This window comes from Corynebacterium sp. HMSC064E07, from assembly GCF_001815745.1.
GTDB classification, from domain to species: Bacteria; Actinomycetota; Actinomycetes; order Mycobacteriales; family Mycobacteriaceae; genus Corynebacterium; species Corynebacterium jeikeium_D.
The window spans coordinates 1-115,343 of record NZ_KV821809.1 but is presented as its reverse complement, the minus strand read 5'-3'; the positions used below and the strand labels follow the sequence as shown (position 1 = coordinate 115,343).

The window sequence follows — 115,343 nt, the reverse complement described above, 5'->3', positions numbered from 1 at the left end:
GGACAAATTAGTAAGTACCCGCGTATGGATGCCGAGTTGGTGGCAGAACGCGCCGAGGGCATTATCGCGACCACTGGTTGCCCGTCGGGTGATGTGCAGACGCGTCTGCGACTGGGGCAGTTCGACGAGGCTCTGCAGGCCGCCGGGATGTGGCAGGACATCTACGGCAAGGAAAACTACTTCCTTGAGCTGATGGATCACGGGCTGGATATTGAGACCCGTGTGCGCAGTGAGCTACTGGAGATTGGGCGGAAGCTGAACTTGCCGCCGCTGGTCACTAACGACTGTCACTATGTCACCCGTGACCAGGCCAAGGCGCACGAGGCCATGCTCTGTGTGCAGACGGGTAAGACCCTCAATGATCCGGACCGTTTCAAGTTCGACGGTGACGGCTACTTCATTAAGTCCGCTGAGGAAATGCGCGCGACCTGGGACCATCTGGTGCCGGGGGCCTGCGATAATACGCTGCTGATTGCGGAGCGCGTCGAGGACTACGACGAACTGTGGGAGGAGCACCCGCACGACCGAATGCCGAAGGCCGACGTGCCGGAGGGTGAGACCCCGACGACGTGGTTGCACCACAACGTGATGGAGGGCCTGCGCAAGCGCTTTGAGGGCCGCGAGGTGCCGGAGGAGTACATCCGCCGCGCGGAGTATGAGATTGAGGTTATTGACGGTAAGGGATACCCGTCGTACTTCCTCATCGTGGCGGAGCTGATTCGCCATGCCCGTGAAGTGGGCATCAAGGTCGGCCCGGGCCGTGGTTCTGCCGCCGGTTCCCTGGTCGCGTACGCGACGTGGATTACCAATATTGACCCAATCGAGCACGGCCTGCTCTTCGAGCGATTCCTCAACCCGGAACGTCCGTCCGCACCGGATATCGATATCGACTTCGACGACCGCCGTCGCGATGAAATGATTCGCTATGCGGCCGACCGCTGGGGCGAGGACAAGGTCGCGCAGGTGGTCACCTTCGGCACGGTGAAGACGAAGCAGGCCCTGAAGGACTCGGCGCGTGTGCAGTTCGGACAGCCGGGTTACCAGATCGCAGACCGCATTACTAAGGCGCTGCCACCTGCGATTATGGCCAAGGATATTCCATTGAGTGGCATCGTCGACCCGGAGCACCCACGCTACGGCGAGGCTGCCGAGGTCCGACAGCTCATTGAAACCGACCCCGATGTGGCTCGCATTTACGAGACGGCTCGTGGTCTCGAGGGCGTCGTCAGGCAGACTGGTGTGCACGCCTGTGCTGTGGTGATGGCGTCGGTGCCACTCTTGGACCACATTCCGATGTGGAAGCGACAGGCGGACGGTGCGATTATCACCGGCTGGGACTACCCGGCATGTGAGGCCATCGGCCTGTTGAAGATGGACTTCCTGGGGCTGCGAAACCTGACGGTTATCGGTGACTGTATTGAGCACATCAAGTCCAACCGAGACGAAACGATTCTGCTCGACGATCTTCAGACCGATGATCCGAAGGTCTATGAGCTGCTGTCGCGCGGTGACACCCTCGGCGTGTTCCAGCTCGATGGTGGCGGCATGCGCGAGCTGCTCAAGCGCATGCAGCCGACGGGCTTCGATGACATTGTGGCATCGCTGGCGCTGTACCGCCCGGGCCCAATGGGCGTGAATGCGCACTTTGACTACGCGGATATTAAGAATGGTCGCAAGCCCTACAACGCCATCCACCCGGAGCTGGATGAACAGTTGAAGGAAATCCTGGAAGAAACACACGGCCTGATCGTGTACCAGGAGCAGATTATGAAGATCTCGCAGAAGCTGGCCAACTACACCGCGGGTCAAGCAGATGGTTTCCGTAAGGCCATGGGTAAGAAGAAGCCAGAGGTGCTGGCCAAGGAGTTTGTGAACTTCGAGGGCGGCATGCTGGAAAATGGCTTCTCAAAGGATGCCGTCCAGAAGCTGTGGGACATTATTCTGCCGTTCGCCTCGTACGCGTTTAACAAGTCTCACGCGGCGGGCTACGGTCTGGTGTCGTACTGGACCGCGTACTTGAAGGCCAACTACACCGCTGAGTACATGGCTGCGCTGTTGACCTCAGTGGCGGATGACAAGAACAAGCTGGCCATCTATCTGTCGGACTGTCGTCACCTGGGCATCAAGGTGCTGCCGCCGGATGTCAATGAGTCGGGTATGAACTTCGAACCGGTGGGTGAGGATATTCGCTTCGGCCTCGGCGCCATCCGCAACGTTGGCCATGATGTGGTCGCGTCGATTGTGAAAACGCGTGAGGAAAAGGGCAAGTTCACCTCATTCTCGGATTACCTGGACAAGATTGACACACTGCCGTGCAACAAGCGCATCACCGAATCGCTGATTAAGGCCGGTGCTTTTGACTCGCTCGGGCACCAGCGAAAGGGGCTTGCTCTCATTCATGAGGAGGCCATCGATTCAGTGCTGCCGACTAAGAAGGCGGCGGATAAGGGGCAGTTCGACCTTTTCGCCGGCTTTGGTGGGGAAGAGGACACTGACGCCGAGAGTATCTTCGAGATTCGGGTGCCCGATGAAAAGTGGGATCGCAAGCACGAGCTGACCCTGGAACGAGAAATGTTGGGTCTCTACGTCTCCGGTCATCCACTCGACGGATTTGAAGAATCGCTGGCCGCGCAGACCGATACCGCTTTGACCACGGTCGTCGGTGGGGAAGTGGCCAACAACACCGAGATTACTATCGGCGGCATTGTCTCCAGTGTCGATCGTCGTGTGAATAAGAACGGTCAGTCCTGGGCGATTATCGGCATTGAGGACCACAACGGTGCGCGCGTGGAAGTCATGGCTTTCGCGAGAACGTATGCATTGATTTTCACCAGTATCGCCGAAGATGCCATCGTGCTTGTTCGTGCTCGCGTTCAGTATCGCGATGACCGCATGAGTGTGGTCTGCGATGACTTGAAGCTGCCAGATCTCGGCCGCAATGGTTCTACCTCGGCGCCGCTCAGGCTGACCATGCGCACTGATCAGTGCACCCCGGAGATGATTGCCAAGCTGAAGTCAGTACTGCTGGACAACCCAGGCGACTCCGACGTTTACCTCAAGCTTGTCGACGGCGATTCCCACACCACTTTGGTTCTCGGTGAGCACTTGCGAGTCGACCGAGATGCCAGCTTGATTGGCGACTTGAAGGCAACAATCGGTGCCAGCATTTTGGGGTAGCGTATCGCGACCCTGATTGTCGCAACAGGTTGTGTGACCGAGTAGAGTCTTAGCTCATGAGTGAGAATTCCGTGCCTGCTGCCCAGCCCGAACGCCGACTTGTCCATGCGGCCGATATTCAGATTGCGCAGGCACGAATTTCTTCGGTCATTGCCGCCACTCCGCTGCAGTTCAGCCCACGTCTTTCCGAAATCACTGGTGCCAAGGTGTTCCTCAAGCGGGAAGACCTCCAGGACGTCCGCTCGTACAAAATCCGCGGTGCCTACAACGCGATGGTTCAGGTCACCGACGAAGAGCGAGCAGCAGGCGTCGTTGCGGCATCTGCAGGAAACCACGCTCAAGGCGTGGCATATGCCTGTCGTCAGCTGGGTATTAAGGGGCGCATCTATGTGCCCAATGCCACGCCGAAGCAGAAGCGCGACCGTATCGCTTACCACGGCCGCGATGCCGTTGAGATTGTCGTTGTCGGGGACTCCTTCGATGAGGCCGCCGCTGCGGCGCGTGCTGACGCACAGCGCACTGGTGCCACCATGGTGGAGCCATTCGACTCCTTCAACACCATCGTCGGACAAGGCACTGTCGCAGCTGAAATTATTGCGCAGCTCTCCGGTCAGGGGTTGACCTTGGATACCATCTGCGTACCGGTCGGTGGCGGTGGTCTGCTCAGCGGTGTCACCTCTTACCTGTCGGATATGTCGCCTAACACCCAGGTCATGGGGGTGGAACCTGCGGGTGCGGCCTGCATGCGCGCAGCCCTGGAGAACAACGGCCCGATTACGCTGGGGCACACCGATCCGTTCGTCGATGGCGCCGCGGTGGCCCGTTTCGGTGACCTGCCATGGCACATCCTGGAGGCCAACCGCAACCGCGTTCATCCGATGATTGCGCCGGAGGGCGCGGTCTGTGAGGCGCAGCTGGATCTCTATCAGAACGAAGGGATCATCGCTGAGCCGGCCGGTGCGCTGTCTGTGGCAGCTCTGGAGCAGATGCAGTTTGAACCGGACGAGGTTGTTGTCTGCATCATCTCGGGCGGTAATAACGACGTGCTGCGCTATGCCGAGATCATGGAGCGCTCGCTGGTCTACCGCGGCCTCAAGCACTACTTCCTGGTCAACTTCCCGCAGAAGCCCGGCCAGCTCCGCATGTTCCTCAGCGATGTTCTCGGCCCGGATGACGACATCTCGCAGTTCGAGTACCTCAAACGCAACAACCGCGAAACTGGCGCGGCTCTTGTCGGTATTGAGCTACGTCGTGCCTCTGACCTCGAGGAATTGCTGGCACGCATGGATGCCTCGCCGCTGAAGTGCCGCCGACTGGTACCCGGCACACCAGAGTATGACTTTTTGACCTAGACTTGCTGGGTCCAGCTGGGAAACCTCCGAGGAAGTCCTCCCAGCTCCGTTAATTAAATGAATCTTTTCGAGCAAGCTTTGTAGCGAAGGGGAGCGTCCACCCACTATGACTGGGGCAAGCAGTGTCGACCAGGGTGTCCGAGTGGAAAATACCGTGATTGTCGAAATGTGGCTGGCTGCCGCAGAGCAGGACCTGGCCACCCGGATTCCGGGTCTGCTGGAATCCGCCACACAGGCCAAAGTTGAGCCACTGTTTGTCTGGTCAGGGCTGGCGATGGACGAGGTTGAGCGTATCGACCGCTTCCTGGGAACGCTCCTGGCCCATCATCTGGCGGGCGGTACTGCTGCTGATATTGAAGCTGCGAAAAGTGTCGTTGACAATCACCCGCTGGTCACCCTTGCCTCGCTGGTAGGACGCGCCGCGCGTGTTGCGTCGGCAAGCGAAATGTGGCTGGACTGGCCAGCCGCTCTGCAGCTGGATCCAGACGCTGACACTACCGGCGCGCTCATCAAGCACCTCGCCGCCGCAGTGCCGACAATGCTGGCCAAAGCTGGTTTGCCTAACGACGTCGACAGCAACCAAGCCGACGCGGATCCGCTGCAGCGGGCAGCGCAGGTGCTTTTGCTGCACGCGGGAGTGCAGCTGTCAGTGATGCCACTGATTATCGAGCGCTGCGAGGACCTTGCCGGGGTAGCGGAGCTATCCGACCCTTCATCAAATGACTTGGTACAGGCGCTCTCGAAGGTTCACCCGCTGCTCGAGGAGCTGCTGACCGAAATCGCAGAGGCGGAAGATGGTGTCTACCCGCTGGCGCTGCGTCAGTTGGCCAGGACGGCACCTCGTCAGGCACACAAGTTGTTTAAAGCAACCCTCGGCTACGCCATTGCCACCGCTGCCGATCCGGCCAACTGGGAGGCCCGGGAAGAACTCGGCCAGCTCGATGCGGGGCTGCCGCCCATGCTGGTGGCCGCTGCGCGTGAAGAGCTGCGTATGCGTCCGGCGGGTACTGCGAATCGTCGTGAAGCCGTGGGCGTGGTGGCAACGACCGGCCGCCCGCAGCTGTACTTCGATGAGCTGACGCAGACCGTTGGCGTACAGCTACCGACGCCGCTGGATCCGGCGGGACGGACCTGGCGTGTCACCTTCGGCGGCACGGTAGCAACGACGCCGGTGGTGGGCCTGCAGGATTCGCTGCCGCGTCCAGTGGTGACCATCGATGAGCCGGTGCGCGATGTGCTGGTGGAAATCGGCGATGAGAAGCACTGGCGAGTCCCCGCGATTAGCACTGAGGACCCAATTCTCATTTTCGGTGCCGACGGTCAGTCAGTCACAGACAAGGTCTCGCTACACTCGACGTCCGCTACGGTGGTCTACCCGGTTGATGCCACACTCGTTGACCCCGTTACGGGTGCTGAGGTGCCATTGCTATCGGACCCGCGCCCATTTAACTGGGAGTTGTGGCAAGTCGCTGAGATCGATCTTCGCGATGTTCATGCAGTTCAGGTTCGTCGGTCTGGGGCGGCTGGCGAGGTTCGCTCGGCATCACCGCAGCGTCAACCGCGAATGACCATGCCCCACGCGCGTCTCGACGGCACGGTGTCTGCCTACGGCACCCCGGTTTACGCCGGTGGTCCGGTCGCTGTGTTCCCGCCGACGCTGTCCGGTAAGGACGAGTCCTGGCGCGCCATCGTCACCGATTTTGGTGGCTATGGTGCGTTTACCACGGATTCCGTCATGGTCTATGACCTCGAGGTGCCCGCCGCGGGTGGCGAGGTTGAGATCCTTACCGATGATGATTACCCGTGGGTCGGCGAGTTCGTGGTTCGCCTGGTCAATCCGCGTGGCCGCAGCTTCCAGAAGCACTTCGCCATTGCGGAGCAGGCAGACCTCACGATCACTTACAGCGGTGGTGGTGACGGATTCCGCATCCCAACCATCGACGGTCTGAGCCCCGCCGACATCCGCGTTGTCTCCGGCGACAAGCCGCTTGACGCCGAGCCCGCTATCGTGCGCCTCGGGGCGGACGAAGTCACAGGTACCGTCGAGCTTTCCACCGACGAGGGCGCATGGCTGCAGTTGCAGGTCACGCCAGGCACGCTGCAGTTTGAGGTTCCGCTTGCCGACGAATCCGTCGCCCGCCGCACCACTACATTGGTCACCCGCCCGAAGCGTGTCGATGCCTTCGGCAAGATTGTCGTCAATGCCCCGGGCGAGTTGCGCCATGCGCATGTTGCAGTTTCCAGCGGTGAGCGCGACATCTGTCGTGTCCCCATCAAGCGTTTCGGCGATACTGGCTACGCGGAGTTCGGCAAGTTTGCAGACCGTATCTCCCTGCTGAAGGCTCTGCGCATCAGTTTGGACTGGACACGTGTGACGGGACGGAAGCGCCTGTCTGTACCACTGGTGGAGGCTTCCTCCCGCGATGCCATCCGCCAGATTGCCTTCAACGATGAAGCCACTGACATCATCGAGGTTGATGTCGCTGACGACGTTTCGCACTTGCCGATGACCCTGTGGCTCTGGGCCGCCGGTCAGCCGTGGCGCGAACCCGTCGCCCTCGAAGTCGTGGAGGGCGAATGCGAGCTTCCCGACGAGCTCCGCGGCCTCGGCCCATTTGTCGCGCAGGTGACTCTCGGTGTGGAAAAGGAACGCCACCCGCAGTGGCCGGCGGCCGGGTCGACCATTCTGAATCATGTCGATGATGCAGAGGCTATCGACCTCGATGGCGAGGACACCGATCCCGTTGCTCGCGCGCAGGAACTGTGGGGCGAGCTAAATCAGGATCAGCTCGCACGTTTGTGGACACTACTGGCGACCTTGCGGGCTGGTCGTGCAACCGACATGGCGCAGGCGAATCCGCTGCTGGCCGCACCTAGGTTGGGTGCGATCTTGTGTGCCGAACCACGCGCCGGTCTGGCAGCGTTGAACCGTTCAGTCATCGCGCTCGACGATCAGCCGGGTATGTTTATCGCCTCCGGACTCGTGCTGGGAGACTTCAGCGCTACTAAGCCAGTGCCGGGGCGTCGCCGTGTGCCGTGGCTCGGTGCATTGGCAGCATTGGCGGATCTCACTGATGAGAGCGTGGACCGTTCTCGTCAGCTGGATTACCTGCGCACAACTGGTGGCCAGGGACTGCTGGACATTGCTGCCAGCGGCCAGGACACCACCCTGGAGTCCGCTACTATCGACCAGAGCTCGGTGCAGATTACCTCGCTGCCGGAAGCACAGGCCAGCGCTATTCTGTCGCAGGTCTTTGATCCTTACCGCATGGTCCCGGGTCCGCTGACCGACGATGACGCTCGCTTCACCGCAATCTACGAAGTGGTACGCAATCGTGCTGAGATTGTGGAATCCGGTGTCATGACCCAGCTTGCCGCCGCCTCTCGGGTGTTGTTTAAGACGGTATCGAAGGCGTCTCCACGACTGCGCAAGGCGGTCAATGTGCGCTTCCACAAGCTCGACGGCATCGATGCGGATGATCCTTCGCTGCACTGGACTCTGGTGCCGGGAACGTCACTGCTTATTGCAGTGGCTGCCCGCGTATTGGCTCGTACTCAGGCTGAGAACTCTGATGCCAGTGTCGCCGCTGTCCGTGAGCTGATTCCGATGTGGGCTCAGCTGGCGGACCTGGTTCCGACGTTGGTGATGAGCGATATTCTCATCGCAGACGCGTTGGTGGCTCACGTCCTCCACGGTGATGTCACCGAGTTGCCGTGGCCAGCACCCGAGTCGGGTGCGGCGGATGAGGAAGAGTCCGACACCGAGGCTGAAAATCCGGCTGACTAGCTGAGCGAGACGACAGCGTAGCCCCACGCTGGAAGCGAGATTTCGGGACCAGCAGCTTCGTCATTGACGATGCTGGCTGCTGCGTCCTCAAAAGTGTGTAGCAGGTGGGCGGAACCGAACTCGGAATCCAGGCTGACGCTGGTTTCGGCGTCGGAGAAATTCGCAACCAAAGCGACAGTTTCAAAGGCATCCGAGTTTCGGGCACCCATTTCGCGCTCATCCTGGCTGCGCACAACGACGAGGCAACGATTGTCCTCGTCATACTCAGTCACTACAGATGCCGACCACGGAGTGCGAAGCGACGGGTGTGACTTCCGCAGCGCGAAGAGATCGCGGTAGGCCGCCAGAATAGTGGCGTGCGAGCCCTCCGAGACCTCCTGCCAATTGAGCTTCGAGCGGTTAAAGGTCTCTGGATCGGATGGGTCGGATACCTCCTTCGGATCCCACCCGGCACGGGCAAACTCACGTAGGCGTCCCTCGCGCGTGAGCCGCTGCAGCTCCGGATCTTCATGGGAACAGAAGAAAGCAAACGGGGTAGAGGCGCCCCATTCCTCACCTTGGAAAAGCATCGGGGTGAAAGGACTGCAGGCGATAACTGCTGCCTTTAAAACCTGCTGCGCCGGAGTGAGGTTCATCGACGGACGGTCACCGACAGCGCGGTTTCCCGTTTGATCATGTGTGGTCGTGTACGTTACGAAAGCATGCATGGGCTGTACAGACAGGTCGAAGAGACGACCATGAGTGCGACCACGGAACGTCGACATTGTGCCCGTATGCCAGAAGCCAGTTTCCAAAGCACTAGCTAGCGCTTCCACCGACCCAAAGTCTGAGTAGTAGGCGTGGTCCTCGCCAGATACTAGCGTGTGCAGTGCATGGTGGACGTCATCATCCCACTGAGCGTTGAGGCCAAAGCCACCAGCGGCGCGCGGACGGACCAAACGCGGATCATTCTGGTCGGACTCTGCAATCAAAGAACGCGGAATACCAGTCTCGGCTGCGACAGTGTCTGCGACAACCTGCATCTGCTCCAGAATGTGGAATGCGCCCTCGTCATGCAGGGCATGGACTGCGTCCAGACGAAGACCGTCGACGTGGTAATCCACCAGCCATTGGCGCACTGCATCCAAAATATACGCACGCACCTCATCAGAGTTGTCGCCAGTGAGGTTGACAACCTCACCCCAACCCGTCGAACCACCAGCGGTGTAGGGACCGAAAAACCCCACATAGTTGCCGTCTGGGCCAAAGTGGTTAAAGACCACATCCAAGATGACAGCCAAACCCTTTCGGTGGCACGTATCAACTAGCTTCTGTAGACCCCGCGGGCCACCGTAGCCCTCGTGCACGCTGTGCCAGGACACACCGTCATAGCCCCAATTGCGGTCACCGCCGAAAGGCTGCACTGGCATCAGCTCAATGTGTGTTACCCCCAGCTCAATCAGGTGGTCTAGATGTTCCACCAAACCTTCGAAATCACCAGAATCGCTGAAGGTGCCCACATGCAGCTCATAAATCAGACCTCCTGGCAGAATCCGGCCCGACCAGGCCGAGTCCTTCCACTTATAGGCACCCAGGTCAACGACCTCGGAGAAACCATGCGGACCATCCGGCTGCGACTGGGAACGCGGATCTGGCAGCGGTATTGTCCAGTCACCGACAGCGGGGGAGGAGTGGTCCCCCGATTCGTCGTCAGGCGCGCCGAATCCCGCATGTGCCCGCAGCGAAAATGCGTAGCGATCCCCCGGTGTACGAGCCACATCAGCTTCAAACCAACCAGAGTTGGCGCCGTAGCCATCGGTGGCGTCAGCGATTGGATGCATATCAAAAATCGCTGGCGCGTCAGGATTGCCCAACAGCAGACGGACTTCGGAAGCGTACGGGGCCCAGACTCGGTAGTTGCTCATGGGCACCATGGTAGGTCAGTCAGCGGATTGGCACAGGGGAACCGTTTTCGAACACCGCGTATTTGAGGTGAGTCCAAGGTGAAGTCGAGATAGTAGCGAGCGACGGTGATTGGGTGTGCACGAAGCCCATACGCAACAATGGACACTATGACCACCGAGCCATCCACTTCGACCGAAGCGACGCAGAACCAGCGCGACATCGAGCTGATTGTTCCCGCCGGCGGTGACATCGTCACGAATGAAATCGAGATTAAGAGATCTCGCTTCATCACGTGGATCGCGCGTGCTGACGACGAAGACAGCGCCCGAGAGGTCATCAATTTGGCCAAGGCGGAGTACCCGGATGCTCGCCACCACTGCAGCGCATACATTCATGAGGTCGTCGGAGGGAATCGGGTGGAGCGATCCTCAGATGACGGTGAACCTGGTGGCACGGCAGGGCGCCCAATGCTCGATGTGCTCCAGGGCTCTGGAATGACGAATGTCACCGCCGTAGTGATCCGCTATTTTGGCGGCATCAAATTAGGCACGGGTGGGCTTGTGAGGGCCTATTCAGATTCGGTCTCAGAGTGTCTAGAAAAAGTCACGCGCATGCGACGCGTGCAAAGAGCCTTGAGAATAGTCAGTGTCTCCGCCGCAGATGCCGGTCGCATCGAAGCGGAATTGCGTGCTCGTGGTTATGAGATCGTGGAAACGAGGTGGGGCCAGAACGTGGAGTTTTCGATCGCGGTGACTGCCGATGGGGTTGCCCAGCTTGACGGCGAACTGCAGGCGCTGACTAAGGGGGCTAGCGAGCCGTCTACGGACGGTGGCGAAATCTGGTGGGAGCTGCGCGCCTAACAGCCACTAACCCTGGCTCGGGGATTCCTCGCCGTTGTGTGCACCGCGATGGCGCTTGAGAATTTCCACCAGTTCGTCCTTATTTTCCGCAATCTTTTCTGGCCGACCGAAAACGCAGACCGCCGCGACAGTAGCACCGTCTTCCTCCACTGCGATAGAGACACCGTCAACGCCACCGCCTTCGGCAATACCCGGGGCAGCACAGACGCCGGTCTCAGCGATTTCCCCGGCCTGGCGGAGGAAATCATCCACATAGACCTGGTCTTCCGGCCGCGCGGAGTTCAGGTAGGACCACAGTTCGCGCTTTTCAAACCGACTCATCAAAACCCAACCTGCAGAGGTGCGCAACAGCGAGCGCGGCAGGAAGTTCTCCGTCAGGTACTGGTAGCGCATGGATTCACCGACGGTTTTGAGGTAGAAAAGCTTGCCACCAACCGGCAGTGCCAGCACGGTAATCAAGCCAGTTTCGTTGTGAATCGCCTCGAGCTCAGCCGTCGGAACGTTGACCATGCGACGACCGGCCATGACATTGAGCAGAAACGGCGCCATGCCGAGCGTGTAACGCTTGTTGGACTCGTCAAGGTAACCTGTCACAGTCAGACCGTTGACAAGGCCCTGCGTGGTACTGAGCGGATAGTTCAGCGTGTGGGCGATGTCAGTGAGGGTTAGACCTTCGTTAGAGCGCGCAACGAGTTCGAGGATCGCCGCAACGCGGTCGACCATGCGGTGGCGGGGGCGGACAGTTTCTGTCATAGGACTAACACTAGCAATCAACCTACGCCATTGTGTTAATTACCTACCCAAATAGGAATATCTAGCAGGTTTGCTATAGCTGTAGAAATTTTTCCCGAATTGTACGCCCTATCGACCTATGCGATGCGTCAGGGCGACCAGAACGCTCTAATATGTACTCCATGAGCTATCTTCAGCCCCAACCTCAGAACCCCATTGAGCTCCGCAAGAACGCGGTGCGAAAGTACTCCCGCAATGCCGTTGTATGGGCAGGCAGTGGTGTCGTCGGCGGTGCAGTGCTCGGACTTCTAGCCGGAAGCATGTCTCTATTCCTCATCCTGGCAGTAGTCGGCCTGGTCGGTGGTTTTCTCAATTGGCAAAAGGTTCAGCGGATTGTGAACTACAAGGATCCGCAGTAAATGCCTGCTCAGCAGCAATTGTCTACCGAGCCAGTGCGTATTGATGCCTGGATTTGGGCGGTCAGGTTGCTGAAAACTCGCTCATTGGCCGCAGATGCGTGCCGTGGCGGCCACGTCAAAGTCAACGGCGAAGCCGTGAAACCCTCAGTTCTGGTCGTTCCAGGGGATAGAGTGCGACTGTGGGCAAACCACCGCGAACACATTGTTGAGGTCACCAAGACGGTGAAGAAGCGGGTCGGAGCTCCGGTGGCCAGGCAGTGCTATATCGACCACTCTCCGCCGCCGCCCCCGAGGGAGATTCTCGCATCGATGCCGACGCGCGACCGCGGTGCCGGGCGGCCTACGAAGCGCGATCGCCGTCAGCTCGATCGTCTTCGGGGACGTCGCTCATAGGCATCCCGGCCTCCGCTAGTTGCTGCAACCGTGCGCGCAAACGGGCTGGTCGACGCTTCGGGTTATGGCTGGTATCCGCAGTGGCCTTGATGTGCTTTTCACCGCGAGCCGCTAGTAGTAGGTCATCAATAACACGCACATGGCCTGGGTTAAAGCGGTACTTCATGGCCTTGCTTACCGCACTGAGGCGCTGCGGATTAAGTAGCTCTCGCAGCTGCCCGACAGTGCGAATGCCATTGCGCTCCAGCAGTTCTTCTGCCCAGCCGTAATGTTCTGATTTCGATCGGGGCGCATCGGGAAGCAGCATCGTCAGCACGCCGGGTAGGGTTTCCTCAGTCACCACAATGTCATCGGCTGTGGTCTTTGCCGGAGCTGAGGGCTGTTTGCCCTCTCCCTGCGCGGAATCGTCCGGCGTGGATTCCTCCAGCACGGCAACGACTTGGTCGAACTGCTGATCCGCGAGCTCAATAAGGCCAGCGGCCAGCGCAAAAGCTCGATCAATCCGCGGGTCTGTCGCTCCCTCAGGGGCCTTATAGCGAATATCGTGCTCAAATTCCGCCCACGCATGCTGCAGCACAGTGCGCAGTTGCACCTCAAACTGCATATCCGCATATGGAGCTAGCTCTGACGGCGCCGCCGTCGACACCTTGCAGATCAAGTGCTGGGAGCCGTATCCCAACCGGCCGCTGATTCGTGTCTCCGCAGTTTTGTCAATCCTACGCAGCACAGTCAGCGAATCTCCCAGCGCATCCATGATCGCGGGAATCTCCGTCGAATGGTACGTGGTTACACGCACACCGATGATGTCGTGGATACCGTGCCACGGGTCAGGGTAGACGTAGTTGCCGTCCGCTTCACGACGCAGGGCCTTCTGCCGCAATGAGCGGAAAGACTTCACCCGCGCCGTGACATTGTCAAAGGCCAAACCGGCATCGGAGAGAATCTCTTTAATCGCATCGACAAAGTCCTGCGCGGCGGTGGGGTGCCGAGTTGCCCACGAGTCGTACTTCGACTGCAGTGCACGTGTAACCTCTCGATCCTCCGCCAACTGAGTCTTGCGGGTCTGGTCGCGGGAATCGTCGGGAAGCGAATCCTTCATTCGATTAGTCGTCATCGTCCTCGCGTACCAGCAGTGCTACTGGGAAGGAGCTGAACAGAGAAGCCACGGCGATGGTGCCGGACCAAGTATGGCCAGTGAAACGGTCGGTCCAGAATCCCTTGGGAAGTGTCACTGTAGTGTCGCCCCAACCGCCTTCGCGTTGCAGCCCCAGCGGACGGCGCGTCACCAGCGCGATAACATCTTCCGGCTCGCCCTTCGGTCCACGTGCTGCACCGACCAAATGACGCTCGCCGACACCCACGGCGAATACTGGCTGGTAGGCGCCGCCGACGAAGGACTCCGGGCGTTCCGCACGCAGCTTCACTCCGTGGTGAGTCACCATCAGCTTTGCGACGTCCGCATCGGCATCCGTAAAGTCCTCCGGCAGCTCAGCTGGGTGCTCTGGACTCTTAGTTACCGACGTGACCTCATCGCGAGCAACCTTATCCAGCGCCGCGACGCGCGCATCGTAGTCGACGAACCGGCGGTTGTCAGGATCAACCAGGGAGTCCTCTGTGAACTCCGTCCCCTGGTAGGTATCGGGGATGCCGGGGCCGACAAGCTGGAGGAGCTTGCGCGACAGTGACGTGGTCAGGGCAGCTGGCGCAATGGAGCGGACGAACTCTGTGATGGAGTCGGTCAGGGGGCCGTCGAGAAGCGCGTCGATCCAGCTGCGAATGCCGAGTTCGAACTCCTCGACCGGCTCCGTCCAGGAGGTGTGCACATCTGCCTCGCGGATGGCCTTAATGGCGTAGTCGTGGAGGCGTTCACGCAGTTCATCGGTAATTACGCCGTCGGTCGGCCAGACTCCGATGATGTTCTGCAGCAGGAAGTAGCCGGTGGCATCGTCAGGGGCGGGGGTGATGGCCATCCAGTTGCGGACATTTTCAGCCCAGTCGCCGGAGACATCGGAGAGCTGGAGGATGCGGGCTCGGACATCTTCGCCGCGCTTGGTGTCGTGCGTGGACAGCGTGGTCATGGTTCGTGGCCAGAGGCGAGCACGTTCCGACTGCAACAGGTGGAACTCCGCCGCCGACATGCCGTAGCGACCCAAATCACCGCCGACTTCGTTCAGGCTGATCAGGCGGCAGGCGCGGTAGAAGGTGGTGTCTTCGACACCCTTTGCCATGACCGCACCACAGACCTGCGCGAACCGCGTGGCGGCCTCACCACCGGCTACCAAACCTGCCGAAATGAGGTCGAGAGCAAAGACACGCGAGGGGAAACGCGCTGCCATTTCACCAATGACCGTGGAAGCCACTCGTGACAGGGAGACATAGTCCGAACGGTAGACAGGCATGGCAGCGACCAGCTTGCAGATGGTGTCGATAAGTACCTCATCGCTGACGCTGGTACCGCTGATAGACCAGTTATCGCGGCGCAGGGCACGTGCTAGACGACGGACTTCTGCAGCCAACTCGTGCGCTGCGACATCGTGTTTGAGAGCCTGCGCAGTTGCCTGCACGGCAGTTTTGTCCCAGGTTGAGCCGGACTGCTGCAGAGCCAACATACTCATGGCGTCTCGGGAGTCGCGGTTGACGAAGACATTGTCGAACTCACGCAGGGCGTCGTAACCCGTGGTGCCGTCAACCTGGAGCCTCGGATCCAGTGGCTCTTCGGCACCCAGAATCTTCTCGATAACCAGCCACTTGTCATCGCCGAGTAGACGGCGCAGCTCACTGAGGTATCCGAATGGGTTGCTGAGGCCATCTGGGTGGTCAATGCGGACACCGTCAATGATGTCCGCAGCTAGCAGCTCGCGGATGATGCGGTGTGTGTGCTCGAATACCACCGGGTTTTCCTGGCGGATGCCGGCCAGGCCGTTGACGCTGAAGAATCGACGGTAGCCAATGACCCCGTCCTTCCAGTACATCAGGCGATAGGCCTGGCGATCATGTACTTCCTGCGGGGTGCCGTCCTCGGTGCCGGGGCGCACCGGGAATGTGTTGTCGTAGTAACGCAGAAGTGGCTCGTCGCCAGAGGTGTCGAGCTCCAGCTTGTCGATATCCTCCGGGGATCCCAGAACCGGCAACCCCATCTTGCCGTTGGCACCGTTGTCCTCGTGCCAGTCGATATCGAAGTATGGCTCGAACTGAGAATCCTTGCCATAGGTCAGAACGTCCCACCACCAGGCATTGAGCTTGGGATCCTCAACACCGAGGTGGTTCGGTACCAGGTCGATAATGATGCCCAGACCGGCCTTGTGCGCCACCTGCGCGAGCTTCTGCAGCTCTTCCATGCCGCCGAGCTCCGGGTTCACTGTCGTCGGATCGATGACATCGTAGCCATGGTTAGACTCCGGTACGGCGGTGAGGATAGGCGACAGATACAGGTGTGAAATTCCGAGGTCTGCCAAGTAGCCGACCTGTTCAGCCGCGTCAGCGAACGTGAAAGCGCGCCCGTTTGGGTCGGCCTTGGGGCCACGGAGTTGGAGACGGTAGGTGGACGTAATTGGTCGGCGACTCATGTTCCCCTTTATACCGCCCACCAGGAAAAGCTGCTGCCTGCCCGCTGTGGCAGCAGCTAGCCCCAGAGTCTGCACCCGCCATCCGAATGCGAATTTTTTCTCGTGAACGTGGCCTAGAAGGGTGGCATTCCGTCATCGCCCGGCAGGGAAGTGGAACCAAACATTGGAACCGACTCACTGGAGTTGTCCCCGGTGCTGGCGCTAGGTGTTCCTTCCGCAGTGTCTCCCGCTTCGGACGCGCCATCCTCTTCCGGATTCAGCCCGAGTGCGGTGAAGAGCTCCTTCTCAGTCCAAATCTGGATTTCCTGGCCTTCGGCCTGCAGCTGTCGAGCCCTCTTCTCCTTCGACGTCACCGAATCCCACGGACCGGCGACCAAAATGGTCGTTTTCTTCGTGACACCCTTATTGATATTCGCACCTGCAAAGGCGATCTTATCCCACAGAAAACCCTTGTCATACGGTGCAAAATCGCCGGTCAGTGTCACCCGCTGCTGGTACAGCAGGCCGCTTGGATCCGCGTCCGGATTCGGGTCTGGAATGGTGTCCGGTGTCTTTGCCGCATCCCATTTCGCATTGCGACGCGGCCGACGTGACGGCGCGGAACTGCCGGACTGCGCACCAGCACCAGCACCAGTTCCCGCGTTGGTCCCGGCACCAGTGCTGGCGACGCCAGCCGGGTCATAGCGCACCATCCGCACTCGTCCACTGCCAATCTGGCCCAAGCTCAGCGAGACCTTCTGGCTCAAATCAGCCACCGATGTTGCGCGCTGCTGCTCCATCAACCACAGCGCTACCTCAGCACATGCGACCGCATCTGCCGTCGCATCATGATGATTCTCCAGCGACGCCCCCGCGGCCTCCGCCAACGTCGGCAGCTTCAAGTTGGGCAGCCCCAACTGCATCTGCCGAGCCCACATATAAGTACACGCAAAATTCAACTTCGGTGCTGGAATGCCTTCCGCCCGGCACGCCCGCGACAGGGCTGTGAAATCAAACCGCGCATTGTGAGCAACTACGTCCAAATCCCCAACGACGTCAACAAACTTCGCCAGCTGCTCCGGAAATGACGGCTCACCGGCCACATCCGCCGCCGTGATGCCATGAATCGCGACATTGGCTTCATCAAAATACTCCAGCCCCTTTGGCGGACGGCACATCCAGGAATAACGCTCCGTCACCTTCCCGCCACGCACGACCGCAACACCAAGCTGAATAATCGAGCCGGTGTCTTCGTTCGCTGTCTCTACATCGAACGCCGCAAACGGTGCGATGTTTGACACCGCAACCTCATCCCCAGTAGGAAGCGGTGCAAAAGGCACAGACTGCTTTACGACGTCGCCCGCGCCCTCAACCGCACTCACGCCTTCGGTGACTGCCGCGCACTGTGCCACCCACGGCATCAACGTGGAAGTAAAAGCATCTTCTGAATTGTAGAACTCCGGATTCTTGGCCATCTCCGCCATGAGGTCTGCCAGCAACTGCGCTGCTGCCTGACGATGAGGCATCACACGGGCCTTTGGCAAAGCTACCCCGAGGTCTACCGTGCCGGGGAAGAAGCGGTTGGCCGGAGTGTAGACACCGTTTTTACTTGCCGATGCGACCTCGGCAACGTCGGCAAGCGGGAGGGGCTTCGCGGGGGCGGTGCTAGCCGTGTTGATGGTGTGGGTAAGGCGGAGCCCATCTGCGGTAATAGTCACCGTGTCGCCGGTGAGCTCGAAGACGACGGCGGGCTCGGAGGATGGCGTGGTCGTAGTCATGCACTAGATGGTAGCGCCGATGGCGGATTGAGCCTCATAGAGGCTGCGGTACCTGCGGCTGTCGCCGAGTACATGTGGCTTCCGACAATGTGGAAATGCCCACAAAAATAGGAATATTTATGGGATGTTCGGACAGCGGGGGTGTCTGTACCCCTGAAAACCACATGTTTTGGGGGGTTAAATGTCCGGATGCATTTTGAGCGGGCGCTCCTTATACTTTTCGACGAACGGCGGTAACTGGTCGTTCGAGCTTTCGAGCTCAAGCGAAGGGCAAAGCGGAAACAACGTATGCCAGTGAAGCGATGAAATAAGGAGTAAACATTTTGAGCACGCATCCTGTGCACCCTGGTTCTATCTTGAACGATAATTTCCTCGAGCCGCGACACCTCTCTATCTACCGACTGGCTCTTGCCATCGGCGTGCCAAGCTCAACTCTGGAGCGCTTTCGCACCGGCCGCACTGCGGTCACTACTGACCTCGCAAATCGACTGTCCGACTACTTTGACACCGAGCCGGAGTACTGGTTGAACTCTCAGGCGGAGTTCAATATGCGCGCATCTGCGTAAGAAGACTTCACGCCAGCTCGGCTCCCGCGGTGCTGTGTTGACCCAAACCCTGTTTTGAGTTGAACTCAGAGCCGAAAATCCCCTGTCAGTGGAAGAAAAGTCTTCCGCCGACAGGGGATTTTGTGTAGGAACCAACCCAGGCCCGGGCCCCTACACCCAACGCGGATGCGGCTAGTGCCGCTCGATCAGCACGATGGTAGAACGGGCTGGCACGCGGAGCTCGCCTTCTGGCTCAACGATGCGCTCGCGGGTCGGGCGACCCGTGATCTCTGTGGTGTCGATGATGACTTCCCAGCTGTGTGCGTATTCGGTGCCCGGAATTTGGAACATGATGTCCTCGTGGTGGGCGTTGAAGCACAGCAGGAAGGAGTCATCTTCAATCCTGTGACCTCGGCGATCAGGCTCAGTGATGGCATCGCCGTTGAGCCAGACCATCAACGACTTGCCGAAGTCGAAGTTCCAGTCATCGGTCGTCATGACACGACCCTCATAGGTCAGCCAGGCAATGTCACGATCGTCGGTTTCCGCACCGAGCGGGCCACCGCGCAGGAACCGGCGGCGTCGGAAGACTGGGTGCTCCGCACGCAGCTCAGTCAGGAACTGGGTGTATTCGACCAGTTCAGAGTTGGTACGCGTCTGATTCCAGTCGACCCAGGCCAAACGGTTGTCCTGGCAGTAGACGTTGTTGTTGCCCTTCTGGCCACGTCCCATTTCGTCACCGTGGCTAATCATCGGAGTGCCCTGGGACAGCAGGAGAGTGGTCAGGAAGTTACGACGCTGGCGGGCGCGCAGCGAAATGATGCGCTCGTCGTCGGTCGGGCCTTCCACACCGCAGTTCCACGAACGGTTGTGGGACTCGCCATCGCGGTTGTCCTCGCCGTTGGCCATATTGTGCTTCTCGTTGTAGCTGACCAAGTCGTTGAGGGTGAAACCGTCATGCGCGGTCACGAAGTTAATCGACGCAGTTGGGCGGCGGTCATTGTTTGCATACAGGTCCGAGGAGCCGGTGATACGTGAAGCGAACTCGCCGAGCGTGGATGGCTCACCGCGCCAGAAGTCGCGGATGGTGTCGCGGTACTTACCGTTCCATTCAGTCCACTGCGGTGGGAAGTTACCGACCTGGTAGCCACCTTCGCCGACATCCCACGGTTCTGCGATGAGCTTGACCTGGCTGACAATCGGATCCTGCTGCACCAAGTCAAAGAAGGCGGAGAGGCGATCCACATCGTGGAATTCTCGAGCCAGGGTGGATGCCAAATCGAAGCGGAAGCCGTCGACATGCATCTCGGAGACCCAGTAGCGCAGCGAATCCATAATCAGCTGCAGCGAGTGTGGGTGGCGCACATTCAGGGAGTTACCGGTGCCGGTGTAGTCCATGTAGTGCTGGCGATCGCCTTCGACCAGGCGGTAGTAGGCCTCGTTGTCGATGCCTCGGAAGCAGATGGTTGGGCCCATGTGGTTGCCCTCGGCGGTGTGGTTGTAGACCACGTCGAGGATAACCTCAATGCCGGCATCGTGAAATGCGCGCACCATGCCCTTGAACTCGCTGACTGCTCCGCCTGGCTTTTGGGAAGCCGAGTAGTCCTGGTGTGGTGCTAGGAAACCGAAGGTGTTGTAGCCCCAGTAGTTGCGCAGCCCCTTTTCGCGCAGGTGGTCGTCCTGGAGGAACTGGTGGACCGGCATCAGTTCGATAGCCGTGACACCAAGGTCCTTGAGGTAGTCAATAATTGCCGGATGCGCGAGACCGGCATAGGTACCACGTAGCTCCTCCGGGATATCCGGGTGAGTCATGGTCATACCCTTGACGTGGGCTTCGTAAATCACGGTCTCGTTGTACGGCGTGCGAGGTGCGCGGTCAGCGCCCCAGTCGAAGAATGGGTTGATGACCACGGAGGTCATGGTGTGTCCCAGGCTGTCCTCGGTGTTGCGCTTCGAGTGGTCATGAATGTCATAGTTGAACAGTGATGGGTGACCGTCGAATTCGCCGTCGAAAGCCTTGGCGTATGGGTCGACCAGCAGCTTGTTGGGGTCGCAACGCTTACCGTTGGCCGGATCGAATGGGCCGTGTACGCGGTAGGCGTAGCGCTGGCCCGGCATGATAGACGGGATGTAGCAGTGCCAGATATGCGCATCGACTTCTTCCAACTCAATGCGTGTTTCTTCGCCTTCGGCGCTAATCAGACAAAGCTCAACCTTTTCCGCAACGTCGGAAAAGAGTGCAAAGTTGGTGCCAGCGCCGTCGTAGGTAGATCCGAGCGGGTAAGGCTCACCCGGCCATACTTGATAATCGCCGACTGTATTTGCTTGGTTCATGTGACTACCTTAACCGTTTTGTAAAAAACATGAGCCTTTTTCGGTCCCGTGTGGGCGCGCCATCCGTCCCATCTGTCGAGCGCAATTCGCAAAAACGACCCCCAAGGAAAAATTCGAGTCGAACGGTTAAGAGCATAAACTTCGCGCGAAAATAAGTATTTAACCCTGCAAGTGGGCAATTTGACACTCTAAACGCACCTTGGCGGGCGCCGAATCACCAATATTCGCGGTCACCAACGCGCGAAGATTCCCAAAGGCCTTTACTTTTGGAGTTATGAGTCCACGAACCATTGGTGTAACGGAAGTAGTGTTCCGAGACGCTCATCAGAGCCTCATGGCAACGCGAATGGCTATGGAAGACATGGTCGATGTCTGTGAAGAAATGGACAAGGCCGGTTTTTGGAGTGTGGAGTGCTGGGGCGGCGCAACCTTTGACGCCTGCATCCGCTTCCTTAATGAAGATCCCTGGGAGCGCCTGCGGACATTCCGCAAGCTGATGCCGAATAGTCGCCTGCAGATGCTGCTGCGCGGCCAGAATCTTCTCGGTTACCGCCACTACGAGGACATGGTGGTTGACAAGTTCGTCGAGAAGTCCGCTGAAAACGGTATGGACGTATTCCGTGTTTTCGACGCGCTCAACGACCCACGCAATCTCGAGCACGCCATGCGCGCGGTCAAGAACGTCGACAAGCATGCGCAGGGCACGATCTGCTATACGACGTCTCCGCTTCACGACGTCGACGGGTACGTGAAGCTCGCTGGTCGTCTACTGGATATGGGGGCGGACTCCATTGCGTTGAAGGACATGGCAGCGCTGCTGAAACCCCAGCCGGCTTACGACATCATCCGCGGCATCAAGGAAACGTACGGCGAGGACACCCAGATTAACGTCCACTGTCACTCGACCACCGGTGTCACGATGGTGACTTTGATGAAGGCCATCGAAGCTGGTGCGGATGTCGTGGACACGGCAATTTCGTCGATGTCGCTGGGCCCGGGGCACAACCCGACCGAGTCGCTGGTGGAAATGTTGGAGGGAACCGACTACACCACCGACCTGAACATGGATAACCTCATCACCATTCGTGACCACTTCCGCAAGGTGCGTCCGAAGTACGCAGAGTTCGAGTCGAAAACCCTGGTCAATACCGACATTTTCATGTCGCAGATTCCTGGTGGCATGTTGTCGAACATGGAAAACCAGCTCAAGGCCCAGGGCGCGGGTGACCGCGTCGAAGAGGTCATGCGTGAAGTACCGATTGTCCGAAAGGACGCCGGTTACCCGCCGCTGGTGACTCCGAGCTCGCAGATCGTCGGCACGCAAGCTGTGTTTAACGTGCTGATGGGACGCTACAAGGTTATGACGGCTGAGTTCGCCGACCTCATGCTCGGCTATTACGGGCAGTGTCCTGGTGAGCGCAACCCAGAGCTGATTAAGCAGGCAGCGGAACAGACCAAGAAGGAAGAAATCACGGTTCGCCCGGCTGATCTCCTCGAACCAGAGTGGGACGACCTGGTCAAGCAGGCCAAGGAGCTCGACGGTTACAACGGCACCGCCGAGGACGTCCTGACCAACGCACTGTTCCCATCCGTCGCACCGGGATTCTTCACCACGCGCGGCGAAGGGCCGAAGAACGTCGGTAAGACTGCCGAACAGCTCAAGCGCGAGGCGGAGCAAGCCTCAGGTGCTGCCAATGCCATTCGCGAGCCAATTCGCTACAAGGTCACCGTTGGCGGTCGCTCACAGACCGTCCAGGTGGAACCCGCCTAGGAACATCGGGAGAAGAGATAGCAATGTCGCAAAGTTCAGCAAACCAGCCGAATTCGGCGGATGCCGTCGCGCCGGGCGTCGACGCCTCGATGGCGGAGCGCCTGGATTATTTGGATGCTCAGCGTCGCCGTGTTGAGGCCGGTGGCGGTGAAGCCCGCCAGGCCAAGCAGCACGAACGTGGGAAGATGACTGCCCGCGAGCGTATCGACAACTTCGTCGACGAGGGCACTTTCCGTGAAACCGGCATGTTCATGACTCACCGCACCACCGACTTCGGCATGGATACTGCCGACGCGCCTGCCGACGGTGTGGTCACCGGCACTGCCGCGGTTCTCGGCCGGGCAGTGCACGTGGCCTCCCAGGACTTCACGGTCATGGGTGGCTCCGCTGGTGAAACGCAGTCCCGCAAGGTTGCGGCCACCATGCGCGCTGCTGCCGACAACGGCACTCCGTTCGTGTTTATCAACGACTCCGGTGGTGCTCGCATTCAAGAGGGGATTGACTCTCTGTCGGGCTACGGCCAGGTCTTCTACAACAATGTCTGGCTTTCCGGTCTGGTGCCGCAGATTTCCATCATTGCAGGCCCATGTGCTGGAGGCGCTGCCTACTCGCCAGCGCTGACCGACTTCATTATTCAGACTCGCAAGGCACAGATGTTCATCACCGGCCCGGGCGTTATTAAGTCGGTGACCGGCGAGGAAGTCACCTCCGAGCAGCTCGGTGGCGCTGATGCGCACATGGCCAAGGCCGGCAATATTGACTTCGTTGCCGACGATGACGAGCAGGCCATCCTGATTGCGCAGAAGCTCTTAAGCTTCCTGCCACAGAACAACACGGAAGAGCCACCAATCGTGGATCCGGTATTCGACGCCGAGCCGGATCCAGAGCTCCGCGACATCGTCCCCGTCGATGGCAAGAAGGGCTACGACGTCCGCGAGGTCATAATCCGTATCGCCGACAATGGCGACTTCCTCGAGTGCCAGGCGGGTTTTGCCACCAACCTAGTCGTTGGTTTTGGTCGAGTTTTGGGTCGTACCGTGGGCTTTGTCGCCAACCAACCGAACGTGATGTCCGGTGTGCTGGACATCAATTCCTCGGACAAGGGCGCAAAGTTCATCCGCTTCTGCAATGCCTTTAACATCCCGCTGGTCACCCTGGTTGACGTTCCTGGCTTCATGCCGGGCGTCACCCAGGAGCATGGCGGCATCATCCGCCACGGCGCAAAGATGCTCTACGCATACTCCGCAGCGTCTGTGCCCAAGGTGACCGTCGTCATGCGTAAGGCCTACGGCGGTGCGTACCTGGCGATGTGCTCGAAGGACCTCGGCGCGGACTATGTATTCGCATGGCCGACCGCGGAAATTGCGGTGATGGGCGCAGAGGGTGCGGTCAACGTGGTCTTCCGAAAGGAAATTGCCGCCGCGGGCGACGAGGAAGAGCAGGCGCGCGTGCGCGACGAGCGTATCGCCGAATACAAGACACGCTTCTCGACGCCGTATGTCGCCGCCTCGCGCGGACTGGTCGACGACGTGATTGACCCGGCGGAAACCCGCCTGCGTGTGGCTGACGCACTGTCGGTTCTGCGTAACAAGCGCGAGGTTCGCCCGGCCAAGAAGCACGGATTGGGGCCACAGTAATGTCTGACGGCATCGGTGAGATTAAGGAGCTGCGAGCGCTCGTCGCTGAACTGACCGACCGGTTGGATGCGACCTCGACAAGCTTGCAGAAGGCCACGGCACGACTGAATCAGGCAGAGAGCGAGTTGGCTGAACTGCGCAAACGCGTGGACGCAGATATCCCCGAGGATACTGTCATCGCCATTTCGGCAGCGGTGTCTGCGTACCTGGGCAATCGCGGCAAGGTGAAGGCAATTCGATACAACCGCCATAAGACGTGGGCTGCGCAGGGACGCCAGATCCAGCAGCAGCACAACCTGCGTTAGTTGGAAATTTTCGATAACCGACTTAATTGAGTCTGACTCATTGACTTTTGTTACGTGAGGATTGTTGAGCCATGAAATTGAAAGTGACTGTCGGCGGCATTGCCTACGATGTCGACGTTGAAGTAGTTGAGGAGCCCAAGCGTCTTTCGCCCATCGTGTTGGGTGGATCGTCGAGCGCTTCCGTTGAGCCGGCCACCGCTAGTGTCTCGGGTGTCTCCGCCAATTCGGTGGTGGCGCCACTGGCAGGTTCGGTCAGCAAGATTTTGGTCGAGGAAGGCCAGAAGATTGAGGCTGGGGAGGTGCTGCTCATTCTCGAGGCAATGAAGATGGAAACCGAGATTACGGCCCCGGCTGCAGGCACCGTCGGCTCTATTCATGTTGAAGTCGGCGACGCAGTGCAGGGCGGCCAGGGACTCGTCTCGATTGATTAGCCGCATTAGCCGGGGTGTAAAGATTTTGGGGTGAAATCTTTCTAGCCCCGGTTGCTGGAAATACTTAAGGTTGCCTTAATATTTTCCTTATGAATGCCGTTCTTCTCGCCGTTTTGGTGATGCTAATCCTGGCGGTCTGCCGGGTACACGTTGTGCTAGCGCTGTTTATTGGCGCCTTAGTCGGTGGTCTTTCCGCCGGTATGGGGCTCGATGCCACAATGGTTGCCTTCCAGGAAGGCCTCTCTGGTGGTGCGAAGATTGCCCTGAGCTATGCCATGCTGGGTGCCTTTGCCATGGCAGTGGCATCCTCCGGGCTGCCCAAACTGCTGGCCGATTGGCTGATTGCCAAGATCGGCACGGAGGATGAAGGCGCTAAATCTAAGGCAGAGGCATGGACCAAGTGGGGCATGGTCGCCGGCATTTTGGCCATGGCGATCATGTCGCAGAACCTCATCCCAGTTCACATTGCGTTTATCCCGCTGATTATTCCGCCGCTGTTGCCGGTATTTAACCGCCTCAACATCGACCGTCGAATGATTACCAGTGTGATGACCTTCGGTTTGGTCACCACCTACATGTGGGTTCCGGTCGGATTCGGTTCTATCTTCCTGAACGACATCCTGCTGGGGAACATCGAGAATGCTGGCCTTGATGTTTCCAATATCAACATCATGATGACGATGGGCATCCCGGCTCTCGGCATGCTGGCCGGTCTGGCCATTGCCGTATTTTTCTCCTACCGGAAGCCACGGCATTACGAAGATCGGCCGATTGCCCAGTCCTCACACGCAGAAACCCAGTCTGACGAACCGGTGTCGAAGTACCGAGTTATCGTTGCTCTCGTTGCAATCGTGGTGACTTTCGTCGTCCAGATTGTGATGAATTCTATGGAGACCGATGCCGATCCGTTGCTGATTGGTGCACTCACTGGTCTGGCAATCTTCATGCTCACCGGCGCCGTGCGCTGGCGTGAGGCGGACGACGTGTTCACCGCCGGTATGAAGATGATGGCCCTGATTGGTTTCATCATGATTTCTGCACAGGGCTTCGCCTCGGTGATGTCGGAGTCCGGCCAGATCGAGCCGCTGGTGACCGCTACTGCAGAGCTGTTTGCGGGCAACAAGCCTGCCGCTGCATTCGCCATGCTGGTCGTTGGTCTGGTGGTCACGATGGGTATTGGTTCGTCCTTCTCGACGCTGCCGATTATCGCCATCATCTATGTGCCGTTGTGTGTATCGCTGGGCTTCTCGCCGATGGCTACCGTCGCCATCATTGGTACTGCAGGTGCTCTGGGCGATGCTGGTTCGCCGGCATCGGACTCGACGCTCGGCCCGACGATGGGTCTCAATGCCGACGGGCAGCACGACCACATTCGCGATTCGGTTATTCCGACCTTCCTGCACTTCAACCTGCCGCTGCTGGCAGCTGGTTGGGTAGCAGCTCTGGTGCTCTAGCGCCGGGGCGTGACCGTGAGCGTGATTGTTTCAGCGGGGCTTAGTGACCTGCAATTCCCTTAGTCCCCGCAACCCCCGCAATTCCGGCGATAAAGAGCTCGGTTCCCAGTGCAATGCGCTGGCGGCCGAGCTCTTTTGTCTGTGTAGCCGTATCTTCAGGGGAAGTCGCGACCTCAGCGTCCTTACCGGCGGTGTTCTCGCCACTGGCATCACCATTGTCGGAAACGCCCTTGGCGCCATTTAGATTAAGCGCGATGGCTGTCTGCTGGTCGACTGTCGCACCGAGAATGAAGTACACGAGGACAGACGCGGTATCACCCGCTGATGGGGTGCTGATGGAGGTTTCGGATGCATTCTCCAGGACGTCGGCAAGCAGTTGTTCGGGGCGAATCGTGGCGGTGCCCGTAGCGAGCGCGGCCGAGACGACCTCGGCGCCATCCCGATGAGCGGTGAGGCAGGAGTAGAGCAGCTCGGCGACGGCTTCGATGTCGGCACGCCAATCGCCTGTGGCGGAAAACTCTGTGCAGGGAGCCAAGATGCGGTCAGCGACGGCGCCCAGCAGTGCCTGCTTGGAAGGGTAGTGCCAGTACATTGCGCCAGCGGCGGTACCCAAGTGGCGAGTCAGGCGGCGGATCGTGAGATCGCCGAGTCCGTACTCGTTGAGAATGGTGAGAGCTGCGTCGACAATGATGTCCTTGGTCAATTGCACACTGCCTACCGTAGACGAAAGAAGAATCATCTGGAAGATGTCTCAAGGCTGAAATGGGGAGCGTAAATCCGCGACACGACGGGAATTGAACCCTGTTCGACATTCTGTAGCTGCGGTATTAAGTTTGATAACTGAACAACTTCTGAAACGGTGTTCAAGTTTTATCCCCAGCCTCAAGGAGCATCACCCCCATGACTCAACAGCAGCAGGACATTTTGGAACTCGCCCGAGAAAAGGTGCTCGGCCGCGGTGAGGGGCTGAACTATGAGGAGACCCTGGCAGTTCTGAACCTCGATGACGACAGCATCGAGGATCTGCTGGCACTGGCGCATGAGGTGCGCTTGAAGTGGTGCGGCGAAGAGGTCGAGGTTGAAGGCATTATCTCGCTGAAGACTGGCGGCTGCCCAGAGGACTGCCACTTCTGTTCGCAGTCGGGTCTGTTCGAGTCCCCGGTGCGTTCGGCATGGCTGGATATCCCGGCGCTGGTGGACGCCGCTAAGCAGACCGCAAAGTCGGGTGCGACTGAGTTCTGCATCGTTGCTGCAGTAAAGGGGCCGGACGAGCGACTGCTCAGCCAGATGGAACAGGCTGTCGCCGCCATTCAGGCAGAGGTGGACATTAATGTGGCCGCCTCTATGGGCATTCTGACGCAGGAGCAGGTGGATCGCCTGGCCAAGGCTGGTATTCACCGCTACAACCACAACCTCGAGACCGCCAAGAGCTACTTCCCGCAGGTCGTGACCACCCACACTTGGGAAGAACGTCATGACACCCTGCGTATGGTCGGCGAAGCCGGTATGGAGGTCTGCTGTGGCGGCATCCTGGGTATGGGAGAGACCCTTGAGCAGCGTGCCGAGTTCGCTCAGGACCTGGCGGAGCTCAACCCGACCGAGGTGCCGATGAACTTCCTCGACCCGCGTCCGGGCACTCCGTTCGCCGGTCGCGAGCCGATGCCAGCCAAGGACGCACTGCGTGCCATCGGTGCCTTCCGCTTGGCTCTGCCGAAGACCATCCTGCGTTTTGCTGGTGGTCGTGAGCTCACCCTGGGCGACCTGGGCGCAGAAAAGGGGCTGCTCGGCGGTATCAACGCTGTCATTGTCGGTAATTACCTGACCACGCTGGGCCGTCCGGCGGAGCAGGATCTGGACATGCTTGGCAAGGTACGACTTCCAATTAAGGCCCTCAATGCAACTGTCTAAGCCTCGGACATCTAGCCCGCGTGCGACGCGGGGTAAGAAAGTCGACTCCACGGAGCTGCTCCAGGCCATGGTGCTGGGAGACGATCCCAAGTTCGATCCTTTTACCGGCGCCGACCTCGAAGCTGGTGAAGTGCGCGAACGCTCCTATGGTGCAAAAGCTGGACTGGAGGCGCCTCGATTCTGCCAGCTCTGTGGGCGCCGGATGGTGGTGCAGGTGCGTCCGGACGGCTGGACTGCAAAGTGCTCGCGCCACGGCGAAGTGGACTCCGTTATGTTGGAGCAGCGATAAAAGGCGCTGGTTGTGCTAGTGCGCCATTCGGGCACGCTAGTACTGGATGTGCGCCGTGAGGTAAGTTAGTCAACTATGACCATGAAAAATACCCGAGTCCCGCACGTTGAAAAGCAGAGCGTGGCAATGGCCTCGGGTATTGTTCTCTTCTCCGTTGTAACGGGAACGATAGCCGGAGTGGCCTGGGCATTCCTGCGCCCCAAGCAGCAGGTGCAAATGCTCCCAGATAACCAACTGGCGATTATTCAGGAAACCGTTGACGCTGGTTTTATCGGGCTGCTCTGGTTTGTTGCTGTCACTGCCATCAGCGGCCTGGTGCTGGGAATTACTACCTTCCGAAACCGTGCCATCACGACTCCTGTGCAGATGCTCACGGCAATTGGATGGGCAGGTTTCTCCGCGTTGATGAGCGCAGCAGTGACGTACCTCGTCGGTCAGTCGGTTGCGGCATTGCTCCAGCCGGATCTGGCGGGAATGCAGCCGGGCGATAAGTTCTCGGTGATTCCAGACTTCAAAACCTATGTAGCACTGCTGGTCGCGCCACTGGTTGCCATGCTCGCACTGTGGTCCCGGGTGCTGTTCCAAACGGACTTCACGGAAGGCAACGAGAGCGCTGCAGACAATGCTGCGGACGCAGATTCGGTCACTAAGTGAGACGGTGAGGTTCTGCGCGGGAGCCGTCGTAAAGCACTAATTCCTACTGAACAGGGGTAGTTATTGGGAAATAGGCTTATACAAGCCTTACAATTTTGGGAAATAGGTTCGTCCTCGATGTCAGTATTCGCCCCGATTAGGGGCTTTTTCGATATTGTGTGGCGAGCTTAGGTCTCTTGCACTTGCCCGTTTGAGTCCGCTGCGAATGCCTCCGGGGACCGTTGCCGGTAACGGTGACGGCGTTTTCTCCGGTCGTAGCCACAGCCCATTGAAGTAAGGACGTAGTTTTCCGTGAATACCAGCCTTGCGGCCAATGCTTCCAGCCTGCCGCGCCTTGAATCGGATCTGTACGAATCGGTAGTCGATAAAGATGGCCGCTACGGTGGCGTAATTGCAGATGAGCGCTGGGCCCAGGAGATTAAGCGCCTCGCCCGCGAACGCAATGCCGTAATTCTTGCGCACAACTACCAGCTGCCGGAGATTCAGGATATTGCCGATTACACAGGCGACTCCCTCGGACTTTCCCGCATCGCTGCGGAAACCGATGCCGACGTCATCGTCTTCTGTGGTGTCCACTTCATGGCGGAAACCGCCAAAATTCTGAGCCCAGAGAAGACCGTCCTTATTCCGGACGAGCGCGCCGGCTGCTCCCTGGCGGACTCCATCACCGCAGATGAACTGGCCGAGTGGAAGGCAGAGAATCCCGGCGCACTGGTAGTCAGCTACGTCAACACCACGGCAGACGTAAAGGCTCTGACCGACATCTGCTGTACTTCCTCCAACGCCGTCGACGTGGTCAAGTCCATCCCGGAAGACCAGGAGATCCTGTTCAACCCGGATCAGTTCCTCGGCGCACACGTCCGCCGTGAGACCGGCCGCGACAAGATCAAGGTATGGGCTGGTGAGTGCCACGTCCACGCCAACATCAACGGTGAGGAACTCGCGCACCGCGCGGAAGAGAACGCCGATTCGCAGCTGTTCATTCACCCGGAGTGCGGTTGCGCGAACTCTGCGATTTACCTCGCAGGTGAAGGCACCATCGAGCCCGAGCGCGTGCAGATGCTCTCCACCGGCGAGATGCTGACCGAGGCGCAGAAGCTGAAGGAGAACAAGCCCAACGGCAAGGTGCTCGTGGCCACTGAGGTGGGCATGCTCCACCAGCTGCGCAAGGCCGCGCCGGATGTCGACTTTGAGCCGGTCAACGACCGCGCTTCCTGCTCGTACATGAAGCTCATCACTCCGGCGGCTCTGCTGCGCTGCCTCGTTGAGGGCACTGATGAAGTCGATGTCGAGCCGGATGTCGCCGACAAGGCACGCGCTTCTGTCGAGCGCATGATCGCCATCGGTAACCCAGGCGGAGGCGAGTAACACGTTTGGTCTGCGCCCATCATTCGACAGTTGGACACTGACGTGTGACTTCCTCGTCATCGGCGGGGGAGTCGCAGGGCTCAGTGCTGCGCGTCGGGCCCTTGAGCTCGGCCTCGACGTGCTGGTTATCGACAGCGTCGAGTGGCGCGTCGGTGCCCGCAAACAGCTACGTTTCGCCGATGCGGCCACGAATCTCGCACAGGGCGGGCTCGCGGTCGTCGGGCTTGACGACGACCCCAGCGGCCATGTGGCCAATGGGTTCGATGACACCACTGATTCCCACATCGCGGATACTCTCGATGCCGGTGCCGGCCACTGCGATGAAGGGGCCGTGGCTTCTATCATCCGTGCTGGCGCTGCGGCGACCGAGTGGCTGATAGGGCTAGGCGCTACATTCGACCCGGCGCGGGATAACCCGGCCGTATATTCCCGCACCAAAGAGGGCGGACACCACGCGCGGCGCATCATTCATGCCGGCGGTGACGCCACTGGTGCTGAAATCGAGCGCGCCCTAGAAGCCTCAGTTACCGGCGTGCGAGTACTACAAAACGCCACAGCGCGCCAGCTCATCGTTGGCAAAGACGGCCGCGTGCTGGGGGCGCTGGTAGCGGATCCCCGTGGGGGTGGAGCTATTCGAGCAGGCGCCACTCTGCTGGCTACCGGCGGCGTGGGCCATATTTACCGCGCGACCACGGCCCCCTCGGGTGCCCGCGGTGAGGCTATCGGCATGGCCTCCGATGCTGGCGCGGAGATTCGGGACATGGAGTTTATCCAGTTTCACCCGACGGTGCTCTATGACGAGCGCTCGGCATCAGATGGCACCGGCCGACGCCATCTCATCAGCGAGGCTGTCCGTGGTGAAGGAGCCATTCTCGTCGACTCCCGGGGCAACAGTGTGACCGCCGGCGTTGACCCTCGCGGGGACCTGGCTCCGCGCGATATCGTCTCGCGCGCCATCGCGACTCGCATGCGCGAGCTCGGCGAGGACCACGTCTTCCTCGACGCACGTCACATCGACAACTTCGCCGCCCGCTTTCCGACGATCACAGCGGGCCTGACCGCAGCGGAGATTGATCCGACCAAGGACCTCATTCCCGTGGCCCCGGCGGTCCACTACACCTGTGGTGGTATTGCCGTCGACCCATTCGGTGCAACTAGTGTGCCGGGCCTCTATGCGGCCGGCGAATGCTCCGCAACAGGGCTCCACGGTGCCAACAGGTTGGCCTCCAATTCGTTGCTGGAGGGCCTGGTCGTCGGCAAGCGGGTGGTCGAAAAAGTCGCTGAAACACACGCTGTGCCGGTCGGGGACGAGGAATTCGCAGCGGCCGTTGAAAGCCTGCCTCAGCCACGGTCAGAACTGGAACCACGGCAGCTTTTCCGGTTGCAGACGGCGATGCAGGAAGGCGCTGGTGTAACGCGTAATGAGCAGAGCTTGCGGCAGGCGTTGGCGGTTATCGATCGGCTCCCGCAATCGGTTCAGGTCGTGGCCGCAAGGAAAGTCGTCGAAGCAGCATTGGCACGACCATATACTTTGGGGTGCCACACTTGGTTTGAAAAGGATGGGGATTAGCTAACCATGACTCTTGAGAAGGACACTCTGCGCGGGGTGCTGAACGAAAACATCACCCGTGGCCTCATTCGGACGGCACTACAGGAAGACATGAGCTTCGGGCCGGATGTGACCTCGCTGTCGACAGTCTCGGCATCTGCGCAGGCACTCGCCCGCCTGGTGGCCCGGCAAGAGGGCGTTATCGCGGCAATCGATGCGGTGGAGTGGACGCTGCAGGAGGTCATCTCGGGTGAGTTCACCGTCGAAAAGCACGTTGAAGATGGCACCCTGGTGCGTCCTGGCACAGTGCTGGCAACGATTTCTGCGCCGACTCGGGGGTTGCTGACTGCTGAGCGGACAATGCTGAATATCCTCACGCACGCCAGTGGTGTAGCTACTGCGACGCGCCAGTGGGCTGACGCGATTATCGGCACCGGTGCGCGGGTGCGCGATTCCCGAAAGACGCTGCCGGGGCTGCGCAACCTGGAAAAGTATGCTGTGACCTGCGGCGGCGGAATTAACCACCGCTACGCTTTGGGCGATGAAGCACTGATTAAGGACAATCACGTGGTGGCTGTCGGTTCCGTGTCCGGTGCGTTGAAGAGGGTGCGGGATCAGTACCCGGAGCTGCCGTGTGAGGTGGAAGTCGATACCCTCGCACAGCTCGATGAGATCCTGCCGATGAAGCCGGACATCGTCATGCTGGACAACTTCGAGGTCTGGGAGACCCAGATTGCGGTGCAGCGCCGCTCGCAGATTTCTCCGGCCACGCAGCTTGAGTCCTCTGGTGGACTGACCATCGATGTGGCTCGTGAGTACGCGTCCTGTGGTGTCGATTACCTGGCTGTGGGCGCGCTAACCCACTCGGCCAAGGTGTTCGATGTCGGACTCGACTTCGACGAGCAGTAGCTGAATCAGCCCCCGGTATCGCTTCGCAGCTTCGCCTACAAGCGACGGGCGATTTCCGCGCCAATCTCGCTTAGTGCCGACCCCCAGCGCTCCCGCGATTGCTCATCACAGGTTTCCTGTGCGCGGTAAAGCGCCTTCTCTGCAGCAGCGACATCGCCCAAATGCAGGTGGCACTGTGCAATTTGTGCAAGCAGAGGCACGGCCTGGATATTGAGGTTATCGGACTGGAAAAGTCCCGCCGCCAACTCCAGGTGATCAATGGCGCGCCCCTGATGTCCTCGACGAATCTCTGCCTGGCCGTTCAAGGTGTGCCACATCGCCCAGCGCAAGTGGCGCGGAGGGGTGTCCGCAGTCGGCTCGAAGCCGTCTTTCTCCAGGTTATCCAGCAAATCCAACCAGTCCGCGGCCTTGTCCATCAGCTTCGGTGCAGAGCCACGGATGGGGCGCCCCAGACTGTCGGTCTGCGGAGCATCCGCCTCGTCGCCGAGCTCCTCGAACCCCTGCATCAGAGTTAGGGCTGCTTCCCAGAGGTTGTTTTCCTCAGCCAATGCCGTGGCGGCGTCGAAAAGCTGCTGCGGGCTAGAAGTCGCGGAATCACCAGAAGTAGTCATGACCTAACACTCTACTTTGTGCCACCGCCAGCACCGAAGTGGGCGGGGCGCTAGTATTCGTCGTCAAGCGATTGAATGATGATGACGTCAAGGGCATCGAGAACAGGATGGCCTTCCCACACGTCGCGGGGCAGAAGCTCTTCGACGCGCCGGGCGTAGGCGGCGGCACCGTCGGAATCACCCGCGTCGAGACGGTATCGAACCCCCGCCAGCAGCGCGCGGGCGGCTTCCTCGCCATCGCCGGACTGCAGGTAGCCCTTCGCGGCGGCTTCCACATGGTTGATGGCCAAAGTGTCGCGGCCAGCGGAGTAGAAGACGTAGGCGGCATCGTCGTGCCAGTCGGCGAGTGACCAGTCGTCGGAGATGAGCTTCTGAGAACGCAGCAGAAGGTCCTCAGCCTCGTTGAGCGTGTGGTCAATGACGGCGGAAGCGTCCTCGGAGACGATCTCGGCGGTGAATTCGGAGCCCTCTTCGGAAATGACCAGGTCAATGACATGAATGATGGAACGTGCAGCCTGGCGGTAGGCCTTGGCAGCGCCCTTGGTATCGCCGTTGCGTTCAAGGTGCTCGCCGTGTTCGATGAGCAGCTTTGCCGCCTGGCGGGGATTATTGCCGAGACCCGCGGCTGCGGAGGCAATAGAAAAAGCCGCGTCGGTGCGTTCTTCATCGGCGGTAAATGCTGACCAGTGCGCAACTGGTTCGGCAAAGCGCAGCGCCTCGTCAACCTCGTCGGCGTCGAGGAGACTGCGGGCCAGAACGAGCTGGATATCCATGGTGATGGGGTTGACCGGAATGCCTTCGGCGCTGGCGAGCGCGCGGCGGGCAATTGCGGCGGATTCCGCGAAATCGCCGTGGGCGTTGAGAAGCGCACAGAGCAGACGCACGCTGCGAAGCACCGCGACCGTGAGTCCTGCATCGAGACCAGCCTGCACGATTGGGCGTAGCTGGCGGATTGCCTCCGCTTCCTCACCAGCTTCCAGAGAGAGGAAAGCCAGGAATTGGCGAGCTTCAATCGTCGTGGTGACGGGTTCCGACTGAGGGGCTGCCGCGACGCTGGCTGCGATGCGGGCGGCCCTGCGCAGCTCACCACGGCTGTGCGCGAGCTGCGCCTCCAATAGCTTGCGGTCATCAAAACTGCTTCGCTTTGGTGCCCAGCGTGCGGACCATTCAGAGAGTTGACCGGCGATTTCCGCCCGGCGCGCCAGCGATGCTGCGGCACCAGCAACAGCCGCGCTGACCAGGTAGTAATAGGCCTCCCCGGGCTGTGGAGTGGTGGCGACGATGTCCTTAGTAAGCCTGATCAGCTCGGGGATTTCGGAGTCCTCGGGGCGCCGGCCGGTGATGGCATCACCTGGGTTGGCGTCGATGAAGGCCTCTGCCTCGGCGAATGCTCCGTAGGAGCGTGCGTGCAAGATCGCGGGGCGGATGTTGGCCTCAGTTGCCCAGCGCAGCCACTCGGCGCGTGCAGCAGCGGCTTCTTCTACTAATTCCAGTTGGTCGGCGACTGCGTGCCTGAGTGCGTGGAATTCGCCAACGACATCGGGGGAGTTGGTAGGCGCGTCGGCTAACCAGTGCGTGTGGGCGAACTTGGTGACAGCGCGCCAACTGGTGACGTGGTCGAGCGTGGCACCGGCCCTGCGGGAAATAACCAGCAGCTCCGGAAGTGAGTCCGGTAATGCCTTTAGCGGATTGGGCAGGGGAGGAAAGTCCAGGGGTTCGGACGAGTTCTCCGTTGCTGATGCGTTTTCTGAATTCCCTGACGCGTAGTCGGCCGCGATGCCGGTATCCCAATCGCCAACTTGAATTCCAGACTCAGAGTTTTCTTCTTCCCACCAGACCATTGGACTATCTTCGCCCGTGGCATCGGGAAGATGCAAAAACTGCTTTGTTTTTCAGACCTGTGCAGTCGGGTGCGCTGTTAAGCCGGGTTTGAAAAGCTACGCATTAGTCCACGAACTTCATCGCGCACCGGGTGATCCGGGCCGACTAGGTCGCCGATGCGAACCGCGAACCGGCGGGCGCGTTCCTCATTGTTATCACTAGCAGCAGCACGCACCGCGATGGTCAGTGTGCGGGCGGCGTCGGCAGGGGCGTGGGCTTCTAAGAAAAGCTCGGCAGCTTCGTCGGCGTACTTGTACACGCCGTCGTTGTCCCACACAGACCAGCACAACAGCGCCTGTGCTTCATGCCACTTGGCCGATTCCCAGGACCCAACCACGTAGCCACGTGAGCGTTCCATCAGGTGGTCAGTCAGTTCACTTGTAGCGCCCACGTTACTGAGTGATAGTGCGGCATCCATCAGAGTTTCCGCAGGCGAAATCGGGGACGAGTATCCGGCACGAATATCGGCCAGTGCGTCGAAGAGTACTGCGGCATGCTCAGTATTGCCCTCTTGGACTGCCGATTCCGCCGCAATGGCACAGGAAAAATCAGTACGTGCGGAATCCTGGGTAGGCTCAGACCACTTTGCAACCGACTCCGCTTCCTGGCCGGCATGGTGGAAATCTCCGAGCTCGTACAGTGCCGTTGCCTTCAGCAGCGCGATTTCCATGGTGACTTCACAGTTGGGGTAGTCTGCCGACACATCCTGGGCGCGCTGAGTTAGCTTCAGCATCTCCCCGGCATCGGGCTTGTTGTGTGCCACCTCGAAGTTGATGTCTGCCATCTCACGAACCGCGAGAATATAGTCAGTGTCCAGTCTGTGCTGGTCCGCGACTGCCACGTTGTTTGACAGCATTCGGAACGCGGTATCGCTATTACCTGTCTCTATCGAGTACCGTGCCAAATTCTGCCTCAGCTCAAGGCCCGCGATTACGGAGCGGTTACCGATTGCATTGAGCTGTGAGGCGCAAAGTCGCGCTGCGTCGACGACTTTCCCGGCTCGGTGCAGCAGTGATGCCTCCGTCAGAGTCTTCGCCAGCGCAATCGACTCAAACTTATCCTCATTTGGCAGTGCACGAATCATCTCGTGCAGCTCCCGTGCCAAGTCCTCGCGGTTGACCTTTCGCAGGGCGCTTGCAATCCGAATCAGCGCGTCAGTCAGTGCCGCCCGCTTCTTCCACTGGCGTGGGCTAAACGGCTCCTCCGCTTCTTCGCTTGCCGACGATTCCTGCGGCCGCGGCCCATCCGCATCCGTGGTCACCGCGCTGTGACTGCTGGTTGGGGCATCCAGATCGTCGGCAAGCACGAGTGCCCGGTACGAGGTGATCTCCCTGCTCATGCGTGCGATGAGTGGGATTTCGGTCTCTGCGGCAGCAGAGGTGGGGCCATCGGCGATAAAGGTGGTGTAGCGGCGGGCTTCATCCGCCGCTAGCCGTGCCCGGGCGCGCCAGTACTCCGGGACGTTGTCGTTATCGGATGCCCATACCATCCAGTTCAGGGCGGCATCGTGCGCAGCCGTCATCATGCCGAGCGATTCGGTGACCTCGCGGACTATGCGGTAAAACGCGCCGACGTGTTCGGTAACGCCGTGGGCTTCCGGGTCAGAAAAGAGCTGTGGGTTGTAGAAATGATGCGCGAAAACTGATTCCAGTTGGCGCGTGGCCAGGGAATTGTCGGCTGCGGTCGCGTCTGCATAGGCTGCGACGAGCTCCGGCAAATCCGGGCTGTTTCCTTCCTGGTTCAACAGCTGACCTTTCTACGACTGGTTACTACTTTCCTTAACACTGTAATGGGTCACTGTGGCGGAGCTAACTTGCGCCACAGTATGAGGGGCTAAATGGGGCAATCGGTATGAACCTAACGTGAGAAAGATATGCTTAGTTCATACTCAAGGGTGCCTTTAAGGGCGAATAGTAGCGAAAACCGTGGATAAAGTCTTTGGCTTTGACCCAGATTTTCAATACTTTGTTGTCATTTCTTTGTCACTCTGAAGTGCTCACGTATGAATCCATCGTGCGAATAGGCGGTTACTAATTAATTATGTTGTCCACTATTGATCTTCGCGGTCAGACTCCCACCACCGCCACTCTGCGTCGAGTGTTGCCGCGTGGTGCGGCAGACGTTGATTCGATGATTCCCACGGTCAAGCCCGTTGTCGATGACGTGGCAGTCCGTGGTGTGGAAGCGGCGATGGAGTACTCCGAGAAGTTTGACCGTATTCGTCCGGCATCCATGCGCGTTCCAGCGGAGGTTATCGATGCCGCGGAAGCTGCGCTGGAAGACGATGTCCGCTCTGCTCTGCAGGAGTCCATCGGGCGCGTGCGCGCGTTCCACGCTGCTCAGAAGCCGAATGATAAGACTGTTGAAATTCTGCCCGGCGGCATTGTCCGCGAGAAGTGGATTCCGGTTTCGCGCGTCGGTCTTTACGTCCCCGGGGGCAACGCCGTCTACCCGTCGTCCGTATTGATGAACGTCATCCCAGCTCAGGAAGCTGGTGTGGAGTCCCTCGTCGTCGCCTCTCCGCCGCAGGCCGACAACGACGGCTGGCCGCACCCGACCATCCTGGCTGCCTGCAAGCTGCTTGGCGTGACCGAGGTGTGGGCCGTCGGTGGTGCACAGGCCGTCGCACTGCTCGCATACGGCGATGAAAACGAGAGCCTCGAGCCGGTCGACATGGTCACCGGTCCGGGCAACATCTTCGTTACCGCCGCCAAACGCCTGTGCCGCTCGGTCGTCGGTATCGACGCCGAAGCTGGCCCGACCGAAATTGCCATTCTCGCAGATAACACCGCTGATCCTGTCTCCGTCGCCTACGACCTGATTTCCCAGGCTGAGCACGACGTCATGGCCGCCAGCGTGCTTATCACCGACGACGCCGATTTCGCCGCCACCGTCGACCGCGAGGTCGAAAACCGCTACGAGGTCACCATGAACGCCGACCGCGTTCGCGAGGCGCTCACCGGCGATCAGTCTGGCATCGTGCTTGTCGACGACATGAATATCGGCATCCAGGTTGCAGATGCCTACGCCGCTGAGCACCTGGAGATCCACACCGAAAACGCGCAGGCCGATGCCGAACGCATTACCAATGCCGGCGCAATCTTCATCGGTCGCTTCTCGCCGGTGCCACTGGGCGATTACTCGGCCGGCTCTAACCACGTGTTGCCGACCTCCGGCACCGCCCGCCACGCCTCGGGCCTGTCAACGCACACCTTCCTCAAGTCGGTCCACATGATTGACTACAACGAGGCCGCGTTGAAGGAAGTTGCCGACAGCGTAGTAGTCCTGGCCAACGAAGAACGACTGCCAGCGCACGGCGAGGCCATCCGTGCCCGCTTTGAGACGCTTCTCGGCTCTGAGGACAATGGCGCAGAAAAGGGGAACAACTAATGAGCAACCAGCCTGAGAATCAGCCACAGCCGTCGGTAGCCAAGTTGGCGCTGGCAGATTTGCCACTGCGCGACGAACTGCGCGGCGAGGAAGCCTACGGTGCCCCGCAGCTCGACGTCGATGTTCGCCTGAACACCAACGAAAACCCGTACCCGCCATCCGATGACCTCATCGCCGACCTGGTGGCGCAAGTGGAGAAGGTCGCCTCTGACCTCAACCGCTACCCGGACCGTGACGCAGTAGCACTGCGCAGCGCACTCGCCGATTATGTCACCCGCCAGACCGGCGTGGACATCACCGTTGACCAGGTATGGGCCGCCAACGGCTCCAATGAGATTCTCCAGCAGCTGCTGCAGGCATTTGGCGGGCCGGGGCGCAGCGCAATGGGCTTTGTGCCCAGCTACTCGATGCACCCGATCCTCTCGTCCGGCACGCAGACGGAGTTCATCGGCATCGCCCGCGACCCGGAGACCTTCGACATCGACATGGATAGTGCGCTCGCGGCCATTGCCGAGCACCGTCCTGACGTCATCTTCATCACGACTCCGAACAACCCGACTGGCAATCTGACCACGCTCGCTGACCTGCGCCGCATTATTGAAGCCGCGCCGGGCATCGTCATTGTCGATGAGGCCTACGCCGAGTTCACTGAGGAGCCGTCGGCGACAACGCTGCTGGCTGAGTTCCCGTCGAAGCTGGTTGTCTCCCGTACGATGAGCAAGGCTTTCGACTTCGCCGGAGGCCGCCTCGGCTACTTCGTTGCTAACCCGGCATTTATTGATGCTGTGATGCTCGTACGTCTGCCATACCACCTGTCGACGTTGACGCAGGCCGCTGCCACGGTTGCACTTCGCCACTCGGATGCGACGCTGTCGACCGTCGCAAAGCTTGCCGACGAGCGTGATCGCGTCGTAGCCGCCCTGAACAGCTATGGCTACGACGTGATTGACTCGTACTCCAACTTCGTATTCTTCGGTCGTTTCGCCGATGCCGCGACGGCATGGCTGAGCTTCTTGGATGAGGGAGTACTCATCCGCGATGTTGGCGTGCCCGGTCGTCTCCGTGCCACTATTGGTCTGCCCAGCGAAAATGATGCGCTGCTGGCGGCGGCCAAGAAATTGGCAGCGACCGCGCTGGCTTAAGCGAAATGCTGCCGGTACATCCCACTACAAGGAGAGATCTGACTTATGCACTTCAGTGATAAGGACCATCTGGAGGCAGAGCGCACTGAGCGCGTTGGCCGTGTCGAGCGCGCCACCCGCGAATCGAGCATCGTCTGCTCGGTGAATCTCGATGGCACCGGCAAGACCGATATTTCGACCGGTCTGCCGTTCTTCGACCACATGTTGACCGCTTTCGGCTCCCACGGCAGCTTCGACCTGACTGTGCACGCCAACGGCGACACCGAGGTCGATGCGCACCACACGGTGGAGGATACCGGCATTGTGATGGGGCAGGCCTTCGCCCAGGCGTTGGGGGACAAGTCTGGTATTCGTCGCTTTGGTGACTGCTATATCCCGATGGATGAAACGCTGGCACACGCAGTGGTTGATGTGTCTGGTCGCCCGTACTTCGTTGGCACTGGCGAACCAGAGCAGATGTTGACTGCCGTCATTGGTGGTCACTACGCAACGGTTATCAACGAGCATTTCTTTGAGTCCTTCGCCCTAAATGCCCGTATTGCGCTGCATGTTCGCTGTCTCTACGGGCGCGATCCGCACCACATCACCGAGGCTGAGTACAAGGCTGTGGCCCGTGCCCTGCGTGCTGCCGTCGAGGACGACCCGCGCGTCCACGGTGTGCCGTCGACCAAGGGCACTCTGTAGGTCGCAGCTGAAGTAGACGGCCACTGTAGGAAACCGGAAAATCCGCCTTAGCTGGCATTTTAGGGGAATCGATGGTAACAACGTCTGTAGACGTGCTTTTAGCGCAGGTGTCTACCGCATCGACGCTGAGCACTTATTTTTTGTTCATTGTCGCTGGTCTGCTGGTGGGCGGAACATGGTCACTCTATAAATCCGGATCGAGGGTCGGAACAATTGTCCTTGGTCTCTTATCTGTGATCGCGCTCGCCGGCGCAATTTTGTGGTTGATAGGAGTGATGGAGTAAATGGCGTCCCGGGTGATGGACCGCAGGCAGTTGGACGAACTGGACAGCATGTGGAAAGCGCCCGGACTAGTACCTACGCTAGTCGCCGTGATGGCCGCCTTCGGTGGCTGGTCACTCCTCATGCCTGTCATTCCGCAGGCAATTCTTGACGATGGCGGTGGAACCTCGCTCGCCGGTGCCTACACCGGTGTTTTTATGGCCGCTACCGTTCTCACACAGACGCAGACTCCACGTATGTGTCGCCGTCTTGGCTACGGCATGACCATGCTGATTTCAGGTCTGTTTCTGGGCTTGCCGACGATTCTGCACATCTTTGGCACCGATGCTGCTTTGGTGCTCATCATTGCGGTTCTCCGCGGTATGGGCTTCGGTGCGTTGACTGTCGCCGAGTCCGCATTGATTGCCGAGCTAGTGCCAATGAAATTTCTGGGTAAGGCCTCTGGCGTTCTCGGTGTGGCAGTTGGTTTATCTGAGCTCATTTTCTTGCCACTAGGACTAATCATTGCGGACAAGACGGGTTCTTACACCCCTGTTTATGTCTTGGGCGCCGTCATCTCGCTTGTCGGTTCGTTGATGGCACTCTTTATCCCGAAGATTAAGCCAGCGCCGAAGGAGGGCAAGGGCGGCAAGGAAGACGTCGGCGATCCTGTGCCCGGATCTGCAGCAACTCAGCCGAGCCCCGTTGAGCACGTTGCCACATGGAAGCTGGTGGCCATTCCCGCGCTCGCAATTTGCACGATTGCGATGGGCTTTGGTGGTATTTCCGCATTCCTTGCCCCGGCAGCTCGCGAAATCGATCTGGTCTCCGGTGCGGTTGTGGCTGGCCTGTCGCTGTCTGTTCTCGGTGGCGCGCAGATGGTGTTCCGTTATTTCGCAGGAATCTACGCCGACCGGAAGTCGGAGGCTGGAATTCTGCTGATTCCGGCATTGATCAGTGGTTTTATTGGTCTGCTGATGATGTCCGGCGTGGTTCTCTTTGATTTGTCGGCCTGGCTGCTGCTGGTTGCGGCCGTTTTCTACGGCGCGGGCTTCGGCATAGTGCAAAATGAGGCTCTGCTGCTGATGTTTGCCCGCCTGCCGCGTGACCGTACTGCTGAGGCCAGTGCCTTCTGGAACATGTCCTTTGACTCGGGCACTGGTATCGGCTCGTTCGTTCTGGGAGCCGTAGCCGCGGCTGCACTCCGTCCGTACCCGGCTGTCTTTGCCTTTGCGGCAGCTCTGCTGGCAGTTGGCCTCATTGGTGCGGTGCTCGACCGAATCATCGGAAAGCACCGCGTGGCGGAGTACCAGAACACCCGCGCTACGCTGCGTCGTCTGGGGGATGCCGTGAAGCGTCGTACGCCGGAGGCCGCTGTGCGTGTTGCCCGCCCGGCAAAGAATGCAGTGACGCGTTTGACGGTTCGGGACCGCAAGAAGAAGTAACTACATACAAAGAGACGTTTGAAAAAGAGTGGCTGCGCAAGTTCTTGCGCAGCCACTCTTTTGGTTATTAGATGCAACCCCCGGTGTGGGGTCAGCCGTGCCTGTTTATGCGACGGCGACGTCCATCTCGGTGAAGAGAGCCCGCAGGCGGGTTTCGATATCGTCGATAAGCGACTGCAGCTCATCGTCTGTGAGACTGTCCGGATCTGCGACATCCCATTCCACGTAGCGGTCGCCGGGGACTGCTGGTGTCTCGTCGATGCCCATGAGCACGACAACATCGGCGCGGTGGGAAACGCGGGGAGTAATCGCCTTTTGGGTGAGGCGTGAGGTGTCCACGCCACGGTCGTGAAGAGCCGCGACGACGCGAGGGTTCAGGCCATCCTCTGGATTGAGGCCGATAGTGCGGATAAAGACTTCGTCACCAACCAGGTGGTAGGCCAGGGCAGTGGCAATCTGGCTACGGCCGGAACCGCGACTATCGGCAAAGAGAATCTCTTGGCGCGGGGCGAAGTCCTTGCATCCGCTCGCGGCCTTGATGCGTTCGGTGGCCTCGCGTTCGGCGAGGACGGGGAGGAAGTTAGTCACCTTCGCAGAGTTGGACAGCTCTGCAATGACATCGTCGAGGATGGAATCGATGGTCGCAGCATCGCAGGCTGCACCGTAGAGCCGGTGAAGGTCCTCGCGGACAATGGCAAATGATTTACTAAGAACGGATGCGGTAGTCATGGCGTCGGAGCCTCTCTGTGAAAAAGTAATCAGGGGTATTAGGGATAAATCAATAACTTAGTTAACCTGTTGTTAACCTTGAGTTTACCAAAGTATTCGGTAGTTGTATACCAGTGCTTCTGCCTATCCAGGCAGTTTTCTTGGGGTAAGTGGCAAACATCGATTCCCAGCGCCTTAAAATGTCCAACTATGGAACAAGTCTCACCTTCGACGAAGACCCCGACCGTTGCCATCCTTGATTACGGCTCCGGTAATTTGCGTTCAGCTGAGCGCGCTGTGGCCACCACGGGTGCCGAGGTTATTGTGACCGCCGATCCGAAGACCGTGATGGAGGCCGATGGTCTGCTCGTTCCCGGCGTCGGCGCCTATGCCGCATGCATGGAGGGTTTGCATCGAGTACAAGGGCCGCGCCTGATCGGCTCTCGACTCGCAGGTGGTCGACCAGTGATGGGAATCTGCGTCGGTATGCAGGTGCTCTTTGACCGCGGCGTCGAGTACGCCGACGGCATCCACGCAGCGGAGACCGACGCATCCGCAGCTGTCACCGGCACCCCGGGTTGTGGTGAATGGCCCGGTACTGTCGAGCGTCTCGAGGCGTCGATTCTGCCGCACATGGGCTGGAACACGGTTGAAGTACCGGAAGGCTCAAAGATGTTTAAGGGACTGGAAGATCAGCGTTTTTACTTCGTCCACTCCTACGGTGTGCGCAAGTGGGACCTTAATACGGATTCTCGCATCGCTCCGCCGCTGGTGACGTGGTCTGCCCACGAATCCGATCGGTTTATCGCAGCCGTGGAAAACGGTCCGCTGTGGGCCACGCAGTTCCACCCTGAGAAGTCTGGTGAAGCAGGGTTGAAGCTGCTGCAGAACTGGGTGGACACGCTGTAGTTGCCCAATCGGTAGTATCTGCCCTAACCGCACTACCTGGTAGGTGGCGGAATTTCGCCACCTAGACCACCTATACTGAGATAACTAGCAACAAGCGTCGTGGTGACTATGGCCACAACGCCCAAAGTCGAAGAGAGTAGAGCCCCCATGAGTTTGACCCTGCTGCCCGCTGTAGACGTAGCCGATGGCCAGGCTGTGCGCCTTGTTCAGGGTGCTGCTGGAACCGAGACTTCCTACGGTGCACCGCTGGAAGCTGCCATGAATTGGCAGAACGCAGGCGCTGAGTGGATCCACCTGGTCGACCTCGACGCCGCGTTTGGTCGCGGTTCGAACTACGACCTGCTTGCCGACGTTGTGGGCAAGCTCGACGTGAAGGTAGAGCTCTCCGGCGGTATCCGTGACAACGCTTCGCTCGAAGCTGCGCTGGCCACCGGCTGCGCCCGTGTCAATATTGGCACCGCCGCACTGGAGAATCCGGAGTGGTGCCGCGAGGTTATCGCCAACTACGGCGACCGTGTAGCCATTGGTCTGGATGTTCTTAACGAAGAGGGGCAGTGGCGCTTGCGCGGCCGCGGCTGGGTCTCCGACGGCGGTGACCTCTGGGAGGTGCTGGAGCGCCTGGATGCTCAGGGTGCATCCCGTTTCGTGGTGACTGACGTCTCCAAGGACGGCACCCTGCAGGGGCCGAATGTGGAACTGCTGCGCGAGGTCGCTGCTGCTACCGATGCTCCAATCGTCGCTTCCGGCGGTGTCAGCAGCCTGGACGACATTGCAGCTATTGCCACACTGGTCGATGAGGGCGTTGACTCCGCAATTGTGGGTAAGGCGCTCTACGCAGGGCGTTTCACCCTGGAAGAGGCCCTGGCAGTAGCTCGCGGCTAAAAAGAACACTTTCGTGGCCGGACCGGGGAGACGTCGTCAAGCGAAAGCGTTAACGAGCAAACGGCACCCCGGCTGAGACGGCGGATGAAGGACTTAGAAAAGTATGGATGCCCTGGAACCGCGGGCGATGCTCGCTATTGCTGAAGCGGCGCTCGATGAGGTTGAAGGCCTGTTCACGCAGCAGGTGGGCGCGGACCCGGTTGTCATGAAGCCGCGCGGAGATTTCGCGACGGAGACTGACCTGGAAATTGAGCGTCGTCTGCGCAAGCTCCTCACGCAGTATTCTGGGCTGCCCGTCTACGGCGAGGAATTCGGTGGCAAAGTCCCCGAGGAACATACCGCCTGGGTCATCGATCCGATTGACGGCACCACGAACTATTCCAACGGTTTTCCGCTGTGTGCCATGCTGCTCACACTCATGCATGAGGGGGAGCCGGTGGTTGGTATTACCTCCATGCCTCTGCTACGCCGGCGTATTACCGCAGCTAAAGGTAGCGGCACGTTCGTCAACGGCCGTCGCGTCAACATCGACGCCGAGGCCGGCCGCCCGGTTTCGATTGCCTTCGGGTCCGTCATCGCGAGTACCGACGGCACACTCCCGCGCAAGTGGCGTCAACTGCTGCTGTCAAAGGTGGGCGAACGCTATCCGACGATCCGAATTACTGGCTCTGTCGGAGTGGACTTGGGTTCCACCGCGATGGGGGCATTCGGCGGCACCGTGACTTTCTCACCGCATGTGTGGGATAACGCAGCTGGTGTACTTCAGATTTCCGAAGCCGGTGGCGTGGTCACAGACTTGGCGGGCAATCCTTGGCGGCATGATTCCGTAGGCGTGCTGGCGGGAACTCGCGATGTTCATGCCACGCTGCGGTCGATTATTGACCAACTGGGTCGTCCGGAGACTTTCCGGAGCTAAACCGTGGGCGACGTCCCGAGCTGGGTGGTTGCGCAAACCGTCGATCCACAACTTTGAGCTAACACGAGGAGAACTTAAAAACTATGTCTCTGGCAGTACGCGTGATTCCTTGCCTGGATGTCAACAATGGGCGGGTCGTCAAGGGGGTTAACTTTGAGAATCTCCGTGATGCCGGCGATCCGGTGGAGCTGGCTCGCCGCTATGGCGAGGAGGGCGCTGATGAGCTGACCTTCCTGGATGTCACGGCTTCCAAGGATGGCCGTGGCACCATGCTCGACGTGGTGCGTCGCACCGCAAGTGAGGTCTTCATTCCGCTGACGGTCGGCGGTGGCGTGCGCAGCGTCGAGGATGTCGATCAGCTGCTCCGCGCCGGAGCTGACAAGGTCAGTGTCAATACCGCTGCGATCGCACGTCCAGAACTGCTCAGCGAGCTGTCGCGCCGCTTCGGTGCGCAGTGTGTCGTCCTGTCGGTGGATGCCCGCCGCGTTCCCGAGGGAGGCACGCCGCAGCCGTCGGGCTTCGAGGTGACGACGCACGGTGGTTCACGCTCGGCGGGGATCGACGCCGTCGAGTGGGCACGCCGCGGCGAGGAGCTCGGGGTCGGCGAGATTCTGCTGAACTCCATGGACGGCGACGGCACCAAGGACGGTTTCGACCTGGAGCTTCTGGAGAAAGTCCGCGCTGCCGTCGACGTCCCGGTGATTGCCTCTGGCGGTGCGGGCAAGGCAGAGCACTTCCCGCCAGCAGTGCGCGCCGGTGCCAACGCGGTTTTGGCCGCATCCATTTTCCACTTCGGCGAGGTCAGCATTGCTGAGGTTAAGGAAGAGATGGCCCGCGAGGGGATCGAGGTGCGCCAGTGACTGGTCTAGCCCCGGGCGCTGCAGCTCACGGCGCCGGAGACGATCCGCGTGAGTACACGCTCCCAGCAGATATCGCGAACATCGCCAAGTTCAACGCTGACGGCTTGATTCCGGCCATTGTGCAGGAAGAATCCACTGGTCGCGTGCTCATGATGGCATGGATGGATTCCCACGCGCTGGCGTACACCATCGCTACCAAGCGCGGCACTTACTGGTCGCGCTCCCGGTCCGAGTACTGGATTAAGGGGCTTACTAGTGGCCATTTCCAGACCGTGACATCGCTGGCGTTGGACTGTGATGGCGATACCGTGCTGATGCAGGTAGTGCAGGACGGCGCGGCATGCCACACTGGCTCGCATAGCTGCTTTGACGTGCATCCCGTGTTCGAGGGCTAATCAGTCGATCCGGGTTGCCGAGGTAGGGATTTCGTCGTCAAGCGCGCCCACCTCCGGTGAAGTCCGGGGTTAAGTGATGTGCAATCCGGGGTGCGTGGCACAATAGCGGCTATGACTCGTATCACCATGACCACGCGTGAGCGCTTTCGTGAACTGGCTGCACACCATCGGGTCGTGCCCGTGGTTCGCAAGGTTTTGGCGGACGGCGAAACGGCGCTGTCGGCCTACCGCAAGCTCGCGGCCGATCGTCCCGGCACTTTCTTGCTGGAGTCCTCCGATGTGGGGCAGTCGTGGTCGCGCTGGTCGTTTATCGGTTGCGGCAGTCGCGCCGCGCTGACGGTGGATGATGCGGGGGAGGCAACCTGGATTGGCAATGCGCCGTCGGGTGCGCCAGAGGGCGGAAATCCGTTGGATGCTCTGCGTCGCACGCTGGAGCTGCTGCACACGGAGCTTCCGCTTGCCGACGACGCTTCGGTGCCCAAGCTCACCTCTGGTCTCGTTGGCTACTTCGGGCATGACATTGTCCGCTACATTGAGCCACAGCTGCCGGATACCACTGACAATGATTTGCAGATTCCTGAGCTTATGCAGTTGCTGGTGGAGGACCTGGCTGCTTTTGACCACCACGAGGGCGTGCTGTGGCTGATTTCCAATGCTGTCAACTGGGACGGCTCGGATGAGCGGATTGACCAGGCGTATGACACCGCCTGTGATCGGGTCAATGCGATGGTGGAGCGGCTGTCGGGGGCCTCTGATCTGCGTCCGGCGGAAATTAGCTTCCCAGAGCCGGTGATTCGTCGCCAGCGCGCCGCCGACGACCACATGGATCGTATTGAGCGTTGTAAGGACCACATCCGAGCTGGTGATGCGTTCCAGATTGTGCTCTCGCAGCGGTTCGAGATGGACACGCAGGCGTCAGCTTTTGATATCTACCGCATCCTGCGGGTTTCCAATCCGTCGCCCTACATGTTCCTGGTCAACGTTCCAACCAAGGACTTCTCCGCTACCGCTTTTCAAATTGTCGGTTCCTCCCCGGAATCACTCGTGGCAGTTCAGGGCAGTGAGGTCATCACCAATCCCATCGCGGGCACACGTCCGCGCGGTGCCACGGTGGAGCAGGACAATGCGCTGGAAGCTGATTTGCTGGCAGACGAGAAGGAAAATAGTGAGCATCTGATGCTCGTTGATCTTGGCCGCAATGACCTCGGACGTGTCTGCCGCCCAGGCAGTGTTGTTGTGCACGACTTCCGTCATATTGAGCGCTACAGTCACGTTATGCATCTGGTCTCTACGGTCACCGGCGAGCTTTCCAGCGACGCCACTGCCGTCGACGCGTTCGCGGCCACCTTCCCAGCGGGAACGCTGTCGGGTGCGCCGAAGCCTTCCGCGCTGAGCATTATCGACAAGTTCGAAGACACGCGTCGGGGTGTTTACGGCGGCACTGTTGGATACTTTGACTTCCGGGGCAATACCGATCAGGCAATTGCCATCCGCACAGGTGTGAAGAAGGGCGATACGGTCTATGTTCAGGCTGGCGGCGGAATTGTCAGTGACTCTGACCCGGTGGCAGAGGATGAGGAGACCCGCAACAAGGCCGCGGCCGTGCTGCGAGCTGTCGCGGCAGCTGAGACACTAGTCCCAGCGGAAAGGAGCTAGGTTTTCGATGAAGTCGACAACGATGCTCTCCGGTGGCCTCATTGGCGTGGCCGCAGCGGGAATGTGGTTGTGCAGCCGAAGCGCGTGGCTGACGGTCGATACTGTTGATGACAAGTCCGGTCCAGCGACCACAGATTTGGTGGGCGCAGTTTGGGCTCCAGAGTTGACGTCGATTGCGCTGGCAATGGTGGCTGCACTGTTTGCCACCACCATTTTGGGCTCACTGGGGCGCCGTATTGTCGGTGGCCTCGCGGCGCTGCTCGCAATTGCGGCGTCGTGGACTCCGATGACTCTGCTTGCCAGCGGAGAAGACGGTGTGGACTCCCAGCGGGCACTGGATTTGTTGACGTCGGGAAGCGCCTCACAACGTGCCAGTGATGCGGTGACTGTGGCAGACTGGGCGCAGATCTCAGCGATTGAAGTGCATGCGATGGGGCCAGCCCTGGCCTTGCTGTGCTGCGCATTGGCGCTGGTCGGGGCGGTATTGTTGGTGCGTCGACCGGGTACTGTGAAGAAGCAGAAGTCCAGCGCGTATGAGACCCCGGAGGTACGCCGTCAGCGTATCGCCGAGGACCTGGAGGAAGACCCACAGTCGGGTCGAGTTCTGTGGGATGCTTTGGATGCCGGTGTAGATCCTACGGATCTGGATAAGGAGTAAGGCCGTGGCTAACGTTCTGGACAAGATTATTGAGGGCGTGCGGGAAGATCTCGCTGCTCGGGAAGCCAAGATTTCCTACGGTGAAATCAAGGAGCTCTCGCTGAAGGCGCCGTCGCCGATTGATGCCGTGGCGGCACTGGCTAAGCCCGGGGTGCAGGTGATTGCAGAGGTCAAGCGTGCCTCTCCGTCGAAGGGAGAGCTGGCTGACATCCCTTCGCCGGAGGTCTTGGCGGCAGAGTACGAGCAGGGTGGCGCGGCTGTCATTTCCTGTCTGACTGAGGAGCGCCGCTTCCGCGGTTCGCTCGCCGACCTCGATGCCGTGCGCCGCGCGGTCAACATTCCAGTGCTGCGCAAGGATTTCATCGTCACTCCGTACCAGGTCCATGAGGCCCGCGCACACGGTGCCGACCTGGTGCTGCTGATGTGCTCCGCTTTGGATCAGCCGACGCTGGAATCCCTGCTGGATCGCACCGAGTCGCTTGGCATGAACGCTCTGGTTGAGGCGCACACCGAAGAAGAGGTCGAGCGCGCCGAGGCCGCTGGTGCCAAGATCCTCGGCATCAACGCCCGCAATCTAAAGACCCTCGACGTGGATCTCTCCGTGTACGAACGCCTTGCGCCGATGTTGCCGGATCATGTTGTGAAGGTGGCAGAGTCCGGTGTCAAGGGGCCGGAGGAACTGCGCTACTACGCCTCCCACGGCGCCGACGCGGTACTGGTGGGCGAGGGCCTGGTTACCGCGGGCAAGCCGGGTGAGGCTTGCCGACGTCTCGTTGCCGCCGGTGTCCACCCGACACTCCGCAGCGAGTAGTGATAGACCGCAGTTGCGATAAGCAGCTGTACCGCGCTGCGAACTGCGCCTAGTTTAGTTGCGTGTCACACCTGTTGTGCTGGCACACCACAGTTTCTTAGGCCTTATGTCCCCGCAACCGGTGGGGATAGTCCACAATAGATAACTGTGAGTGACCAAGATTTCAAGAATCATGATGCCCGCGGTGACCGCCTGCCCACGATGGGTGAGGTTATCGCGGAGACAATGAACCACGAATCAGATGCCATTGGGCACTGGGGTAAGTGGGGCGGCCAGTTTGTGCCGGAGGCGCTGATGGCCGTTATCGGTGAGGTCACCGATGGCTACGCGAAGGCCCGCGTTGATCAGGATTTTCTCGATGAGCTCGACCGGCTTCAGCGTACTTATGTCGGACGTCCCTCGCCGCTGTACTACGCGGAGAAGTTCTCCGCTGATATCGGCGCTGACGTCTGGCTCAAGCGCGAGGATTTGAATCACACCGGTAGCCACAAGATTAATAACGTCTTGGGGCAGGTTCTGCTTGCTAAGCGCATGGGCAAGAAGAACATCATTGCCGAGACCGGTGCCGGCCAGCACGGTGTCGCAACCGCGACTGCCTGTGCGCTGCTCGGCCTTAACTGCCGTATCTACATGGGCAAGGTCGACGCAATCCGCCAGCGCCTCAATATCGCCCGCATGCGCCTGCTTGGTGCCGAGGTTATCGAGGTCGAGATTGGTTCGAAGACTCTCAAGGACGCGATCAATGAGGCCATGCGTTTTTGGGTTTCACACGCCGATGACACCTACTACTGCTTCGGCACTGCAGCCGGCCCGCACCCGTTCCCAACAATGGTGCGCGACTTCCAGCGCATCATCAGCGCCGAGGCACGCCAGCAGATCCTCGCGGAGACCGGCTCGCTTCCCGACGCTGTCGTGGCGTGTGTCGGCGGCGGTTCTAATGCGATCGGCGCGTTCCACCACTTCATCGATGATGAATCGGTTCGACTGATTGGCGCTGAAGCTGGCGGTGACGGTGTTGAGACCGGTCGCCATGCAGCACCGATTTCGGCCGCCGGTAATCCGGGGGTGTTCCAGGGCTCCTTCGCCGCCCTGATGCAGAACGAGGACGGCCAGATTACAGAGTCTCATTCGATTTCCGCGGGTCTGGATTACCCGGGCGTGGGCCCGGAGCACTCTTACCTGGCTGATATTGATCGCGCGTCCTACCTGCCGGTGACCGATACCCAGGCGATGCAGGCATTCCAGGACCTGACTCGGATGGAGGGCATCCTGCCCGCTATCGAGTCCGCACACGCGGTGGCTGCCGCCCGACTCATCAGCGGTGAACTGAATGAAGAGCTGGGCCGTAAGCCGCTGATTATTGTCAATGTTTCCGGTCGCGGTGACAAGGATGTCGACACCGCTGCTAAGTGGTTTGATCTGATGGAGGAGTCCTAAATGAGTCTGAGTGACGTCTTTGACAAGGTCCGTGAGGAAAACCGCGCAGCATTCATCGGCTACTACCCAGCGGGTTTCCCGACCACCGATAAGTCGATTGAGAACATCAAGGCGATTGTCGACGCTGGCGCCGACATCATCGAGGTCGGCCTGCCTTTCTCCGACCCGATGATGGATGGCCCAACCATTCAGGATGCCGCCAACGTGGCTCTGGATGCGGGCTTCCGTACCCGTGAGATTATGCGGGTGGTTCGCGAAGTCACCGAGCACGGCGGTACCTGTGTGGTCATGAGCTACTGGAATCCGATTCTCCAGTATGGTCCGGAGCGTTTCGCCGAGGACTTGGCCGCCGCTGGTGGTCGTGGCACCATCATCCCGGATCTTATCCCCGAGGAGGCCGGCCAATGGCAGCGTGCAGCTGAGGCCAATGGTCTGTCCAACATCATGTTGGTGGCCCCGTCATCGACCAACGAGCGTCTGCAGCTAACTGCCACCGCGTCGACCGGCTTCGTCTACGCCACCAGCCACATGGGTGTCACAGGTGCCCAGGCTAGCGTCGACTCGGCCGCCGGCAAATTGGTTGCCCGCACGCGCGAGGTCACCGATACACCGGTGTGCGTCGGTTTGGGTGTCTCCAATGGGGCACAGGCCGCGGAGATTGCCGAGTTTGCGGATGGCGTAATCGTTGGCTCGGCACTGATCAAGGCCGCGATGAAGAGCACCGATGACCTGGTAACGCTCGCCCGTGAACTCGCCGCGGGCGTACGAGGAGAGAGCTAGCGCATTTATGAGTTCCACCCTTGTTCTCGCTGAAACTGCAACGACGTATCTGGCCAACATTCCCTCTCCGCCGCAGGGGGTGTGGCAGTTAGGACCGCTACCACTGCGCGGTTACGCGATTTCCATCTTGGTTGGCGTACTCGTCGGCATTTATTGGATGCAGCGCCGCTACGCGGCCAGGGGTGGAGACCCGGAGTTGGTCCTCGACATTGCCATTGCGGTTATTCCTGCGGGCATTATCGGCGGCCGTCTCTACCACGTCGCCACTGACTGGGAGAAGTACTTCGGCCTCGGCGCCAATCCCGCCGATGCACTGAAAATCACCAATGGTGGCCTCGGCATCTGGGGAGCGGTGGCGCTGGGGGTGCTGGCCGCGTGGGCGGTCGCTAAGTGGCGAAAGGTGCCGTTTGCGCCAGTTCTTGACGCGGCCGCACCCGCGATCATCCTTGGACAGGCCATTGGGCGTCTGGGCAATTGGTTCAACCAGGAACTCTACGGTGGCCCAACGTCACTTCCGTGGGGCCTGGAAATTTACCAACGAGTTGATGAGTTTGGCCGGGTTGCCCCTGTCACCGGAACGTCGACAGGCGAAGTGCTGGCCGTGGTGCATCCAACGTTTCTCTACGAGATGGTGTGGAACGTCCTCGCCTGTCTGGTCATTGTGTGGGCGGACCGAAAGTTCAAGATGGGCGGAGGACGCGTCTTTGCGCTCTATGTCGCGGCCTACACTTTGGGGCGTTTCTTCATTGAACTCATGCGCGTCGATGACGCAACGCTGATATTCGGTGTGCGTATTAATAACATCACGTCGCTCGTGGTCTTTTTCTGCGCTGTCATTGCTTTGTGGATTCTGCGGTCCAAGAGCCGCGAAACCGCAGCTGAAGTCGGGGGAGAGCGCGAGGCTGCTGAAGCTCACAGTGCTTCCAACTGACGCATAGCCCGTTAAGGGACTAGGCTGGAGGCCGTGCTTAGACGAACGAAGATTGTATGTACCCTCGGTCCAGCAGTTGCTTCGCTGGAGGGGATTACCGGGCTGGTCAACGCCGGCATGGATGTTGCCCGCCTGAATTTCTCTCACGGTGAGCATGAGGACCACGCTCAGAACTACCACTGGGTGCGTGAAGCATCCGACGCTACGGGACATGCCGTCGGTATTCTCGCCGACTTGCAGGGACCAAAGATTCGCCTCGGTCGTTTTAAGGAAGGCTCGACGTATTGGGCTGACGGCGAGATTGTCCGCATCACCGTCGACGATGTCGAAGGCACGCACGACCGCGTCTCCACCACGTACAAGAATCTCGCTGACGATGCCCGTCCGGGCGATCGCCTGCTTGTCGACGATGGCAAGGTGGGCCTGGAGTGCATCGAGGTAGATGGCAACGATGTGGTGTGCCGTGTCATCGAGGGCGGTCCGGTCTCGAACAACAAGGGTGTTTCCCTGCCGGGGATGAACATCTCGGTGCCGGCTCTGTCAGAGAAGGATATCGCCGACCTGCGCTTCGCTCTGAAGCTGGGAGTCGACTTCATCGCGCTGTCCTTCGTCCGTTCGCCTTCCGACGTCGAACTGGTCCATGCGGTCATGGATGAGGTTGGCCGTCGTGTCCCGATTATCGCCAAGCTGGAGAAGCCAGAGGCAGTCGAGTCTCTCGAGGCCATCATCCTGGCTTTCGATGCCGTGATGGTCGCCCGTGGTGACCTTGGTGTTGAGGTGCCGTTGGAAGATGTTCCGCTGGTTCAGAAGCGCGCTATTCAGATTGCCCGCGAGAACGCCAAGCCGGTCATCGTCGCCACCCAGATGCTCGACTCCATGATTTCGAACTCGCGCCCGACTCGTGCGGAGGCCTCCGACGTGGCCAACGCTGTGCTCGATGGCGCAGATGCCGTGATGCTCTCGGGTGAGACCTCGGTTGGTAAGTACCCGCAGTCCACGGTTAAGACCATGGCTCGCATCGTCACCGCCGCTGAGCGCGAGGGGGAAGTTCCTGCGCTGACCCACATGCCTCGCACGAAGCGTGGTGTGATTTCCTACGCAGCTCGCGATATCGGTGAGCGCTTGAATGCCCGCGCTATGGTTGCTTTCACCACCTCGGGTGATACCGCTCGCCGTGTGGCACGCTTGCACTCTCGCCTGCCGCTGCTGGTATTCACTCCGAATCAGCAGGTTCGTTCGCAGCTTGCGCTGACGTGGGGTGCGGAGACCTTCTTGGTGCGCGAGGTTAACAGCACGGATGAGATCATGCAGGTCATCGATGAGCAGCTCTTGACCATGGAAAACTACAACGCTGGCGACACGCTGGTCGTTGTTGCTGGTACCCCTCCAGGAAATGAGGGCAATACCAACATGATTCACGTCCACGTTATTGGCGAGGACGCTCGCTAGCTCTCTGGCGCGTTAGGAAAAGCCGGTAAGCCCTTTTGGGGCTTACCGGCTTTTTGCTTGGAGCCTTTCGACCTGGGCTGTCGGGCTGTTTGGTGGGATCTTTGCGCTGTGCGCGGTGGCAAGCGGCCGGCACGCAGCTCTTACTTTGCCAAGTAGGACAGTACGGCGGCAGCGGCGGCAGAAGTCGCGGAGGTAGCCGTCGGCTCGAAGTCCGGCAGGAATGTCGGCATGTGATTCGACGGTACGTCTTCGACCACGCGGTCGGCAGCAACGGCGGCTTCCCACGTATCCCGAGGTGTGGCGCCAACGGTCCAGTAGACATATGGGCAGTTCAGTCCACGCGGCAGGTCTGAGAAGTCCTCCGATGCGGTCCACGGCACAGCATCGGTGGAATCGTCGCCGAGCACAGCGTCCATGACCGGGCGAATCGTGGCAAACGCCTCCGGATCATTGTCAGTGACTTCGCCGTGATCGGAGTACTCAATCACAGGCTCAACCTCAGTGCCGGAAGCCAGGCACTCGCCACGAACAACGCGCTCAATGCCCGCAATGAGCTTCGCGCGCACATCGTTGGAGTAGTAGCGAATATTCAGCACAATCTTGGCCTGACCGGGGATTGTGTTATTCGAATTGCCGGACTGCAGCGTGCCGACGGACAAAACACCAAACTCGTGGGGAGGAATCTCGCGCCCCACAATTCCTTGCAAGCGCAGAACGATTGCGGCAGCCAAGTACGTCGGGTCAATGGCGTTGTGCGGCATAGATCCATGTGCGGAGCGACCTGTCAGCGTGATGCTAATGGTGTCACAGCCAGCAAGTGCCGGGCCGGGCATGGTCATTACCTGACCTGCGGGGCCGGGAACAATGTGCTGGCCGAAGCACACATCTGGGGTGGGGATGAGGTCTGCCAGGCCGTCGTCAATCATAGCCTGTGCACCACAGGCCAGTTCCTCGGCGGGCTGGAACAGGGCAATGAAAGTACCCGACCACTCAGACTTAGTTGCTGCCATCAGGCTAGCCAGACCAAGACCGGCCGTCATGTGCATGTCATGGCCACAGGCGTGCATGACGGCGGTGGCAGAACCATCGCGGGCGGTACCGGTGGCAGAGGAAGCGAAGTCCACACCGGTTTCCTCGAACACCGGAAGCGCATCGATATCAGCGCGGAACAGCACGGTAGGGCCGGGGCCATTTTCCATGACACCAACGAGGCCGTGACCACCGATTCCCTCATACACCGTGTAAGTGCCCATGTCGCGAAGAGCACCGGCCAGATACGCGGCAGTTTTCTCCTCCGCCTGAGATAGCTCCGGGTGCTGGTGCAGGTAACGGTAGATTTCCCACTGCCTGTCCAATGGCACTCGATGAGTGGCGATGAGGTCGCGAATGCGGCTCAGTCGTGCTTCATTGTTGCTCACCTGGATTAAGACTCCTAACTTCTCTCTACTCTGTGCCAGAGAACTACAGTCGCGACCCGTCTTCGACGAGCGGGTTGTACTTCAGCGAGTTTGGCTGGCACTGGCACTCGGTCGCAATGTGAATGCTGTCCGAAATCTTTCCGGTCTCCCGTAAACGGTACATCTCCGGGACAACGCGGTCGCGCAGATCCCATGGGGAGATGGTGTTCAGATAAATCTTGGTGCCACCTTCAAAACCGGCCAAATTTGAGGTGCGCCACTTAATCATTACGCGCCACGGCATGCGGGCATCCAAATCGACAGGGCGGTGGTGCCATTCCTCGTTACACGGAATGGTGGGCCCGGCAGCGGCATGACATGCGTGAATCAGGTCCGACATTGCGTCTATCTCAGCCCGGGTTTGCAGCCACGGTTCGCAGACATCCGACTTCGAGAAGATCTCCAGCGTCGGGTAGCGGTGTCCGAATCCTGCGAAAGCCACCGCGTGCTCGTTTTCCGCAATAACCAGGTTGTGGCGGGCCGCATAGTCCACTGCGTATTCGTTGTAGATATTCGGGTTCTTGCGCACCGCCTGCACTTCGCGCTTGAGCTGCTCGCCGTGCTCATCGATGGCCACAAGCTGCTTGTGCAAGTGATCGAAGCTTGCGCCTGCCGGTTTCAGCCAGTTTTGGAAAGCGGCCACATAACGCACGTAGCGGTTCCGTCGGTACAGGTCAGCAATCGACTCGACGGTAAACGCAATGAGTGCGCGGTGCTCGGCAACGCTCAATGTGCCAGAAGAAGCCAGCTGGTTATCGTGGGTAGCGGCGTCGACAAAGTGGCGACGGGCAACAATCACATCGTGGCCGCCGGCGAAATAGCTTGGGGCGCGGCGCAGCAATTCCTCGTCGGAAAGCGCGTTGATTTCCTCTTCACTGCGTCCAGCGGCGCGGTATCGCGTGCGAATGATGCTGAGCACGTGCTCGCGGCCCTTCGGGTCATCGAGGTAGGCCTCCATACGTTGCTGAGTTTCGCGGTCGGGCTCGAAGCCATAGTTTTCCGACCAATAGTCATAGGAGACGATCTCGAACAGGTTGGGCACGCGGCGGAACTCCGCAGTGGTGTCGAAAAGCTGGTCGGGCAGCACTCCCGTCACCGTGCTGTAGCCGCCGAATACCGATTCGTCGAGGACAACGCGGGCCTTCTCCGGCGGGGTTTGCAGCAGGTTGTTCCAGCCAAAGGAGTCGCGGGATCCAAAATCCTCCTCGCTCAATGGCTGCGGATCCGTGTGCTTAATTCCCAACGGCCGATTGCCACGACCTGGGACTGTCCACACCTGGGTACCGGAAAAAGGATTGACTTGCTTCACCGTGCCGTCGGCAAGCGTGATGAGGGGATTGCTGAAAGCCTGCATAAGTCCAACACTACGTCTTTGCTGCCGGTCGGCGCGCCAACGTAGGGGGACAGGGCTTGACGACGGTTAGCTATTGTCTGGCCGTCTCGCGTGGCTTAGCCTGTGAAGTTATGTCGAAGATTGTTTTTCACTGCCTGGTGAAGCCGACCGAATCGGAGGCGCTGGCCGAGGCATTTCGTACCAAGTTGAGTGAGTTTGACCGCGCCGGGCGAATTAGTGACGTGGATGTTTCGGTGGCGTCGGCGGACACGGACGCGCAGTTGGTGGAGCAGTGGGAGCGTGAGAACCCGAAGGAGCCGTTGGGGGATAGGAAGGTATTCCGTTATCTCTTGAGCTTCGATCAGCACGGCGGTTCTCTCAATGAACTCGCTATGGACCTCTCTGAGCTACTGACTCCGCGTGCAGAATTGCCCCCGGACCCAGTGCTGCGTGAGTTCGACGAAATGCTCGAATCTGTTGCGACGTATCCCTGGAATGTTGCCGTATTTAGGTAATATCCTACCTAATTCGTGAAAAGTGTAAGCCTCCACAGAGTCAGTGATTGGCTTGGCCAACGGGTGTAGCGCGAATCGCTACGAGTTTTCCCAGCAATATGCCGTTGTATAATTATGTCCGCTTCAATATCTACAGTTGCCCAGTCCTTGTGCACACAACCTGTGCCACCGAGTTACGGCAACCGGAAAGTGGTTTACAACCGCTGACGGTTTGTTCTTCGTGGGCGCCATAATGGTTTCGCAGAGAGGTTTATTTTGAATATCGAGCAGAAGGTTTCGGGACTCTATGACCAGATTCTCACCCGAAACGCCGGTGAGCCGGAGTTCCACCAGGCAGTGGCAGAAGTTCTGGAGTCGCTGAAGGTCGTCCTGGAAAAGGACCCACACTACGGTGACTACGGCTTGGTTCAGCGTCTGTGTGAGCCGGAGCGTCAGATCATTTTCCGCGTGCCGTGGGTCGATGACCAGGGGAAGGTCCAGGTCAACCGTGGCTTCCGTGTTCAATTCAACTCTGTGCTGGGCCCGTACAAGGGTGGTCTGCGCTTCCACCCGAGCGTGAACCTCGGCATCATTAAGTTCCTGGGCTTCGAGCAGATCTTCAAGAACTCCCTGACCGGCCTGCCGATCGGTGGCGGCAAGGGTGGCTCCGACTTTGATCCGAAGGGCAAGTCCGAGCTAGAAATCATGCGCTTCTGCCAGTCGTTCATGACTGAGCTGCACCGCCACATCGGTGAGTACCGTGACGTCCCGGCCGGTGACATCGGCGTCGGCGGCCGCGAGATTGGCTACCTGTTCGGTCAGTACCGCCGTATGGCCAACCAGCACGAGTCCGGCGTTCTCACCGGTAAGGGCCTGACCTGGGGCGGTTCCCTGGTTCGTACCGAGGCCACCGGTTACGGCTGTGTCTACTTCACTGAAGAGATGATGAAGGCCAACGGTGCTGACATCAACGGTGCCAAGGTCATCGTTTCCGGTTCCGGTAACGTCGCCATCTACGCCATTAAGAAGGCTCAGGAGCTCGGCGCTACCGTCGTCGGTTTCTCTGACTCTTCCGGTTACGTCTCCACCCCGAACGGTGTCGACGTCGAGCTGCTGAAGGAGATCAAGGAAGTTCGTCGTGCTCGCGTCTCCGAGTACGTCGCTGAGGCTGAGGGCGCTGAGTTCCACGAGGGTGGCAACATCTGGGAGCTCAAGGCTGATGTCGCACTGCCGTGTGCAACTCAGAATGAGCTCAATGGCGAGTCCGCCAAGCTGCTGGTCGACAACGGCTGCCGCTTCGTTGCTGAGGGCGCAAACATGCCGTCCACTCCGGAGGCTATCGAGGTCTTCAAGGCCAACGGTGTCCACTTTGCGCCGGGCAAGGCTGCCAATGCCGGTGGTGTTGCTACCTCCGCTCTGGAGATGCAGCAGAACGCTACCCGCGATTCCTGGTCCTTCTCCTACACCGATGAGCGCCTGAAGCGCATCATGACCAACATCTTCAAGAACTGCGAAACCACCGCCGCTGAGTACGATCACGAGGGTAACTACGTGCTCGGTGCCAACATCGCAGGCTTCAAGAAGGTCGCTAACGCAATGCTGGCTCAGGGCGTCATCTAGTCTGCTAACGTTTCCGCTTTACGACGGATCCTCGGCGACCCCGCCCGTCGAAAAGCCAAAAAGCCCACGCTGTAAACTCCCTCCTATGGAGTTATCAGTGTGGGCTTTTGTCTTTATCGTGGCAACGATTTTCATCGGGGCTCTGATGCAGCGAATAGCCGGTATGGGACTCGGACTGTTGGGAGGTCCGGTCCTCTCACTGGTTGCAGGTCCCGTAGCAGGAATTTTGATTATTAACGTGCTCGCATCGGTCAATGCGATCATGCAGACCATCTCGGTGCGAGAGAACGTCGATTGGAAGAAGTTCTGGCTGATTGGCCCGGTGATGGCCTTAGGTGCGCTGCCAGGCGCCTGGGTGGTTCACAACACGCCCAGCGGGCCACTCCAGGTTCTGGTCGGCGGGCTCGTGCTACTCGCGCTGCTAGTGACATCCTTTATGCCTCAGCGCATGCGTGTCGACGGCCCACAATACGCCGTTGCCTCAGGCGTGGCCGGCGGTTTTATGAATACCCTGGCCGGCATTGCGGGCCCAGCCATTACCGTTTACGCACAGGCTTCCCGTTGGCCAGCGCAGACATTTGCAGCCACCCTGCAACCGCTCTTCTTTGTTTCCGGCGCGTTGTCCTTGCTGTTCAAGGAAATCAGCGGTGACGTATCTGTCTTCGCCACCACACCGGTTATCCTCTGGCCGCTGTGTTTGGTTGCCATGATTGTGGGTATATTTTTGGGCACTCGCGTTTCCCGACGAGTGCCCATTGTGCAAGCCCGAAAGCTCGCGGTCATTCTGGCGACTACCGGCGCGGCAGTCACTATGTTTCGCGGAATCTCCGCAACTTTTGGCGCTTAGGCTTGCTGTTACTTCAACAGCGAAGACAGGAAGTTGCGGGTGCGCTCGTGCTGCGGATTACCCAGCACCTCATCCGGGGTGCCTTTCTCCACGACCACGCCGTCAGCCATAAACACGACCTGGTCGGCGACTTCGCGGGCAAAGCCCATCTCGTGCGTCACGACGACCATGGTCATGCCCTTATCGGCCAGACCACGCATGACGTTGAGAACCTCACCGACGAGCTCGGGGTCAAGAGCGGAAGTCGGCTCATCGAAGAGCATTAGCTTCGGCTCCATGGCCAGGGCTCGAGCAATGGCAACACGCTGCTGCTGACCGCCCGAGAGCTGAACAGGGTAGGCATCGGCCTTGTGAGCCAGACCAACAGTCTCCAGCAGCTCCATGGCACGCTTTTCAGCCTGCTCCTGAGAGACGCCCTTTACCAGCACTGGTGCCTCGGTGATATTTCCCAGCACCGTGCGGTGCGGGAACAGATTGAAGTTCTGGAAAACCATACCGATATCGCGACGCTGACGGGCAGCTTCTGCGGCGGAAATCTCGTAGAGGCTGCCGTTCTTTTCGCGGTAGCCAATCAGGGAACCGTCGACGTAGAGACGGCCGGCATTGACCTTCTCCAGGTGGTTGATACAGCGCAGCAGCGTGGACTTACCGGAGCCCGAAGGACCAATGAGGCAGGTAACCGTACCGCGTGGAACTTCCAGGTCGATGCCCTTGAGGACCTCGAGACGGCCGAAGTTCTTCCGAACCTTTTGCGCCTCAACCATCAAATCTTTGGTAGTCATTTACTGCGGATCCTCTCGGTAGAAGTGCTCTTCGTCCTTATCGACAACGCGAGCATTTGCAGGCGGCACACCTTCGGCGTCGGCAAGCGCGGCCAGCTGGCGGGCGGTGAGCTGACGGGTAGCGCCGCGGGCGAAGTAGCGCTCAAGGTAGAACTGTCCGACCATCAGAATTGATGTGATGACCAAGTACCAGGTGGCGGCGACAAGCAGCATCGGCACCGGCAGGAACAGCGCATTGGCGATGTCCGTGGAGCGGCCGTAGAGTTCCAGCGAGAACGGCACTGCGATGACCAGCGAAGTGGTCTTCAGCAGGGAGATGAACTCGTTGCCCGTCGGCGGGATGATGATGCGCATAGCCTGTGGCAAGATGGTGCGGCGGACAGTCTGCCACCAGCTCATACCCAGTGCCTTCGATGCTTCGGTCTGGCCCTCCGGGACAGCCTGGATGCCGGCACGGACAATTTCAGCCATGTATGCGGACTCATTCAAGCCGAGACCGACGAACGCTAACACAAAGGTATTGGACAGGACAGTGCTGAGATCAACCTCGGCAACGCCCAGGTCAATCGTCGAGTAGATAGTGCCGAGGAGGCCCCAAAAGACCAGCTGCACGTAGACCGGAGTTCCTCGGAAAACCCACAGGTAGAACCAAGCAACAGTGGACAGCACGGGGTTGTCCGACATTCGGAGTACGGCGACGATGGCACCGCCGACGATACCGATGAGCATGGCCAGGACCGTTAGTGCAATGGTCCAGCCAGCGGCAGCGGCGATTCGTGTGTCGAACAGGTACTGGAAGTAAACATCCCAGTGGTAGGCCTCGTTGCGGGCGGCACCGATGATGAACCACAGGAAGAGCACAAGCAGCACTGCTGCGGTGATCCAGCGACCCGGGTGCGGCAGCGGTTTGGCCTTAATTTCTTCGTTGAGTTCCGCCTGTGTGGCCTCGTAGCGGGCGCCAGACGCAGATGAGTCGCTCACTTAAAGTTCCTCTCCGTTAATAGTGGCGCGTTCCAAAGCACCGTCTTCCAAACCCCATGTGGTCAGGATTTGCTTGTACTGGCCGTTGTCGATGAGGTACTGCAGCGCCTGCTGGAGTACTGGGCCGAGTTCTGAATCCTTCGGAATAGCGAAGCCGAACGGGGCACCATCGTAGATATCTCCGGCAAGTTCGAGTTTGCCCTCAGAACGATTGACCGCGTAGGCACTGACTGGTGAGTCAGCTGCCAGCGCGTCAGCACGCCCCAGCACCACGGTGGTAGCTGCGGTACCAGCATCCTGGTAGGCCAATTTGTTAATTGGTGGCAAACCGCGATCCAGACAATCCTGATTCTTTACCGGCAGGTCCTCCATGTCAGCGACGGTATTGCGCTGAACAGCGACAGTTTTGCCACAGTAGTTGTCGGAGCTGGCGTCGCTGCCCGGGCGACGTGCCCACTGCAGGCCGGTATCCAGGTAGTCGACGAAGTCGTAGGTCTTGCGGCGCTCCTCGTTTGAGGTGAAGCCGGAGGCACCAACATCAACTGCGCCGGCCGACAGGGCCGGCAGAATCAGTGCGAAATCCTGTTCTTGGATTTCCAGCCGCAGATCCAGGACGCTGGCCATGGCCCGCATGAGGTCAATGTCGAATCCGATGATGGAACCGGCGGAATCCTTAAACTCTGCCGGGGCGAATGTTGGGTTGGTGCCGATGCGCAATACTTCGCGCTTACGAAGATCTGCTGGGACCTGTTTCGCCAGTTCGGGGACCGCTGCCGGTTTGATCTCTGACCAGCCCTCGGGGTTACCGCTTTCGTCATTGGTGACGCAGCCTGTAAGCCCTAAGAACAAGGTCGCAGTCAGCGTGGCAGCCGCCAATGCGATGGGTCTTTTCATATCTGAATATGTTACCTAGGCACAGGAATACCTTAAATTCGGTACCCCTATTCAGCTGCGTCTTAGGCTGGTGCAGGAAAACCGCACACTTTTCAGACTTCCCGGGGAATAGTCAGCGCCGGTTTTCTAGTTCGCTTCAGCTGCAGCAAAGCCATTGCCAGTGACGTCGAGCGGGCCGACCGCGCCGGAGGCCGGGTCGCTCAGCGCAGCATCGCGGACAGCCTTCGCCACGGCCGGCATGACGCGCGAATCCAGCGCCGACGGGATAATGCGGTCGGCACTCAGGTCTTCTACGCCAACATTTGCAATGGCCTGAGTAGCAGCCAGCTTCATGGCCTCGGTGATCCGTTTGGCACCCGCCTCCAGTGCGCCACGGAACAGACCCGGGAAGGCCAGCACATTATTAATCTGGTTCGGATGATCCGAGCGGCCAGTGGCCACGACGGCTCCGTACTTGCGGGCGACTTCCATCGGAATCTCCGGAATCGGGTTGGCCAGCGAGAACAGAATCGGGTCAGCGGCCATTTGGCTAATCGCATCCTCGCCGATACGGCCGGCAGAGACGCCGATGAACACGTTAGCGTCGACAAGCGCATCGTTGATCGAGCCGGTGATACCGCGTGGGTTAGTCATGCCGGCGACCCACTGCTTGATGTCGCTCAGTGGCTCGCGGTCCGGGTGGATGATGCCGCGCGAATCGACGACGACGATGTCGGACACGCCAGCGGACAGCAGCATCTTCGTCGCAGCGACACCAGCGGCACCAGCGCCGGAGATGACCACGCGGAGATCCTGGAAGCTGCGACCTGTCAGCTTGCAGGCGTTGATCAGGCCGGCGGCGATGACGATGGCGGTGCCGTGCTGGTCGTCGTGGAAGATGGGGATGTCGAGCTCTTGGTCGAGACGCTGCTCGATCTCGAAGCAGCGAGGCGCGGAGATGTCTTCGAGGTTCACTCCGCCAAACGACGGCGCCAGCGCCTTGACCGTCTGGATGATTTCCTCTGTATTGAGGGTATCCAGGACGATTGGCACAGCGGAGATGCCGGCGAACTGCTCGAAGAGCTGGGCTTTTCCTTCCATCACCGGTAGCGCGGCCTTGGGCCCGATGTCGCCAAGGCCAAGCACGGCGGTGCCGTCGGAAACCACTGCGACGTTCTGGCCGGTCCAGGTGTAGGTGCGGGCCAGAGCCGGATCTTCGTGGATGGCCTCACAGACGCGAGCGACACCTGGGGTGTAGCCGATGGAGAGGTCGCGAATTGTCTCGAGCTTCATGGTGGAGTGGGAGCGGAGCTTGCCGCCTCGGTGTGCCTCAAAGATTTCCGCATCGGTGATGGTCGACGGATCTGTGGGGGCGGTGTCCTCCGGTACTGCGTGAAGTGGCGTCTTAGCGGAGTTCGCGTTCGCAGTGTGGGCGGAGGAGCTAGAGGGGGAATTCGCAGCAGGCATGATGACAGTCCAAAACGTGTTGAGTACTGAGTACTTTGTACTTTGAGAAAACTCGACCGCGGCGTGAGCTGCTGGTGGGCAGTGCGTAAAGCCGGGAGCAAAGCTTGGCAGGTGATACGTAGTGGTGTGCGTAAAAACTAAACCAGTCTTGCTATACGGGATTGGTATCTCATTATATGGACAGTGGGGTGGAAAATAAAATCTTTGCGGTTGGGGGAGCGGGGATTTGGGAAGTGTCGTGGGGCTGGCGGCCGCGGGCGTGATGCCGGAACCCCGGCTTTTGCCGAGTTCGACGAGTCCTGCCATGGCGTCATCTATGTCAAGAGCTACGCTGCTGTGTTGTTTGCGATGAAGGTGTGCACCGGGGCTTGCTCGGAAGCGTCTTTGTTGGGAAGTGCCTTCGGTGGGGCGTCTATGTGCTGTCGGGTTCCATATAGGCGGCTGTCGTTGGGGGCTCCACGCCTTGGCCGCTTTTGGCCTTCTATTGGTTTGGAAAATGTTGGCGATATTATTTGCCGATATTGAGCAAGCGCTGGCCGGGGTTGAAGGTTAGTTTTTAAAGAGATTAACCAGTTCCAAGCCCTGTTATATGGGGTAGAGGCCTGGTTTTTTCTTACCTTCAGTGGTGCCGTATGGTTCGCGAATCGAAAATATTTGTGTAGTGCGGAAAGTTGAGTCCGGGGTTCCTGAGATAGTTCCAACTGACGACAGAGAGCTGTTCGTTTATTGCAACTTCTACGCAGGAGGCTTCTTACGATGTCCAATTCCACTTTCCCCCAGAACCCGCAGAGCCCACAGAACCCGTATGGCTCCCAGAATCCGTATGTATCCCAGGATCCGCAGGCTTCGCCGGGGCAGCAGTACTACCAGCACAACCCGCAGGATCCGCTCGGCCAGCAGTCCTACCCGCAGGGTCCGTCGGCAGCGGGGCAGGTGCCTCCGGCTCCGAAAGAAAAGAAGAAGGGTGGCTGCTTCAAATGGGGTGGTATCGCCGCGGGCGCTGTCGTCGTTCTAGCTGTGGCGGCCAGCTTGACTGGTGGCGGTGACACTGACGCGGGTTCCGATTCTGAAGCTGCGTCTCTCTTTGGCTCGGAGACTGCCGTTGCGGCTGATTCTGGGACTGTTGAGAATGCCGATTTCGCTGAGGCACCCGAGGCAGGTGCAGATGAGCAGCAAGGTCAGACGGGGGAGCAGCAAAAGCAGGATGAGAAGGTCTCGACTGAATACAAGAATGCTCTCCGCAAGGCAGAGATTTACGCGAATCGCATGCACATGTCGAAGGCCGGTATTTATGATCAGCTGACCTCGGAGTATGGCGAGAAGTTCTCACCGGAGGCTGCCCAGTATGCAATGGATAACCTTGAAGCGGACTGGAATAAGAACGCACTGGAAAAGGCGAGAATCTATCAGGATTCGATGGCAATGTCCCCGGATGCGGTTTACGAGCAGCTGACGTCGGAATACGGCGAGCAGTTTACTCCGGAGGAAGCTCAGTACGCGGTGGATAACCTGTAGCAGCGGGCTTCGTTTGTTGATGACGCCAATTGGCCAGAGCCCAGTTGGATGCCTGCTGTAAAAGGACGGCTTCCGCTTCACCAGAATGCATTTGCTGCACACTGAACGGCTGTTGGTGAAGCGGAAACCGTCTCGGCAGTTTTAATGCGTGACCGGGCAGTTGAGCGAGTGTCTGCAGCACAACTTCGGCGCGGTACAATTCGTGCCGTTTATCAACCGCGCCCGCATCGGCGACCGCGGCGGCAAAACAGAAGTAACCGCGACACTGCGCCGCTACGCAGACGCAGCCACCTGTCTTGCAGAAGACATCGCTGAGTTTCGAGTCTCCATCATAGAAGAGCAGCGGCAAGCTTTGTTGAGTGGGATTTCCGAGTACGCCGATGGCGATGAAGAAGTTTTCAGAGCGTATGCTCGCCTGTTGAAATCAACGGACTCATAGCCATGGAGTAGCCACATTCGCGGGGTGCGAGTCCCTGCCATGGCACTGCCCCGTTCACTCAATCGGTAGTGGCGGGGTTTTCTTATTCCCAAAAACAGATTCACCCAGGAGTTAACGCAGGATTCAGCAGGCAATACGTGGCTCTTTTTTGGCTCATTTTTGGTGCAAAATACCCGTGAAAGTGCGTGAAAAAGAGTGAAAGATAGTGAATACGCAGACAAGCAAAAACCCGCCCCCACCAGGCTAAAAGCCAGGTGAAAGCGGGTTTTAAAATCGTGCCCCCGGTGAGACTCGAACTCACACTGGACGGGTTTTGAATCCGTTGCCTCTGCCAATTGGGCTACAGGGGCGCAAAGTCGTCGATAAGCGAAAATGCTCTATCGAAGCGACTTTGACTAGTTTAGTCCATCGACCCCGAATTAGAAAAACGGCGCTGCGCATAAGCGACGACGCTGACGATTGCGGCGCCGAGAATGAACAGTCCGAGGGCGAGTCCCCAGTCGGAGCCGATGCCCTGGAGCTCGTTGTTTTCGGTCTGCCACGGCCAGAGAGCGCGCAGTGAACCGAGCATGAGGCCGGACATGGCGACCAACGTGAGCGCCTGGTGCGTACTCAGCAGCCATTCGAGGAGGCGGATGAACAGGACGATGCCAATCAGCGCGCCGACGAAGAACGTGCCGATGTAGGCGAAGTCACGGTCGTGAATTGCGCCCATGGTCGGTGCGTAGAGTCCGATGACCAGCAGGAAGAAAGAGCCCGAAACGCCCGGCAGAACCAGTGCGCACACGGCAATCGAGGCGGCGATGAGTACGAGCCAGAGAGGCGGCTGCGTCGGTGCGGCCTGGGGGAGGGAGGTCAGCGCGAACAGGGCGATGCTGAAGAACAGGAAGACTGCGATGGCCTTGCCGCGCATGCCCGGCTGACGCAGAGCGCCTGGCTGTAGCTCGTTCAGCGGCATGGTGATCGAGGCGGCGATCATGCCCATGAACAGTGCTCGGGAAGCGACTGGTTGGTTGGTGACGAAGTTCTCCATGATGCCTGCCATGGAGAAGACCACGGCAACCATGCCGATAGCCACCGGGATGAGCAGCCACCAGTCGATTCTGCGAAGGTCCTCCTTGAAGGTGCCCTTCGAAGTTGCCCGCGGCAGGTCGGTGATGCGCTTTGCCGATTCAATCAGGCGTCCGTAGATGCCCGTGATCAGCGCAAGGGTGCCGCCGGAGACCCCCGGAATCGTCTCGGCGAGACCAATGAGGCCACCGCGAACTGCGTTGGCGATGACACCCAGCGGGGTCGGCTTCGGGATTTCAGAGTAGGGGCTCGTGGTCGGCAGCGTGGTCGACTCTGCGCCAGGAGCGCTCGTATTTTCAGTAGACATCGCAGGCCATTGTATGTCTTCCACCTGAGAAGAAGCGTATTTCCGTGTGTGTATTAGTGGCTTCGGGGTGCGATTAAGGACACAAAACAAAAAAGCAGCGCCTGGGGTGGCGCTGCTGATTCAGTGAGTTACGCAGGAGTAGTCGGTGGTAGTGGGTGGTGGCAGTGGGCAGTGGGCAGTGGAGCTGCTTTCTTAGCCGTGCTCGGTTCTTAGCCGTGTTCGATGATTTGCTGCAGGCAGCTGCCCAGGGCCTCAACCGAAATCCTCGGCGCGTTGGCCTCATCGATTAGGCCGGTGTCGGAAAGAACTAGGTATCCGACGCAGAGGGAAATAGCCATCTGGCTGCGGTGCACAGCAGTGTCGTAGCTAACGTCTTCCGGTCCGTCCGCTTCGACGCGGCGAATTAGGTCATCTGCAACAGCTTCATTGAACCGCTCGGCAATGACTTTTGCGGTTTCCTCGGAGTCGAGGGATCCGACAATCAGTGGAATCATGGACTGTCCGGCCATTCCTTGACCAGTCAAAATAGCGCTGGCCATCCGCTGGCCAAGTTCATTGAAGGGAGCTCGGCTGAGTGTGCCTTTGAACTGGCTGAAGTCAATCAGTTCGGCCATGAGACCTTCTTTGGAGCCGAAGTACTTGATGATGAGCGGCGCGCTAACGCCCGCATCGCTGGCAATTTCCTTCAGCGGCACGCTTCGCAAAGGCTTGCGCGCGAAGTGCCGAGCTGCAGCCGCGATGATGCGCTCGCGGGTGGACTGGGCGCTCCGTTGGAAATCGGTCGAATCGAACTCACTCATGCTGAAGAGTCTAAAGCCATGAAAGCGTAACTACGCCAATTGATTTCAGAGGCATGCGCAGGACGTGGTGATATGTTTTCGCGGCCACCTCAAAGAGGGGGTAATTTCTAGGTGCCTCATTTGGGGCAGGTTCCGTGCATGCTGTTGAACAATCGCTGGAAAATATGGAAAAACTCCAGGAAAATAAGGCGAATATTAAAGTTGGATTACAGCATTTCGGAAACTGAAACCAGGTGCCAAGCGACGCTCGAGAGGCTCACTCTTGCGAATCACTGTTCAGGTGGACTAAGGGGCTGCTGAACTCGTTTCAAAATACAGCCTGATTACCGTAATTATTGTTCACTGAAGCTGACTGGCCAACAGCTCATCCTCCGCAGCTCGCGATTCCTCAGCGCGTATCTCAGTTTTCCTACGCTGTTCAATATTTTCCTACACTGGGATGTCATGAAGAAGACCCTCATGCTTATCGACGGTCATTCCATGGCCTTCCGCGCGTTCTTTGCCCTTCCGGTGGATAATTTCTCAACTACCGGTGGTCAGACAACGAACGCGGTGTACGGCTTCCTTTCTATGCTGTCCAATATCCTCAGCGAGGAAACGCCCACGCACGTGGCGGTCGCCTTCGATGTCGCCCGCGAGACCTTCCGCAACGAGATCTTCCCGGAGTATAAGGCTCAGCGTGAGAAGACTCCTGAGGAATTCCGTGGTCAGGTGCCGCTTATTCAGCAGGTGCTGAAAGAGATGGGCATCGTCACGCTGGAAAAGGACAACTATGAGGCCGACGACATTATCGCGACTTTGGCTACCCAAGCCAAGCCTGAGGGCTTCGAAACGCTCATCGTCACCGGTGACCGTGACTCGTTCCAGTTGGTCAACGACACCACCACGGTGCTTTATCCAATGCGCGGCGTCACCACGCTGCATCGCTTCACGCCTGCTGCTATCGAGAAGAAGTACGGTCTGACGCCGACTCAGTACCCGGACTTCGCGGCTCTTCGCGGCGACCCCTCCGACAATCTCCCGGGCATTCCGGGTGTCGGCGAGAAGACCGCGACGAAGTGGATCGTTCAGTACGGCACACTGGCAAACCTCATCGACCACGCTGACGAAATCCGCGGCAAAGTCGGCGATAACTTCCGCGAGCGCGTCGCAAACGTCCAGCTGAACCGCGACATCACCGAAATGGTCAAGGACCTGCCCTTGCCATACGGTCCGAACGAGCTCGAGCTCCGTCCCGCCGACGCCCAGGGAATCATCGACTTCTTCGACCGCCTCGAATTCGGCGACAACCTTCGCGAGCGCGTGTTCCGCACCCTTTCCATCGAAGGCGCGGGCGTCACCGCCTCCACCAGCGACAGTGCGACAAAGCTCGAGGCTGTTTCACTTGACGACGGCGCCCTGGCTGCCTGGCTCGATAATCTGCACGAGCCGGCCGCGTTGCAGGTCGGGGAGCACACCCTGATGATTGGCTCCGCAGATGAGAAGGGCAAGACCTCCGGCCAGGCTGTTTCTCTCGACTTGGGTGATCTTTCCGCCGAAGATGCCGACGCACTGCGCGAGTGGCTCGCTGGCGACCATCCGAAGCTGGTGCATGACTCTAAAACGGCCATGCATGCACTCTGGAACTACGACTTCGAGCTGGCCGGGGTCATCCACGACACCTTCCTGGCTGCGTATCTGCTGCGCCCAAGCCAGCGCAGCTACAGCTTGGACAACGTCGTCCAGCGTCACCTGGGCCAGACTCTTTCGCAGGCCGAGGGCCAGATGACCCTGCTCGATGGCCCGGCCGAAGACGCTTCCCATGTCGCCGCCGTCATCGACCTGGCTGAGCGATTGGCTGTCGAACTCGACGAGGCCGGGCTCTACAGTGTGTACGCCGACCTGGAAGTCCCGCTCGCCCCAGTGCTGGGTCGGATGGAGCGTGCCGGTATCGCTGTCGATGTTGATGCGCTCGAGGAGCTCCGAAAGCAGGCGCAGGCGGCTACCGATGAGGCGGAGAGTGAGGCTCGCAACCTCGTCGATAAGCCTGAGCTGAATCTCGGATCGCCGAAGCAGTTGCAAGAGGTCCTGTTTGACCAGCTGGGAATGCCCAAGACAAAGAAGACGAAGACGGGCTATTCCACGGCGGCGAAGGAAATTGAGGGGCTGGCGAAGGTCAACCCGCATCCGTTCCTGGATTACCTGTTGAAGTTCCGCGAGTCGCAGAAGATGAAGTCGACCGTGGAGGGGCTGATTAAGGCTGTCGCTGATGATGGCCGTATTCATACGACTTTTAATCAGGCGGTCGCGGCGACGGGGCGTCTGTCGTCGACGGAGCCGAATCTGCAGAACATCCCGGTGCGCACGGAGTTCGGGCGACGGATTCGTGAGGCGTTCGTGGTCGGCGATGGCTATGAGCAGCTGATCACCGCGGACTACTCGCAGATTGAGATGCGCGTGATGGCGCACCTATCGCAGGATCCGGGGCTGATTGAGGCCTACCGCCAGGGCGAGGACCTGCATAACTACGTCGGCTCGAAGGTCTTCGGCGTCGGCATCGATGAGGTTACGCCTGAGCTGCGTCGTCGTGTAAAGGCGATGAGCTACGGATTGGCTTATGGTCTGAGCGCTTTTGGTCTGGCTCAGCAGCTCGACATTCCGCAGCGCGAGGCGAAGAAGCTCATGGAGGACTACTTCGAGCGCTTCGGTGGTGTGCGCGATTATCTGCACAAGGTTGTTGAGCGGGCGCGCAAGGACGGCTTTACGGCCACGATGTTCGATCGTCGTCGCTACCTGCCGGAACTCAACGCCGACAACCGCATCGCTCGCGATAACGCGGAACGTGCGGCTTTGAACTCGCCGATCCAGGGCTCGGCGGCAGACATTATTAAGATTGCAATGCTCCGGGTCGACGATGCTTTACGACGGGGCGGGTTGCGCTCACGTGTCCTCCTGCAGGTTCATGACGAACTGGTTGTGGAAGTTGCAGATGGGGAAGAGGAAGCCATCAAGGAGCTGCTGCATCGGGAGATGGACTCGGCGGCTGAATTGTTGGTGCCGTTGGATGTTTCTATCGGTGCTGGTGTGAACTGGGATACTGCTGCGCATTAGTGGTGCGAAGGTCGGGCCGTAGTGCTGGTCGGCGGACTTGTTGCGGGCTTGCCGCGGATGTGTTGCGGACTTGAATGTCGCAGCTCAAATCGGTATTGTTCGCTAGGTATGCATTAGCGTGCCGACTTTGCAGCCTCGAGCTTCGGGGATACCGGGTTAACTAATTGCCAATGGCGAGATTCGCCGAAAGCGGATTTGGCCCGGTTGTCCAGGAGTTTCTTTGAGGGGCAAGGCCGAAATTGTCCGTTTTTCGATTTCTATCCGCTTCGGAGCACATCTTATATGTCCACTTCTAACGTCCCTCAGGTTGCCATCAACGACATTGGCACCGCTGAGGATTTCCTGGCCGCTGTCGACTCGACGATGAAGTACTTCAACGATGGTGACATCGTTGAGGGCACCGTCGTTAAGGTTGACCGCGACGAGGTTCTTCTCGACATCGGCTACAAGACTGAAGGTGTCATTCCTTCCCGCGAACTGTCCATCAAGCACGATGTCGACCCTGACGAAGTGGTCGAAGTTGGCGATGAGATCGACGCGCTGGTCCTGACCAAGGAAGACAAGGAAGGCCGCCTCATCCTGTCCAAGAAGCGCGCTCAGTACGAGCGTGCTTGGGGCACCATCGAGCAGCTCAAGGAGAACGACGAGCCGGTTACCGGTACCGTCATCGAGGTCGTCAAGGGCGGCCTGATCCTCGACATCGGCCTGCGCGGCTTCCTGCCGGCTTCCCTCGTCGAGATGCGTCGTGTCCGCGACCTCCAGCCGTACATCGGCCAGGAGATCGAGGCCAAGATCATCGAGCTCGACAAGAACCGCAACAACGTCGTTCTGTCCCGCCGTGCATGGCTCGAGCAGACCCAGTCTGAGGTCCGCTCCGAGTTCCTGCACCAGCTGCAGAAGGGCCAGGTCCGCAAGGGTGTCGTTTCCTCCATCGTCAACTTCGGCGCATTCGTCGATCTCGGCGGTGTTGACGGCCTGGTTCACGTTTCCGAGCTGTCCTGGAAGCACATCGACCACCCGTCCGAGGTTGTCCAGGTTGGCGACGAGGTCACCGTCGAGGTTCTCGAGGTCGACCTGAACCGCGAGCGCGTTTCCCTGTCCCTGAAGGCTACTCAGGAAGATCCGTGGCGCGTCTTCGCCCGCACTCACGCAATCGGCCAGATTGTTCCGGGCAAGGTCACCAAGCTGGTTCCGTTCGGTGCGTTCGTCCGCGTCGAGGAGGGCATCGAGGGCCTGGTTCACATCTCCGAGCTGGCTTCCCGCCACATCGACGTTCCGGACCAGATCGTCTCCGTCGACGAGCAGGTCATGGTCAAGGTCATCGACATCGACCTCGAGCGTCGTCGTATCTCCCTGTCCCTCAAGCAGGCTGACGAGGACTTCACCGAAGAGTTCGACCCGACCAAGTACGGCATGGGCGACTCCTACGACGAGCAGGGCAACTACATCTTCCCGGAGGGCTTCGACCCGGAGACCAACGAGTGGATGGAGGGCTTCGAGACTCAGCGCGCCGAGTGGGAGGCTCGCTACGCAGAGGCAGAGCGTCACCACCAGCTGCACGCTGCCCAGATCGAGCGTCACCGCGCTGCAGCTGCCGAGGCTGCAGAGACCGCTTCGAACTACTCTTCCGAGTCCGGCGAGGCAGCCCCGGCTGCTCCGGCCGCACCGGCTGCAGACAATGCAGGCGGCACCCTGGCTTCCGACGAGCAGCTCGCTGCTCTGCGCGAGAAGCTGGCTGGCAACTAAGCTAGGCCGCTAAGGGCTTACACGTCCCTTTGAGAAATCGCCCCGGCGAGGTTTTCCTCGCTGGGGCTTTTTCGTGCCTTCTTTGCTTTACGACGGGCACCTGCTCGGCCTTGTTCTTATATCGGCGGCTTGAGGGCTTGCTGCATCCTTGGTCCGGGTGATGGGGCTTTGGGCCATGAGGGTGGTGCCGCTGTTGTCTAGGGCGGGCTTACGCTTCACCAGAAGTAGTTTGCTGCACAGTAACCGGCTACTGGCGAAGCGCAAGCCGTCCTATTGGCCCTAAGGGCCCTAATGTCCTGGTGGCCTTGTCGATTTTGGTGGCTCTGGCTGCCCTTACTGCCGTTGACAGCCCGTCTCTCTACCCATATGATTGGTGACATGACAACAAAGGACGAAGCCAAACAGGTAGATAACGCTAATCACGTAGAGGATTCCTCCCACTCCACAGGCGGTGTGTACTCGCAGGAGGGTAAGGACTTTAACCGCGACACCCGCTATATCAACGACCGCATTGTTAAGAACGGTCGCGAGGTAGGCGACGGAATTAAGACGTGGCCCGTTGAAGCCGGTCGCTACCGCCTCATCGCGGCTCGCGCGTGCCCATGGGCACACCGCACGCTTATTGTTCGCAGGTTGCTCGGCTTGGAAGATGCAATTTCAGTCGGAATTCCAGGGCCAGTGCACGATGCCCGCTCCTGGGCATTCGACAAGGGACCAGGTGGCCGTGACGAAGTACTAGGCTACGAGCGCCTGCAGGAGGCATTCCTCAAGCGTTTCCCGGACTACCAGCGCGGTATTACTGTTCCGGCCATCGTCGAGATCGAGTCGGGCGAGGTCGTGACCAATGACTTCCCCCGGATCACCTTGGACTTCATTACCGAGTGGACCGAGTTTCACCGTGACGGCGCCCCGGATCTCTACCCGGAGGAGCTGCGTGCGGAAATGGATGAGCTTATGCAGTTCATCTACACCGAGATCAATAACGGTGTCTACCGCTGCGGCTTCGCAGGCTCGCAGGACTCCTACGACAAAGCTTACGACCGGCTGTTCAATGCCCTAGACAAGGTTTCTGAGCGCTTGGAGACCCGCCGTTACCTCATTGGCGACCACATCACTGAGGCCGACATTCGCCTTTACACAACCCTCATCCGCTTCGATGCTGTCTACCACGGCCACTTCAAGTGCAACCGGAGCAAGATTTCCGAGATGCCGGTTCTATACAACTACCTGCGTGATCTCTTTCAGACTCCGGGCTTCGGCGACACCACTGACTTCGTCGATATCAAGCGCCACTACTACGAAGTCCATCGCGACCTCAATCCTTTAGGGATTGTCCCGAAGGGGCCGGAGCTCTCCGGCCTGCTCCAGCCGCACGGCCGTGAGGCCCTTGGTGGCAGCCCATTCGGTGACGGCACCGCCCCGGCCCCAGTCAACCCAGATCCCGTTGAAGAGGGGCACCGCATCGAGGATCTCGTCGTAAAGCACTAACGTGCGGGGGCGTGTCCACGTACCCTTAGAGACATGCTCAAAGTAGGACTAACCGGCGGCATGGGCAGTGGGAAATCTACGGTCGCCCGTAGGTTTGCCGAGCTCGGTGCTGTCATCATCGACGCTGATCAGATCGCTCGCGATGTCGTCGAACCCGGGGAACCGGCGCTGGCCGAACTCGCCGAAGCTTTCGGCGGGGGCATTTTGCTTGACGACGGCTCCCTCAACCGCGGCGAACTTGCGAAGCGGGCCTTCGTATCAGCGGAGAAGACGGAGCTGCTGAACTCCATTACCCACCCGCGTATTGAGCAGCGCACCGAAGAGCAGTTCAACGCGGCAGGTGACGCCATCATTGTTTTTGACTCTCCGCTGTTGATTGAAATGGGGCAGTCGGAAGCACAGGACCTCGTCGTAGTTGTGCATACCCCGGTGGAGGTCCGTCTCGACCGTCTGGTGGAAAGCCGCGGTGTAAACCGAGAGGATGCGAAGCAGCGCATCGCTAAGCAAATCAGCGATGATAAGCGCCTGCAGTTCGCCGACGTAGTTCTGGAAAACTCAGGCACCGAGGAGGACCTCGTGCGCCAGGTCGACCGGATTTGGGAGCGGATTATTCAGCCGCTGAATCAGATTCGTCAGCTGCAGGCCGGGCAGCAAGATAATTCCGCAGCCGGGTGATAGCCTTCTCAATCACCTCGGCGCGCTTGCAGAAAGCGAACCGCACCAGGTAGCGGTACTTTTCTGACTCTGGGTCATCCACAAAAGCGGTGACGGGGATGGCTGCGACGCGGCATTCCTTGACCAGCAGGGTGCAGGTCTCCAGGGCGTCGCCAAGCCCCCAGCTCGAGACATCAGCGACGACAAAATACCCTGCCTGCGGCGTGAAGACGTCAGCGCCCAGGCCCTCCAACCCATCGGCGAGGAGCCGCATGTTGCCCTCGAGCTGACCCGCCAGCTCGTCCACCCATGGGGCACATTCCTGCAGGCCACGGGCGACTGCGGGCTGAAGGGGAGTGGCGCCGACATAGCTCAAGAACTGCTTGGCCTTGACGACGCCATCGAGTAGTTCGGTCGGGGCCAGCGCCCAGCCGATCTTCCATCCGGTGACGTTGAAGGTTTTTGCGGCGCTGGACACGACAATGGTTCGCTCGCGCATGCCGGGCAGAGCGCTGATGGAAGAGTGTGACAATCCGTTGAAGTACAGGCGTTCGTAGACTTCGTCGGCAAGCACGAGTAGATTGTTTGCGATGGCGACATCGGCGATGGCCTGCAAGTCCTCGTCCGTGAGGACGGTGCCGGTGGGGTTGTGCGGCGAATTGATGATGATCATGGCCGTTTTAGCGGTGACGGCATCGGCAAGCGCGCTGCGGTCGAGCGACCAGGAGCGCGCCGTACTGGAAGCTGCGGGGATGAGCGGCACCGCGGTATATGTGCAGTTAGCCAGTGCGATGGCGGCTTTGTACGAGTCGTAGTACGGCTCGATGACGATGACGTGGCTGCCGGGTTCGAGATGCCCCAAGGCGGTGGCGGCAATCGACTCCGTGGCGCCGACCGTGACGAGGCATTCGGCGTCGGCGTCGTAGACCTGCCCCGTGCGGCGGGCGCGATCGGCGACGATGGCATCACGGAGCACCTTCATACCGCGGCCGGGGCCGTACTGGTTGTTTCCTCCAGCTATCTGATGTCGCGCCTCCGCGAGCACCTCGTCCGGCCCATCCCAATCCGGGAAGCCCTGCCCAAGATTGATTGCCTCGTGCTCGGTAGCGAGGTGGGACATGGTGGCGAAGATGGTCTCGCCGAAGGGGCGCAAGCGGGAAACGGTCATGGTTTCACTGTAGGCGGGAGTTTGCGGGCTTGTTGCGATTCCCCATCGGCGAATCGCGGCTGGCGGCCAGCAGTTGCACCGACTGCCGACCGCCACCTGGTGCGCTAGTACATGTAAATCTTCGCGTTGTTGCCGCCGGTGCACACGACAACGTCGTCTTGTGTGCTGCAGCTGAGGTCGTAGGTCTTCCCGGTCGCGGGACTCTTGGCCTTGATGTTTGGCTGCAGGTGGTCGCGGATATTGTCCTCCGAGGCGTTAAGCCCCTCGGTCTGCTGGTTGAAAACGGCCTTCGCAAAGTCGCAGCTGGTATTCGGGCCCGCCGCGATGAGGTTGAGGCCGTACCCATCGCCGTAGATGCAGGTGGTTGCCTGTTCGCCGGCCGCCATGAAGGTAGATCCCGGCGAGGGGTTGTTGTAGATTTCAGCGGTCATGTCCTGACGAAGCCGGCTCCCGTCGCCGTTGTCGCCTCTTTCGCTTGACGACGTCGACGCGCCACCAGTCTCCGCCGTCGATGTATCGCCTCCCTGGTCCGGTGCAGAACCGGTTGGGTTTGGCGTGTTGCCCGAACTCTTGTCAGACACGCCATCCTCGGTCTGAGTAACGGTAGTGGTTTCAACCGGAGCAGCAGATTCGGGCGCTGCTTCAGTTTCCTGTGTTGAGCAGGCGGTGAAAGCCAATGCGGTGGTAGCGAGGATGCCGGCCACAAGGGCTCGGTGTGAGGTTGCTTTTCGAGTGGTGGAACCTGGGCGAGTCGTAGCGGGCGTGTGGACTGGTGTGCGGCGCGAAGTGTTCATAGGCGCCAGGCTAGTTGCTGTTCGGTCAGTTTTCATTACAAAATAAATAACAATTTGGCAAGTGGATGGCTGTTTATCTCGCGATATCGGCTGTTTATCGCTGCTTATTGGCGTAGCCAACCGTTGGATTCCATTCCCAAACTTTCTGACAGGCAGGCCATCCTGGTTTATAGTCCACGCGGGGACGGCGCTTTTGCACCCATCGAATTGCCTGCTCGATTTCGTCGAGGACACTGTCGAGATTCCAATTGATGCATGAGTCTGTGAACCGCAGGACTATCCAGCCGTGCAGCGTGCCGGAGTTGGCCTTCCAGCGATCTGCGATGAACGAGTCCTCGTTAGCGTGGTACGTCTCTGAGTCGACTTCGATAGCTATTTTCCACTGGTCAAGCAGGATGTCGAAGCAGTAGGGGCCGATGTACTGGTTCATTCGGATGCGGTACCCGCGCTTGATTAGTGGACGGGCCAGCTTGCGCTCGAGTTCGCTGCATGAGCCGATTGGCGTGGTGGCGATGGTTTCACGCAGCCAGGCGGGAACTTTCCGCATCCGGCTGAGGTCGTGGTTGAGTCGCTTCTCGCCGTCCCGGCCGGCGTAGTGTGTTTCCAGGATTCTGCGTGCATAGTCTTTTGAAGCTCGTGCTGCCCAGAGTGCTTCGACAACTGGGAGGCCATTGATGCTGGTGTAGGACGGTAGGCGGCTGTGCCTAATGGAGAAGGTCTCGGCCTGAACTGATCCCGCGCCTTCTGCCTGGATAGGAAGTGTCAGGGGAAGTCTCAAGTGGATTTGAGCTGCGCTTTTACCGGTTAGCGCAATGCTTTTGTAATGCCCCGTGATTGCTCGGGCGACTGAGGCGGGAGAGTGGTCGTCAATGTAGAGGCCACGTACCAATTTAATTAGCCTGCCTTGTTGTAGGAGGGCTCTGGTCTTTTTCTCTCCGATGCCGAGTGCACGCAACTCGGCCGTGGTGAAACTTCCCATGGTCGGGACTCTAAGCTTTTTCGGCCCAGGGGATTTTCTGTGAGAGAGGCTCCACGTCCAATCTGTGGACAACTTTCAGGGTGTGGATAACCCAGGCCTCCCGCAGCCTTGCAGCCTTGCAGCCTCGCAGCCGCAGCCGCGGACCATCGATAAGACGGCTTGCGCTTCACCAGGAGTCAGTCCATGCGCACTAAGGGCCAGCTGGTGAAGCGGAACCCGCCTTTGCTGGCCTGGCAGCGACTTTATGCCAGCCTTGTCCAAATCTGTGCCGATTTTAATGTTGGTCCGGAACTCGACAGCCGCTCCTAAGCCCCTGGGCCCCAGCCCTGGACAGCCCAAAGCCCCAGGAAGTAACGTAACCAGCCGCTTTCAAGACAGCCTTCGCTACGCTGGGAACTATGGCATTTGCAGCAGAGCAACCCGTCCTCGCACACTCGGAGTTCCGTCCCGTCGGTGAAGTCGAGCGCGCTGAGGGAACCTTCGAGGTCATCAGCGAATTCGAACCGTCGGGCGACCAGCCGCAGGCAATCGCGGAACTGTCGGAGCGCCTAGATAGAGGCGAGCGCGAGGTAGTCCTGATGGGTGCCACGGGCACCGGTAAGTCAGCCACCGCAGCGTGGTTGATCGAAAAGGTGCAGCGGCCAACCCTCGTCATGGCACCGAACAAGACGCTTGCGGCCCAGCTGGCCAATGAGCTCCGCAGCCTGCTGCCAAACAACGCGGTCGAGTACTTCGTTTCGTACTACGACTACTACCAACCCGAGGCCTACATCGCGCAGACCGATACATATATTGAAAAGGATTCCTCCATCAACGAGGACGTGGAGCGCCTGCGCCACTCGGCTACTTCAGCGCTGCTGTCGCGTCGCGACGTAGTCGTCGTCAGCTCTGTTTCTTGCATCTATGGCCTGGGTACCCCGCAGTCATACCTCGACCGTTCGGTGTGGCTGAAGGAGGGCGAGGAAGTCGACCGCGACCAGTTCCTGCGCCTTTTGGTGGACATTCAGTACGCCCGCAATGACATTGCCTTTACCCGCGGCACCTTCCGAGTAAAAGGTGACGTGGTCGATATCATCCCGGCCTACGAAGAAAAGGCCGTGCGGGTGGAGTTCTTCGGCGACGAGATTGATTCGCTGTACTACCTCAATCCAGTCACAGGCGACGTCATCGACCAAGTCCCTGAGCTGCGCATCTTCCCAGCTACGCACTACGTCGCAGGCCCGGAGCGGATGGAACGGGCCGTCGCGGACATCAAGGCCGAACTCGCCGAACGCCTGGCGGATCTGGAAAACCGGGGCAAGTTGCTGGAAGCACAGCGTCTGCGCATGCGCACGGAGTACGACCTCGAAATGATTGAACAGGTCGGCTTCTGCTCCGGCATTGAGAACTACTCGCGCCACATCGATGGTCGCGCGCCGGGCTCGGCCCCCGCGACGCTCATTGACTATTTCCCGGAGGACTTCCTCACCATCATCGATGAGTCGCACGTCACCGTGCCGCAGATTGGCGGCATGTTCGAGGGCGATGCCTCCCGTAAGCGCAACCTCGTCGACTTCGGTTTCCGCCTCCCATCGGCGTTGGATAACCGCCCGCTGACGTTCGACGAATTCGATGCCCGCGTGGGCCAGGTCGTGTTCATGTCCGCAACGCCGGGTGACTATGAGCTCGAAAAGACCGGTGGCGAGTATGTGGAGCAGGTTATTCGTCCGACTGGGCTGGTGGACCCCAAGATCGTCGTTAAGCCTACTGAGGGGCAGATCGATGATTTGATCGGCGAGATCCGAAAGCGCACCGAGCGTGACGAGCGCGTTCTCGTCACAACCCTGACGAAGAAGATGGCGGAGGATCTGACCGACTACCTGCTCGAAAATGGCGTGCAGGTGCGGTACATGCATTCGGATGTGGATACGCTCAAACGCGTTGAGCTGCTGCGGCAGTTGCGTCTCGGCGAGTACGACGTGCTGGTCGGTATTAACCTGCTGCGCGAGGGGCTGGACTTGCCCGAGGTTTCGCTGGTGGCAATCCTCGACGCCGACAAGGAGGGGTTCCTGCGTTCGGAGCGCTCGTTGATTCAGACGATTGGTCGTGCCGCGCGAAACGTCTCCGGCGAGGTGCACATGTACGCCGACAAGATCACCGATTCCATGCGGTTCGCCATCGACGAGACGGAGCGCCGCCGCGAAAAGCAGATTGCTTACAACACTGAGCATGGCATCGATCCGCAGCCGCTGCGCAAGAAGATCGCGGACATTCTGGATCAGGTCTACGACAACGCTGACACCGATTACGAAGGCAAGACCGGTGCGGCCGCTGATGCGCTGCTCTCGCGTGCCGACGGCTCGGGCGCGGCCGATGGTGCTAGCGGTAAGCAGATGCCGAGGGCGGAGCTCGAGGCGCTTATCGCGGACCTGTCGGAGCAGATGGCCGCGGCTGCGCGAGAGTTGAAGTTCGAGCTCGCGGGGCGCTTGCGCGATGAGATTTTCGACCTCAAGAAGGAACTTAAGGGGATGATTGAGGCCGGTGTCGAGTAGTTTTTTGCTACTGTTGTGGGAAGTAAAACAGTGTATTCGCGAAAGTGGCTCTGGCCAGTGGGTTCGGGGCAACGACGGCGTTACGCACGATGAACTGTTTTAATGCAACTTCCACAGTGAGGGATAGTTTTCATGAGTGATTACAAGACCATTGTTGTCGGCACGGATGGTTCTAAGTCGTCGCTGCTCGCAGTAGAGCGCGCTGCCTCGATTGCCGCGGCTTTCGATGCCACCCTGGTTATCGGCTGCGCTTACTACGAGACTGCAGAGGATGCGTCCAAGACCCTGCGCCAGGATTCGGTTCAGGTCCTCGGTGATGACCCGGCTCAGAAGAACCTGGCTGCTGCTAAGGAGGCCGCAGAGGCCGTCGGCGCTACCAAGGTTGAGACCGAGGTTCGTTCCGGCTCCCCGGTTGAGGCTCTGATGTCTCTGGTCACTGACCGTCGCGCTGACCTGCTGGTGGTTGGCAACCGCGGTATTAACTCGCTGACTGGTCGTCTGCTGGGCTCCGTGCCGGCTGATGTTGCTCGTCAGTCGGACTGTGACGTCATGATTGTTCACACTGTGAGCTAACAAAACGGTGAGCTAGTAAGACCGTCAGCTAACAATTTAGCTTTCGCTTTAAACCGGCATCTCTTAGTTGAGGTGCCGGTTTTTCTATTGCCGGCCGGTGATAATCCCTTCTTCAACTACAAAAGGCCAGCTAATTCCGTTTCTGGTTAAGACCTGGTTGCGAAGGGATTCAGGAAGAATTTCGGTGCGGCTGCCGTAGCCCATGAGGTACTCGTCAAAAGCGGGCAGTCGAAGCGTCAGTGAAAGCGCGGCTTCAAGCTCGGCTTCAGTTACGTTCTGCTGCCATGTCGGCATGAAGTACTCATTTTGCGCGAGATTTTCGCCGATGAATTCTGTGCCAGTTGGCGCGTCCGGAGAGGCAGAGGAATCGAGGGAGAAAGGAACTATTAAGTGGTCGATAAGCTTAAGGGCCTTTTTCGCTTGAGTTTTCGTCATCCCCAGCCACCACGCGAAGTCAGCTACACAGATAGGTCCGCGGGAATTAACATAGCGCCAGGCAATGTCGGCCAGCGTGGAATCAGCTGAGTGTTCTGTGCTGGAGCCCTCTGTGGTATTTGCTGAGAGGCCGCCTTTGAAAGTTACGTCGGCAAGCAGGACGAAGGTATCTTCGGATCCTTTTCGTGGCCCTTGGACGACAGCGCCTTCGCCGCCGAATGTGCGCAGTAGGTGAGGACCTCTTTGTTCCGTGGGGTCTATTCCATGATCTGCGAAAACCTCATAGGCTTCAGTCCGAGTCAGCGGGTCGGACAGGCCACGTGAGCGCAATTCGGAATGAAATGCTGCCCTTGCGGTCTGCACATCATCTTGAGAAAGCCCGAGTGTCGTACGACGTCTTGCTGCTGCCTTTTCGATGCGCGGATTCGTCAACCTCATAATTGCTCGCGCGTCTTGCGCTGAAACAAAGTGCAGGGTGCCTCGTTGCGACCAACAGCGAACGATGTCGTAAGAAGAAATGGCTGCTAAAACATCGTCGGTGGTGCTGCCACTGCGCAAGGCGATGGCATCAACACCGTTCGAATAATTCTGTCCTTGCAGAGCAACCATGCCATGCGTTGCTGATAATGCAGGCGACTTGAGGTTTGTATTCCAATCGCTGCGTGCTTGACTTGCAGCTAACCCCTGGGCAATGAGACGGCGTGCGCGAAGTTCAGCTAGCTGAGGTAGATAGTTTTGGGACATTATGTCTCACTCATTCTGTACGGCACTATCCTCGTCATTCTAACCACTGCAGCTCCGGCAAAACGCCTGACTGCTGAGGCGCCACAACAATTAGCCCCTGGGTCGCACGAGTCAGTGCAACGTACAGGTCCTGTAGCCCCTGTGGGGATTGCGCCACAATCTGGTCGGGCGCAACGACGATGACCTCGTCGAATTCCAGGCCTTTTGAGGTCGTGATGTCGTAGACCGCGCAGTTGGTGAGTTTGCTGGGGCGAGTAGCAGGTGTGGCATCGGAGCTAGTCGCGTCGGCAGTATTAGCGGCACCAGCTCCACCACCGAGAAAATCCCGCACCTCCGCGCGTGTGGCTTCGAGCAACTCGGCGGGCGCGATCACAGCGACCAGGCGGTCCGGCTGCGCAACCTGCTCCACATGCGCCAGAGCCTCCGTCACGGTGCGAGCCTGGACAGGCTTGCGGCCGGTCGCGCGGATCGACTGCGGTGCCTCCAGCTCCGGATCAATCTCGGCCAGGACGCTGGCGGCGACCTCCATCACCTCAGCTGGGGTGCGGTAGTTGACGGTCAGCTCGTGGAGATGCCACCTCGAGCCGATGATGGGTTCCAGCACATCATCCCAGGTCGCGGCACCTGCGGGGGAGCCCGTCTGGGCCACGTCGCCGACGAGGGTCATCCAGCCGTTGGGGCTGCGGCGGCGCAGCATTCGCCAGGCCATCGCGGAGAGTTCCTGAGCCTCGTCGACGATGACATGGCCGTAGGCCCACAGGCGATCCGCCGCCGCCCGCTCGGCGGTGGATCGCAGGTCGCGCTCACGGTGGCGTTCGGCCAGTGCCTCGGCATCGATGACGTCATACGCTGACAAGATCTCGGCCTCGAAGCCGTCGTCAAGATCCTGGGACGCAGAACTGGACAGGGTATCCAACGCGCCCTGCGCTTCCTCGACGCGGGCCTGCCAATCCTCTTCATCGGCCTCCGCGTCACCAACTGGGCCGAGGAGTTCCGCCAGCTCGTCGAGAAGCGGGGCGTCGGAAGGCATCCAGTCGGTGCCTTCCGGCCGGTAGAGAGCCTCGCGCGTCAGCTCGTCGTAATCGGTGGCGGCGTAGTCGATGGCCTCGCGAGAGCTCAGCAGCTCCGACAGCACCCGCTCGGGCGTAAGCGCAGGCCACAGCTCATCGAGGATGTCGGCAACTGCTCCGGATTCGTCGATTTCGTCGCGTAGATCGGCAATGTCGGTCACGGACAGGAGGTTTTCGCCGCCCAGCGGATCGGCACCGATGACCTCGGCCATCTGTGCGGCCAGCAGTTCCACCACGTGATCGCGGAAAATCGGGCGAGCCAGATTGTGGGGTTTACGAGTCCTCCGCGCACGCGTCCGCGCGGCTTTCACCATCTCCGGCGTGATGGTCAGAGTGATGTTGTCGTTCCGGACCTCAAGAGGTTCCGCGGGCAGCTCCTGGTAGGCCCGCACGGCCTCACGCAGGATCGTGAGCATCTCAATCGAGCCCTTAACTTCCTGCGCAACCAAGGGTTCGGGGTTGTGTCCGTCGATAAGCGCGTCGGAACCGCGCACGCCGGGGTAGAGATCGGCGATGGTGGTCAGCACCACGCCCGTTTCGCCGAGGCTCGGCAGCACGCGGGAGATGTAGTCGAGGAAGGTTGTGTTCGGGCCGATGATGAGGACACCGGTTTTCGCCAGCTGATCGCGGTAGGTGTAGAGAAGCCATGCGACGCGATGCAGCGCCACCGCCGTCTTGCCCGTGCCGGGGCCGCCCTGGACGACCAGAGTGCCGCGGGTGGAGTCGCGGATGATGAGGTCCTGCTCGCGCTGAATGGTCTCCACAATGCCGCGCATATGGCCGGTGCGCGCTTGATTCATGACCTCCCGCAGCACCGATTCGCCACCGACGCCCGCTTCAACTTCGGTCTCGTGTGCGCTGTCGGCTTCCTCGCCGGAGAGCCATTCGTCGTCAATGCTGCGGACCTTCCGGCCGTGCGTGCGCAGGTGTCGGCGCAGGCTGACTCCCTCGGGATGCGCGGTCGTGGCCAGGTAAAACGGGCGCGCGCCGTCGGCACGCCAATCCATGATGACCGTGCGGTAGTCGTCGTTTTCATCGGACAGGCCGATTCGCCCGATGTATCGCTTATCGACGGTCGCCCCCGGCCCTTCCTCTGCCAAAGGATTGTCGGGATCTGTGTCATCGATATCGATTCGACCAAAGACCAGGCCGATCTCGGCTGAGCGGTAGCGGTCCAGATTAGCCTGTAGTCGGTGGTATTCCACCTCGCGTTCAACGCGGGCTTGCGGGTCTGGGTCGTCGATGAGCATGACCTGGCGCAGGTACTCTTGGTCGCGCTCGCGTGCCCGGTCGAGGAAGCTGAACGCACGGTCGACGTAGGCCTGTTCGGCAGCAAGGATGCTTTCTTCTTCTCGCTGTGGTGCTGAACTTGCCTGGTCCGGCAGACCTGCCTGGCCAGTGTGGCCAATGCGGCCTGTCTGGTCCTGCCCGGGCTCGGATGCGCGCGACGCCAACCTGGTCTCCTCAACGAATCGCAAAATTAGTGCTAACTGATGTGCTGAATGAATATAAAAATATGAAAACGCTCCCGCACGCGTAGTGGCGTGGGGAGCGTTTAAGTATACCGCTTTAACTGCGGCAGCAAACTTACTGCAGGCGCTTCTGCGCCTTCTTTGCCGACTTCTTGGCCTCCTTGGAAGCCTTGGCTGCGCGCTTGCGCAGTTCCTTGCGCTGCTTGCGAGTGTCCTTCTTGAGATCCTTGCCCAGGTCCTCGGCATAGTCGCGCGCGTCCTCAGCGAGCTCGGTGGCCTTGGCAATCCAGTCGTCCTTGTTGTCCTCGACGTAGCTCTTAGCGGTGTCGAAGGCGTCGGTGAGCTGCTCGCGCCAGCCGTCCTTGTTGTCCTCGACGTATTCACGAGCGCCATCGGTGGCCTCAGAAGCGCGGTCGCGGAGCAGGCCGGCCTTTTCGCGGACGTTCTCGCCGGCGGAAGCGAAGGCTGCGCTGATTTCCTCAGTGCGCTGCTCGGTTTCAGACTTGGTCGGCAGGGCAGCCTGAACCTTCTTGTTCAGCTGCTTGCCTGCCTTCTCAGCGCGCCAAGCGACACCCGGCTTGCCGTCGGTGTCAGCAGTAGCCAGGAAGAGGCCGCCCAGCAAACCGATGTCGGTCAGGAAACCAGTGCGGCGAGCCGCCTTCTCCTTCGAATCCTGGGTTTCCCAGAATGCGTGGCGAGCGAGCATCGTCGGAACTTGTGCAGCGACCAGAGCGGTGGCGGACAGGCGTGGGGCCTTACCCAGAGCGTAGAGGGAACCCGCAGCAACCTTGGTGCCAGCGACGACCTGGACAACCAGCTTCTCGCTATTTGGCACGTACTTGTTGTACTGGTTCGGGGTTACGGAGCGGACGCGGGCAATCAGGTCGCGTGCGCCCTCTTCATGATCCTTCTGGTTCATCAGCGTGTCGACACCGTCGGCAACGAAAACCGAGGCCAGCATTGGTCGGGCAAACTTGCGAATCATCTAAATTCCATCTCCTTTGTCGTCCAGGTGAAACCGTGTTTTTGGCCATCTGGTCGCTGTAATTCACTATTAATCCTACGCAGCCCGGCCTATTTATGTCGCGGGAATGACAAGTTTTTCAGAAGCTGCGGCACCATCCAGCACTACCGACCACGCTCATCCAGCGCTACCAACCACGCTGGCGCCAGTTCTCGACCTCGGGGCTCTCGACACCAACTGTGGTGTCTTTGCCGTGGCCGGGGTGAATCACCGAGTCGGCGGGGTAGACGCGGAAGACACGGCTCTCGACATCGTCGATAAGCTGCGTGAAATCCTCGGGCGAGTACGTTTTGCCGACACCGCCTGGGAAGATGCTGTCACCGACGAAGAGGTGGTGTGACGGGGTGTCGTCGGAAAGCGCGCCGGCTTCCTTGGCGGACAGGTCGAGGCAGAGGCCGCCCTTGGTGTGTCCGCGAAGGATGAACGTGGGCAGCGTGATGTCCTCGCCGAACGTGATGGTCTCGCCGCCGTCGAGCTGCTGGTCGGCGGGCTCGGGAATGTCGGCAGCGTCGAGGCTGGACGTGATGTGGCGGGCCGGGAATGACTGCAGGAGCTCGCCGAGCGCCTGAACGTGATCGCCGTGGGAGTGCGTGGTGACAATCGTGCGGACCTGCGCGCCGACGTGCTCAACCAGGCGGATTAGATGGTCGGCGTCGGTGGCGGCGTCGATAAGTAGGGAATTGTCGGGCTCGCGGGAGTCGACCAAAAGGTAGACGTTGTTGTCCATCGATCCGACGGAGGTCTTATAAATAGTGACATTGCCGTAGTCAATGCGCTCAACGCCGCGCGTTCTCGGCGAGTTGGAGTAAGGGCTGATTGTAATGTCGTCGTTCATGCGCCCCAGGGTAATGAGGTGTCTGTCGGCGCGCTAGGAGCGCAACGTAACCACGAGTCTCTGAACACATGTGCGAAAAATTGGTTATGGGCTGTAGACTAGTCGGCAGTGAATCGTCGACGAATTGAGGTTTCCCACTGTGGCTGAACGTCTAGTGGTCAGAGGCGCCCGCGAGCATAACCTGCAGGGTGTTGACATCGATTTGCCCAGAGACAAGATGGTGGTTTTCACAGGTCTGTCGGGGTCGGGTAAATCGTCACTGGCATTTGACACAATTTTCGCCGAGGGCCAGCGCCGTTACGTGGAGTCGCTGAGCTCCTATGCGCGCATGTTCCTGGGGCAGATGGAAAAGCCCGATGTAGAGATGATTGAGGGGCTCTCGCCGGCGGTGTCGATCGACCAGAAGTCGACGAACCGCAACCCGCGCTCGACCGTCGGAACCATCACTGAAGTGTATGACTACCTGCGTCTTCTCTACGCGCGCACCGGTACTCCGCACTGTCCGACCTGTGGGGAAGTAATCTCCTCACAGACTCCACAGCAGATCGTCGATCAGGTCATGGAAATGCCGGAGGGCACCAAATTCCAGGTCCTCGCACCCGTCGTGCGCACGCGCAAGGGTGAATTCGTCGACCTGTTTGAACGCCTCGCATCCGAGGGGTACGCGCGTGTCATCGTCGATGGTGAAATGCACCGTCTGACGGATCCGCCGAAGCTGAAGAAGCAGGTCAAGCATGACATTGACGTGGTCATTGACCGTCTCCAGGTGAAGGAGTCGCAGCAGCGCAGGCTCACCGATTCCGTCGAAACGGCGCTTCTGCTTGCCGACGGCGTCGTGGTCATCGACGCCGTCGGGCTAGAGGCGGACGACCCGCGTCGAACCCAGCGGTTCTCGGAGAAGATGGCCTGCCCGAATGGGCACCGTATTGCTATCGATGAGTTGGAGCCACGGTCGTTTTCCTTTAACTCGCCGTATGGTGCGTGCCCGGAGTGTGACGGTATCGGTACCAAGCTGGAGGTGGACACGGACCTGGTGATTCCAGATCCGTCGCTGCCGACGATTGAGGCGATTGCGCCGTGGCGGCAGACGCTGAACAAGAAGTACTTTGAAAAGCTGGTTGAAGGTCTTGCCACAGAGATGAGCTTCGACCCGACCACGCCTTTTGAGGAACTTACAGCGCCGCAGCGCAAGGCCCTGCTGCATGGTTCCAGCCATAAGGTCACGGTGCGTTACCGCAATCGGTATGGCCGCACTCGCCAGTACACCGCACCTTTCGAAGGCGTGATGCCGTACCTGCACCGCAAGCTGTCACAGGCGGAGAGCGACTCTCAGAAGGAGCGTTTCCAGGGGTACATGCGTGAGGTGCCGTGCCCGGCATGTAGCGGTACTCGTTTGCGTCCGGAGATTCTTTCGGTGACGTTGGATTCGGCGGAGTTCGGGCAGAAGAATATTGCCGAGCTGACAGAGCTATCGGTTCACGATGGCTCGGCATTCCTGAATTCGCTGACTCTGGGCAAGCGCGAGGAAATGATTGCCGGGCGTGTTCTGCGTGAGGTGCAGGCTCGTCTGAAGTTCCTGCTTGACGTTGGCCTGGATTATCTGTCCCTGTCTCGTTCGGCAGGCACGCTGTCCGGTGGTGAAGCGCAGCGAATTCGTCTGGCCACACAGATTGGTTCGGGGCTCGCTGGCGTGCTCTACGTCTTGGATGAGCCCTCGATTGGTCTTCACCAGCGTGATAACAACCGTCTAATCAAGACTCTGAAAAACCTGCGCGACCTGGGCAATACCCTGATTGTGGTCGAGCATGATGAGGACACGATTCGCGAGGCCGATTGGCTGGTCGACATTGGGCCAAAGGCCGGTGAATACGGTGGACAAATTGTCTACCAAGGTGAACCGTCGGGCATCGTTGACTGCGAGGAATCACTGACAGGTGCGTATCTCTCGGGTCGTCGGGTATTGGCGGTGCCGGAGAACCGTCGTGCGATTGATAAGTCGCGCATGGTGACGGTCAAGGGCGCTCGCGAAAACAACCTGAAGAAGATTGACGTGAAGTTCCCCCTCGGCGTGTTGACCTGCGTTACGGGTGTTTCCGGGTCCGGCAAGTCCACCTTGGTCAACGAAATCCTGGCCAAGGTGATGAGCAACGAGCTCAACGGTGCTCGTCAGGTGCCGGGTCGACACAGCCGCGTGGAGGGGTTGGATCAGCTGGACAAGCTGGTGCAAGTTGATCAGTCGCCGATTGGTCGCACCCCGCGTTCCAACCCAGCGACGTACACCGGTGTGTTCGACAAGATCCGCAATCTCTTCGCCGAGACGCAAGAGGCCAAGGTTCGTGGCTATAGGCCCGGTCGATTCAGCTTCAACGTCAAGGGCGGCCGCTGTGAGGCGTGTAAGGGCGACGGCACCATCAAGATTGAGATGAACTTCCTGCCGGACGTCTATGTGCCTTGCGAGGTTTGCCACGGCGCGCGCTACAACCGCGAAACGCTGGAGGTTCGTTACAAGGGCAAGACCATCGCTGAGGTTCTGGACATGCCCATCTCCGAGGCAGCGGAGTTCTTCGAGCCGATTCAGTCGATTGCGCGTTATCTCAATACGCTTGTCGACGTCGGCCTGGGCTATGTCCGTCTCGGGCAGGCGGCAACCACACTCTCGGGCGGTGAGGCTCAGCGTGTAAAGCTGGCCAGTGAGCTGCAGAAGCGCTCCAATGGCCGGACGGTCTACATCTTGGATGAGCCGACCACGGGGCTGCATTTTGAGGACATCCGCAAGCTCATGTTGGTGTTGCAGGGTCTGGTGGACAAGGGCAACACCGTCATTGTCATTGAGCACAATTTGGATGTCATCAAGTCTGCGGATTGGATCATCGACATGGGGCCGGAAGGCGGCTCCGGCGGTGGCACCGTGGTTGTAGAGGGCACGCCGGAGGATGTCGCGAACTGTTCCGGCTCCCACACCGGGCAGTACCTGAAGCCGCTGCTTAAGTAGCTTAGGTAGTCGGCTCGTTTCCGTCGGAAATTCCAGGACCGTCGGTGCGGGTGATGCCTTCCATTCTGTCAGCAGCGGGGTCGGCATCTGCTGCGCCGCTCGCACCGGCAGCGTCGGCAGCAGCGCCGGCAGCGTCAGTATCGCTGGCGGTGCCGTCACGCTCCGGTGCCGCCGGCTCCTCGGCACTCTTCTGCTTCGCCCCGGAGACCGCCATGGCCAGCAGAATCAGACCACAGCCGAGGAACGCCAAGGCGCGGATAACGCCATCGAGCGTTGCCATGTCGTAGAAGATCAGCTTGACGATAGACAGCGCCGCAATCGTCAAACCCGCTGCCAGTCGCGCCGGAATGTGGTGGAACCTCTTCGATAGCACCAGCATGCCGGCAATCGTGGCCCAGAAAATACTCAGCAACATGTGTGCGGCGTTGAAGCTCACGCCAATAGTCGTGAGCAGCACGATAAATGGCATACCCAGTGCAGCCAGGCCAATCAGTGCAAAAGCTGGCGGTAGCTGCGACCTCGCTGCCGTCACGGCCAGGCCGACATCGGCGCACAGCAGGAACAACAGCGAAAGCGTTTCTGCCCACGTTGCCGAGTAATCAGCTGCGGCACCGGCATTCAACGCTGCGGGCAGGATGTAGAGGTGTACTACCGTTGCGCCGAGCAGCCAGGTCAGTGCCGCAATCTTTGTATATGGTGCCACGGCATCCTGGGTTGGTTCAGGAGCCTGTAGTCGTGCGCCAATCGCGCCGTGCTTCGGTGCTGTGGCCAGCGCCCAGACAAAGAGCGCGGCACCGATGGAGATTGGGATGAGACCCCAAGTGTGGGTTCCAGTATCGGCTCCTGAGCTCCTTTCCGGGCCTGCCACCGCGAGCGCTAGCCAGGGCAGAATTGCCGTGGCCAAGGCCATTGGGGCGAGATAGCGGAAGATGGCACGGTTCCAAAGGAATACTGCAGCAATTGCGATGAACAGCACGAATCCGCCGTAGAACAGCAGCCAGAGGCTGGAGGCGGACTGTGTGGCGTTGACCATTGGGACTGCAGCTACAACCGGAGTCGAGAAGGCAACTACTGACGTGATGGTGACCAGATCGTCTTCCCAGGTGCTGGTTTCCGAAGGCTCGTCGTCAAGCTCGGGAGTGAGTTGGCGAGCCATCGCCAGCGGGCCGAACTGGGCAAACACGAAAAGGGCAATGGTGAGTGCGGCGATTGCGGGCATCACCAGTGCATTGTTGGTCGTGATTACGCCGATGAGAACGTTTGCGCCGAGCAGGAATGCGACTACGTACTTCCGGAAGGGGACGTTCAGGAGGCAGACGATAGCGGCGATGACCATCAGTTGAAGGGTGATTTGCGCGAGCGAGGAGCTCAGCGGGCGGGCGTGGAAGTCGAGGCCGATCGTCGCCCACAGCATTAATCCGGTGTTGATTGTGATTGTCCACGCCGCGGTTGCACTCGACTTCGTCCACCGCGCGCCGTATAGACCGACTGCAGCGAAAGGCAACATGATGACCAGCGTCGCCGCCACCGGAATCCAGTCGAGGAGGTAGGACATCGACATCGTTGTCAGGTGCGCAGCGGCTAGTGATGTCGCAATCAACGCCGTCACGCCAGCAGGCGGTGCTTGACGACGGTGCGCTCGCACAGCTGCGACCGCGAGCACGGCGGCCAACAAGTAAGCCAGGACCACACGACCGGCCGGTCCGATCAGGCCGGATTGGATTGCGACCGCGACGAAAAATGCGATACCGGCAGCGGTGATGAGACCACCGAAGATGGCGATGATTCTGATGATTGCCTTCTCGTTGCGCCACCAGGGCTCGCGAGGTTCACGCGGTGCCTCTGGCAGCTTCGGTGGCGGGGTGGAGTCTGTGGGAGAAGACTGTGGCGAGGGAGAAGACTGCGGCGACTTCGAATCCCGCCGCCATTGGTGGGCAGAGGGGAAGCCAAACATCGGCTGCGCAGCTGCGTCGCTCTGTGGCAGGGGAGCTGGTTGATTCCGCCAGTCCGCTTGTGTTGGCGGTGGTGGCACCTGTATCTGCTGAGACTGCTGGGGATACTGCGGTGTGGCGAGCGTCTGCTCAGCCTGCGGTTCCCAACGGGGAGGAGGTGCCTGCTCTAGTGGCGGACTGGGCGCTGGCGGCGGTTGCGGATTGTGTTGATGTGCCCCTTGAGGTGCAGCATGGGGCGGCGCTTGAGGTACCGGCGCAGATTCCGCTCCCGTAGTGTGAGGCGCGTGCGGTCCAGTCGGCGCTTGCCCGCTTGCCTGAGAAAGGCGCACCTGCCAAGTACGGGTGAGCTGAGCCAGCCGAAGCGAGCTGGCCTCCAAATCTGCCAGAGCATGGGAAAGCTCTGAGACGGAGTCGCCGGTCAGGACAAAATCGCCGGTCGGTGGCTTGTCGTATCGGGCGGAATGCTGATTAGGATTGGTGTTCTCGGCTTTAGGGCCAAAGCCGTTGGAGCCAGTATTCATGGTGACGACTTTAATCGTGTTTGGCCTAAAAACTATGGAGAGAATCTACCAATCTGATTACAATTCGGATTGCAATTTTTTTGACGCTTGGTATCGCGTCGGGTGCCGATGGTGAATAACCCGGAGTGAGAGCCGGTTTTGGTATGCGAGAACAGCTGTGTTAACATCTCGTCTACGACCGCCAGAATGCGATGCTTGCTGCCTTCGGGGAGCATTTAGTTGCATTCGGCAGCGAAGAGGATTTAAGTCCCACCCTAGGTGCGCCAAAGAATTACGGTAGCGCCGGGGTCCACCCTAATCGGTGATGTCACATCGCACGATTGGAAGGCGTCCTTATACAGTGTGTAGTAATCCGCTGTAGACGCGTGGCTTTTCTTCCTTTCCCGCTTGCTATCGCGGTTTGAAACGAAGATTGTTCAGGTTCAACCTAGGAGGCCACATCAGCGCTGAAGCTCGTATTAACGAGGATATTCGAGTACCGGAAGTCCGCCTTGTAGGACCGAATGGTGAGCAGGTGGGCGTTGTCCGCACCGGTGACGCACTCAAGCTCGCTTACGAAGCAGACCTTGACCTGGTTGAGGTTGCTCCGCGAGCAAAGCCGCCGGTCGCCAAGATTATGGACTACGGCAAGTTCAAGTACGAACAAGCCCAGAAGGCACGCGAGGCTCGAAAGAACCAGCAGCAGACTGTGGTCAAGGAGCAGAAGTTCCGTCCGAAGATTGATGACCACGACTACGAAACCAAGAAGAACAACGTTGTTCGTTTCTTGGAGAAGGGTTCGAAGGTCAAGGTCACGATTATGTTCCGTGGCCGTGAACAGTCTCGTCCAGAACTGGGATTCCGCCTGTTGGAGCGTCTGGCCGCCGATGTCGAAGAGTACGGCATTGTCGAGTCTCGCCCGAAGCAGGACGGTCGCAACATGACTATGGTCCTGGGGCCGGTTCGGAATAAGGGTAAGAAGTAACCGACCTGACCAGAAATGGTTGTAAACGAGATTTTTGCGCCACGAGCGTCAAAGATCGGTAGGGGAGAGTTTTAACATGAAGCAGAAGACCCACAAGGGCACCGCAAAGCGCATCAAGGTTACCGGTTCCGGCAAGCTGCGCCGCGAGCAGGCTAACCGCCGCCACCTCCTGGAGGGCAAGCCGTCCACTCGTACCCGTCGCCTGAAGGGCACCACGGACGTTGCTAAGTCGGACGTCAAGCGCGTCAAGCGTCTGCTGGGCAAGGCTTAATTTTTCAAGCCTCGTCCCAGGGGCAATCGCCCTCTTAATTTCACTAGTTCTTAAAGACAACGAAAAGGAAGTATCACCGTGGCACGTGTGAAGCGGTCTGTTAACGCTAAGAAGAAGCGTCGCGAAGTTCTCGATTCCGCAAAGGGCTACCGTGGTCAGCGCTCCCGCCTGTACCGCAAGGCCAAGGAGCAGATGCTCCACTCCAAGACCTACGAGTTCCGCGATCGCCGCCACCGTAAGGGTCAGTTCCGTCGTCTGTGGATTCAGCGCATCAACGCTGCTGCCCGCGCTAACGACATCACCTACAACCGCTTCGTCCAGGGCCTGAACCTGGCTGGCGTTGAGGTTGACCGTAAGAACCTGGCTGAGATGGCTGTCAACGACCCGCAGGCATTCGCTGCTCTGGTCAAGGTCGCTAAGGACGCTCTGCCGGAGGACGTCAACGCTCCTGCTGCTAAGTAAAGCAGCTACGAGGTAACTCGTACGTAGCGTCGGCAAGCGCCTGCTTACTGGCAGTGCGCCTGCCAACATCTTTGAAAAACCACCGTCGATTGGGTTAACGAATAACCTCGGCGGTGGTTTTTCGTATCCGCACTGGCTTGCTGGCGGTTATGAATCCCGAGCCGCATCACTAGGATTAATCACTATGAACTCTGCGCTGTACTTCAACGACGAGCCGTTTACTCCTCGCACTCCGCGAGTCTCGGCGGCTATTCAGCTCCACCGTGCGGCCAAGCGGAAGAAGGCCGGTCGCTTCCTCATCGAAGGCTTCAATTCCGTCGATGCAGCTATCCGCGCAGAGGCTGTCGTGGAAATCTTCGTCACCGCTGCCGCCGCCGAGCAGTTCCGAGAGCTGCTCACGGGGTATCTCGAATCTGGGACGCAGCGTAAGTCTGTTTCGCTTATCGACGACTCCGCCGCCCGCTCTTTGAGCGAAACTGTCACCACCACCGGACTCTTCGCCGTCTGCGACACCAATGCGGTGTCCACTTCGTTGGAAGAGGCCATTGAGGTTGGAAAGCAGTCCGGCTGTTTGGTGATTCCGGTGGAGTGCAATGACCCGGGTAATGTCGGCACGATTGTGCGTATGACTGATGCTCTCGGAGCTGGCGCGGTTATCCTTGCTGGCGATTCGGTTGACCCTTTGAACTCGAAGGCCGTGCGTTCCTCTGCGGGGTCTGTTTTCCATACACCGGTCGCACGCGAGCGCGATATCGATGTCGTTGTGGAGAGAGTCAGGGAAGCGGGCTTTGCCACCCTCGCCACGGCGATGGATGGCGCTCTCACACTCGGCGTTGATGCGCTTCCCGACGGTCCCGTCGCCTGGCTTTTTGGCAACGAAGCACATGGCCTGTCGGAGGAGATTACGGCCTCGGCGGGGGCGAGTGTGGCCATCCCGATTAAGGGCGAGGCGGAGTCGTTGAACCTCGCCACCGCAGCGGCCATGTGCCTGTGGGAGACGGTTCGGGGTAAGTAGGAAACCTCGATGGTGAGGCGCGTGCACGTGTGCAGTTATCCTCGACTATGATTGTTCCATCACAAGAACTGATAGTCCTATATAGAAGTGGTTGACACGTGAGCGATTCGCCAAATCCTATCGATCTTTCCGAGGACGCCCTCCAGGCGGCTGCGCAGAAGGCCACGGATGCCTTTGATGCTGCCGGCAACCTGGATGAGCTTTCTGCCGCCCGCCGTGAGCACTTGGGGGATGAAGGCTACATTCCGCAGGCTCGCCGCGCGCTGGGCTCCATTCCGAAGGCTGAGCGCAAGGATGCTGGTCGTCGCGTAAATGTTGTTCGCGGAGCCGTCGAAAAGCACTATGCTGAGCGACTTGCGGTGCTGGAGGAAGAGGAAAACGCGCGTCGTCTGGTCGCGGAGCGTATCGACGTGTCGGTGGACACCACGCGAGGCCAGCGTGGCGGTATGCACCCAATTACCATCCTGTCCGAGCAGATTGGTGACATCTTTGTGGGCATGGGCTGGGAAGTCGCCGAGGGCCCAGAGGTCGAAGCCGAGTACTTCAACTTTGACGCGCTGAATTTCCTGCCGGATCACCCGGCTCGTACTCTGCAGGATACTTTCCACATTGCGCCGGAAGGATCCAAGCAGGTGCTGCGTACGCACACCTCGCCGGTCCAGGTTCGCACTCTGCAGTCACGTGACCTGCCGATTTACGTTATCTGCCCGGGCCGTACCTTCCGCACCGATGAGCTCGACGCCACCCACACCCCGGTCTTCCACCAGGTGGAGGGACTCGCTGTGGACAAGGGGCTGACCATGGGGCACCTGCGCGGCACGCTGGATCACATGGCAAAGGCGCTGTTCGGTCCGGAGACCAAGACCCGCATGCGCACCAACTACTTCCCGTTCACTGAACCGTCCGCTGAGGTTGACGTCTGGTTCCCGAATAAGAAGGGCGGCGCAGGCTGGATCGAGTGGGGTGGCTGCGGCATGGTCAACCCGAACGTGCTGCGGGCCTCTGGCATTGACCCGGAGGTGTACTCGGGCTTCGCGTTCGGCATGGGCCTGGAGCGCACCCTGCAGTTCCGCAATGGCCTGACTGACATGCGCGACATGGTCGAAGGCGACGTCCGCTTCACGCAGCCGTTCGGTATCCGCGGCTAATTCACTGACCTACAGATAGGAGTTTTACTTACATGTTCATTCCACAGTCGTGGGTCACTGAAATCGTTCGCGGCCCAGAGAACACCATCAACCCGGACTGGTCCGTTACCCCGGACGAGTTGGATGAGGGCTTTGTCCGCGTTGGTTTTGAAACCGAGGGGCACGAGCCGCTGGAGAAGGTCGAGGGGCCGCTGGTTTTCGGTCGCGTCGACCACATTGAGGAGCTCGAGGGCTTTAAGAAGCCAATTCGCTTCTGTCAGGTCAATGTCGGTGATGCCAATGGCACCGGCGAGCTGCAGGAGATCATCTGTGGTGCCCGCAACTTCGAAGAGGGCTCCATTGTTATCGTCGCGCTGCCGGGCTGCGTGCTGCCGGGTGGGTTCGAGATTTCCGCACGGAAGACTTACGGCAAGGTTTCCAACGGCATGCTCTGCTCCGAAGCTGAGCTGGGTATGACCGATTCCTCCGCCGGTATTCTGACGCTGCCGTCGGCCCCAGCTGAGCTGGGTTCGTGCGCCAAGGAGTTCATCGGTCTCGATGACGAGAAGTTCGAGGTCAACATCACCCCGGACCGCGGTTACGCGCTGTCGGCCCGCGGTCTGGGCCGCGAGATCTGCTCCGCCTTCAACCTCGACTTCGCCGATCCAGCCAAGGTCAACGAGCTGCCGGTCGAAGGTGAGGTCCTGAACGTCACTATCGACGAGGACACCGACACCCGCCGCTTTGGTCTGCGCCGAGTCACCGGCATCGACCCGAACGCCGAGACCCCGTGGTGGATGCGTCGCCGCCTGCTGCTGGCTGGTCAGCGTCCGGTCAACGTGGCCACGGACGTCACCAACTATGTGATGCTACTGCTCGGTCAGCCGATGCACGCTTTCGACGGTTCCAAGATCGCTGGTGGCCTGCACATCCGCAACGCTAAGGCCGGCGAGACTCTGACCACTCTCGACCACGTGGACCGCAAGCTCGACCCGGCGGACGTTGTCATCTGCGACGACAACGGTATTCAGTCGCTGGCCGGCATCATGGGTGGTCTCACCTCCGAGATCGCCGACGACACCACCGATGTTGTCTTCGAGGCCGCCAACTGGTCGCCGCTGCACGTCTTCCGCAGTGGTCGCCGCCACAAGCTGAGCTCTGAGGCTTCACGACGTTTCGAGCGCGGCGTGGACACCGCTCTGGTCGAGCCGGCTTTGGATCTGGCCTGCCAGCTGCTCGCTGACATCGCCGGCGGCACTATCGACACTGGTCGCACCCTGCTCGGTGAGGTTGCCGCCATGCCGACTATTGACTTTGCCGTCAACCGCGCCAGCGAAGTTGCGGGCGTTGATTACCCGCGTGAGACCGTCATTGGACGCCTGCGCGAGGTCGGTTGCGAGGTCGTCGACAACGGTGACCGCCTGGCTGTCACTCCGCCGACCTGGCGCTCGGACCTGACCATGTCCGCTGACCTGGTTGAGGAAATCCTGCGTCTGGAAGGTCTGGAAGACATTCCGGTTATCCTCCCAATCGCCCCGGCCGGTCGCGGTCTGACTGAGCGTCAGCTGCGTCGCCGCTTCGTCGGTCACGCGCTGGCTCACAATGGCTACCTGGAGATTCTGCCGACACCGTTCATTGCCAACGATGTCTTCGACGTCTGGGGCCTGGACGCTGATGACCCGCGTCGTAACACCGTCAAGGTCATCAACCCGTTGGAGTCCGACCACGCTCAGCTGGGCACGACTCTGCTGCCGTCCATGCTTGAATCGCTGAAGCGCAATGTTGCTCGCGGCCAGGTCGACCTGTCGCTCTACGGTGTGGAGCAGGTTTCCATCGAGCGCGGTAACGGTGTCTCGCCGATGCCGTCTACCGCGGGTCTGCCGAGCGAGGCCGAGCGCGCCGAGCTGCTGGAGTCGCTGCCGGAGCAGCCGCTGCACGTCGCCACTGTCGCCTGCGGTCGTATCCGCCTGGATAGCCCGTGGGGTGACGAGGCCGCGTACACCGTCGCGGACGCCATCGAAGCCGCGCGCATTGTTGCCCGCGCTGCCAATGTCGAGCTGGAGATCCGCAATGCTGAGGTGCTGCCGTGGCACCCGGGCCGCTGCGCTGAGCTGCTTGTCGACGGTCACGTCGTCGGCCACGCCGGTGAGCTGCACCCGAAGGTATGCAAGGATGCTGGTCTGCCGGAGCGCACCTGCGCGATGGAGATTAATCTCGATGCGTTGCCAGTTACTGAGCATCTGCCGGCGCCGGTACTCAGCCCGTTCCCGGCTGTCCACCAGGACGTCGCGCTTGTTGTCAGCGATGAGGTCTCCGCCGCAGAGGTGGAGAAGACTCTGGTGGAGGGTGCTGGTGAGCTCCTCGAATCCATTCGTATCTTCGATGTTTACCGTTCCGAGCAGATGGGCGAAGGCGTTCGCTCACTGGCGTACTCCCTGCGTTTCCGCGCGCCGGACCGTACGCTGAAGGAAGAGGAAGCTTCCGCAGCTCGCGAGGCGGCCATTGAGCTGGCCACTACCCGTCACGGCGCTCAGCTGCGCGGCTAAAAGGGGAGACCCCGGGGAGAGATACCCATGATTGGCAACTTGCGGCACCGCGACAACAGGCTGGATAGCGCAGAGGCGCGAGAGCAGCGCGTTGGGGCGTGCGCGGTGAGCAGCGCGAAGCCTGCGACGACTGTGGCGGCAGCTGCTGTCACGGCAGGTCTGTTGCTCACCGGCGTGCCGAGTGCGGCTGCGCTGGTTGGCGGGGAGGCTGCTGCGCCGAGTGTGGCGGCGGACTCCGTGGTGTCAATCATGGTCCAGACCAGTCCCCATACCGGAAACTTTTGCACGGGAACTGCAATCGCCCCGCAGTGGGTAATGACCGCAGCCCACTGCGTGCGTGATGTCCCGCAGCAGGTTGGGGAAGTCGAGGTCGGATTCGGCTCGGATGCCCGGCGTGTACCGATTGATCGCTGGGAGATTGCACCCACCGGTGACGTAGCGCTTGTTCACCTTGCGGGCGACGCAGCTCTTCCGGGGTATCCCGCAATGGAACGTCGTCAAGCGTTTTCGGAGCAAGAAACGGCAGGCACGGTCTATGGGCGATCGCTGCTCGGCGATGTTGCGGATGGCACGCTGCCGTCGGCGACCGTCACCGCTTCGATGTGTCCAGTGAAGTATCAACAATGCGTGCGGGAAGACTCGGTGTTGGCGCGCATGGAGCGCCCCGCGGCGTTGCAGGTGGGCGATTCGGGCGGACCGCTTTTTATCGACGGCCAGCTAGCGGCGGTGTTCTCGGGCGCGGTGGCTTTTGATGGCAGCGTCGCACCGGAGGAGTCGGGTTACTATCTTTACACCACGACGTCATCGGTGGCGCAGTGGGCAGATGGCGTGATGAGCCAGGAGCCAAGCGTCGCGTTCGTTGAGTAATCTGCCGTGCTCGACGAACGCGATGTATGTACCGACGACGGCGTTATATTCATAAGTCACTCACGTCACATCGATAGAATCCCAGCACTTTGGCAACGAATTCTATGAATATCTTGCAACACAGTGAATAAAAGTGTTGAATGTTTGGCATGAGTATTTCCGTTGCCATTGCCGGTGCGACCGGTTACGCAGGAGGAGAGATCCTCCGCCTCCTGTTGTCGCACCCGGCGTATCTTTCCGGCGAACTGACCATCGGCGCACTAACGGGAGCATCCAACGCGGGTGCTCGTGTGGGCGATATTATGCCTCATGTGGCACCTTTGGCTGACCGTCGTATTGAGCCGACTAATGGTGACACACTCGCTGGGCATGACGTGGTGTTCCTCGGTCTGCCCCACGGTCATTCGGCTGCGATTGCAGAGCAGTTGGGGGATGACACGGTGATTATTGACTGCGGCGCGGATTTCCGCCTGCAGGAAGCCGCTGAGTGGGAGCACTACTACGGCTCGGAGCACGCCGGTACCTGGACTTACGGTATTCCGGAGCTGCCGGGCAACAGGGAAATAGTCGCTGCTTCCAAGCGTATTGCTGTGCCGGGTTGTTTCCCCACTGGCGGGACTATTACGGCACTGCCGGCAGTTGCAAAGGGGCTGGTCAAGCCGGATCTGTCCGTTGTTTCCGTCACCGGTGCCTCCGGTGCGGGCAAGAAGGCAGCTGTGCCCCTGCTCGGGTCCGAGGTTATGGGCAATCTCCGCGCCTACAACACTGCGGGCAAGCACCGCCACACCGCAGAATTTCTGCAAAACCTCAAGCCGTACGCAGAGGATCTCACCGTCAGCTTCACGCCGGTGCTCGCCCCGACATCGCGCGGCATTCTCACCACCATCACCGCCCCGCTTGTCGACGGGGTGACGGAGGCAGCCGCACGGGAGGCCTACCTCGAGTTCTACAAGGACGAGCCATTTGTGCAGGTGTTGGCCGAAGGGCTGCAGCCGCAGACGCAGTCGGTAATTGGCTCTAACTTGGTTCAGATTCAGGTTGAGGTAGATGAACGCGCCAAGCGTCTGGTGTTGACCTCGGCGATTGACAATCTGACAAAGGGCACCGGTGGTGCCGCAGTTCAGTGCATGAATTTGGTTACTGGACAGAATGAAACTGCAGGACTTCCACTGGTAGGAGTTGCCCCATGATGAAGGAAGAAAAAGAAGGTCTCGTCAACGTCGCTGGTGACGAAGGCGGCGTATGTGCACCTCAGGGGTTCGCGGCCAGTGGTGTCATTGCAGGCATCAAGGTCAGCGGAAACCCGGACATGGCGCTCATCGTAAACCAGGGGTCGGAGAAGACCGCGGCGGCTGTCTTTACTACCAACCGTGTCCAGGCTGCGCCGGTGACGGTATCCAAGAAGCACATCGCTGACGGCAAGCTGTCGGCTGTGGTGTTGAACTCGGGCAATGCCAACGCCTGCAATGGTCAGCCGGGTATTGTCGACGCCCTCGAAGTCTGTCAAAAGGTCGCAGATGAGCTCGGCGTCGATGTTACCGAGATTGGCACCTGTTCCACCGGCTTGATTGGTGACCGGCTGCCGATGGACATCGTGCTGGCAGGTGTGCCGAAGCTGTGTGAGAATCTGGGCAGCGATGCCGCCGCAGGTACGGCTGCAGCAGAAGCCATCTTGACCACTGACTTGGTGGCAAAGCAGGCCGTTGCGCATGGTGACGGATTCACTGTCGGCGCTATGGGCAAGGGTGTTGGCATGATTAGCCCGTCGATGGCCACGATGCTCGGTGTGATTACGACGGATGCGTCGGTAAGCGCAGAAATGGCGCACGAGGCTATTGCCAAGGCTAGTGAGGTTACGTTTAACCGCCTAGATATTGATGGCTCCACATCCACCAATGACACCGTCATCATCTTGGCTAACGGCGCCTCTGGTGTGAAGCCCTCGCAGGAGGAGCTCGACCAGGCAGTGCTCAGTGTGTGTGATTCCATCGCACGCCAGATGCAGTCGGACGCCGAAGGTGTGACCAAGCGTGTGTCCGTGACCGTGCGTGGCACCGGTGGCGCGGAAGATGCCCTGGTAGCTGCTCGAATTATCGGCCGCGACAACCTCTTCAAGTGTGCGATGTTCGGTTCGGACCCGAACTGGGGTCGTGTGCTGGCGGCTGTCGGCACCGCGCCGGTGGATATGGATCCGGAGCACATCACGGTTTCCTTCAATGGTCACGTAGTCTGTCGCGATACCGGTGGTACGCCTGATGCTCGTGAAGTGGATCTGTCCGGCAAGGACATTGCCGTTGAGGTTGACCTCGGTACGGGTAATCCGGAAGAGGCCACGATTCGTACGACTGACCTTTCCCACGACTACGTTCACATCAACTCGGCTTATTCGTCGTAAAGGTTTTGAGGAGACTCTGCAATGGTTCACCAGTTGACCGAAGGGCTGTCCTTCGAGCAGCGGGCACATGTGCTGGCGGAAGCACTGCCGTGGCTGCAGCACCACCGCGACAAGATTGTGGTGGTCAAGTACGGCGGTAACGCGATGACCGACCTGAAACTGAAGAAGGCCTTCGCGCAGGACATGGTTTTTCTGCGCACCGTGGGGGTGAAGCCGGTGGTTGTCCACGGTGGCGGCCCTCAGATTTCGTCGATGCTCAAGCGCCTGGGGCTGGAGGGAGAGTTCCGAGGCGGTTTCCGTGTCACGACTCCGGAGGTCATGGAAATTGTCCGCATGGTGCTCTTCGGGCAGGTCGGCCGCGAACTGGTGAACCTCATCAACGCCTACGGCCCCTATGCAGTGGGTACCTCTGGTGAGGACGGTGGCCTGTTCACTGGTACTCGACGAACGGTAAACGTCGGCGGCAAGGAAACAGATATCGGGCTGGTCGGCAATATCACCGAGGTGCACTCGGAAACGCTATTGGACCTGATTGATGCCGGACGTATTCCGGTGGTCTCTACGATTGCGCCGTCCGCTGATGGCAAAGAGGTCTACAACATCAACGCCGACACGGCAGCAGGTGCACTGGCATCGGCAATTAACGCGAACCGTTTGGTGATTCTGACTAATGTCGAGGGTCTCTACACGGATTGGCCGAACCGCGATTCGCTGGTGTCAAGGATTTCCACTTCGCATCTGCGAGAAATCCTCCCGACGCTGGATTCCGGAATGATTCCGAAGATGGAGTCCTGCCTGAACGCAGTGGATCAGGGAGTGCCTGCGGCCCACGTTATCGACGGCCGCCAGCCGCACTCGGTGCTGCTGGAGCTGATGACTTCCGGTGGTATCGGCACAATGGTAGAGCCCGGATAAGGCAGAAAAGACGGACAAGAATTTACCGACATACATGTTAGGCAGGTCGAAAGACGACATGAGCGACTTCAAGCAGCAGTGGCAACACACGATGATGAACAATTACGGCACGCCGCGCATTGAGCTTGTGCAGGGTAAGGGCGCTATTGTCACGGATTCCGAGGGCAAGGAATACCTGGACCTGCTCGCCGGTATTGCAGTCAACGCGTTGGGGCACGCACATCCGGCAATCGTGGAAGCTGTGTCCAAGCAGATTTCCACGATGGGGCACGTGTCCAACATTTTCGCCTCTGAGCCACCGTTGGCACTGGGCGAGAAGCTCATTGAGCTCACTGGCTGGGACACTGATGACACCCGGATTATGTTCTGCAATTCCGGCACCGAGGCCAATGAGGCGGCGTTCAAGCTGGCACGTTTGACGGGACGCAACCGCATTATCGCGACCCACCACGGGTTCCATGGCCGCACCATGGGCGCACTTGCCATGACCGGTCAGCCGGACAAGCGCACCCCGTTCGAACCGATGCCGGGTGGAGTCGAGTTCGTGCCGTACGGTGACATTGACTTCCTCACCAAGACCATCGAATCCGATCCGTTGGGTGTCGCTGCGGTGATTCTGGAACCAATTCAGGGTGAGACCGGTGTGGTCGCACCGCCAGAGGGATACCTCGCTGCCGTCCGCGAACTGACCAAGCGCTTCGACGTTCTCATGATTGTCGACGAAGTACAGACCGGCATCGGCCGTACCGGCCAGTGGTTTGCCCACCAGCACGATGGCATCGTGCCGGATGTCATGACGTTGGCCAAGGGCCTCGGCGGCGGCCTGCCGCTCGGTGCTGTCATCGCCAACGGCCGCGCAGCGGAACTGTTTACTCCTGGTGCGCACGGCACCACCTTTGGTGGCAATCCGGTCTGTGCCGCTGCCGGCCTGGCCGTCATCGAGACGCTGGAAGAAGAAAAGCTGCTCAATCGAGTCACCGAGAAGGGCAAGGTCCTGGCTCGCAAGCTCGCGTCGTTAAGCCATGTCGATCACGTGCGTGGTCGCGGCTTCATGCTTGGACTGGTGCTGCGCGAGAACCTGGCGAAGGAAGCTGTTAACGCCGGTTATGAACGTGGTGTCATTCTGAACGCTCCGCAGGCGAATGTGCTGCGTATTGTGCCGCCGTTGAACCTCAGCGATGAGGAAGTCAACCGCGCCGTCGAGTTGATTGATGCCTGCCTGAACGACGCCGTTGAGGCTGTCGCCAACAAAGGAAGGAATTAGAAACTGATGCTCCGTCATTTTCTCGCCGATGATGACCTGACTCCACAGGAGCAGGCTGAGGTGCTGCAGTTGGCTGCAGAGCTGAAGGCAGCGCCGTACTCCCGACGTCCGTTTGAAGGGCCACAGTCGGTTGCCGTGCTGTTCGACAAGACGTCAACTCGTACCCGTTTCTCCTTCGACGCTGGTATCGCAGCTCTGGGTGGCAACGCGATTGTGGTCGAAACCGGAAACTCGCAGATGGGCAAGGGCGAAACCTACCAGGACACCGCTGCTGTGCTCAGCCGCTTTGTCTCGGCAATTGTCTGGCGCACCTACGCGCAGTCAGGGCTGGAGGCCATGTCTGAGACCGCGACGGTGCCGATTGTCAACGCGCTTTCCGACGAGTTCCACCCGTGCCAGATTCTCGCTGACCTGCAGACCATCATCGAGCACAAGTGCCCGGAGGAAGGCCAGACGGGACTGCGTGGCAAGAAGGCTGTGTACTTTGGCGATGGTGCCAATAACATGGCCAACTCCTACCTCGTGGGCTTCGCCACCGCAGGTCTGGACGTCACCATCTGTGCACCGGAGGACTTCCAGCCGGAGCAGGTCTACGTCGACCGCGCCAAGAAGGTCGCGGAGCAGACCGGTGCGGCCGTGTCCGTGACCGCGGACGTCGATGAGGCCATTGCCGGTGCCGACGTTGTCATCACTGACACCTGGGTCAGCATGGGGCAGGAGAACGACGGCCTGGATCGTCGTACTCCGTTTCTGCCGTACCAGGTCAACGCTGAGCTGATGGCGAAGGCAAATGAGGATGCCATCTTCCTGCACTGCTTGCCGGCATACCGCGGCAACGAAGTTACTGCCGAGGTCATCGATGGCCCGCAGTCGGTAGTCTTCGACGAGGCGGAAAACCGCATGCACGCTCAGAAGGCGTTGCTGACCTGGCTGGTGGAGAGGCAGTAAGGTCATGACCGCAGCACAACCAGGATCTCGCACAGCTCGGCAGACGCGCATCGCTGACCTGCTGGCGCAGCATCACGTGTCCAGTCAGGTTCAGCTCGTCGAGCTGCTTGCCGACGAAGGCATTGAGATTGCGCAGGCGACGTTGTCCAGAGACCTCGATGAGCTGGGAGCCCGAAAGATTCGCGATGGAGCCAACGGTTCGCGGTATTCCATCGTCGAAGATGCACTCGCTGTCTCCAGCGGGGCAGTGGCCAGGATGCGGCGCGTTTTAGACGAGCTGCTGGTCTCCATTGATCATTCGGGCACCATCGCGGTTGTGCGTACACCACCGGGAGCCGCACAGTATCTAGCCAGTGTGATTGACCGTGCGGGACTCAAAGAAATCGTTGGCACAATTGCGGGAGATGACACCGTAATGTGCCTGGCTAGAGAACCACTTTCCGGCGCTGACCTAGCCCAGCGTCTAGCCGCCGGAACGAACCAGTAAACTATTCCACGAAATGCTTTAAAGCACCGATTAAAGGAGCGCTTACCCTATGACCAACCGGGTTATTCTTGCTTACTCTGGTGGCCTCGACACCACCGTTGCTATTCCGTACCTCAAGGAAATGACCGACGGCGAGGTCGTCGCAGTTTCCATCGATGTCGGACAGGGCGGCGAGGACATGGAGTCCGTGCGTCAGCGCGCTCTGGACGCCGGCGCTGTCGAAGCTGTCGTTGTCGACGCTAAGGACGAGTTCGCCGAGGAGTACTGCCTGCCGACCATCAAGGCCAATGGTCTCTACATGAAGCAGTACCCGCTGGTTTCTGCACTGTCTCGCCCGCTGATTGTTAAGCACATGGCGAAGGCCGCAGAGGAGTTTGGTGGCACTCACGTCGCACACGGCTGCACCGGTAAGGGCAATGACCAGGTCCGTTTCGAGGTTGGTTTCGCTAACACCGCCCCGGATCTGAAGATTATTGCACCGGCTCGTGACTTCGCTTGGACCCGCGACAAGGCTATTGCCTTCGCTGAGGAGAAGGGTCTGCCAATTGAGCAGTCCAAGTCCTCTCCGTTCTCCATTGACCAGAACCTCTTCGGTCGCGCCATTGAGACCGGCTACCTGGAGGACCTGTGGAACGCACCGACCAAGGATGTCTACGCGTACACCGAGGATCCGACCCTGAACTTCAGCTCCCCGGACGAGGTCATCATCTCCTTCGAGGACGGTAAGCCGACTGCCATCGACGGCAAGAAGGTTTCCGTGCTTGAGGCCATCGAAGAGATGAACCGCCGCGCTGGTGCTCAGGGCATCGGTCGTCTGGACATGGTTGAAGACCGCCTGGTCGGCATTAAGTCCCGCGAGATCTACGAGGCTCCGGGCGCAATTGCCATCATGACCGCACACGCAGCGCTCGAGGACGTCACCGTTGAGCGTGAGCTGGCTCGTTACAAGCGCCAGGTCGAGGGCGAGTGGGCCAACCTGGTCTACGACGGCCTGTGGTTCTCGCCGCTGAAGCGCGCGCTGGATGCCTTCATCGAGGAGTCCCAGAAGGGCGTTTCCGGTGACATCCGCATGGTCATGCACGCAGGTCACTGCAACGTCAACGGTCGTCGTTCGAACACCTCGCTGTACGACTTCAACCTGGCTACCTACGACGAGGGCGACACCTTCGACCAGACCCTGGCTCGCGGTTTTGTCGAGCTGCACGGCCTGTCCTCGAAGATGGCCGCAAAGCGCGACTTCAAACTGTAAAGATTCTCCAGAGCGACTAGAGCGAAAGGCCTATTGGAAAAGACAATGGTCGAAAAGCACGGTACCAACGAAGGCTCCCTGTGGGGCGGCCGCTTTGCCGGTGGCCCGTCCGAGGCGATGGCCGCATTGAGCAAGTCCACCCATTTTGACTGGGTGCTCGCGCCTTACGACGTTCTTGCGTCCAAGGCCCACGCCCGAGTGCTGCATGCCCGTGGGCTGCTCAGCGATGCCGACTTTGACACCATGATCGAAGGCCTTGATCAGCTCGGTCGCGACGTTGCCTCCGGCGAATTTGGTCCAGAGCCGACAGATGAGGACGTCCACGGTGCTATGGAGCGCGGTCTGATTGATCGCGTCGGCCCGGAGGTCGGCGGTCGCCTGCGCGCTGGTCGTTCCCGTAATGACCAGGTGGCAACTCTGTTCCGCATGTGGCTGCGCGATGCCGTGCGCGGCGTTGCACTGGATGTCACTGACCTGGTTGCCGCCCTGGTGGCTCAGTCCAAGGCACATCCGGATGCCATCATGCCGGGCAAGACCCACTCCCAGGCAGCGCAGCCGGTATTGCTGGCCCACCAGTTGCTGGCTCACGCGCATCCGCTGCTGCGCGATCTGGACCGCATCCGCGATCTCGACCGTCGACTGGCTGTGTCCCCGTACGGTTCCGGTGCGCTCGCGGGATCTTCGCTGCACCTGGATCCGGAGGCCATCGCGGAGGAGCTCGGCTTCGACTCTGCCACGGACAACTCCATTGACGGCACTTCTTCGCGTGACTTCGCCTCTGAGGCGGCTTTTGTCTTCGCCCAGATTGCTGTGGACATGTCTCGCCTGGCAGAGGAAATTATCTACTGGGCCACCCCGGAGTACGGCTACGTCACTCTGGCTGATGCCTGGTCGACTGGATCCTCCATCATGCCGCAGAAGAAGAACCCGGACGTGGCAGAGCTGACCCGCGGTAAGACCGGTCGCCTGATCGGTAACCTCGCTGGTCTTATGGCCACGCTGAAAGCGCAGCCGCTGGCCTACAACCGTGACCTCCAGGAGGACAAGGAGCCTTTGGTGGACTCGGTTGAGCAGCTAACCTTGCTGCTGCCGGCCCTGACCGGCCTGGTGGCAACGCTGACCTTCCACGAAGACCGTCTGCGCGAGCTCGCTCCGGCGGGCTACACCCTGGCCACGGACTTGGCTGAGTGGCTGGTCCGCGAGGGCGTACCGTTCCGCGACGCTCACGAGGCATCCGGCCAGTGTGTCCGCATCGCAGAGTCCAAGGGCGGTATCGGTCTGGACGAGCTTTCCGACGAGGACCTCGCCGGTATCCACCCGGCACTGACTCCGAAGGTCCGTGAAGTGCTGACTATTGACGGTGCTGTCGCTTCCCGCGATACTCGCGGCGGCACCGCGGGTGTCCGTGTTGCAGAGCAGCTCGCTCGCGTTGACGAGAAGAATACCGAGCTGAAGCAGTGGGCTGAAAAGCCGGTTCGCGGCTAAAACTGGCAAAGCTGGCAACCTGCTAGCTCAGCTAACGCGGCTAATTAATCGGTGTGCGGTCAATCGACCGCACGCCGATTTTTTACAGCCCGGGGAGAAAGTAGAAAAACCAGCAACCCGACAACTGATGACCCGACAACTGGCAACCTCGGTAACTGGCAACCCGAAAAATTACGGGCTCCACGTGCGAATACGGGCTGCAAATGTGAAACTGTGTAAGTTTATGACACTTTCAGGCCATTTTTCAGGCCATTTTTGTCATAAACGTAGTCAGTAACTCGGATTGACCCGCCGCCGCCAGTCATAAACGTAGTCAGTAACTCGGATCGACCCGCCGCCGTCAGTAACCCAGTAATGCCAGGGTGCCCCTGAAGTGACGCAGATTACTGATTATTTCTATATCTGTTGCCAGGTTTGTCCGGGTCTCTTACCATAATTTCATGGTGGAAAGTACGCGGTCGAGCGGTGGAAATCGCAGCTCACGAGATAAAAATAAAAATCAGAGTGGTAGCAAGAAAGGGTGCATGGGCCCGGGGGCAATTCTTGCAGTCATTTTGATTGTCATCGCGGCTGTTGCAGTCTATGTCGGTCGTGGCGGTAGTATTCCAGGTTTTTCTGGTGGCAGCTCCGGAGGAAACCGTGATTTCTTCGGTGGTGAAAAGACCGTCGTCAAGGCGATTGTTGGCTCTGAGAAGAAGCCCTTCTTCGAAGACAAAGAGGTCCAGAAAGCTCTTGCCTCTCACGGCTATGTGGTGGAAGTAAAGACGGCGGGTTCGCGTCGGATGGCCACGGATGTGGATCTGGATTCCTTCGACTTGGCGTTTCCGTCGTCAGCACCGGCAGCGGAGAAAATTGCCGAGAAAATGAGCGGCGCTGAGCGGTACGACGTCTTCTACACACCGATGGCGATCGCTACTTTCGACAACATCTTGCAGGCATTGGCGCGGGAAAATGTTGCTCGCCAACAGGGCACTACGTGGCAGGTAGATATGGCAGCGCTGGCCACGATGCAGCACGACAATGTCCGCTGGCGTGACTTCGCGGAGAACGATTATCCGTCGCCGCGCACGGTGCAGATGTCCACGACGGACATTCGTTCGTCGAACTCGGCCGCAATGTACTTGTCGCTCATGTCTTGGATTACCAATGAAGGCCGGATTGTGTCTGACAGTGGGCAGGTCAATGCGGTCTTGCCGGAGCTCACCCCTCTGTTCACCGGCCAGGGGTACACGGAATCCTCGTCGGCTGGTCCATTTTCGGACTACCTCTCGCAGGGTGTCGGTTCGAAGCCTATGGTGATGGTTTACGAGTCGCAGTTCCTGGGGGAGAACAGCGCCCCGAACAGCCGATTGAAGCCGGAAATGCGCCTGGCGTATCCATCGCCGACGATTCTGAGTACTCACGTGGCGCTGGGCTTTAACGACAATGGAGCTGCGGCCGCACGGCTCCTCGCCGAAGACCCTGAGCTTCAGAAGCTGGCGGCCAAGCACGGTTACCGATCCAGCCATCCTGAGGCGATGGAGGAATTCCAGACGCAGTTGAAGACGGGTCAGGAGGTCTCCACCGATTTTGTGGACTCCATTGATCCGCCGAGTTTCGACATCCTCGAGCAGCTTATTGAGGGTGTTTCCCGTGGATACCAGAGCCCTCCGAGGCCGGAAACGGAAGAGGGGTAAAGCCGAATGAACATGGATAAGGCACTAACTGCCCTCCGCAAAATGCTTCTTGCCCTCGTCGGCGTGCTCGGCATCTTCGCTGTCGTGGCCTGTTCCGACGGTGGCCTGAATCTGCCGCTAGGCTCCGACGAGGAGAAGACCAACAAAGTCGACGTCGATTCTGACCTCAAGGGCTCGACCATGCGTATCGCCGGGGCCACGGAGCTTGCAGAGCTCCAGCCACTGGTGCAAAAGGCCTCCGACGACCTCGGTTTTACGATTAACCTCGAGCTTGTCGACGGCACCGTGAAGAACAGCCACGCCCTTGTCGCAGACGAATTCGACAACCAATTTGATGCCACTTGGTTTGCTACCAACCGGTACGTTGATCTGCTCGGTGGGGCTGACAAGCTGGGCGAAGCCAAGAAAGTCGCCACCTCGCCGGTAGCCTTTGGTATCCATTCGGCGAAGGCTCGGGAGCTCGGTTGGGATACCAAGCAGCCGACGTGGGCTGAGATCGCGGAGGCTGCGTCGTCAGGCAAATTGACCTACGGCATGACCAACCCCGCGGAATCGAACTCGGGCTTTTCCGGTGTGGTGTCGGTTGCGACCGCGTTCGCCGACACCGGATCGGCGCTGACTACGGGGGATATCAACCGCACCACGCCTGAACTGCAGAAGTTCTTCGAGGGGCAGAAGATGACCTCGGGTTCGTCGGGGTGGCTGCGTGACAAGTTCCTGGATGAGTCGGACTCCGTCGATGCGCTCATCAACTATGAAGCTGTGTTGCAGCAGATGAATAAAGAGGGCGCTGACCTGGAAGTTGTTGTTCCGAGCGACGGTGTCATCAGTGCGGATTACCCGCTGACGCCACTAGCACAGCCCGCTAATGATCTCGCCGCGCGGCAGACGGAGGCACTCGGACAGTGGCTGGAAGCAAACTCGCAGGTTCTCGCCGACCACTTCCTGCGCCCGGTCTCCGATGACGCCAACCTGCCGGAAAGCATGACCAACAGCGTGATCATCGAGCTGCCTTTCCCGGGTGATCGCGCAGTCACGGATCGTCTCATTGAGGCGTACGACAACGACTTGCGCGTGCCCGGAGAGTCGGTCTTTGTTCTCGACACTTCCGGTTCAATGTTCGGGGAGCGCATCGCCGATCTACAGGCGACGATGCGCGCAATCGTCGACGGCAGTGCACGCACCGAAACGGGAAGCGTGGGATTGCGAAACCGTGAGATCGCGACGATCCTGCCGTTCAGTACGAGCGTCGGCGAGCCCACGACCACGACAATTGACGGCCCGGAATCGCGCGCGCAGCTCACCGCCGCCGTCGATGGTCTGTACGCAGAGGGCGAGACGGCGCTTTACGACGCACTGATTCAAGCCTTCGACCTTCTCGGCAGCTCGGATAAGAACTCCATCCCGTCTATCGTGGTGTTGACCGATGGTCAGGTGACGTCGGGCAAGAGCTTTGCGGAATTCCGTGATTTCTACCAGTCCAAGGGCGGGAATCTGCCGCCGGTATTCGTCATCCGCTATGGAGAGGCGGATCCGGGAGAAATGCAGGAACTTGCGAACCTGACCGGTGGTAAGGTCTTTGAATCCCGTGAGACCGAGCTTGCTGATGTGTTCAAGGAGATTCGTGGCTACCAGTAAATCCTCCGGCACTTCCTCTGGCGGTGGCTTTCTCAACAGTCCCGCCAACATTGTCGGGCTCATCCTTGCCATCGCCGTCGTGCTGCTGCACCTGACCGTGGGGCTTGGTTTCCTGTGGCCGGTTGTTGCGATTGCCGCCTGGGGCGCGTCGGTTGCTTTGTTGCCGAGGCAGAGCAAAGGGGCTCAGAAGTCCGTTAGCTCGGCGCCGAAGCCTGAGATCCCACAGCGTCGCCCGCTCAATCCATCTGAGCTGCGTAGGAATCTTCACCGGACATTGGGCAGGCTTTTCGATGCCCAGCCTGGCGAAGCTCTTGGCAACGCCGCAAATGACCTGGGTGCGACGCTGGAATCCGTCCTGAGCGAGTGGAAGTATCTCAAAGATTATCCCGAGCAGAAGGTAGTCATCGGCGGCATTATCCAGGAGTACTTGCCGCAGACAGTCAACTCCTACCTCGCGGTCCCGGAGCGTCTGCGTCACAAAGCCGAGAATCCGGCTCGGGAGTCCATCGACCTGCTGCATTCCGCGGTGCAGAAGATCCAGGATGCTATCGGCCAGGACAACCTGATTGCTTTGGAAGGTCAGCGTGACACCCTGGCAATTCAGTTCGGTAAGGTAGTGGACTATGAGCCTTGATCCGAAACTCCTTGAAATCCTCGCATGCCCGCGTGACAAGGGGCCGCTTGAATACCTCGAAGACGAGCAGGTGCTGGTCAATACTCGCCTGAAGATTGCCTACCGCATCGACGAAGGCATTCCGGTCATGCTTTCCGACGAAGCTATCGCCTGGGACAAGTAATTGCCTTTCCCGCTTGCCGACGGTTACCGCGCCCTCGACCGCACTGTGCTGTCGGGAGCTCCCATTGAGGCTGCGAAGACACTGCTCGGCTGCGTAATTGTCATCCCCGCTGAGGATGTTATCGCCACCATCACCGAGGTCGAGGCCTATGGTGGCCCAGTTGACCAGCGCTATCCCGACCCGGCCGCGCACTGCTTCATGGGGCCAACCGCACGCAATCGCGCCATGTTTGGCCCGGCGGGACATTGGTATATCTACCGCTCCTATGGCATTCACTTTTGTGCCAACATCACCAGCGCTACGGACGGCACGGGTGGGGGAGTATTAGTCCGCTCCGTACGCATTGAGCAGGGCCTGGATGCGGTGCGCCGTCGCCGCGGTGAAAAGCCAGCAGTTGCGGGTCTCGGACGTGGTCCAGGAAATGTTGGTCAGGCGCTTGGCCTTGACTTAAATGACTATGGGGCAGATGCGCTGGATCCGTCGTCACGCGTGTTTGTGGCGCAGCCAGCGAACGCCGATTCGGTTAGAGACATCCACGCAGGCCCGCGCGTGGGCGTTCGGCGAGCGGCGAATCGGCCGTGGCGGCTGTGGCTTCCGGACGATTCCGTCTCAGCCTATCGGCGCCACAAGAAGGCGGTTGAGGAGTTCTAGGTCACCCTCGCGGTGAACGTCGGCAAGTGAAACGTTACGATAGGGGACGTGACTGAACAGAACATTATCGACGAACTACAGTGGCGTGGCCTGATTAATCAGTCCACCGATGTTGACGCGCTGCGCGAGGCGTGCGAAAACCCCATTACTCTGTATTGCGGTTTTGACCCAACTGGCGATTCGCTGCACGCGGGCCACCTGGTTCCGATGATTATGCTGCGTCGTTTCCAGCTGGCCGGTCACCACCCAATTGCGCTGGCCGGTGGCGCCACGGGCTTCATCGGCGATCCGCGTGATGTCGGTGAGCGTTCGATGCTCAGCCAAGACGCCATTGAGCACAACCTGGAGGCCATCAAGGGCCAGCTGCGTCGTTTTATTGACTTTGAGGGCGATGCCCCGGCGACAATGGTCAATAATGCGGACTGGACTATGAACATGTCCGTCATTGACTTCCTTCGCGATGTCGGCAAGAACTTCTCCCTCAACACCATGCTCGACCGCGACACTGTGAAGCGTCGCCTCGAGTCTGACGGCATCTCCTACACCGAGTTTTCCTACATGCTGCTGCAGTCCAACGACTACGTGCAGCTGCGCCGCAACTACGATTGCGTGCTGCAGATTGGCGGCGGTGATCAGTGGGGCAACATCGTCTCTGGTGTCGATTTGAACAGGCGTATCGACGGCGCCAAGGTGCACGGCCTGACCGTGCCGCTGGTGACCGATGCGCAGGGTCAGAAGTTCGGTAAGTCCACCGGTGGCGGCAAGCTGTGGCTGGACGCTGAAAAGACCTCGCCGTACTCCTGGTACCAGTACTTCCTCAACGCGGGTGACTCGGTGGTTATTGACTACCTGCGTTGGTTCACCTTCCTGTCTCAGGAGGAAATCGCGGAGTACGAGGTTGCTGTTGCGGAGCGTCCGTTCAAGCGTGAGGCGCAGCGTCGTCTGGCGCAGGAGATGACCAACCTGGTCCACGGCGAAGAGGCCACCAAGGCTGTTGAGCTGGCAGCGCAGGCCCTGTTTGGCCGCGCTGAGCTGACCGAGCTGGACGAGGCCACCCTGGCGGGCGCCGTCTCCGAGACTGAGGTTGCGGAGATCGCTGAGGGCGAGCCGCGAACTGTTGTCGACCTTCTCGTCGCTGCGGGTCTTGCCAAGTCGAAGGGCGAGGCACGCCGCACCATTAAGGAAGGCGGCGCGTACGCCAATAACCAGCGCATCGAGGACGAAGCGTGGGAGCCTTCTGCTGAGGACCTGCTGCATGGCAAGTGGATTGTACTGCGCCGCGGCAAGAAGAACTTTGCTGGTGTGAAGTTCGTGTAAGTGCTGGTTGGTCTTTGTGTAGGCGCGCTGCTGATCTCTCGATTAATTGGTGTTTATGCAGCTTGATTCTTTTTAGGTAGCTGGGCTAAGGCTCCGGGCAGGCTAGGGGATTGATGATTTCAGAATCATTGACTCTTGGTCAGTCCGGAGCTTTGGTTGTTTTAAAGGGAGCATAGAAGCCGAAACAAAGGTGGTAGCGATGAGCGAAAGCTCCCGGCTTTCGTCACGGTGTGGGGACTGTCGGTCCTAATGAATCGTTCTACTCCACAGGCAAAACGCTAGTTCATATCCATCTACCTGGGGTTTTGTGTCTTTGGTGGGGTGTGTG

General features: G+C 59.6%; 94 protein-coding genes and 1 tRNA gene (1 of these 95 running past the window's edge). 67 read left to right on the top strand and 28 right to left on the bottom strand.

Annotated elements, in window-relative coordinates; all coding sequences use genetic code 11:
- From dnaE to HMPREF3053_RS03360, 3 genes are all read left to right on the top strand, one after another.
- Positions 1-3,177, top strand: the 3' portion of a protein-coding gene (dnaE, locus tag HMPREF3053_RS03370; protein WP_070767274.1) for a DNA polymerase III subunit alpha. 381 nt of this gene lie to the left of the window's left edge; only the last 3,177 of its 3,558 coding nucleotides appear in the window; its start codon lies off the left edge, out of view; it ends in the stop codon at positions 3,175-3,177.
- Between the two features lie 56 nt (positions 3,178-3,233).
- Positions 3,234-4,529 (top strand): threonine ammonia-lyase IlvA, encoded by a 1,296-nt coding sequence (gene ilvA, locus HMPREF3053_RS03365; protein WP_070767273.1) that lies wholly within the window; start codon positions 3,234-3,236, stop codon positions 4,527-4,529.
- A gap of 106 nt (positions 4,530-4,635) precedes the next feature.
- On the top strand, positions 4,636-8,316 hold the full coding sequence (locus HMPREF3053_RS03360; RefSeq protein WP_070767272.1) for a hypothetical protein: 3,681 nt from the start codon (positions 4,636-4,638) through the stop codon (positions 8,314-8,316).
- On the opposite strand, the gene treZ is transcribed toward HMPREF3053_RS03360, so the two are convergent.
- Positions 8,313-10,229 (bottom strand): malto-oligosyltrehalose trehalohydrolase, encoded by a 1,917-nt coding sequence (gene treZ, locus HMPREF3053_RS03355; protein ID WP_070767271.1) that lies wholly within the window; start codon positions 10,227-10,229, stop codon positions 8,313-8,315. The two genes, HMPREF3053_RS03360 and treZ, sit on opposite strands and share 4 nt — an antisense overlap.
- A gap of 129 nt (positions 10,230-10,358) precedes the next feature.
- On the opposite strand from treZ, the gene HMPREF3053_RS03350 reads away from it, so the two are divergent.
- Positions 10,359-11,060 carry a YigZ family protein gene (locus HMPREF3053_RS03350; protein WP_210386843.1) on the top strand — a complete coding sequence of 234 codons (702 nt, stop codon included), beginning with the start codon at positions 10,359-10,361 and terminating at the stop codon, positions 11,058-11,060.
- A 6-nt stretch (positions 11,061-11,066) separates the two neighbouring features.
- Here HMPREF3053_RS03350 and HMPREF3053_RS03345 read toward each other — a convergent pair whose 3' ends face one another.
- Positions 11,067-11,813, bottom strand: a complete 747-nt coding sequence (locus HMPREF3053_RS03345) for a helix-turn-helix domain-containing protein (protein ID WP_070566030.1) — start codon at positions 11,811-11,813, stop codon at positions 11,067-11,069.
- A 152-nt stretch (positions 11,814-11,965) separates the two neighbouring features.
- Here HMPREF3053_RS03345 and HMPREF3053_RS03340 point away from each other — a divergent pair, with 152 nt between their 5' ends.
- Positions 11,966-12,211: a hypothetical protein gene (locus HMPREF3053_RS03340; RefSeq protein ID WP_005510313.1), complete on the top strand. Its 246-nt coding sequence runs from the start codon at positions 11,966-11,968 to the stop codon at positions 12,209-12,211.
- Positions 12,212-12,604, top strand: coding sequence for an RNA-binding S4 domain-containing protein (locus HMPREF3053_RS10845; protein ID WP_080969602.1), 393 nt, complete (start codon positions 12,212-12,214; stop codon positions 12,602-12,604).
- Here HMPREF3053_RS10845 and HMPREF3053_RS03335 read toward each other — a convergent pair.
- The 3 genes from HMPREF3053_RS03335 to HMPREF3053_RS03325 all read right to left on the bottom strand — a co-directional run bounded on the left by HMPREF3053_RS03335 (position 12,552) and on the right by HMPREF3053_RS03325 (position 17,927).
- On the bottom strand, positions 12,552-13,718 hold the full coding sequence (locus HMPREF3053_RS03335) for a GTP pyrophosphokinase (RefSeq protein ID WP_070566032.1): 1,167 nt from the start codon (positions 13,716-13,718) through the stop codon (positions 12,552-12,554). The genes HMPREF3053_RS10845 and HMPREF3053_RS03335 overlap by 53 nt on opposite strands.
- Entirely contained in the window at positions 13,708-16,170 is a 2,463-nt protein-coding gene (treY, locus tag HMPREF3053_RS03330) for a malto-oligosyltrehalose synthase (RefSeq protein WP_070767270.1), read from the bottom strand. The genes HMPREF3053_RS03335 and treY overlap by 11 nt, the downstream gene beginning before the upstream one ends.
- Positions 16,171-16,283: 113 nt before the next feature.
- Entirely contained in the window at positions 16,284-17,927 is a 1,644-nt protein-coding gene (locus tag HMPREF3053_RS03325; protein ID WP_070767269.1) for an exonuclease domain-containing protein, read from the bottom strand.
- A 323-nt stretch (positions 17,928-18,250) separates the two neighbouring features.
- Between HMPREF3053_RS03325 and HMPREF3053_RS03320 the strand changes: the two genes are divergently transcribed.
- Positions 18,251-18,493, top strand: coding sequence for a HigA family addiction module antitoxin (locus HMPREF3053_RS03320; protein WP_005510305.1), 243 nt, complete (start codon positions 18,251-18,253; stop codon positions 18,491-18,493).
- A gap of 171 nt (positions 18,494-18,664) precedes the next feature.
- Here HMPREF3053_RS03320 and glgX read toward each other — a convergent pair whose 3' ends face one another.
- Positions 18,665-20,806 carry a glycogen debranching protein GlgX gene (gene glgX / locus HMPREF3053_RS03315; protein WP_049193987.1) on the bottom strand — a complete coding sequence of 714 codons (2,142 nt, stop codon included), beginning with the start codon at positions 20,804-20,806 and terminating at the stop codon, positions 18,665-18,667.
- 274 nt (positions 20,807-21,080) lie between these two features.
- Between glgX and HMPREF3053_RS03310 the strand changes: the two genes are divergently transcribed.
- From HMPREF3053_RS03310 to HMPREF3053_RS03290, 5 genes are all read left to right on the top strand, one after another.
- Complete coding sequence (locus HMPREF3053_RS03310; RefSeq protein WP_070566036.1) at positions 21,081-22,577, top strand: methylmalonyl-CoA carboxytransferase subunit 5S; 1,497 nt, start codon at positions 21,081-21,083, stop codon at positions 22,575-22,577.
- 23 nt (positions 22,578-22,600) lie between these two features.
- A complete protein-coding gene (locus tag HMPREF3053_RS03305; RefSeq protein WP_049193986.1) occupies positions 22,601-24,214 on the top strand; it encodes an acyl-CoA carboxylase subunit beta in 1,614 nt (537 codons plus the stop codon).
- Positions 24,214-24,519, top strand: a complete 306-nt coding sequence (locus HMPREF3053_RS03300) for a hypothetical protein (RefSeq protein ID WP_048734709.1) — start codon at positions 24,214-24,216, stop codon at positions 24,517-24,519. The genes HMPREF3053_RS03305 and HMPREF3053_RS03300 overlap by 1 nt, the downstream gene beginning before the upstream one ends.
- Positions 24,520-24,590: 71 nt before the next feature.
- Complete coding sequence (locus HMPREF3053_RS03295; RefSeq protein ID WP_016422964.1) at positions 24,591-24,950, top strand: biotin/lipoyl-containing protein; 360 nt, start codon at positions 24,591-24,593, stop codon at positions 24,948-24,950.
- Between the two features lie 89 nt (positions 24,951-25,039).
- On the top strand, positions 25,040-26,404 hold the full coding sequence (locus tag HMPREF3053_RS03290) for a Na+/H+ antiporter family protein (RefSeq protein WP_016422963.1): 1,365 nt from the start codon (positions 25,040-25,042) through the stop codon (positions 26,402-26,404).
- A gap of 40 nt (positions 26,405-26,444) precedes the next feature.
- On the opposite strand, the gene HMPREF3053_RS03285 is transcribed toward HMPREF3053_RS03290, so the two are convergent.
- Positions 26,445-27,113: a TetR family transcriptional regulator gene (locus HMPREF3053_RS03285; RefSeq protein ID WP_224784224.1), complete on the bottom strand. Its 669-nt coding sequence runs from the start codon at positions 27,111-27,113 to the stop codon at positions 26,445-26,447.
- A gap of 191 nt (positions 27,114-27,304) precedes the next feature.
- Here HMPREF3053_RS03285 and bioB point away from each other — a divergent pair, with 191 nt between their 5' ends.
- The 6 genes from bioB to nadC all read left to right on the top strand — a co-directional run bounded on the left by bioB (position 27,305) and on the right by nadC (position 33,081).
- Positions 27,305-28,312: a biotin synthase BioB gene (gene bioB / locus HMPREF3053_RS03280; protein ID WP_016422961.1), complete on the top strand. Its 1,008-nt coding sequence runs from the start codon at positions 27,305-27,307 to the stop codon at positions 28,310-28,312.
- Positions 28,299-28,601, top strand: coding sequence for a biotin synthase auxiliary protein BsaP (locus HMPREF3053_RS03275; RefSeq protein WP_048734678.1), 303 nt, complete (start codon positions 28,299-28,301; stop codon positions 28,599-28,601). The genes bioB and HMPREF3053_RS03275 overlap by 14 nt, the downstream gene beginning before the upstream one ends.
- 75 nt (positions 28,602-28,676) lie before the next feature.
- On the top strand, positions 28,677-29,255 hold the full coding sequence (locus tag HMPREF3053_RS03270; RefSeq protein ID WP_048734676.1) for a hypothetical protein: 579 nt from the start codon (positions 28,677-28,679) through the stop codon (positions 29,253-29,255).
- Between the two features lie 291 nt (positions 29,256-29,546).
- Positions 29,547-30,623 carry a quinolinate synthase NadA gene (nadA, locus tag HMPREF3053_RS03265; RefSeq protein ID WP_049170297.1) on the top strand — a complete coding sequence of 359 codons (1,077 nt, stop codon included), beginning with the start codon at positions 29,547-29,549 and terminating at the stop codon, positions 30,621-30,623.
- A 10-nt stretch (positions 30,624-30,633) separates the two neighbouring features.
- Positions 30,634-32,193 carry an L-aspartate oxidase gene (nadB, locus tag HMPREF3053_RS03260; protein WP_049170299.1) on the top strand — a complete coding sequence of 520 codons (1,560 nt, stop codon included), beginning with the start codon at positions 30,634-30,636 and terminating at the stop codon, positions 32,191-32,193.
- A gap of 6 nt (positions 32,194-32,199) precedes the next feature.
- A complete protein-coding gene (nadC, locus tag HMPREF3053_RS03255; RefSeq protein ID WP_016422956.1) occupies positions 32,200-33,081 on the top strand; it encodes a carboxylating nicotinate-nucleotide diphosphorylase in 882 nt (293 codons plus the stop codon).
- A 35-nt stretch (positions 33,082-33,116) separates the two neighbouring features.
- Here nadC and HMPREF3053_RS03250 read toward each other — a convergent pair whose 3' ends face one another.
- The 3 genes from HMPREF3053_RS03250 to HMPREF3053_RS03240 all read right to left on the bottom strand — a co-directional run bounded on the left by HMPREF3053_RS03250 (position 33,117) and on the right by HMPREF3053_RS03240 (position 37,317).
- Complete coding sequence (locus HMPREF3053_RS03250; protein ID WP_016422955.1) at positions 33,117-33,692, bottom strand: hypothetical protein; 576 nt, start codon at positions 33,690-33,692, stop codon at positions 33,117-33,119.
- Positions 33,693-33,742: 50 nt separating this feature from the next.
- The gene (locus tag HMPREF3053_RS03245) at positions 33,743-35,533 is read right to left on the bottom strand and encodes a hypothetical protein (RefSeq protein ID WP_016422954.1); all 1,791 of its coding nucleotides are present in this window, start codon (positions 35,531-35,533) and stop codon (positions 33,743-33,745) included.
- 77 nt (positions 35,534-35,610) lie between these two features.
- Positions 35,611-37,317 carry a hypothetical protein gene (locus tag HMPREF3053_RS03240; RefSeq protein WP_016422953.1) on the bottom strand — a complete coding sequence of 569 codons (1,707 nt, stop codon included), beginning with the start codon at positions 37,315-37,317 and terminating at the stop codon, positions 35,611-35,613.
- Positions 37,318-37,613: 296 nt separating this feature from the next.
- Here HMPREF3053_RS03240 and hisD point away from each other — a divergent pair, with 296 nt between their 5' ends.
- From hisD to HMPREF3053_RS03215, 4 genes are all read left to right on the top strand, one after another.
- The gene (gene hisD, locus HMPREF3053_RS03235; RefSeq protein WP_016422952.1) at positions 37,614-38,963 is read left to right on the top strand and encodes a histidinol dehydrogenase; all 1,350 of its coding nucleotides are present in this window, start codon (positions 37,614-37,616) and stop codon (positions 38,961-38,963) included.
- Complete coding sequence (locus tag HMPREF3053_RS03230; RefSeq protein ID WP_070767268.1) at positions 38,963-40,105, top strand: histidinol-phosphate transaminase; 1,143 nt, start codon at positions 38,963-38,965, stop codon at positions 40,103-40,105. Before hisD ends, HMPREF3053_RS03230 begins: the two co-directional genes overlap by 1 nt.
- 45 nt (positions 40,106-40,150) lie before the next feature.
- Positions 40,151-40,789: an imidazoleglycerol-phosphate dehydratase HisB gene (gene hisB / locus HMPREF3053_RS03225; RefSeq protein WP_005510321.1), complete on the top strand. Its 639-nt coding sequence runs from the start codon at positions 40,151-40,153 to the stop codon at positions 40,787-40,789.
- Between the two features lie 284 nt (positions 40,790-41,073).
- On the top strand, positions 41,074-42,495 hold the full coding sequence (locus tag HMPREF3053_RS03215; RefSeq protein ID WP_016422949.1) for an MFS transporter: 1,422 nt from the start codon (positions 41,074-41,076) through the stop codon (positions 42,493-42,495).
- A gap of 105 nt (positions 42,496-42,600) precedes the next feature.
- Here HMPREF3053_RS03215 and HMPREF3053_RS03210 read toward each other — a convergent pair whose 3' ends face one another.
- A complete protein-coding gene (locus tag HMPREF3053_RS03210) occupies positions 42,601-43,224 on the bottom strand; it encodes an arsenate-mycothiol transferase ArsC (RefSeq protein ID WP_016422948.1) in 624 nt (207 codons plus the stop codon).
- 189 nt (positions 43,225-43,413) lie between these two features.
- On the opposite strand from HMPREF3053_RS03210, the gene hisH reads away from it, so the two are divergent.
- From hisH to pyk, 12 genes are all read left to right on the top strand, one after another.
- Entirely contained in the window at positions 43,414-44,112 is a 699-nt protein-coding gene (gene hisH, locus HMPREF3053_RS03205) for an imidazole glycerol phosphate synthase subunit HisH (RefSeq protein ID WP_016422947.1), read from the top strand.
- Between the two features lie 147 nt (positions 44,113-44,259).
- Positions 44,260-44,994, top strand: coding sequence for a bifunctional 1-(5-phosphoribosyl)-5-((5-phosphoribosylamino)methylideneamino)imidazole-4-carboxamide isomerase/phosphoribosylanthranilate isomerase PriA (gene priA, locus HMPREF3053_RS03200; protein WP_016422946.1), 735 nt, complete (start codon positions 44,260-44,262; stop codon positions 44,992-44,994).
- Between the two features lie 103 nt (positions 44,995-45,097).
- A complete protein-coding gene (locus tag HMPREF3053_RS03195) occupies positions 45,098-45,910 on the top strand; it encodes an inositol monophosphatase family protein (RefSeq protein WP_049170313.1) in 813 nt (270 codons plus the stop codon).
- Positions 45,911-45,993: 83 nt separating this feature from the next.
- Complete coding sequence (hisF, locus tag HMPREF3053_RS03190; protein ID WP_005510401.1) at positions 45,994-46,770, top strand: imidazole glycerol phosphate synthase subunit HisF; 777 nt, start codon at positions 45,994-45,996, stop codon at positions 46,768-46,770.
- On the top strand, positions 46,767-47,165 hold the full coding sequence (hisI, locus tag HMPREF3053_RS03185; protein WP_048734633.1) for a phosphoribosyl-AMP cyclohydrolase: 399 nt from the start codon (positions 46,767-46,769) through the stop codon (positions 47,163-47,165). Before hisF ends, hisI begins: the two co-directional genes overlap by 4 nt.
- 111 nt (positions 47,166-47,276) lie before the next feature.
- On the top strand, positions 47,277-48,821 hold the full coding sequence (locus HMPREF3053_RS03180) for an anthranilate synthase component I (protein ID WP_016422944.1): 1,545 nt from the start codon (positions 47,277-47,279) through the stop codon (positions 48,819-48,821).
- A gap of 7 nt (positions 48,822-48,828) precedes the next feature.
- Entirely contained in the window at positions 48,829-49,479 is a 651-nt protein-coding gene (locus tag HMPREF3053_RS03175; protein ID WP_016422943.1) for a TIGR02234 family membrane protein, read from the top strand.
- Between the two features lie 4 nt (positions 49,480-49,483).
- On the top strand, positions 49,484-50,290 hold the full coding sequence (trpC, locus tag HMPREF3053_RS03170) for an indole-3-glycerol phosphate synthase TrpC (protein ID WP_016422942.1): 807 nt from the start codon (positions 49,484-49,486) through the stop codon (positions 50,288-50,290).
- Between the two features lie 147 nt (positions 50,291-50,437).
- Positions 50,438-51,727 carry a tryptophan synthase subunit beta gene (trpB, locus tag HMPREF3053_RS03165; RefSeq protein ID WP_083317209.1) on the top strand — a complete coding sequence of 430 codons (1,290 nt, stop codon included), beginning with the start codon at positions 50,438-50,440 and terminating at the stop codon, positions 51,725-51,727.
- Positions 51,728-52,507 (top strand): tryptophan synthase subunit alpha, encoded by a 780-nt coding sequence (trpA, locus tag HMPREF3053_RS03160; RefSeq protein ID WP_016422940.1) that lies wholly within the window; start codon positions 51,728-51,730, stop codon positions 52,505-52,507. It begins immediately after the preceding gene.
- 7 nt (positions 52,508-52,514) lie between these two features.
- Positions 52,515-53,438 carry a prolipoprotein diacylglyceryl transferase gene (lgt, locus tag HMPREF3053_RS03155; protein WP_016422939.1) on the top strand — a complete coding sequence of 308 codons (924 nt, stop codon included), beginning with the start codon at positions 52,515-52,517 and terminating at the stop codon, positions 53,436-53,438.
- 33 nt (positions 53,439-53,471) lie between these two features.
- Positions 53,472-54,887, top strand: a complete 1,416-nt coding sequence (pyk, locus tag HMPREF3053_RS03150; RefSeq protein ID WP_016422938.1) for a pyruvate kinase — start codon at positions 53,472-53,474, stop codon at positions 54,885-54,887.
- A gap of 140 nt (positions 54,888-55,027) precedes the next feature.
- Here the strand turns inward: pyk and HMPREF3053_RS03145 are convergent, their stop codons facing one another.
- Positions 55,028-56,305 carry an amidohydrolase gene (locus HMPREF3053_RS03145; RefSeq protein ID WP_049193967.1) on the bottom strand — a complete coding sequence of 426 codons (1,278 nt, stop codon included), beginning with the start codon at positions 56,303-56,305 and terminating at the stop codon, positions 55,028-55,030.
- Positions 56,306-56,348: 43 nt separating this feature from the next.
- Positions 56,349-57,698 (bottom strand): DUF4921 family protein, encoded by a 1,350-nt coding sequence (locus HMPREF3053_RS03140; protein ID WP_070767267.1) that lies wholly within the window; start codon positions 57,696-57,698, stop codon positions 56,349-56,351.
- Positions 57,699-57,808: 110 nt separating this feature from the next.
- Between HMPREF3053_RS03140 and HMPREF3053_RS03135 the strand changes: the two genes are divergently transcribed.
- The 3 genes from HMPREF3053_RS03135 (at position 57,809) to HMPREF3053_RS03125 (ending at position 60,638) form a co-directional block, all read left to right on the top strand.
- Complete coding sequence (locus HMPREF3053_RS03135) at positions 57,809-58,192, top strand: hypothetical protein (protein ID WP_042388759.1); 384 nt, start codon at positions 57,809-57,811, stop codon at positions 58,190-58,192.
- A 255-nt stretch (positions 58,193-58,447) separates the two neighbouring features.
- Entirely contained in the window at positions 58,448-59,791 is a 1,344-nt protein-coding gene (gdhA, locus tag HMPREF3053_RS03130; RefSeq protein WP_016422934.1) for an NADP-specific glutamate dehydrogenase, read from the top strand.
- Positions 59,792-59,876: 85 nt separating this feature from the next.
- Positions 59,877-60,638, top strand: a complete 762-nt coding sequence (locus tag HMPREF3053_RS03125; protein WP_042388756.1) for a sulfite exporter TauE/SafE family protein — start codon at positions 59,877-59,879, stop codon at positions 60,636-60,638.
- Positions 60,639-60,646: 8 nt separating this feature from the next.
- Here the strand turns inward: HMPREF3053_RS03125 and ehuA are convergent, their stop codons facing one another.
- The 4 genes from ehuA to HMPREF3053_RS03105 all read right to left on the bottom strand — a co-directional run bounded on the left by ehuA (position 60,647) and on the right by HMPREF3053_RS03105 (position 64,741).
- On the bottom strand, positions 60,647-61,420 hold the full coding sequence (ehuA, locus tag HMPREF3053_RS03120; RefSeq protein ID WP_016422932.1) for an ectoine/hydroxyectoine ABC transporter ATP-binding protein EhuA: 774 nt from the start codon (positions 61,418-61,420) through the stop codon (positions 60,647-60,649).
- Positions 61,421-62,401 carry an amino acid ABC transporter permease gene (locus HMPREF3053_RS03115; protein WP_070767266.1) on the bottom strand — a complete coding sequence of 327 codons (981 nt, stop codon included), beginning with the start codon at positions 62,399-62,401 and terminating at the stop codon, positions 61,421-61,423.
- Positions 62,402-63,295: an ABC transporter substrate-binding protein gene (locus tag HMPREF3053_RS03110; protein WP_016422930.1), complete on the bottom strand. Its 894-nt coding sequence runs from the start codon at positions 63,293-63,295 to the stop codon at positions 62,402-62,404.
- Between the two features lie 126 nt (positions 63,296-63,421).
- A complete protein-coding gene (locus tag HMPREF3053_RS03105; RefSeq protein ID WP_016422929.1) occupies positions 63,422-64,741 on the bottom strand; it encodes an NAD(P)-dependent malic enzyme in 1,320 nt (439 codons plus the stop codon).
- Between the two features lie 756 nt (positions 64,742-65,497).
- On the opposite strand from HMPREF3053_RS03105, the gene HMPREF3053_RS03100 reads away from it, so the two are divergent.
- The gene (locus HMPREF3053_RS03100; protein ID WP_083317208.1) at positions 65,498-66,256 is read left to right on the top strand and encodes an Ltp family lipoprotein; all 759 of its coding nucleotides are present in this window, start codon (positions 65,498-65,500) and stop codon (positions 66,254-66,256) included.
- Positions 66,257-66,404: 148 nt separating this feature from the next.
- Positions 66,405-66,695 carry a hypothetical protein gene (locus HMPREF3053_RS03095; protein WP_070767265.1) on the top strand — a complete coding sequence of 97 codons (291 nt, stop codon included), beginning with the start codon at positions 66,405-66,407 and terminating at the stop codon, positions 66,693-66,695.
- 276 nt (positions 66,696-66,971) lie between these two features.
- Here HMPREF3053_RS03095 and HMPREF3053_RS03090 read toward each other — a convergent pair.
- The 3 genes from HMPREF3053_RS03090 to HMPREF3053_RS03080 form a co-directional block, all read right to left on the bottom strand.
- Positions 66,972-67,045, bottom strand: a tRNA-Leu gene (locus HMPREF3053_RS03090).
- A 50-nt stretch (positions 67,046-67,095) separates the two neighbouring features.
- Positions 67,096-68,073 carry a DUF368 domain-containing protein gene (locus tag HMPREF3053_RS03085; RefSeq protein WP_049190011.1) on the bottom strand — a complete coding sequence of 326 codons (978 nt, stop codon included), beginning with the start codon at positions 68,071-68,073 and terminating at the stop codon, positions 67,096-67,098.
- A 209-nt stretch (positions 68,074-68,282) separates the two neighbouring features.
- Positions 68,283-68,873 (bottom strand): TetR/AcrR family transcriptional regulator, encoded by a 591-nt coding sequence (locus tag HMPREF3053_RS03080; RefSeq protein ID WP_049190009.1) that lies wholly within the window; start codon positions 68,871-68,873, stop codon positions 68,283-68,285.
- Positions 68,874-69,332: 459 nt separating this feature from the next.
- On the opposite strand from HMPREF3053_RS03080, the gene polA reads away from it, so the two are divergent.
- From polA to coaE, 4 genes are all read left to right on the top strand, one after another.
- Positions 69,333-71,963 (top strand): DNA polymerase I, encoded by a 2,631-nt coding sequence (gene polA, locus HMPREF3053_RS03075; RefSeq protein ID WP_070767289.1) that lies wholly within the window; start codon positions 69,333-69,335, stop codon positions 71,961-71,963.
- A 282-nt stretch (positions 71,964-72,245) separates the two neighbouring features.
- Positions 72,246-73,709: a 30S ribosomal protein S1 gene (gene rpsA / locus HMPREF3053_RS03070; RefSeq protein ID WP_005510285.1), complete on the top strand. Its 1,464-nt coding sequence runs from the start codon at positions 72,246-72,248 to the stop codon at positions 73,707-73,709.
- A gap of 378 nt (positions 73,710-74,087) precedes the next feature.
- Positions 74,088-75,197, top strand: a complete 1,110-nt coding sequence (locus tag HMPREF3053_RS03065; RefSeq protein ID WP_371450120.1) for a glutathione S-transferase family protein — start codon at positions 74,088-74,090, stop codon at positions 75,195-75,197.
- A gap of 33 nt (positions 75,198-75,230) precedes the next feature.
- Positions 75,231-75,872 (top strand): dephospho-CoA kinase, encoded by a 642-nt coding sequence (coaE, locus tag HMPREF3053_RS03060; protein WP_070566738.1) that lies wholly within the window; start codon positions 75,231-75,233, stop codon positions 75,870-75,872.
- Here the strand turns inward: coaE and HMPREF3053_RS03055 are convergent.
- From HMPREF3053_RS03055 to HMPREF3053_RS03045, 3 genes are all read right to left on the bottom strand, one after another.
- On the bottom strand, positions 75,805-77,019 hold the full coding sequence (locus HMPREF3053_RS03055; RefSeq protein WP_070566739.1) for an aminotransferase class I/II-fold pyridoxal phosphate-dependent enzyme: 1,215 nt from the start codon (positions 77,017-77,019) through the stop codon (positions 75,805-75,807). The genes coaE and HMPREF3053_RS03055 overlap by 68 nt on opposite strands.
- Positions 77,020-77,123: 104 nt before the next feature.
- Positions 77,124-77,813 (bottom strand): hypothetical protein, encoded by a 690-nt coding sequence (locus tag HMPREF3053_RS03050; protein WP_240593373.1) that lies wholly within the window; start codon positions 77,811-77,813, stop codon positions 77,124-77,126.
- Positions 77,814-77,907: 94 nt separating this feature from the next.
- Positions 77,908-78,792 (bottom strand): DUF559 domain-containing protein, encoded by an 885-nt coding sequence (locus tag HMPREF3053_RS03045; RefSeq protein ID WP_049193954.1) that lies wholly within the window; start codon positions 78,790-78,792, stop codon positions 77,908-77,910.
- A gap of 398 nt (positions 78,793-79,190) precedes the next feature.
- Between HMPREF3053_RS03045 and uvrB the strand changes: the two genes are divergently transcribed.
- The gene (gene uvrB, locus HMPREF3053_RS03040) at positions 79,191-81,323 is read left to right on the top strand and encodes an excinuclease ABC subunit UvrB (RefSeq protein ID WP_070605592.1); all 2,133 of its coding nucleotides are present in this window, start codon (positions 79,191-79,193) and stop codon (positions 81,321-81,323) included.
- 132 nt (positions 81,324-81,455) lie between these two features.
- Positions 81,456-81,896 (top strand): universal stress protein, encoded by a 441-nt coding sequence (locus HMPREF3053_RS03035; RefSeq protein WP_005511992.1) that lies wholly within the window; start codon positions 81,456-81,458, stop codon positions 81,894-81,896.
- Positions 81,897-81,980: 84 nt separating this feature from the next.
- Here HMPREF3053_RS03035 and HMPREF3053_RS03030 read toward each other — a convergent pair whose 3' ends face one another.
- The 4 genes from HMPREF3053_RS03030 to HMPREF3053_RS03015 all read right to left on the bottom strand — a co-directional run bounded on the left by HMPREF3053_RS03030 (position 81,981) and on the right by HMPREF3053_RS03015 (position 87,476).
- Complete coding sequence (locus HMPREF3053_RS03030) at positions 81,981-83,075, bottom strand: DNA glycosylase AlkZ-like family protein (RefSeq protein WP_069359779.1); 1,095 nt, start codon at positions 83,073-83,075, stop codon at positions 81,981-81,983.
- A gap of 34 nt (positions 83,076-83,109) precedes the next feature.
- Positions 83,110-85,599: a HelD family protein gene (locus tag HMPREF3053_RS03025; protein ID WP_070767263.1), complete on the bottom strand. Its 2,490-nt coding sequence runs from the start codon at positions 85,597-85,599 to the stop codon at positions 83,110-83,112.
- A 133-nt stretch (positions 85,600-85,732) separates the two neighbouring features.
- On the bottom strand, positions 85,733-86,602 hold the full coding sequence (locus tag HMPREF3053_RS03020; RefSeq protein WP_016422909.1) for a DoxX family protein: 870 nt from the start codon (positions 86,600-86,602) through the stop codon (positions 85,733-85,735).
- Between the two features lie 166 nt (positions 86,603-86,768).
- Positions 86,769-87,476: an MBL fold metallo-hydrolase gene (locus HMPREF3053_RS03015; protein ID WP_070437629.1), complete on the bottom strand. Its 708-nt coding sequence runs from the start codon at positions 87,474-87,476 to the stop codon at positions 86,769-86,771.
- Between the two features lie 139 nt (positions 87,477-87,615).
- Between HMPREF3053_RS03015 and uvrA the strand changes: the two genes are divergently transcribed.
- Complete coding sequence (gene uvrA / locus HMPREF3053_RS03010; protein WP_070767262.1) at positions 87,616-90,468, top strand: excinuclease ABC subunit UvrA; 2,853 nt, start codon at positions 87,616-87,618, stop codon at positions 90,466-90,468.
- Between the two features lies 1 nt (position 90,469).
- Here uvrA and HMPREF3053_RS03005 read toward each other — a convergent pair whose 3' ends face one another.
- Complete coding sequence (locus HMPREF3053_RS03005; RefSeq protein WP_070767261.1) at positions 90,470-92,941, bottom strand: DUF2339 domain-containing protein; 2,472 nt, start codon at positions 92,939-92,941, stop codon at positions 90,470-90,472.
- Between the two features lie 412 nt (positions 92,942-93,353).
- Between HMPREF3053_RS03005 and infC the strand changes: the two genes are divergently transcribed.
- The 21 genes from infC to tyrS all read left to right on the top strand — a co-directional run bounded on the left by infC (position 93,354) and on the right by tyrS (position 115,015).
- Positions 93,354-93,905: a translation initiation factor IF-3 gene (infC, locus tag HMPREF3053_RS03000; protein WP_172954614.1), complete on the top strand. Its 552-nt coding sequence runs from the start codon at positions 93,354-93,356 to the stop codon at positions 93,903-93,905.
- 76 nt (positions 93,906-93,981) lie between these two features.
- The gene (gene rpmI / locus HMPREF3053_RS02995) at positions 93,982-94,176 is read left to right on the top strand and encodes a 50S ribosomal protein L35 (RefSeq protein WP_005511726.1); all 195 of its coding nucleotides are present in this window, start codon (positions 93,982-93,984) and stop codon (positions 94,174-94,176) included.
- A 78-nt stretch (positions 94,177-94,254) separates the two neighbouring features.
- Positions 94,255-94,638, top strand: a complete 384-nt coding sequence (gene rplT / locus HMPREF3053_RS02990; protein ID WP_016422904.1) for a 50S ribosomal protein L20 — start codon at positions 94,255-94,257, stop codon at positions 94,636-94,638.
- A 184-nt stretch (positions 94,639-94,822) separates the two neighbouring features.
- On the top strand, positions 94,823-95,653 hold the full coding sequence (locus tag HMPREF3053_RS02985; RefSeq protein ID WP_049170369.1) for a TrmH family RNA methyltransferase: 831 nt from the start codon (positions 94,823-94,825) through the stop codon (positions 95,651-95,653).
- Between the two features lie 98 nt (positions 95,654-95,751).
- Complete coding sequence (gene pheS / locus HMPREF3053_RS02980; RefSeq protein ID WP_070429629.1) at positions 95,752-96,801, top strand: phenylalanine--tRNA ligase subunit alpha; 1,050 nt, start codon at positions 95,752-95,754, stop codon at positions 96,799-96,801.
- A gap of 32 nt (positions 96,802-96,833) precedes the next feature.
- Positions 96,834-99,326: a phenylalanine--tRNA ligase subunit beta gene (gene pheT, locus HMPREF3053_RS02975; RefSeq protein ID WP_049193945.1), complete on the top strand. Its 2,493-nt coding sequence runs from the start codon at positions 96,834-96,836 to the stop codon at positions 99,324-99,326.
- 27 nt (positions 99,327-99,353) lie between these two features.
- Positions 99,354-100,193, top strand: a complete 840-nt coding sequence (locus HMPREF3053_RS02970) for a trypsin-like serine protease (RefSeq protein WP_070767260.1) — start codon at positions 99,354-99,356, stop codon at positions 100,191-100,193.
- Positions 100,194-100,342: 149 nt separating this feature from the next.
- Positions 100,343-101,383, top strand: coding sequence for an N-acetyl-gamma-glutamyl-phosphate reductase (gene argC / locus HMPREF3053_RS02965; RefSeq protein ID WP_210400039.1), 1,041 nt, complete (start codon positions 100,343-100,345; stop codon positions 101,381-101,383).
- Positions 101,380-102,588 carry a bifunctional glutamate N-acetyltransferase/amino-acid acetyltransferase ArgJ gene (gene argJ, locus HMPREF3053_RS02960; protein WP_070767258.1) on the top strand — a complete coding sequence of 403 codons (1,209 nt, stop codon included), beginning with the start codon at positions 101,380-101,382 and terminating at the stop codon, positions 102,586-102,588. Before argC ends, argJ begins: the two co-directional genes overlap by 4 nt.
- Before the next feature lie 21 nt (positions 102,589-102,609).
- Positions 102,610-103,503 (top strand): acetylglutamate kinase, encoded by an 894-nt coding sequence (gene argB, locus HMPREF3053_RS02955; RefSeq protein ID WP_016422897.1) that lies wholly within the window; start codon positions 102,610-102,612, stop codon positions 103,501-103,503.
- A 58-nt stretch (positions 103,504-103,561) separates the two neighbouring features.
- Entirely contained in the window at positions 103,562-104,767 is a 1,206-nt protein-coding gene (locus tag HMPREF3053_RS10985) for an acetylornithine transaminase (protein ID WP_070605568.1), read from the top strand.
- Positions 104,768-104,773: 6 nt separating this feature from the next.
- Positions 104,774-105,715, top strand: coding sequence for an ornithine carbamoyltransferase (gene argF / locus HMPREF3053_RS10980; RefSeq protein ID WP_016422895.1), 942 nt, complete (start codon positions 104,774-104,776; stop codon positions 105,713-105,715).
- A 4-nt stretch (positions 105,716-105,719) separates the two neighbouring features.
- The gene (locus HMPREF3053_RS02940) at positions 105,720-106,202 is read left to right on the top strand and encodes an arginine repressor (RefSeq protein ID WP_005511719.1); all 483 of its coding nucleotides are present in this window, start codon (positions 105,720-105,722) and stop codon (positions 106,200-106,202) included.
- 49 nt (positions 106,203-106,251) lie between these two features.
- Positions 106,252-107,451 (top strand): argininosuccinate synthase, encoded by a 1,200-nt coding sequence (locus tag HMPREF3053_RS02935; protein ID WP_016422894.1) that lies wholly within the window; start codon positions 106,252-106,254, stop codon positions 107,449-107,451.
- Between the two features lie 45 nt (positions 107,452-107,496).
- The gene (gene argH, locus HMPREF3053_RS02930; RefSeq protein ID WP_049170381.1) at positions 107,497-108,936 is read left to right on the top strand and encodes an argininosuccinate lyase; all 1,440 of its coding nucleotides are present in this window, start codon (positions 107,497-107,499) and stop codon (positions 108,934-108,936) included.
- 524 nt (positions 108,937-109,460) lie between these two features.
- Positions 109,461-110,612 carry a hypothetical protein gene (locus HMPREF3053_RS02925; protein WP_070549329.1) on the top strand — a complete coding sequence of 384 codons (1,152 nt, stop codon included), beginning with the start codon at positions 109,461-109,463 and terminating at the stop codon, positions 110,610-110,612.
- Positions 110,613-110,618: 6 nt separating this feature from the next.
- The gene (locus HMPREF3053_RS02920; protein WP_070767257.1) at positions 110,619-112,250 is read left to right on the top strand and encodes a VWA domain-containing protein; all 1,632 of its coding nucleotides are present in this window, start codon (positions 110,619-110,621) and stop codon (positions 112,248-112,250) included.
- On the top strand, positions 112,237-112,884 hold the full coding sequence (locus HMPREF3053_RS02915; RefSeq protein ID WP_049193936.1) for a hypothetical protein: 648 nt from the start codon (positions 112,237-112,239) through the stop codon (positions 112,882-112,884). Before HMPREF3053_RS02920 ends, HMPREF3053_RS02915 begins: the two co-directional genes overlap by 14 nt.
- Complete coding sequence (locus HMPREF3053_RS02910; protein ID WP_070767256.1) at positions 112,874-113,047, top strand: Trm112 family protein; 174 nt, start codon at positions 112,874-112,876, stop codon at positions 113,045-113,047. The genes HMPREF3053_RS02915 and HMPREF3053_RS02910 overlap by 11 nt, the downstream gene beginning before the upstream one ends.
- Positions 113,048-113,698: a DNA-3-methyladenine glycosylase gene (locus HMPREF3053_RS02905; protein WP_070767255.1), complete on the top strand. Its 651-nt coding sequence runs from the start codon at positions 113,048-113,050 to the stop codon at positions 113,696-113,698.
- Positions 113,699-113,746: 48 nt separating this feature from the next.
- Entirely contained in the window at positions 113,747-115,015 is a 1,269-nt protein-coding gene (gene tyrS / locus HMPREF3053_RS02900; protein WP_070767254.1) for a tyrosine--tRNA ligase, read from the top strand.
- Positions 115,016-115,343 lie beyond the last annotated feature (328 nt).

Excerpts from the sequence above, each read along its gene's own strand:
- ilvA (WP_070767273.1), top strand. The coding sequence starts at position 3,234 with ATGAGTGAGAATTCCGTGCCTGCTGCCCAGCCCGAACGCCGACTTGTC.
- HMPREF3053_RS03360 (WP_070767272.1), top strand. The coding sequence starts at position 4,636 with ATGACTGGGGCAAGCAGTGTCGACCAGGGTGTCCGAGTGGAAAATACC.
- treZ (WP_070767271.1), bottom strand. The coding sequence starts at position 10,229 with ATGGTGCCCATGAGCAACTACCGAGTCTGGGCCCCGTACGCTTCCGAA.
- HMPREF3053_RS03350 (WP_210386843.1), top strand. The coding sequence starts at position 10,359 with ATGGACACTATGACCACCGAGCCATCCACTTCGACCGAAGCGACGCAG.
- HMPREF3053_RS03345 (WP_070566030.1), bottom strand. The coding sequence starts at position 11,813 with ATGACAGAAACTGTCCGCCCCCGCCACCGCATGGTCGACCGCGTTGCG.
- HMPREF3053_RS03340 (WP_005510313.1), top strand. The coding sequence starts at position 11,966 with ATGTACTCCATGAGCTATCTTCAGCCCCAACCTCAGAACCCCATTGAG.
- HMPREF3053_RS10845 (WP_080969602.1), top strand. The coding sequence starts at position 12,212 with ATGCCTGCTCAGCAGCAATTGTCTACCGAGCCAGTGCGTATTGATGCC.
- HMPREF3053_RS03335 (WP_070566032.1), bottom strand. The coding sequence starts at position 13,718 with ATGACGACTAATCGAATGAAGGATTCGCTTCCCGACGATTCCCGCGAC.
- treY (WP_070767270.1), bottom strand. The coding sequence starts at position 16,170 with ATGAGTCGCCGACCAATTACGTCCACCTACCGTCTCCAACTCCGTGGC.
- HMPREF3053_RS03325 (WP_070767269.1), bottom strand. The coding sequence starts at position 17,927 with ATGACTACGACCACGCCATCCTCCGAGCCCGCCGTCGTCTTCGAGCTC.
- glgX (WP_049193987.1), bottom strand. The coding sequence starts at position 20,806 with ATGAACCAAGCAAATACAGTCGGCGATTATCAAGTATGGCCGGGTGAG.
- HMPREF3053_RS03310 (WP_070566036.1), top strand. The coding sequence starts at position 21,081 with ATGAGTCCACGAACCATTGGTGTAACGGAAGTAGTGTTCCGAGACGCT.
- HMPREF3053_RS03305 (WP_049193986.1), top strand. The coding sequence starts at position 22,601 with ATGTCGCAAAGTTCAGCAAACCAGCCGAATTCGGCGGATGCCGTCGCG.
- HMPREF3053_RS03300 (WP_048734709.1), top strand. The coding sequence starts at position 24,214 with ATGTCTGACGGCATCGGTGAGATTAAGGAGCTGCGAGCGCTCGTCGCT.
- HMPREF3053_RS03295 (WP_016422964.1), top strand. The coding sequence starts at position 24,591 with ATGAAATTGAAAGTGACTGTCGGCGGCATTGCCTACGATGTCGACGTT.
- HMPREF3053_RS03290 (WP_016422963.1), top strand. The coding sequence starts at position 25,040 with ATGAATGCCGTTCTTCTCGCCGTTTTGGTGATGCTAATCCTGGCGGTC.
- bioB (WP_016422961.1), top strand. The coding sequence starts at position 27,305 with ATGACTCAACAGCAGCAGGACATTTTGGAACTCGCCCGAGAAAAGGTG.
- HMPREF3053_RS03275 (WP_048734678.1), top strand. The coding sequence starts at position 28,299 with ATGCAACTGTCTAAGCCTCGGACATCTAGCCCGCGTGCGACGCGGGGT.
- HMPREF3053_RS03270 (WP_048734676.1), top strand. The coding sequence starts at position 28,677 with ATGACCATGAAAAATACCCGAGTCCCGCACGTTGAAAAGCAGAGCGTG.
- nadC (WP_016422956.1), top strand. The coding sequence starts at position 32,200 with ATGACTCTTGAGAAGGACACTCTGCGCGGGGTGCTGAACGAAAACATC.
- HMPREF3053_RS03250 (WP_016422955.1), bottom strand. The coding sequence starts at position 33,692 with ATGACTACTTCTGGTGATTCCGCGACTTCTAGCCCGCAGCAGCTTTTC.
- HMPREF3053_RS03245 (WP_016422954.1), bottom strand. The coding sequence starts at position 35,533 with ATGGTCTGGTGGGAAGAAGAAAACTCTGAGTCTGGAATTCAAGTTGGC.
- hisD (WP_016422952.1), top strand. The coding sequence starts at position 37,614 with ATGTTGTCCACTATTGATCTTCGCGGTCAGACTCCCACCACCGCCACT.
- HMPREF3053_RS03230 (WP_070767268.1), top strand. The coding sequence starts at position 38,963 with ATGAGCAACCAGCCTGAGAATCAGCCACAGCCGTCGGTAGCCAAGTTG.
- hisB (WP_005510321.1), top strand. The coding sequence starts at position 40,151 with ATGCACTTCAGTGATAAGGACCATCTGGAGGCAGAGCGCACTGAGCGC.
- HMPREF3053_RS03215 (WP_016422949.1), top strand. The coding sequence starts at position 41,074 with ATGGCGTCCCGGGTGATGGACCGCAGGCAGTTGGACGAACTGGACAGC.
- HMPREF3053_RS03210 (WP_016422948.1), bottom strand. The coding sequence starts at position 43,224 with ATGACTACCGCATCCGTTCTTAGTAAATCATTTGCCATTGTCCGCGAG.
- hisH (WP_016422947.1), top strand. The coding sequence starts at position 43,414 with ATGGAACAAGTCTCACCTTCGACGAAGACCCCGACCGTTGCCATCCTT.
- priA (WP_016422946.1), top strand. The coding sequence starts at position 44,260 with ATGAGTTTGACCCTGCTGCCCGCTGTAGACGTAGCCGATGGCCAGGCT.
- HMPREF3053_RS03195 (WP_049170313.1), top strand. The coding sequence starts at position 45,098 with ATGGATGCCCTGGAACCGCGGGCGATGCTCGCTATTGCTGAAGCGGCG.
- hisF (WP_005510401.1), top strand. The coding sequence starts at position 45,994 with ATGTCTCTGGCAGTACGCGTGATTCCTTGCCTGGATGTCAACAATGGG.
- HMPREF3053_RS03180 (WP_016422944.1), top strand. The coding sequence starts at position 47,277 with ATGACTCGTATCACCATGACCACGCGTGAGCGCTTTCGTGAACTGGCT.
- HMPREF3053_RS03175 (WP_016422943.1), top strand. The coding sequence starts at position 48,829 with ATGAAGTCGACAACGATGCTCTCCGGTGGCCTCATTGGCGTGGCCGCA.
- trpA (WP_016422940.1), top strand. The coding sequence starts at position 51,728 with ATGAGTCTGAGTGACGTCTTTGACAAGGTCCGTGAGGAAAACCGCGCA.
- lgt (WP_016422939.1), top strand. The coding sequence starts at position 52,515 with ATGAGTTCCACCCTTGTTCTCGCTGAAACTGCAACGACGTATCTGGCC.
- HMPREF3053_RS03140 (WP_070767267.1), bottom strand. The coding sequence starts at position 57,698 with ATGCAGGCTTTCAGCAATCCCCTCATCACGCTTGCCGACGGCACGGTG.
- HMPREF3053_RS03135 (WP_042388759.1), top strand. The coding sequence starts at position 57,809 with ATGTCGAAGATTGTTTTTCACTGCCTGGTGAAGCCGACCGAATCGGAG.
- HMPREF3053_RS03125 (WP_042388756.1), top strand. The coding sequence starts at position 59,877 with ATGGAGTTATCAGTGTGGGCTTTTGTCTTTATCGTGGCAACGATTTTC.
- ehuA (WP_016422932.1), bottom strand. The coding sequence starts at position 61,420 with ATGACTACCAAAGATTTGATGGTTGAGGCGCAAAAGGTTCGGAAGAAC.
- HMPREF3053_RS03110 (WP_016422930.1), bottom strand. The coding sequence starts at position 63,295 with ATGAAAAGACCCATCGCATTGGCGGCTGCCACGCTGACTGCGACCTTG.
- HMPREF3053_RS03105 (WP_016422929.1), bottom strand. The coding sequence starts at position 64,741 with ATGCCTGCTGCGAATTCCCCCTCTAGCTCCTCCGCCCACACTGCGAAC.
- HMPREF3053_RS03100 (WP_083317208.1), top strand. The coding sequence starts at position 65,498 with ATGTCCAATTCCACTTTCCCCCAGAACCCGCAGAGCCCACAGAACCCG.
- HMPREF3053_RS03085 (WP_049190011.1), bottom strand. The coding sequence starts at position 68,073 with ATGTCTACTGAAAATACGAGCGCTCCTGGCGCAGAGTCGACCACGCTG.
- HMPREF3053_RS03080 (WP_049190009.1), bottom strand. The coding sequence starts at position 68,873 with ATGAGTGAGTTCGATTCGACCGATTTCCAACGGAGCGCCCAGTCCACC.
- polA (WP_070767289.1), top strand. The coding sequence starts at position 69,333 with ATGCTTATCGACGGTCATTCCATGGCCTTCCGCGCGTTCTTTGCCCTT.
- rpsA (WP_005510285.1), top strand. The coding sequence starts at position 72,246 with ATGTCCACTTCTAACGTCCCTCAGGTTGCCATCAACGACATTGGCACC.
- HMPREF3053_RS03065 (WP_371450120.1), top strand. The coding sequence starts at position 74,088 with ATGACAACAAAGGACGAAGCCAAACAGGTAGATAACGCTAATCACGTA.
- coaE (WP_070566738.1), top strand. The coding sequence starts at position 75,231 with ATGCTCAAAGTAGGACTAACCGGCGGCATGGGCAGTGGGAAATCTACG.
- HMPREF3053_RS03055 (WP_070566739.1), bottom strand. The coding sequence starts at position 77,019 with ATGACCGTTTCCCGCTTGCGCCCCTTCGGCGAGACCATCTTCGCCACC.
- HMPREF3053_RS03050 (WP_240593373.1), bottom strand. The coding sequence starts at position 77,813 with ATGAACACTTCGCGCCGCACACCAGTCCACACGCCCGCTACGACTCGC.
- HMPREF3053_RS03045 (WP_049193954.1), bottom strand. The coding sequence starts at position 78,792 with ATGGGAAGTTTCACCACGGCCGAGTTGCGTGCACTCGGCATCGGAGAG.
- uvrB (WP_070605592.1), top strand. The coding sequence starts at position 79,191 with ATGGCATTTGCAGCAGAGCAACCCGTCCTCGCACACTCGGAGTTCCGT.
- HMPREF3053_RS03035 (WP_005511992.1), top strand. The coding sequence starts at position 81,456 with ATGAGTGATTACAAGACCATTGTTGTCGGCACGGATGGTTCTAAGTCG.
- HMPREF3053_RS03030 (WP_069359779.1), bottom strand. The coding sequence starts at position 83,075 with ATGTCCCAAAACTATCTACCTCAGCTAGCTGAACTTCGCGCACGCCGT.
- HMPREF3053_RS03020 (WP_016422909.1), bottom strand. The coding sequence starts at position 86,602 with ATGATTCGCAAGTTTGCCCGACCAATGCTGGCCTCGGTTTTCGTTGCC.
- HMPREF3053_RS03015 (WP_070437629.1), bottom strand. The coding sequence starts at position 87,476 with ATGAACGACGACATTACAATCAGCCCTTACTCCAACTCGCCGAGAACG.
- HMPREF3053_RS03005 (WP_070767261.1), bottom strand. The coding sequence starts at position 92,941 with ATGAATACTGGCTCCAACGGCTTTGGCCCTAAAGCCGAGAACACCAAT.
- rpmI (WP_005511726.1), top strand. The coding sequence starts at position 93,982 with ATGAAGCAGAAGACCCACAAGGGCACCGCAAAGCGCATCAAGGTTACC.
- HMPREF3053_RS02985 (WP_049170369.1), top strand. The coding sequence starts at position 94,823 with ATGAACTCTGCGCTGTACTTCAACGACGAGCCGTTTACTCCTCGCACT.
- pheT (WP_049193945.1), top strand. The coding sequence starts at position 96,834 with ATGTTCATTCCACAGTCGTGGGTCACTGAAATCGTTCGCGGCCCAGAG.
- HMPREF3053_RS02970 (WP_070767260.1), top strand. The coding sequence starts at position 99,354 with ATGATTGGCAACTTGCGGCACCGCGACAACAGGCTGGATAGCGCAGAG.
- argC (WP_210400039.1), top strand. The coding sequence starts at position 100,343 with ATGAGTATTTCCGTTGCCATTGCCGGTGCGACCGGTTACGCAGGAGGA.
- argJ (WP_070767258.1), top strand. The coding sequence starts at position 101,380 with ATGATGAAGGAAGAAAAAGAAGGTCTCGTCAACGTCGCTGGTGACGAA.
- argB (WP_016422897.1), top strand. The coding sequence starts at position 102,610 with ATGGTTCACCAGTTGACCGAAGGGCTGTCCTTCGAGCAGCGGGCACAT.
- HMPREF3053_RS10985 (WP_070605568.1), top strand. The coding sequence starts at position 103,562 with ATGAGCGACTTCAAGCAGCAGTGGCAACACACGATGATGAACAATTAC.
- argF (WP_016422895.1), top strand. The coding sequence starts at position 104,774 with ATGCTCCGTCATTTTCTCGCCGATGATGACCTGACTCCACAGGAGCAG.
- HMPREF3053_RS02940 (WP_005511719.1), top strand. The coding sequence starts at position 105,720 with ATGACCGCAGCACAACCAGGATCTCGCACAGCTCGGCAGACGCGCATC.
- HMPREF3053_RS02935 (WP_016422894.1), top strand. The coding sequence starts at position 106,252 with ATGACCAACCGGGTTATTCTTGCTTACTCTGGTGGCCTCGACACCACC.
- argH (WP_049170381.1), top strand. The coding sequence starts at position 107,497 with ATGGTCGAAAAGCACGGTACCAACGAAGGCTCCCTGTGGGGCGGCCGC.
- HMPREF3053_RS02925 (WP_070549329.1), top strand. The coding sequence starts at position 109,461 with ATGGGCCCGGGGGCAATTCTTGCAGTCATTTTGATTGTCATCGCGGCT.
- HMPREF3053_RS02920 (WP_070767257.1), top strand. The coding sequence starts at position 110,619 with ATGAACATGGATAAGGCACTAACTGCCCTCCGCAAAATGCTTCTTGCC.
- HMPREF3053_RS02910 (WP_070767256.1), top strand. The coding sequence starts at position 112,874 with ATGAGCCTTGATCCGAAACTCCTTGAAATCCTCGCATGCCCGCGTGAC.